Source organism: Agrococcus sp. BE272, assembly GCF_031457935.1.
GTDB lineage: Bacteria > Actinomycetota > Actinomycetes > Actinomycetales > Microbacteriaceae > Agrococcus > Agrococcus sediminis.
In genome coordinates this window covers 665383-777317 of sequence record NZ_JAVDXL010000002.1, presented here as the reverse complement: position 1 = coordinate 777317, position 111935 = coordinate 665383, and the positions used below count along the sequence as shown (strand labels likewise).

Sequence of the window (111935 nt, the reverse complement as noted above, 5' to 3'; positions counted from 1 at the left end):
ATCGCAGGCACACGCACTGATCCGGCCATCACCGGGGAGCGGTCGGGAGAACCGCGGCGCGAGCCGCGCAGTAGATCCGAACGGGGCAGGCCCGTCACAGCCGCTGGCTCGGCGACGGGCACGAAGCGGCGGATCCGGCTGAAGGGCACGGTTCCGCAAGCGGGGTGGTACCGCGCGAGAGCGTCCCCGCATCCGAGTTCCGAAGGATGCAGGAGACCAGCGTGACCGACCAGCCAGCCCGCCGCTACCCGCTCTCCGGCGACCAGCCCGTCGTCGCGAGCCCCGACCTCCCGGCGCTCGAGCGCGGCATCCTCGCCTTCTGGAAGGGCGACGACACGTTCCGCGCCTCGCTCGAGCAGCGCGAGGGCTGCCAGGAGTGGGTGTTCTACGACGGCCCGCCGTTCGCGAACGGCCTGCCGCACTACGGCCACCTGCTCACCGGCTACGCGAAGGACGTCTTCCCGCGCTTCCAGACGATGCGCGGCAAGCACGTGCCGCGCGTGTTCGGCTGGGACACGCACGGCCTGCCGGCCGAGCTCGAGGCGATGCAGCAGCTCGGCATCACCGAGAAGGCCGAGATCGAGGCGATGGGCGTCGACGTCTTCAACGCGAAGGCGAAGGAGTCGGTGCTGCAGTACGTCGACGAGTGGGAGGACTACGTCACCCGCCAGGCGCGCTGGGTCGACTTCGAGGGCGGCTACAAGACGCTCGACATCACCTACATGGAGAGCGTCATCTGGGCGTTCAAGACGCTGCACGACAAGGGCCTCGCGTACGAGGGCTACCGCGTGCTGCCGTACTGCTGGCGCGACGAGACGCCGCTGTCGAACCACGAGCTGCGCATGGACGACGACGTCTACCAGGACCGCCAGGACACCACGCTCACCGCGACCTTCCCGTTCTCGGGCGAGCGGGCGGATGCGCTCGGCCTGTCGGGCGTCGCGGCGCTCGCGTGGACGACGACGCCGTGGACCCTGCCGACGAACCTCGCGCTCGCGGTCGGCCCCGAGGTCGAGTACGGCGTCGTGCCGGCCGGCCCGAACGGCACGACCGCCGGCGACGGCCCCTTCCTCCTCGCGACCGCCACGGTGCCCGGCTACTTCAAGGACCTCGGCTACGACTCCGCCGAGGACGCCGTCGCGGCGATCGTCCGCACGATGCCCGGCGCCGAGCTCGCCGGGGTGCGGTACGAGCCGCTGTTCGACTTCTTCGCCGACGCCGAGGAGTGGGGCACCAAGCACGCGTTCCAGATCCTCGTCGACGACTACGTCGCGACCGGCGAGGGCACCGGCATCGTGCACCAGGCGCCCGCCTACGGCGAGGACGACCAGCGCGTCTCGAACGCCGCGGGCATCCCCACCATCCTCTCCGTCGACGACGGCGGCCGGTTCCTCGACGTCGTCGCGCCGGTCGCCGGCCAGCAGGTGTTCGACGCGAACAAGCCGCTGTCGAAGCTGCTGAAGGACGCCGGCCGCGTGCTGCGCCAGGCCTCCTACGTGCACTCGTACCCGCACTGCTGGCGCTGCCGGAACCCGCTCATCTACAAGGCCGTCTCGAGCTGGTTCGTGCGGGTCACCGAGATCAAGGACGACCTGCTCGCCGCCAACGAGCAGATCACCTGGGTGCCCGAGAACGTCAAGCACGGGCAGTTCGGCAAGTGGCTCGAGGGCGCGCGCGACTGGTCGATCAGCCGCAACCGCTACTGGGGCAGCCCCATCCCGGTGTGGAAGAGCGACGACCCGAACCACCCGCGCGTCGACGTGTACGGCTCGCTCGACGAGCTCGAGCGCGACTTCGGCGTGCGCCCCACCGACCTGCACCGGCCCGCGATCGACGAGCTGACGCGCCCGAACCCCGACGACCCGACGGGGCGCAGCACGATGCGGCGCATCCCCGACGTGCTCGACGTCTGGTTCGACTCGGGCTCGATGCCCTTCGCGCAGGTGCACTACCCGTTCGAGAACGAGGCGTGGTTCGACAGCCACAGCCCCGCCGACTACATCGTCGAGTACATCGGGCAGACGCGCGGCTGGTTCTACGTGCTGCACGTGCTCTCGGTGGCGCTCTTCGGGCGGCCGGCGTTCGAGAACGTCATCAGCCACGGCATCATCCTCGGCGACGACGGCTTCAAGGCCTCGAAGTCGCGCCGCAACTACCCCGACGTCAACGAGTCGTTCGACGCCTACGGGTCGGATGCGGTGCGCTGGAACCTGCTGCAGGGCTCGATCCTGCGGGGCGGCAACTTCGTCGTCTCGGAGGAGGGCATCCGCGAGGCGCTGCGCCAGTTCCACCTGCCGCTGTGGTCGACCTGGTACTTCTTCGCCACCTACGCCAACCGCGCGCAGGACGGCGCGCCCTACGTCGCGAAGCGCTCCACGGCATCCGCCGACGTGCTCGACCGCTACATCCTCGCGAAGCTGCGCGAGACGGTCGTCACCGCGACCGAGAGCCTCGACCGGCTCGACGCGACGGGCGCGACGCTCGCGGTGCGCGAGCTGCTCGACGTGCTCACCAACTGGTACGTGCGCCGCTCGCGCGACCGCTTCTGGCAGGGCGTGGCCGCCGACGGCTCCGGCAGCGAGGCCTTCGACACGCTGCACACGGTGCTCGAGACGCTCACCCGGCTCGCCGCGCCGCTCTCGCCGCTCGTGACGGAGGAGGTCTGGAAGGGCCTGACCGGCGGCCGCTCGGTGCACCTGGCCGACTGGCCCGACGCCGACGAGCTGCCCGCCGACGACGCGCTCGTCGCGCAGATGGATGCGGTGCGCGCCATCGCGAGCGTCGGGAACGCCCTGCGCAAGCAGGCGCGGAAGCGCGTCAGGCTGCCGCTGCCCACCCTGACGGTGGTCGGCGCGGTCGACGTGGCGCCGTTCCGCGCGGTGCTGCAGGAGGAGCTGAACGTGCGGGAGGTCGTGCTCGAGGAGGCGGGGCCCGACGCGCTCGAGCGGTACGGCATCTCGCGGCGCCTGCAGGTCAACGCCCGCGCCGCCGGCCCGCGCCTCGGCAAGGACGTGCAGCGCGCCATCCAGGCCGCTCGCGCGGGCGACTGGTCGGTCGACGGCGAGACCGTCGTCGCCGGCGGCATCGAGCTCGCCGAGGGCGAGTTCGAGCTCGCGCTCGAGGTGGCCGACGAGACGGCCGCGGTGGGCTTCCTGCCCGGCGGCGGCTTCGTCGTGCTCGACACGGCGACCACGCCCGAGCTCGAGGCCGAGGGGCTCGCTCGCGACGTCGTGCGGGCGGTGCAGCAGGCGCGCAAGGAGGCCGGCCTCGACGTGAGCGACCGCATCCGCCTGCGGCTCGGCTCCGACGCGCACGGCGTCGCGGCGCTCGAGGCGAACCGCGCGCTCGTAATGGGGGAGACCCTCGCGCTCGAGCTCGAGCTCGAGCGCGTCGACGACACGATGGGCGAGCTCGCCGACGGGCGCACGGCGCACCGCGTCGGCGACGGCTCGCCGCTCGCGATCGCGCTCGAGAGGGCGCAGGCATGACGGAGGACGCAGGCATGACGGAGGACGGCGCTGGCATGGCCGACGACAGCATCGACGACCGGATCCTCGAGGCGCTCGAGCACCGCGAGGCGGCGCAGGCCGCCTACGAGGCGCTGCTGGCGCGCGCGGGCGAGCAGGCGGTCGAGCCGCGCATCGAGGCGACCCGGCGCGCGGTCGAGCTGCTGGGCGACCCGCAGCGGGCCTTCCGCGTCATCCACATCACCGGCACGAACGGCAAGGGCTCGACCGCCCGCATCGCCGACGCGCTGCTGCGCGCGCACGGGCTCCGCACGGGCGTGCTGACGAGCCCGCACCTCGAGCGGGTCAACGAGCGCATCATGCTCGACGGCGAGCCCGTCTCCGACGAGGCGTTCGCGCGCGGCTACGACGACGTCGCCCCGTTCCTCGAGATGGTCGACGCCGAGCTCGAGGCGGCGGGCGAGCGGCGGCTCACGTTCTTCGAGGCGTTCACCGTGCTCGCGCTCGCGATCATGGCGGATGCGCCGGTCGACGTCGCGGTGCTCGAGGTCGGCATGGGCGGCACGTGGGACTCCACGAACGTCGCCGACGGCGACGTCGCGGTCATCACGCCGATCGCCCTCGACCACACGAACCGGCTCGGCACGACGGTCGAGGCGATCGCGCGCGAGAAGGCCGGCATCATCAAGCCCGACGCGATCGTCGTGAGCGCGGCGCAGGCGCCCGAGGCGCTCGCGGTGCTCGAGGCGCGCGCCGCAGAGGTGGGCGCCCGCCTCCTCGTCGAGGGGCGCGACTTCGCCCTCTCCTCGCAGGCGGTCGCTGTGGGCGGCCAGCTCATCACCGTGCGCGGGCTCGCGGCCGAGTACATCGACCAGCTCGTGCCGCTGCTCGGCGCGCACCAGGGGGCCAACGCGGCGCTCGCGCTCGTCGCGGTCGAGGCGTTCCTCGGCGGCGGCGGCCAGCCGATGACCGCGCAGGTGCTCGCCGACGGCTTCGCCGCGGCGACCTCGCCCGGCCGGCTCGACGTCATCGGCTCGCAGCCGCTCGTGATCCTCGACGCGGCGCACAACCCGCACGGCGCGACGGCGCTGCGGGCAGCGCTCGGGGAGTTCTTCGGCCTCGAGCGGGTCACGCTCGTGCTCGGCGTGCTCGTCGGCAAGGACGCGACGGGCGTGCTCGAGGCGCTCGAGCCGGTCATCGACGAGGTGGTCGTCACGCAGTCGCGCTCGGAGCGCGCCATGCCCGCCGACGACCTCGCCGGGCATGCGGTCGCCGTGCTCGGCGCCGACCGCGTGCTCGTGGAGCCCGAGCTCGGCACGGCGGTCGAGGCCGCGCGCGAGAGCGCCGCAGACCGCGGCGGCGCCGTCGTCGTGACCGGCTCGATCACCCTGCTCGGCGACGTGCTCGGCCACGCCCGAGAGGCGGGCTGGCTCGTGCGGCCGGATGCGCGCCGGCAGGCGGCGACCGTCGAGGTCACCGACGAGGAGCAGCGGTGAGCCCCCGCGAGCGGCGGCCCCGCCCGGCGCGCGGCGCGATGGAGTCGCTGCTGCGCATCGTGCACGGGCTGCAGGCGGCCGGCATCGTGTTCGGCGCGCTCGCCTCCTGGGGCGTCACGCGCGACTGGCCGGCGCCGACGGCGTTCGCGGTCGTCGGCGTGCTGCTCATCGCCACGATGCCGCTGCTGCGGCACCCGTGGGGCTGGGTCGTGAGCCTCGCGGTGCAGGCGGCCGTCGCGGCGCTGACGGCCTTCGAGCCGGTGTGGGGCGTGGTCGCGCTCATCCTCGTCGGGCTGTGGATCTTCTGCTTCGTGAAGGCGCGCGGGATCGAGCGCCAGCGGCGCGCGGCGGGGCTCGACCCGAGGGGCGCCCCCGGCAGCTGACGCGGTGCGGCGTCGGTAGGCTGGCAGGCATGCAGAGCACCCTCGTCCTCATCAAGCCCGACGGCGTCCAGCGCCAGCTGACCGGGGCCATCCTGGCCCGCATCGAGGCCAAGGGCTACCGCGTCGCCGACCTGCGCATGGTGCAGCCCGAGCGCGCGCTCCTCGAGGAGCACTACGCCGAGCACGAGGGCAAGCCGTTCTTCGAGCCGCTCGTCGAGTTCATGCTCTCGGGCCCGTCGGTCGCGATCCGCCTCGAGGGCGATCGCGTCATCGAGGGCTTCCGCTCGCTCGCCGGCACGACCGACCCGACGACGGCCGCGCCCGGCACGATCCGCGGCGACCTCGGCCGCGACTGGGGCCTCAAGGTGCAGCAGAACCTCGTGCACGGCTCCGACTCGGAGGAGTCGGCCGAGCGCGAGCTCGCGCTCTGGTTCGGCTGAGCGCGCCGGCGCCCCGCCGCTAGAAGGCGAACAGGAACCGGGGGATGCCCGGCAGCACGACCATGATCGTCAGCACGACGACCACGGCGAGCGCGAGCGACAGCACCCAGCCCCACGAGGAGAAGCGCGCCGCGGTGCGCCGCAACCCCGCGGGCGCGGGGAGCGCGCCGGCGCCGAAGGCCCACGTCCAGAGCGGGAACGCCATCGCGTACATCGCCATCCAGACCAGGAAGCACCACGGGCAGACGAAGCCGAGCACGAAGATCGACTGCTGCGCGAGCCACAGCACGAACACCAGGCCGCCGAGCACGCCGACCGAGAAGGCCGTCCACACCCAGCGCGGCATCGCGACGCGGCCGAGCGTCAGCACGCCCATGAGGATCGGCGCGGGGAACGCCATGAGGCCGAGGAACGGGTTCGGGAAGCCGAACAGGCGCCCCTGCTCCGACTCCATCGCGCCCGAGCACGACAGGAACGGGTTGAGGTCGCAGCTGAGCGCCGCCTCGGGGTTCAGCAGCAGCTCGATGCGCTCCACCGAGAGCGAGAACGCGCCGAGCAGGCCCGCGAGCCCCGTCACGATGAGCACCGCGCCCAGCCAGACGGGCGCGGTGATGTGGGCAGGACGTGACGGGTTCATGGAGCCTCCTGCGCACCATTCTGGCAGTCGGGCGCGCGCGTGAGCCTCGACGCGGCGACGCTCGCCGCCTTCACCGCCGGCGTAGTCGTGATCGTGCTGCTGCCGGGCGCCAACAGCCTCTACGTCGCGACGAGCGCGCTGCGGGCCGGCACGCGCGCCGGGTTCCGCGCGATGCTGGGCGTCTTCCTCGGCGACGCGGTGCTCATGGTGCTCGCGGTGCTCTCGGCCCAGGCGCTCTCGGCCAGCCCGGTCGTCTTCACCGCGCTCACCTGGGCCGGCGCCCTGTACCTCTGCTGGCTCGCGATCGGGCTCGTGCGCAGCGCCGTCGCGCGCATCCGCGCCCGCATGGCCCGCCGGGCCGAGCCCGCGGCGACCGAGAACCCGACGCATCCGCCCACCGCGCCCAACCCGATCATCGCCCACCCGCGGCTCGCGCCCTTCCGCACGGCGCTCGTCACGAGCCTGCTCAACCCGAAGGCGATCCTCTTCTTCGCGTCGTTCTTCGTGCAGTTCATCGACCCGGCGTCGCCGACGCCGCTCGGCGACCTGCTCGCGATGATGCTGATCCTCGAGGCGATCTCGGGCCTCTACCTCACGGCGGTCGTGCTGCTCGGCGCGCGCATCGGGCGCCGCGTGCAGCCGCACGGCTGGCCGGCGATCGTCGGCACGCTCGTCGCGGCGGCCGCGTTCGTCGCGCTCGCGGTGCGCGTCGTGCTGCCCTGAGCCCGCAGCGCTCGTGGGGTAGACTTCCCCGCAGCGCGCCCGACGGGCGCTCACACAGGTTTTCCGGGCAGCACGCCTAGCCCGGGCCATCCCCGCGAGGGGGTGTCAGGAAGGATTCGCGCCGGGGCGCGCCCCGGTCGCGAGCGAGATGGCGACCGGCGGCGCCGGTTGCGGCAGGAGCGCGCCAGCGATGGTGAACGACGACACGACCCTCCCCGCAGAGGCAGAGGGCACAGCACAGCAGACCGGCACGGCCGAGGCGCCCGAGGGGCAGCAGGCCACCGAGGCGCAGGCCGAGGTGCAGCAGGCAGAGGCGCCCGAGGCGCAGAAGCCCAAGCGCAAGCGGGCGACCACGCGCAGGACGGCGCCGGCGGCCGAGGCCGATGCGGCGACGGATGCGTCGGCCGACGCCCCGGCGCAGGCGCCGGTGGCCGACGACCAGGGTGCCGAGCCCGCCGCCGAGCCGGCCGCCGAGGCTGCCGCTCCGGTGGCGACGGGGGAGCAGGAGCCCGGCCACGAGCCCGGCCTCACCGATCCCGCGGCCTCCGCGCCCGACGCCGGTGCGCAGGGCTCGGCGGGCGACGACCCGCTCGCCGCGGCGCTCGCGCTGCCCGAGGTGCCGACGGGGCCGTTCGGCCTGCTCTTCCACGCGCCCGACCTCGCGGCGCTGCCCGCCCTCCCGTCGCTGCGCGACGAGGAGGACGACGACGACGAGGACGACGACGACGACGAGCCGCAGGGCGGCCGTCGCAGCCGCTCGCGCACGCGCTCCCGCTCGCGCCGCCGCGGCGGCGACGTCGAGGAGGAGAAGCCGCTCATCACCGAGCCGCAGAAGGTGCGCGGCTCCACCCGCCTCGAGGCGAAGCGCCAGCGCCGCCGCGAGGGCCGCGACGCGGGCCGCCGTCGCACGGTGGTGACCGAGACCGAGTTCCTTGCCCGGCGCGAGGCCGTCGAGCGCCAGATGATCGTGCGCTCGAAGCACGACCGCGTGCAGCTCGCGGTGCTCGAGGACGGCGTGCTCGTCGAGCACTACGTCGCCAAGGCCTCCGAGTCGAGCCTGATCGGCAACGTGTACCTCGGCCGCGTGCAGAACGTGCTGCCGAGCATGGAGGCCGCCTTCGTCGACATCGGCCGCGGCCGCAACGCCGTGCTCTACTCGGGCGAGGTCGACTGGGACGCGGCCGAGCTCGAGGGCCAGCCGCGCAAGATCGAGCTCGCGCTGAAGCCCGGCGACACCGTGCTCGTGCAGGTGACGAAGGATCCGGTCGGCCACAAGGGCGCCCGCCTCACGAGCCAGATCTCGCTGCCCGGCCGCTACCTCGTGTCGGTGCCCGGCGGCTCGATGAACGGCATCTCGCGCAAGCTCCCCGACACCGAGCGCGCCCGCCTGAAGAAGATCCTCAAGCAGGTGCTGCCGGAGGGCGTGGGCGTCATCGTGCGCACCGCCGCCGAGGGCGCGACCGAGGACCAGCTCACGCGCGACGTCGAGCGCCTCACCCGCCAGTGGGAGCGCATCCAGCAGCAGAAGACCTCCGGCACCGCGCCGCAGCGGCTGCACGCGGAGCCCGACCTGCTCGTCAAGATCGTGCGCGACGTCTTCAACGAGGACTTCCACAAGCTCGTGATCCAGGGCTCCGAGGCGCTCACCACGATCCGCGAGTACCTCGAGGCCATCGCGCCCGACCTGCTCGACCGCGTCGAGGCCTACGAGGGCACCGACGACCCGTTCGACCACTTCCGCATCGCCGAGCAGATCGACAAGGCGCTCGACCGCAAGGTGTGGCTGCCCTCCGGCGGCTCGCTCGTCATCGACCGCACCGAGGCGATGACCGTCGTCGACGTGAACACCGGCCGCTTCGTCGGCGCCGGCGGCAACCTCGAGGAGACCGTCACCAAGAACAACCTCGAGGCGGCCGAGGAGATCGTGCGCCAGCTGCGCCTGCGCGACATCGGCGGCATCATCGTGATCGACTTCATCGACATGGTGCTCGAGTCGAACCGCGACCTCGTGCAGCGGCGCCTCATCGAGTGCTTGAGCCGCGACCGCACGAAGCACCAGGTGGCAGAGGTCACGAGCCTCGGCCTCGTGCAGATGACGCGCAAGAAGCTGGGCCTCGGGCTCCTCGAGTCCTACTCCGAGCAGTGCGAGGTCTGCGCCGGCCGCGGCATCATCGTGCACCACGAGCCCGTCTCGAAGCCGCAGCGCCAGCAGCAGTCCGACGCCGGCGGCAACGGCAGCAGCGGCGGCCGCCGCGGGCGCCGCGGCAAGCAGGCCGACCAGCAGCAGGCCGAGCAGCACCAGCAGCACCAGCAGGGCGCCGGCGGCACGCACGCGATCACCGACGACCTCCGCAAGGGGCTGTCGCAGATCGCGTCCGCGGGCAAGGGGCGCCCGCACGAGGGCGAGCACCCTGCGGGCGAGCACCCTGCGGGCGAGCAGCCCGCGGCGCAGCACCCGGCGCAGCAGCCCGTGCAGCAGCCCTCGGGCGAGCAGCCGTCGGGCATCGTCGCGCCCTCGAAGGAGGCGGTCGAGGCCGTCGCCGCCGAGCCGATCGTCACGATCCTCGACATCCCCGTCGAGCCCGTGCACGAGGCGCCCGCCGCGAAGGCCTCCGAGGGCGACCTCGACGGGCTGCTGGGCAGCGCGCTCGATGCGCTCGCCGCGCCGGCGCCCGGCACCGGCAAGGCGGCACGCCGCTCGCGCCGCGCCTCCTCGGGCGTCATCACGGCGAAGCCCGACGACTCGAACCGCTGACGCGACGGGGCGCGACCGGGCTAGTGCGGCCGGTCGCGCTCCTTCACGCGCAGCCCGCTCGCGATGAGCCGGCGCACGAGCTCCTTCGGGGGCACGCGCTGCGCGCCCATCGCGACGAGCGCGTCGATGCGCTCGGCCGGCACGTCGTAGTGGTCGTGGTCGAAGCCGCGTGACGGGATGCCGGCGGCCCGCGCGAAGGCGTGCAGCTCGTCGAGCGACGCGTCGCTGATGAGGTGCGCCCACAGCGTGCCGTGGTTCGGCCACAGCGGGTCGTCGACCAGGATCGCCATCCGCCCACGGTAGCGGGCGCCACGCGGGCGGTCATGTTGACCGCAGGCGTCGCGTGCCTGTATCGTTGTCCGCTGGTGCAGGTCGCGATCTCGCGCGCGCCACAAGCTTCGTCCCGGCCCTGCCGGGAGTCGTTCCAACAGTGAGGATCCAACGTGGTGTACGCAATCGTGCGCGCCGGCGGCCGGCAGGAGAAGGTCGAGGTCGGCACCGTGCTCGTCGTCGACCGCATCGCCGGCGACGACAACGGCAACGTCGAGCTGGCCCCCGTGCTGCTCGTCGACGGCGACAAGGTGACGACCGACGTCGACGCGCTCGCCAAGGTGAAGATCACGGCCGAGGTCGTGACCGACCTGCGCGGCCCGAAGATCCGCATCCAGCACTACCGCAACAAGACCGGCTACAAGCGCCGCATGGGCCACCGCTCGGAGCTCACGCGCCTCAAGGTCACCGAGATCAAGTAAGGGGCTCCAGACATGGCACACAAGAAGGGCGCATCGTCCACCCGCAACGGCCGTGACTCGAACGCGCAGCGCCTCGGCGTGAAGCGCTTCGGCGGCCAGGTCGTCAAGGCCGGCGAGATCATCGTCCGCCAGCGCGGCACGCACTTCCACCCCGGCGCCAACGTCGGCCGCGGTGGCGACGACACGCTGTTCGCCCTCGAGGCGGGCGCCGTGGAGTTCGGCCAGAAGGGCGGCCGCAAGGTCGTCAACATCGTCGCCGCAGGCTGACGACACACACAGACACCCGATGAACGGGGCGGGCTTCGGCCCGCCCCGTTCTCGCATCGAAGGAGGCATGCCATGGCGACGTTCGTCGATCAGGTGACGCTGCATCTGCGCGCCGGTCACGGCGGTCACGGCTGCGTCTCCGTGAAGCGCGAGAAGTTCAAGCCCCTCGCGGGCCCCGACGGCGGCAACGGCGGCGACGGCGGCGACATCGTGCTGGTCGCCGACCCGCAGGTGACGACGCTGCTCGGCTACCACCGCGCGCCGCACCGCGCGAGCGAGAACGGCCAGCCCGGCATGGGCGACCACCGCTCGGGCACCTCCGGCGCCGACCTCGAGCTGCCCGTGCCGGTCGGCACGGTGGTGACGGATGCGTCGGGCGAGCAGCTCGCCGACCTCGCGCAGGCGGGCATGCGGCTCGTCGTCGCGGCCGGAGGCCAGGGCGGGCTCGGCAACGCGGCGCTGTCGAACACCAAGCGCAAGGCGCCCGGCTTCGCGCTGCTCGGCACGCCCGGCTTCGAGGGCGACATCACGCTCGAGCTGAAGACCGTCGCCGACGTCGCGCTCGTGGGCTTCCCGAGCGCCGGCAAGTCGAGCCTCGTCGCCGCGATGTCGGCCGCGCGGCCGAAGATCGCCGACTACCCGTTCACGACGCTGCACCCCAACCTCGGCGTCGTCGAGTCGGGCCAGACGCGCTACACGATCGCCGACGTGCCCGGCCTCATCGAGGGCGCGAGCGAGGGCAAGGGGCTCGGCCTCGAGTTCCTGCGCCACGTCGAGCGCTGCTCGGCGCTGCTGCACGTCATCGACTGCGCCACGCTCGAGCCCGGCCGCGACCCGGTGAGCGACCTGCAGGTCATCCGCCGCGAGCTCGAGGCGTACCCGGTGCCGGAGGGTCAGACGCCGCTGCTCGAGCGCCAGCAGCTCGTCGCGCTCAACAAGATCGACGTGCCCGAGGCCGCCGAGCTCGCCGCGTTCGTGCGCGCCGACATCGAGGCCATGGGCTACCGCGTCTTCGAGATCTCGACGGTCGCGCACCGTGGCCTGCGCGAGCTGTCGTTCGCGCTCGCCGAGATCGTCGAGGCCGACCGGGCCGCGAAGGCCGCCGAGCCGGCGCCCGAGCGCATCGTGCTGCGCCCCAAGGCGATCGACGACGCCGGCTTCGTCGTCAAGGTCGAGGGCTCCCACGAGGGCCCCGTCTACCGCATCCTGGGCGCGAAGCCCGAGCGGTGGGTCGCGCAGACCGACTTCCGCAACGACGAGGCCGTCGGCTACCTCGCCGACCGGCTCGCGAAGCTCGGCACCGAGGATGCGCTGCTCAAGGCGGGCGCGGTCGCGGGCGCGACCGTCGTCATCGGCCCCGGCGCCGGCATCGTCTTCGACTGGGAGCCGACCATCGCATCCGCCGCCGAGCTCGTCGGCAACCGCGGCACCGACCCGCGCCTCGACCGCAACGACCGCCGCACGACGGCCGAGCGCCGCGCCGAGTACCACCGCCAGATGGACGCGAAGCAGGCGGCGCGCGACGACCTCAAGGGCGAGCGCGACGCCGGCATCTGGACCGACGACGAGGGGTTCGAGGTGCAGCGCTGGGACGACGAGGCATGACCTCGCTCGACCTCTCGGTCGCGCAGCGCATCGTCGTCAAGGTCGGCTCGTCGTCGATCTCGGGCGACCGCCGGGGCCAGATCGAGCCGCTCGTCGACGGGCTCGCGCGCCTGCACCGGGCGGGCGAGGTCATCCTCGTCTCCTCGGGCGCGATCTCGACCGGCATGCCGTTCCTCGGCCTCGACGCGCGCCCCGCCGACCTGCCCATGCAGCAGGCCGCCGCGGCCGTCGGGCAGAACGTGCTCATGAACCGCTACCAGCGGAGCCTGTCGCGGCACGAGCTCGTCGCGGCGCAGATCCTGCTCACCGCGTCCGACATGGACATGGACTCGCACCGCGTCAACGCGCGCAACGCCCTCGAGCGGCTGCTCGAGCTGCGCATGCTGCCGATCGTCAACGAGAACGACACGGTCGCGACGCACGAGATCCGCTTCGGCGACAACGACCGGCTCGCGGCCCTCGTGGCCCGGCTCGTGCGCGCCGACCGGCTCATCCTGCTCTCCGACATCGAGGCGCTCCGCACGGCGCCGCCCGACGAGCCCGGCTCCGAGCCCATCCACCGCGTCGCGTACGGCGACCCGATGGAGGGCGTCAGGCTCGGCGCGAGCGGCTCCCACATCGGCTCCGGCGGGGCGATGACGAAGGTGGATGCGGCGCGGCTCGCCGCCGACGCCGGCGTGCGCGTGACGGTCACGGCGACGCCGCTGCTCGAGCGCCTCATCGCGGGCGAGCGGCTCGGCACCGAGTTCGAGCCGAATCCCGCCCCCGAGCACTGATCCCACTGGTCGAGCCGTCGGCGACGCTTCCGCTGGTCGAGCCGTCGGCCCCTGCCCCCGCTGGTCGAGCCGGCGGCCCCTGCCCCCGCTGGTCGAGCCGTCGGCCCTCCCTCCGCTGGTCGAGCCGTCGGCCCTGCCTCCGCTGGTCGAGCCGTCGGCCCTCCGGGCCGACGAGTCGAGACCATCCCCGCCAGGCGCGCCCCGCGCATCCGCCCGCTCCTAGGATCGAGGCATGCCCGATGACCTCGACCGGCTCCTGACCGACGCCAAGCGCGCCTCTCGCGAGCTCGGCGTCGCGCCCGCCGAGCGGCGCCACGCCGCGATCACCGCGATCGCCGACGCCATCGAGCGCGCGGGCGACGCGATCCTCGTCGCGAACGCCGAGGACCTCGAGCGCGGCCGCGCCGGCGGGCTCGCCTCGGGCCTGCTCGACCGGCTGCTGCTCGACGAAGCCCGCATCGCCGCCCTCGCCGCCGCCGCCCGCCAGCTCGCAGCCCTGCCCGACCCGATCGGCGAGGTGCTGCGCGAGCGCACGCTGCCGAACGGGCTCGAGCTCACCGAGGTGCGCGTGCCCTTCGGCGTCATCGGCGTCATCTACGAGGCCCGCCCCAACGTCACGGTCGACCTCGCGTGCATCGCCCTCGGCTCGGGCAACGCGGTCGTGCTGCGCGGCGGCTCGGCGGCCGAGCGCACGAACGCGGTGCTCGTCGCCACCATGCAGGACGCGATCGAGGCCTCGGGCCTGCCGCGCGCGGCCGTGCAGACGATCGACCGCTTCGGCCGCGACGGCGCCGGCCGCCTCATGCGGGCCCGCGGCCTCGTCGACCTGCTCGTGCCGCGGGGGAGCGCCGCGCTCATCGAGCGGGTCGTCACCGAGTCGACCGTGCCCGTCATCGAGACGGGCGCCGGCGTCGTGCACGCCTTCGTCGACCGCGCGGCGAGCCTGCCGATGGCGCTCGAGATCCTGCTGAACGCCAAGACGCAGCGCACGAGCGTCTGCAACTCCCTCGAGACGGTGCTCGTGCACCGCGACATCGCCGAGACCGCGGTGCCGGCGATCGCCGACGCGATGCGCGCGGCGGGCGTCACCATCCACGCCGACGCGCCGCTGCCGGGCGTCGACGCGGCCGAGCCGCTGGGGGAGCAGGGGTGGTCGACCGAGCACCTCTCGATGGACGTGGCGATCGGCGTCGTCGACGACGTACGCGCGGCGATCGAGCACGTCAACGCCTTCGGCACCCACCACACCGACACGATCATCACCGACGACGCGGATGCGGCGGACCGGTTCCTCGCGGAGGTCGACTCGGCGGTCGTCATGCACAACGCATCCACCCGCTTCACCGACGGCGGCGAGTTCGGCTTCGGCGCGGAGGTCGGCATCTCGACGCAGAAGGCGCACGCGCGCGGCCCGATGGGGCTCCCGGAGCTCACGAGCACCAAGTGGATCGTGCGCGGCACGGGCCAGGTGCGCGCGTGAGCCGCGCTAGAGTGGGAGTCGATCGGAGGCTTCCATGACGCTGACATTCCTGAGCGCGACGACGCTCGCCGCTGCTGCTGCGGCGGAGTCCGAGAGCGAGCTCGGCGCCTACATCGCCGGCGGCATCACCGCTGCGGTGTTCCTCATCTCGGCGATCGTGCTGCGCTCCTTCCGCGACGTCGCGCACCGCGCGCCCGGCGACGTGCACGGCTCCGACCACGCCTGACGCAGCCGACGTGCCGCAGCGCCGTCGCCGCCTGGGCATCATGGGCGGCACGTTCGACCCCATCCACCACGGGCACCTCGTGGCGGCGAGCGAGGTGGCCCACCACTTCGCGCTCGACGAGGTCGTGTTCGTGCCGACCGGCGAGCCGTACCAGAAGCGCAAGGTCTCGCCGAGCGAGGACCGCTACCTCATGACGGTCGTGGCGACCGCCTCGAACCCCCGGTTCAAGGTGAGCCGCGTCGACATCGACCGCGACGGCCCCACCTACACGATCGACACGCTGCGCGACATGCGCGCGCAGCACCCCGACGCCGAGCTGTTCTTCATCACGGGCGCGGATGCGTTCGCGTCGATCGTGGGGTGGAAGGACGCGGATGAGCTCTGGCAGCTCGCGCACTTCGTCGCCGTCACCCGCCCGGGGCACCACCTGTCGATCTCCGGATATCCGCCGGACCGCGTCTCGGAGCTGGAGATCCCCGCACTTGCGATATCCTCGACCGATTGCCGTGCGCGCGTCCGCGCCGGCTACCCGGTCTGGTATCTCGTGCCAGACGGAGTGGTTCAATACATCAGCAAGCACGACTTGTACCGGAGACTGACAGCATGACCGATGCGAACGAAGGGCAGCCGCTCACCCGGCGCCAGCTTCGAGAGCTCGAGCGCGCTGCCGAGGCCGCACGCAACGGCGGCACCCCGCCCGTCCCCGCCGAGGGAGCCGAGCAGCAGGTGAGCGACGCGCCGGTCCGCGAGGGCCGGCACTCGACGCCGAGCGTGCCCGCGGCGCCGGAGGAGGCCCGCGAGGCCGAGCAGCCCGCGCTGCAGGAGCCGCCGCAGAAGCCGCAGGGCCGCTTCTTCGGTCGCCGCAAGCCGCAGGGCGCCGAGGCGCCCACGCAGGCGGTGCCCGTCCAGCAGGCGCCGATCGAGCTGCCCGAGACCGTGGCCATGGATCGCGTCGAGCCCGCCGAGGCGGCCGAGGCCGACGTGATCGAGGCCGAGCTGCACGCACCCGAGGCGAGCGGCGCATCCGTGCCCGCACCCTCGGCCGCGCGCCGCTCGAGCGTGCAGGTCGACGACGTGCAGGGCCTCGACACCGTCGACGACGACGAGGTCGACAGCCTCGAGATCGACGAGGTCATCGTCGAGCAGCCGCGCGTCTCGTCGCGCCGCGTCGCCGAGTCGACGCCCGCCGAGCTCGAGGACCGCCGCCGCGCCGCCGAGGCCGCCGGCGCCGAGGAGGCGCTGCCGACCGGCCCCACGCGCGGCCAGGCCATGCGCCTGCCGGTGATCGTCAACGTCGTCTCCGACACCTCCGAGCACCACATCGCCGACCTGCGCGAGCAGGGCGTCGCGGGCGAGGGCGGCGGCTCGTCGACCTCGTCGATCACCGCGAACGCGCTCGTGCTGCCGGCCGGCTCCGACAGCCCCGAGTTCCAGCTCGAGGGCGACGACGGCCTGCTGGTCACCGGCTCCATCGACGTGCCCGAGGGCTTCGCGTCGTCCGGCCGTGGGAGCGCCTCGATCGACGGGAGCGATGTGGACGGCGATGTCGCCGACGGCGAGGTGCAGAGCCCCGAGACGGCGCCCGTGCGCGCCTCGAAGGCCGTCTCCTCCTACGCGAACGCGCGCGTGCAGATCGCGCCGCAGAAGCAGCGCTCCAACGTGTGGCCGGTCGCGATCGGCGTCGGCGCGGGAGCCTTCGTGGTGGGCGTCGGGGCATTCCTGACGGTCGCCCTGACGCAGGGCTGGCTCTGAACGCCGGGAGCGCTCGATGAGCGCCGACCAGAAGGCGATCGAGCTCGCTCGCGCCGCCGCCCGTGCCGCCGACAAGGCGCTCGCCGTCGACATCGTGGGACTCGACGTCTCGGGCCAGCTGCCGCTGACCGACGTGTTCGTGATCGCCACGGGCCGCAACGAGCGCCAGGTGAGCGCCATCGCGCGCGAGATCGAGGACGCCCTCATCCTCGACGGCGCGAAGCCGGTGCGCCGCGAGGGCCGCGCTGACGGCCGCTGGGTGCTGCTCGACTTCTCCGACATCGTCGTGCACATCTTCCACGAGGAGGAGCGCACGTACTACCAGCTCGAGCGGCTCTGGCGCGACGCCGGCGTCGTCGACCTGCAGCTGCCCGACCCGGCCGCCCCGGCAGCCGAGTAGCGCGCCGCGCGCTCGCCGCGCGCACCCGCCTGCCGGACCCCGCGCATCCGCGCGCCTCGAGTCGCGCCTCGCGCGATCGAGTGGCGCCTCGCGCGATCGAGTGGCGCCGTCCGTGATCGACTGGCGCCGTCCGCGATCGAGTGGCGCCTCTCGCGATCAGGTGGCCCCGCGTCGGCGAGTCAGGAGCGCTCGGGCGCGTCGGAAGCGAGCGTTCGTCACCTCGGAGTTGCGCCCCGCGCGCATGGCGCGTACTCTCGCTGACAGCGCGAATGGAAACGTTTCCAATCGCAGGGACGACGAGCGACGGAGCTCGGAGCGGAGCGGGGCATGGCGGGCACACCCACGATCGCGTCGGTCGCCGACCGCGCCGGTGTCTCGATCGCCACCGCCAGTCGTGCCCTGCACGGGCACGGGGCCTCGCCGCGCACCGCTGAGCGCGTGCGCAGCGCAGCCGCTGAGCTCGGGTATCGCCCCAACGCGGTGGCGCGTGCGCTGCAGTCGGGACGCACGGGCCAGATCGCGATGATCGTGCCGGATGCCGCCAACCCCGTCTACGCGAGGATGACCAGCGCCGTGCAGCACGAGCTCGCGGCTGATGACCGGCAGCTGCTCGTCACCCAGGCGGCGGAGCCGGCCGCTGTCGCGGCCGCCATCGCCCGGTTCGGCCCGAGCACCATCGACGGGCTCATCGTCGTGCCGCTCCGCCCGGAGCGCCAGGTGCTCGAGGCGCTCGAGCGCTCCGCGGTGCCGACCGTCGTGATCGGATCCCTGCCCGAGGGCGCAGCGCAGGGCGCCGTGCGCGCCGACTCGCGAGCCGGTGTGCGGCTGGCGATCGACCACCTGGTCAGCCAGGGCGCCCGTCGCATCGCGTTCGTGAACGGCCCAGTCGACACCACGCCGGGGCGCCAACGACTGGAGGGCTACCGCCGCGCCGTCGAGGACGCCGGCCTGGAGCAGGATCCGTCGCTGGTCGTGGCGGCCGCCGACTTCACGCACGCGGCTGCGCTCCCGGCGGTCGACGAGCTGCTCGATCGCGGCGTCGACTTCGACGCACTCGTCGGCGCGAACGATCTGATCGCGTTCGCCGCCCTGCGCGCGCTCTCGGTGCGCGGCCGTGCCGTACCGGGCGATTGCCTGGTCGTCGGCATGGACGACACGGAGCTGGCGCAGATCGCGATCCCGAGCCTCACGAGCGTCGACCTCGGCGCCGAGGCCCGAGGGACGCTGGCCGCGGAGCAGCTGCTGGCCTCGTTGCGCGGTGACGCGGATGCGATCGCGGGCGCGGTCGTCGCGCCGAGGCTCGTCGTGCGGGAGTCGAGCACAGCGATGGAGCCGCGATGAGCGCCGTCGACATCGTCGTCGCCGAGCGCGGCCTGCGACGCCGGTCGCGGTTCGGCGCCGAGCGCGGCGCGTGGCTGCTCTTCCTCCCGGCGATGCTGCCGATCCTCGCCTTCAGCGTCTGGCCGCTGCTGCAGGGCATCGCGCTCGGCTTCACGAACGCGACAGCGGGCCGCGACGTGGTCGTCGAGTTCAACGGGGTCCAGAACTACGTCGACCTCGCCGGCTACGAGCTCTTCTGGAACTCCTTCGGCATCGGGCTCATCTGGGCGTTCTCGGTCACCCTGATCCAATTCGTGGCGTCGCTCTGCCTCGCCCTGCTGCTGAACGCCAACCTCTGGGGCCAGGGCGTCGCTCGCACGCTCGCGCTGATCCCGTGGGCGATGCCTCCGGTGATCATCGCGATCATGTGGCGGCTGATGCTGCACCCCACCTACGGCGCGGTGAACGGCGGGATGGGCGCGCTGGGGCTGCCGGACAACATCAACTGGCTGGGCCAGGCCTCGACCGCGCTGCCCGCGGCGATCGTCGTGGGCGTGTGGGCGGGCATGCCGCAGACGACGATCACCCTGCTCGCAGGCCTCCAAGGGGTGAACGCCGAGCTGCACGAGGCGGCGCAGATCGATGGTGCGAGCACCTGGCAGAGGTTCATCTCCGTGACGCTGCCGGCGCTCCGACCCGTGATCGTCGCGATCACGACGCTCGACTTCATCAACAACTTCAACTCCTTCGCGCTGGTCTACGTGCTCACCGCGGGCGCCTGGGGCACGATGCTCCCGATGCTGTTCGCCTACAACGAGGCATTCCGGTACGGCAACTTCGGGCTCGCGAGCGCGATGGGCAACGTCATCGTCATCGTGATCACGTTCTTCCTCTTCTTCTACCTGCGTGCGCAGGCGAAGGGGCGTGAGTCATGAGGCGTCCCGTCACGCTCGGGCGAGCGCTCCAGTACGTCGCCATCGCGCTGTTCATGGTCTTCCTCGCGTTCCCGCTGGTGTTCCTCTTCACCACGGCCTTCAAGACGCAGGCCGAGCTGCAGTCGCCCGATCCGCAGCTGCTGCCCGCGCAGTGGAACCTCGACAACTTCGCAGCCGCGATCGAGCGCGCGAACCTGGTGCAGGCGGCGGGCAACAGCCTGCTGGTGGCGGTCGTGACCACGCTGATCGTGGTCGTGATCTCGCTGCCGGCCGCCTACGCGCTCGCGCGCTTCCGCACCCGGCTTCGGAAGCTGGCCACGGGATGGATCCTGCTCTCGCAGGTCTTCCCGTTCATCCTCATCATCATCCCGCTGTACCTGATGCTGCAGCCGATCGGCCTCGGGAACTCCCTCGCGGGACTGGTCGTCGTCTACGTGGTCTGGTCGCTGCCGTTCGCGCTGTGGATGCTGCAGGGCTACGTCGCGTCGATCCCCGTCGACCTCGAGGAGGCCGGGGCGATGGACGGCGCGCCGAAGTGGCGCGTGCTCATCTCGATCGTGCTGCCGCTCCTCGCGCCGGGCCTCGTCGCGACCAGCCTGTTCGCGTTCATCGGCGCGTGGAACGAGTTCTTCTTCGCCCTGGTGCTCATCAAGGACGAAGCCCTCCAGACGCTCCCGCAGCGGCTGGCGCTGTTCGTCGGCGCCGAGGGCCAGGTGCAGCTCGGCCAGCTCGCGGCCGCTTCGCTGCTCGCAGCCATCCCGAGCCTGCTGTTCTTCGCCCTCATCCAGCGCCGCCTCACCTCCGGCCTGCTCTCCGGCGCGGTCAAGGGCTGACCGACCTCCCATCCACGACAACCCCATCCCACAACGAGGAGACACCATGCACCGCACACCCCGCGCCGCGATGACGCTCGCGGCCGGCGCTCTGCTGCTGACCGGCTGCGCCTTCGGCGGCGGCCAGGCACCGACCGCCACCGAGACCACGGACCCCACCGAGGAGGTGACGCTCACGTTCCAGTCCCTGGCCTTCCAGGACGCGACCATCGCCGCGACCGAGGAGATCGTCGACTCCTGGAACGAGGAGCACCCCGAGACCCAGATCGACCTCGTGCAGGGGTCGTGGGACAACGTGCACGACCAGCTGGTCACCCAGTTCCAGGGCGGCGACGCCCCGGACATCATCCACAACGAGGCCTCGGACATGGCCGGCTTCGCGCACGACGGCTACCTCGCCGACCTCACGCCCTACCTCAGCGAGGACCTGCGGGGCGACGTCGCAGAGGGCGTCTGGACCACGGTCACCGCCGGCGACGAGGTCTTCGCGGCCCCGACGCTGATGCAGTCGTACGTCGCGTTCGCCAACACCGCTGCCTTCGAGGCGGCAGGCGTCGAGGTGCCGACCGGCGACTCGCTCGCATGGAGCGAGGTGCGCGAGATCGCGCAGCAGCTCACCGGCGACGGCACCTACGGCCTCGGCTGGGGCCTGAAGTCCCCGACGGCGCCGTTCATGAACCTCGCGCTCGGCGAGGACGGCACGTTCTTCGAGGTGGATGCCGAGGGCCAGGCCACGATCGACGTCGGCGAGGGCGAGCTGGCACTGCCGCAGACCGTCCACGCGATGGCCTACGAGGACCAGTCGCTCGACCCGGTCACGCTCACGCAGTCGGGCGGCGACGTGCTGCCCGGCTTCCTCGGCGGCACCTACGGCATGTACATCGGCGGCTCCTACCTCGCGCAGCAGATCGCCGACACGGCGCCGGAGGGCTTCGAGTGGACCGTGCTCCCGCCGCTCGCCGGCAGCGCCGGCCCCGCGCAGGGCACCTCGCCGCAGACCCTGTCGGTCTCGGCGGACTCGGAGCACGTCGACCGCGCCGCAGCGTTCATCGACTACTACATGCAGGCCGAGCACCTCGCCGCTGTGGGGCAGGGCGACGCCCTGATCCCGGCCACGGGCGCGGCGCGCGACGCGCTCGCCACGGCGACGGAGGGGCAGACCGGCTGGGCCGAGATGCTGGCTTCGGGCGAGGTCCTGGAGGCCGCGCCGTTCCAGCTCGCGGTGAACTACCCGCAGTGGAAGGACCAGTACGCGACCCCGGCGTTCCAGCAGTACCTGGCGGACTCGATCAGCCTCGAGGAGCTCACCGCGCAGCTCACCGAAGGCTGGGAGTCGATCCAGTAGCGAACGACAGCCGCGCAGGGGGCGGGAGCACCGCCCCCTGCCAGGCCCATGCCCGTGCACGACCTGATCGGAGATCCCATGACCGACGCAGCCTTCGCCGATGTCGCGACTGCCGCACTCGCAGGCGCTGCCGTCGCCGACGCGCTCGGCGGCGCAGCCGAGGGCAACACCCCTGAGGCCATCCAGCAGCGCTACGGCGGGACGATCGAGGGCATCGTGCCGCCCTTCCTCGACGACTGGCGCACGGCGCGGCCCATCGCGCCGTACCACAAGGGCGACGGCCACGTCACCGACGACACCCTGATGACCAATCTGCTCGTCGACGTGTATGCCCAGGTGCGGCGCCACCTCACGGCGCACGACATCGCCGACCACCTCGTGCCGCGCATGATCGGCGACGTGCAGTGGATCCCAGAGCTCGAGGCGGAGGCGCTGCCCCTGCAGCGGGTGTTCCTCGCCGAGAAGTGGCTCGTCGCGCGCTTGCACTACGGCCACGTCGACCCGCGGGAGGCCGGAGTCGGCAACGTGGTGAACTGCGGGGCCACGATGTACGTGGCGCCCGTCGGCCTGGTCAACGCGGGCGATGCCCGGGGGGCCTACGCCGAGGCGATCGACATCGCGGGCGCGCACCAGTCCAGCTACGGGCGCGAGGCGGCCGGGGTGTTCGCCGCCGCTGTGGCCGCAGCGGCGGCTCCGGGGGCGAGCGTCGACGGCGTGCTGGACGAGGCGGTCGGCCTCGCCCGTGACGGCACGCGCGCGGCGCTCGAGGCGGTGGTCGACGCCGGCCGCGGCCTCGACGGCTGGCGCGACGGAGGCCTCGCCCGGCTGCGCGAGGCGGTGCGACCGTTCGACACCGTCGGCGACACCTACCGGCAGCCCGCGATGGACGCACGGCTCCCCAGCCGGACGAAGGCGATCGAGGAGCTGCCGATCGCGCTCGGGCTGCTGGCGGCCTGCCGCGGGGACTACCGCGAGGCGGTCCTCGGCGCCGTGAACTACGGTCGGGACTCCGATTCGATCGCCGTGATGGCGGGCTCCATCGCCGGCGCGCTGGGCGGCCTCGCGGCCGTGCCCGCGGAGTGGATCGACGCGGTGGGGGAGGCCTCGAGGCTCGACCTGCGGGCTCCCGGCGCGACCATGGCGGCCGTCGCCGCCGAGGTGTGGCAGGCGGACGACGCGAGGCACCGCGCGCGGGCGGCGGCCGCCGCTGCCCTCGGGCTCTCCGCGTGAGTGCCGCACCAGCGCTGCTGCGACTGAGCTGGACGCAGCCAGAGGACCTCGCAGCGCACGCACTCGCGGCCGCCCGGCTCGACGGGCTCGACGTCTCGGCACTGGAGGCCGAGCTGACCGCCGCAGGCGGGAGCCTGGACGCGCCAGTCAACGGCGCGACGCCCGTGCCGGCGAGCCGAGAGCTCCGCGAGGTCGCGGCGCGCATCACCGATGCCGCCACGGCGATGCCTCGGCCGAGCGCGCTGCACGAGCGCGAGCCCGACCGCTGGGAGGCGATGGGGCTCCATCCCGCACCGATCGCGGTCCGCGCGGGGCTGAGCGAGCGACTGCGCGGCGCGTGGCTGGGCCGCGCGGTCGGCTGCCTGATCGGCAAGCCCGTGGAGAAGATCCCGCGCGAGGGCATCCGAGCGATCGCGCAGTCGACCGGCCGCTGGCCGCTCCGCGGGTACTTCACCGAGCAGGGGCTCGACCGCGAGGTGGCCGAGCGCTGGCCCTGGATCCGGCGATCCCGTCCCACGAGCCTCGACGGCGTCATCGATGGCATGCCGGAGGACGACGACCTGAACTTCGCGGTGCTCGCACTGGTCGCGCAGGAGCGCGCTCGTGCGGCAGGAGCCGCGGTGACGACCGAGGGAGTCGCGCAGCTCTGGCTGGAGCAGCTGCCGGCGGGCCGCGTCTTCACCGCCGAGCGGATCGCGTACCGCAACCTCCTGGCCGGGGACGAGCCCGCCGTCGCAGCGGAGCGGGGCAACCCCTTCGTCGACTGGATCGGGGCGATGATCCGCACCGATGCGTACGGCTGGGCGCACCCGGGAGACCTCGGCACGGCAGCACGGCTCGCCGTCGCCGACGCGCGTCTCACGCACCGCAGGGCGGGGGTGCACGGCGCGGCATTCATGGCCGGGGCCGCCGCCGCTGCCGTCGCCGGTGCGACGATCGGCGATGCCGTCGCAGCCGGCCTCCAATGCGTCCCCGAGCAGTCGCGCCTCGCCGATGCCGTTCGGCTCGGCCGTGACATCGCGGCGTCGGACCTCGACGACGAGGCAGCGCTCGACGAGCTGCACCGCGCCTACGGCCACCTGCACTGGGTGCACGTGCTGAACAACGCGGCGCTGCTCGCATTCGCCGCACTGCGCGGCCACGACGACTTCGCGCGCGGCGTCGGCCTCGCGGTCGCGGGCGGCTGGGACACCGACTCGGTCGGTGCCAGCGTCGGCAGCCTGCTCGGCGCTGCCGGCGGCGTCCCGCAAGAGCTCGCCGCCCCGATCCGCGGCGTCTACCGCACCACGCTCGCCGGCTTCGACGGCATCGCGTTCGACGAGCTCGCCGCGCGCACGCTCGCGCTGACGGAGGAGGCAGCATGACGAGCGACCCGGACGAAGCCGCCACCAACGCGCTCGACCCGCTGGTGCCCCGGCCCATCGACCTGCCGACGCACGTGCCGCTGCCGCGCGACGGCGTGCGACTGGCCGACGCCGACTTCGACGTCGCCAAGATCCTCGCCGCGCCCCACGACCCGGCGCGCTGGGACGAGTGGCGCGCCGAGATCGACGCGCTCGCAGCGGAGGCGCGAGCGAGGCTCCAGCACGATGACGGGGCCTACGACGCCGTGCCCTGGGCCTCGCGCTGCCGAGTCGCGGCGCAGATCTGGCTCTGGGACGAGCGGCTCTGGAACTGGCAGGAGCGTCGCTTCACGCCCTCGCGCCTGCTCTCGGCCTACGCCGACATCGGCGGACTGGACGGGCTGGTGCTCTGGCACGCGTACCCGTGCATCGGCATCGACGAGCGCAATCAGTTCGACTGGTACCGCGACGTGCCGGGGCTTGCTGACCTGGTGTCCGACCTCCGAGCCGCCGGGGTGCGCGTCTTCCTCGACTACAACCCGTGGGACACGGGCACCCGCCGCGAGACGGACGCGCGAGGTCGCGTGGTCGCGGACGGCGAGGCGCTGCGTGGTGTCGCCGACGCGCTCGCCGCCGACGGCGTGTTCCTGGACACGCTGAAGCAGGCCGACCCGGCCTTCCTCGACGCAGTCGGGGGCGAGCGGCCCCTGGCGCTGGAGGGCGAGTCCCGGGTTCCAAACGAGCGGCTGCGCGACCACGTCCTGTCCTGGTCCCAGTGGTTCGCCGACTCCGACGCGCCCGGTGTGCAGCGGGCGCGACTCGTGGAGCGGCGCCACATGCTGCATGGCGTCCGACGGTGGAACCGCTCCCACGTGGACGAGCTGCAGACGGCGTGGATGAACGGCACGGGCATTCTGGTGTGGGATGCGGTCTTCGGCGTCTGGGTGGGCTGGAACGCGCGCGACCGCTCGATGCTGCGCTCGATCTCGCGCATGCAGCGCGCCTGCCACGAGCTGCTCGAGCGCGGGACGTGGGCGCCGCTCGCAGGCGCCACATCGGACGCGGCGGCGCTCGGCGTGTACGGCTCCACCTGGACGCTCGACGGCGTCACGCTCGTCACCCTCGTGCATCGTGGGGACGAGCCCGTCACCGGTCGCTTCCTGGCCCCGCTCGAGGGGCGGCTGTGGGATCTGACCGGCGGCGCGTCGACCGACGGCGAAGTGACCATCCCCGCGCGAGGCGTGGCAGGCGTCCTGGCCGTTCGCGGCGCCGAGCCTGACTGGCTGCCGGAGCTGCTCGCCGCCGCAGCAGCGGACGCGCCGGAGACCGACGCGACATTCCCCGCTCGCGAGACCGTCCGCATCCGCGTGCCCGCGACGACGGCGGCGGCGCCGACCGACGCCGTGGCGCTGCCTGCGGGGGAGCGGCGGCTCGAGGTGCTGTGGCGACGCCGCGAGACGGGGCTGTACGGCGACGCGCCCTACGTGGAGGAATGGAAGCCGCTGCCGCCCCGCCTCCACGACGATCGCCGCATCGAGGTGCGCGTCGCGCTGGGAGGGGTGGCTGTCGCGCGCCGCGAGGTGAGCGTCGCGGAGTGGAACGCGAGCTGCTCTGCCGCGGGGCTCGAGCCACGCGGCGGCGAGCCGGAGGCCCCGGTGACGGGCGTGGACCTCGACGAGGCCCGCGCTTTCGCGGCCGCGCTGGGTGCTCGGCTGCCGACCGATCACGAGTGGCAGGTGGCCGGTGACCGGCTCGAGCGGCGCGGACCGCGCGTGTGGAACTGGACGGAGAGCGAGATGACCGACGGCATCACCCGGCGGGTGATCCTCAAGGGCGGCAGCGAGCGGGCGATGACCGGCTCCGACTGGTACGCCGACGGAGGAGCCCAGCCGCCTGAGCGCTCGCTCGCGTGGCTCCGCACCGGCATCGATCGGAGCACGGCGATCGGCTTCCGGCTCGCATGGGACGACGAGGTCGCGCGGTGACGGGTCCGCTCGATGGCGTCCGCGTGCTCGACGTGTCGACGCTGTTCGCGGGTCCGCTCGCCGCGACGTTCCTCGGCGACTTCGGGGCCGACGTCATCAAGGTCGAGCACCCCAGGCGGCCCGACGCGTCTCGAGGGCACGGACCGGCCAAGGAGGGCATCAACCTCTGGTGGAAGACGCTCGGCAGGGGCAAGCGCACGGCGACGCTCGACCTGTCGCAGCCGGAGGGAGCGGCGCTACTGCTCGAGCTGGCGCGCGGCGCCGACGTGCTGATCGAGAACTTCCGCCCCGGCACGCTCGAGCGGTGGGGGCTGGCCCCGGAACGGCTCCTCGCCGCCAACCCCGCACTGGTCATCGCGCGGGTGACGGCCTTCGGGCAGACCGGCCCGATGGCGCGCCAGCCGGGCTTCGGCTCGATCGCGGAGGCGATGAGCGGGTTCGCTGCGATCACCGGCGAACCGGATGGGCCGCCCATCCTGCCGCCGTTCGGGCTCGCGGACGGCATCACCGCGCTCGCGACCGCGTACGCGTGCGCGATCGCCCTGCGCCACGCTGAGCGCACGGGGGAGGGGCAGGTGGTCGACATGGCGATCATCGAGCCGATCCTGATGCTGCTCGGCGGGCAGATCACCGCCTACGACCAGCTCGGCCTCGTGCAGCCCCGCGTCGGCAACCGATCCGTGAACAACGCGCCGCGCAACGTCTACCGCACCGCGGACGGCCGCTGGGTGGCCGTGTCGACGTCGTCGCAGTCGGTGGCCGAGCGCGTCATGACGCTGGTCGGGCGCCCGGATGTCGTCGACGAGCCGTGGTTCGCCTCGGGTCGCACCCGCGTCGAGCACGTCGACGAGCTCGATGCGGCGGTCGGCGGCTGGATCGCCGCCCGCGAGCTCTCTGTGGTCGTCGAGGAGTTCGCCCGCGTGGAGGCCGCGCTTGGGGTGGTCGACGACATCTCCGGTGTGATGGCCAACCCGCAGTACGAGGCGCTCGGCACGATCCTGCCGATCGACGACCCGGAGCTGGGCGAGATCCGGATGCAGAACGTGCTCTTCCGCCTCTCGGCGACGCCCGGCGAGGTGCGCCACACGGGGCGCCGCCACGGAGAGGACACGGATGCCGTCCTCGCCGAGCTCGGCATCACGCCCGAGCAGGCGCGAGCGCTCCGGGAACGGGGGATCGTGTGACCGTCGCGCTGTACGTGCCGGGCGATCGCCCCGACCGCTTCGCGAAGGCCGTCGCCTCCGGAGCCGACATCGTGATCCTCGACCTCGAGGATGCCGTGGCGCACGACAGGAAGGCGATCGCGCGGCACGCGGTGGTGGCGTTCCTTGAGGAGCGGGGCGCTGCCGGGCTCCAGGTGCGCATCGGCGGGCTGGAGGATCTCGAGTCGCTCGCCGCGCACGACGTGGAGCTGCGGGTTCCGAAGGTGCGCGGACCGGAGGACCTCGACGCCGTCGCGGAGCGCCTCGGCGCCGCGCGGAGGCTGCACGCGATCGTCGAGGACGCGGCGGGCATCGGACGGCTGGAGGAGATCGCGGGACACCCCGCCGTCGTGTCGGTCGCGCTCGGCGAGTCCGACCTGCGCAGCGACCTGGGGGCGAGCAGCCCCGCGATGCTCGAGCATCTCCGGATCCGCCTCGTGCTCGCGGTCAGGGCCGCGGGACTCCCGGCGCCGCTGATGTCTGTCTACCCGGCGATCGCCGACCTCGAGGGGCTGGAAGCGGACTCGAGGTCAGGGGCGGCGCTGGGGTTCGGTGGCCGCACCGCCGTGCACCCCGCGCAGATCGCGCCGATCAGACGAGCGTTCGCGCCGTCGGCCGGGGAGGTCGCGTGGGCAGAGGAGGTGCTCGCCGCGCTCGACAGCACTGCGGGGGTGACCACGCTCGCCGATGGGCAGATGGTCGACGAGGCGATGCGTCGTCGAGCGGAGCGCATCCTCGCCCGTCGCTGACCGGCGCGCGAGCACCGGGGCCGTCAGACGGAGGCCGGCACCAGCGTGATGACGTTCGCCCAGGGGTCGTCGAAGCGCAGCGCGCGGCCGTCGTCGGCGACTGCCACGCCGCTGGCCGTGAGCCGCTCGCGGGCCGCGCCGAGCGCATCCGCGTCCGGGACCTGGATCTCGACGCGGCCGAGGCCGAGCGTGTCGGCTCGGCGGCCGGCGCCGCGCGAGTTCCAGACGTTCATGGCCATGTGGTGGTGGTAGCCGCCGGCGCTCACGAAGAGCGCGGTGTTGCCGAGCGCCGCCGTCTCGGCGAAGCCGAGCGCGTCGACGTAGAAGTCCCGGGCGGTGGCGACGTCGCCGACCTGCAGGTGCACGTGGCCGATCTTCGCCTCCACGGGCGCGACCGACGCCTGGCCGAAGGTGCCGCGGTCGAGGTGCTGCTGCACGAAGCGGTTCGGGTCGATGAACTCGGTGGTCATGTAGACGTGGCCGTCGGCCCACTGCCACGACTCGCGCGGCCGGTCGACGTAGAGCTCGACGCCGTTGCCGTCGGGGTCGGCGAAGTAGAACGCCTCCGAGACGTGGTGGTCACCCGTGCCGGCGAACTGGATGCCCGGGATCTGCGTCATGCGCACGACCGCCGCGGCGAGCGCCGCGTGCGTCGGGTAGAGGATCGCGGTGTGGAACAGCCCCGCGTCGGCCGGGTTCGGTCCGCGGAGGTCCGGCGCCTCCTCGAGCACGAGCAGGGTGCGGCCGTCGACGCCCAGCTCGACGGCGCCCGGACGCTCGGCGACGACCTCGAGGCCGACGCCGGCGGTGTACCAGTGCACGAGCCGCGACAGCGTCGCGGTCTTGAGCATGACGGGCCCCATGTCGGTGGCGTCGGGCAGCAGGTCGATCGTGGTCATGTGTACCTCCACCCGATCCAACGCGTGCGCCCCGCGGGCATTCCGACCGACGGTCCTTACCCCCGGTCGAGGTCGCGCTCGAGCACCGGCGCGAGGCGGAACGGGATGAGCTCGCCCATCGACAGCCACGTCTCGGTGCGCTCGACGCCGTCGCACGCGAGCACGAGCTTGTTCACGCGGTAGAGGTCCTCGGCGTCGCGGCAGACGGCGCGCACGAGCACGTCTGCCTGGCCCGAGAGCCCGAAGGCCTGCACGACCTCGGGGATCTGCCGCAGCTGCTCGACCACCTGGTCGATGCGCGGCTGGTCGACGTGCGTCGCCATGAAGACCGTGAGCGGGTAGCCGAGCGCGGCCGCGTGGAACCGGCGGTCGAAACCCTGCAGCGCATCCGACGCCTCGAGCGCGGCGACGCGGTTCTGCACCGTGTTGCGGGCGAGGCCGAGCTGCTCGGCGATCGCGGCGTTGGTGATCCGCGGATGCCTCGTGAGCTCGAGCAGGATCCTCCGGTCGGTGTCATCGACGATGCGCATGCTGCGCAATCTAGCGCAGGGATGCGCGCATGGGAATGCGCGGACTGCGCAGCGGGCGTGTCGCAGATTGCGCGAAGTGCGAACCGGCGATAGCGTCGAGCAACGATCCGCGGGCGCACCCGCCTGCCGGGTCCGACCGGCGCCCACGAGGCGCTTCGAACAAGGAGGTTCGATCGTGTCGATCACCGTGCCAGCCCCCGACCCCGCGCTCGCGGTCGGCCTCGACTGCCCGCTCCGCGTGCTCGACCTCGACGGCACCCGGCTGCCGAACGAGGTGCTCGACGGGCACCTCACCGACATCGACGAGTCGGCGCTCACCAACCTCTACGTCGACATGGTGCGCGTGCGCCGGCTCGACACCGAGGCATTCGCCCTCACGCGCCAGGGCCACCTCGTGCTGTGGCCGCCGCTGCTGGGCCAGGAGGCCGCGCAGGTCGGCCCCGCCCGCGCGCTCGGCGCCGACGACTGGGTGTTCGGCTCCTACCGCGAGCACGGCTTCGCGCTGCTGCGCGGCGTCGACATGGGCGAGTTCGCGCGCATCTGGAAGGCCTACGCGCACGGCGGCTGGGACCCGCACGAGGTGCGCATGGCGCCCTCGCAGATCATCATCGGCGCGCAGTCGCTGCACGCCACCGGCTTCGCGATGGCCTCCAAGATCGACCGCTCCGACGACGTGGCGCTCACGTGCTTCGGCGACGGCGCGACGAGCGAGGGCGACGTGAACGAGGCGATGGTGTGGGCCGCGGCCTACCAGGCGCCCGTCGTCTTCCTCTGCCAGAACAACCAGTACGCGATCTCGGAGCCCGTGCGCGTGCAGTCGGGCACGCCGCTCGCGCTGCGCCCCACCGGCTTCGGCATCCCGTCGATGCGGGTCGACGGCAACGACGTGCTCGCGATGCACGCGGCCGCCCGCATCGCCTTCGAGCGCGCCCGCACCGGCGGCGGCCCCACCTTCATCGAGGCCGTCACGTACCGCCGCGGCCCCCACACCACGACCGACGATCCGAAGCGCTACCGCGACGAGGCCGAGGTGGAGGAGTGGGTCGCGAAGGATCCGATCGACCGCGTCGAGCGCGCGCTCGAGCGCATGGGCGCCAACATGGAGGCCGTGCGCGCCGAGGCGAAGATCCGCGCCGACGAGCTCGCGAAGGAGTTCCGCGCCGCCGCCGAGCACGCCGAGCCGCCGCTCGCCGAGGAGATCTTCGACCACGTCTACGCACAGCCGACGAAGCGGCTCGAGCGCCAGCGCGCCGAGCACCTCGCGTTCGCCGCCAGCATCGAGGGGAAGCGATGACCGAGACGCTCACGCTCGCGAAGGCCGTCAACGCCGCGCTCGCCGACTCGCTCGAGGGCGACGACCGGGTGCTGCTGATGGGCGAGGACATCGGCAAGCTCGGCGGCGTCTTCCGCGTCACCGACGGGCTGCAGGCGCGCTTCGGCGAGGAGCGCGTGATCGACACGCCGCTCGCCGAGTCGGCCATCATCGGCACCGCCATCGGCATGGGCTACCGCGGCTTCCGCGTGGTCGCCGAGATCCAGTTCGACGGCTTCATCTACCCGGCGTTCGACCAGATCGTCGCCCAGGTGGCGAAGCTCCGCTACCGCTCGAAGGGGCGCGTGAACGTGCCGCTCACGATCCGCGTGCCGTTCGGAGGCGCGATCGGCTCGGTCGAGCACCACTCCGAGTCGCCCGAGGCGTACTTCGCGCACACCGCAGGCCTGCGCGTCGTCACCGCGTCGACGCCGCAGGAGGCCTACTCGACGCTGCGCGCCGCGATCGCGAGCGACGACCCGGTGCTGTTCTTCGAGCCCAAGGGCAAGTACTACATGAAGGGCGAGGTTGACCGCACGATCACGCGCGACCTCGAGACGGCCAATGTCGTCGCGAGCGGCCGCGATGTGACGATCGCGACCTACGGACCGACGGTCGAGACGGCGCTCCGCGCCGCGATCGCCGCCGCCGACGAGGGCATCGAGATCGAGGTCATCGACCTGCGGGCCATCTCGCCGCTCGACGTCGACACGGTCGTCGAGTCCGTGCGCCGCACCGGCCGCCTGGTCGTCGCCCACGAGTCGCCCGGCGAGGTCTCCGTCTCGAGCGAGCTCATCACCTCGGTCGTCGAGCGCGCCCTCTCGAGCCTCGAGGCGGCGCCCGAGCGCGTCACCGGCTACGACACCCCCTACCCGCCGTCGGCCGTCGAGCACGACTACCTGCCGAGCCTCGACCGCCTGCTCGACGCGGTCGACCGCACGCTCGGCCGCCGCAGCTCGCGCTCCGAGCTCGACCTGGAGGCCGCCCGATGAAGACCTTCCTGCTGCCCGACCTCGGCGAGGGCCTCACCGAGAGCGAGGTCGTCGCCTGGCGCGTCGCCGAGGGCGACTCGGTCGAGCTCAACCAGGTGCTCGCCGACATCGAGACGGCCAAGGCGGTCGTCGAGCTGCCGAGCCCGTACGAGGGCACCATCGCCAAGCTGCACGCCGCCGAGGGCGAGACGGTCGACGTGGGCGCCCCGCTCATCGACTTCGAGCTCGCGGGCGATGCACCGGCCCAGGCTCCGGATGCGCCGGCGGGCGAGGCGCCCGCGCCGTCGCCCGAGGGCGGTCCGGTCGCGACCCCCGACGACTCGGTCGCCGAAATTGAGGCCGAGGCCGAGCCCGCGCCTGAGGCGCAGCCCGAGAAGGTGTCGGTGCTCGTCGGCCACATCACCGTGCACGGCGGCAAGCCGACCCGCGCGAAGCGCACGTGGGACGTCGAGCCGTTCGTGCGCGACGAGCGGGCGAGCGCCGCCGGGTCCGGCACGGCGAAGCGCCGCGCCATGCCGCCGGTGCGGAAGCTCGCGAAGGAGCGGGGCATCGACCTGCAGTCGGTGCGTCCGACCGGGCCCGACGGCCTCGTCACGCGCGCCGACCTCGACGCGCTGGCCACCGCATCCGCCGCCCCCGCGCAGGCGCCCGCGTCGACGCGCGAGAAGGTGACGGGGCTGCGCAAGCACACCGCGGCCGCGATGACGCAGTCGGCGCTCACGGTGCCGCACGCGGCCACGTTCCACCAGGTCGACGTGACCGAGACGCTCGCGCTCGCCAAGGCCGGCGACGCGTCGTTCCTCGCGCTCGCGAGCCGCGCGATCCTGCTCGCCGCGAAGCGCTGGCCCGACGTGACCGCCTCGTTCCACGCCGACACGAACGAGCTCGAGCGCTTCGCGCACGTCAACCTCGGCATCGCCGTCTCGACCGACCGCGGCCTCGTGGTCGCGTCGATCGACGAGGCGGAGACGATGGATGCGCTCGAGCTCACCGCGCAGATCAAGGACCGCGCGACTCGCGCCCGCGAGGGCACGCTGTCGATGGCCGAGCTCACCTCGTCGAACATCACCATCTCGAACGTGGGCGTCTTCGGCGTCGACGGCGGCATCCCGATCCTGAACCCCGGGGAGTCGGCGATCATCGCGCTCGGCGCGATCCGGCGGATGCCGTGGGAGCACGGCGGCGAGATCGTGCTGCGCGACGTGTGCACGTTGACGGTGTCGTTCGACCACCGGGTGCTCGACGGGCGCGAGGCGGCCGGCTTCCTGGCCGACATCGCGGCGGTGCTGGAGCGTCCTGCGCTGGCACTGGCCCGCTGAGTGGCACGGTAGGAGCATGCACGCCCTGACCACCCGCGTCGACCCGTCCTCCGACGAGGCGCGCGCCAACCGCGCCGCGATGGAGCAGCTGGTCGGCCAGCTGCGCGAGCGCCTCGCCCGCGCGGCGCTCGGCGGCCCCGAGGCGTCGCGGCAGCGCCACGTCGAGCGCGGCAAGCTGCTCGCCCGCGACCGCATCGACGCGCTGCTCGACCCGGGGAGCCCCTTCCTCGAGGTCGCGCCGCTCGCGGCGTGGGGCGTCTACGGCGACGCCGAGGAGGGCGAGCCCGGGGATGCGCCGAGCGCGGGCGTCGTGGCCGGCATCGGGCTGGTGCACGGCCGGACCGTGATGGTGATCGCGAACGACGCGACCGTCAAGGGCGGCACCTACTACCCGCTGACGGTGAAGAAGCACCTGCGGGCGCAGCAGATCGCGCGCGAGAACCGCCTCCCGTGCATCGCCCTCGTCGACTCGGGCGGCGCGTTCCTGCCGATGCAGGACGAGGTCTTCCCCGACCGCGAGCACTTCGGCCGCATCTTCTTCAACCAGGCGCAGCTCTCGGCGCTCGGCATCCCGCAGCTCGCGGCCGTGATGGGCTCGTCGACCGCCGGCGGCGCCTACGTGCCGGCGATGAGCGACGAGACGGTGATCGTGCGCGACCAGGGCACCATCTTCCTCGGCGGCCCGCCGCTCGTGAAGGCCGCGACGGGCGAGGTCGTCGACGCCGAGTCGCTCGGCGGCGGCGTGCTGCACGCCGAGGTCTCGGGCGTCGTCGACCACCTCGCCGACGACGATGCGCACGCGCTCGAGATCGTGCGCGACATGGTGGCGGCGCTGCCGCCGGGCGACCGCGCGGCCGAGGCTGGCGCCGTGCCTGCGAAGGAGACGAGGTTCGGCTGGTTCGCCTACTCGCCGCTCGGCGCGCTCGACGACGAGCAGGCGCCGGCGGTCGACCCCTCGACCCTCTACGACGCGATCCCGCCCGACCTGCAGACGCCCTACGACGCGCGCGAGATCATCGCCCGCATCGTCGACCGCAGCGAGTTCCACGAGTTCAAGGCCGGCTACGGCGACACGCTCGTCACGGGCTTCGCGCAGCTGCACGGCCACACCGTCGGCATCATCGCCAACAACGGCGTGCTCTTCTCCGAGTCGGCGATGAAGGGCGCGCACTTCATCGAGCTGTGCGACCAGCGAGGCGTGCCGCTCGTGTTCCTGCAGAACATCACCGGCTTCATGGTGGGCTCCGAGGCGGAGCGCGGCGGCATCGCCAAGCACGGCGCCAAGATGGTCACCGCCGTCGCCACCACCCGCGTGCCCAAGCTCACGGTCGTCGTCGGCGGATCCTTCGGCGCCGGCACGTACTCGATGTGCGGCCGCGCCTACGACCCCCGCTTCCTGTGGCTGTGGCCCAACGCCCGCGTGAGCGTGATGGGCGGGCCGCAGGCCGCATCCGTGCTCTCCACCGTCAAGCGCGAGCAGATCGAGGCGCGCGGCGAGGAGTGGTCGGCGGATGCGCAGGGCGAGTTCGAGCGCCCGGTGCGCGAGCAGTACGAGCGGCAGGGCAACCCGTACTACGCCTCCGCGAGGCTGTGGGACGACGGCGTCATCGACCCAGCCGACACGCGCCGGATCCTCGGCATGGCGCTCGACGTCGTGACCGCGGTGCCGCTGCAGAGCCCGCGCTTCGGCGTCTTCAGGATGTGATCGGCGAGATGCCCGAGATGTTCGACACCGTGCTCGTCGCCAACCGCGGCGAGATCGCCATCCGCGTCGCGCGCACCCTGCGCGACCTCGGCATCCGCTCGGTCGCCGTGCGCGCCGACGACGACCCGTCGCCGCACCCCGGCCACTTCGACGAGGTCGTCTCGCTCGGCGCGGGGGCGCTGCGCGACACCTACCTCTCGATCGAGAAGATCATCGAGGCGGCGCGCGCCTCGGGGGCGCAGGCGATCCATCCCGGCTACGGCTTCCTGTCGGAGAACGCGGCCTTCGCGCAGGCGTGCGCCGACGCAGGCGTCGTGTTCATCGGCCCGCCGGCGTCGGCGATCGAGACGATGGGCGACAAGATCTCGGCCCGGCACGCGGTCGAGTCGCGCGGCGTCGCGACGGTGCCCGGCATCGCGGAGCCGGGCCTCGACGACGTGGCGCTCATCGCCGGCGCCGAGCGCGTCGGCTTCCCTGTGCTCATCAAGCCCGCTGCCGGTGGCGGCGGCAAGGGCATGTACCGCGTCGACGAGGCGGCCGGCCTGCCCTCGTCGCTCGCCGCGGCGCGGCGCGAGGCGACGTCGTCGTTCGGCGACGACACCCTCTTCATCGAGCGGTTCGTGACCAGCCCGCGCCACATCGAGGTGCAGGTGCTCGCCGACACGCACGGCACCGTCATCCACCTCGGCGAGCGCGAGTGCTCGCTGCAGCGCCGCCACCAGAAGGTGATCGAGGAGGCCCCGAGCCCGCTGCTCACCGAGGCGCAGCGCGCGGCGATCGGGCAGGCGGCCGTCGAGACGGCCCGCTCGGTCGGCTACGTGGGCGCCGGCACGGTCGAGTTCATCGTCGCGGGCGACCAGCCCGACGAGCCGTTCTTCATGGAGATGAACACACGCCTGCAGGTCGAGCACCCCGTCACCGAGATGGTGACCGGCGTCGACCTCGTCGAGCAGCAGCTGCGCATCGCCGCGGGGGAGCGGCTCGCGATCGCGCAGGACGACGTGACGCTCACGGGCCACGCGATCGAGGCGCGCATCTACGCCGAGGATCCGTCGGCCGGCTTCCTGCCGACCGGCGGCACGGTGCTCGCGATCGACTGGCCGTACGGCGACGACGTGCGGGTGGATGCGGGGGTCGAGCAGGGCGGCGAGGTCGGCTCGAGCTACGACCCGATGATCGCGAAGGTCATCGCGCACGGCGCGACGCGCGGGCAGGCCCTCGAGCGGCTGCGCGACGCGCTCGCCGAGACGAGCATCTTCGGCGTGGTCACCAACCGCGGCTTCCTGCGCGCGCTGCTCGACGAGCCGAGCGTGCGGGCGGGCGAGCTCGACACCGGCTTCATCGACCGCGAGGGCGAGCGCATCGCCGCCGCGCGCATCCCGAGCGAGGCGCTCGCCGCGGCGGCCGCCGACCTCGGGCAGGCGCTGCCGATGCGGCTCGGCGCCTGGCAGCCCGACGGCTGGCGCATGGGCGGCGCGGTCGGCCGGCGGGCGACGTTCCGCGATGGCGACGGCACCGCGCGCGTGCAGGTGCTGGGGGAGCGCACGACCGTGCACCGCGCCGACGGCACCGTCGACGAGCTCGCGACGCCCGTCGAGCCGTGGCTCGTGCGCACCGCCGAGGGCACGTGGGTGCGCACGGCGGAGGGCGACTGGCTCGTCGAGACCCCGCCGCGCACCCGGCGCGGCCGTGCCGACGCCGAGCCGAGCCTCGCATCCCCCATGCCCGGCACGGTCGTCGCCGCGCACGCCGCCGACGGCGACCGCGTCGCCGAGGGGCAGGCGGTCGTGAGCGTCGAGGCGATGAAGATGGAGCACGTGCTGCGCGCGCCGGTCGCCGGCACCGTGCACCTGCATGCCAGGCTCGGGGAGCAGGTCGCGCGCGGGCAGGAGCTCGCGACCGTGACGCCCGAGGAGGCATCCGCATGACCGAGACGACACGCCCCGACACGAGCAGCGAGACGACCGGCGCCGAGCGCCGCATCACCCAGCGGGGCCTCTGGTTCGACGAGCTCGAGCAGGGCGTCGTCTACGAGCACCGGCCCGGGCGCACGATGACCGAGACCGACAACGTGCTGTTCACGACGCTCACGATGAACCCGCAGCCGCTGCACCTCGACCGCGCGTGGAGCGAGACGACCGAGTTCGGCGAGCCGCTCATGAACTCGATGCACACGCTCGCGACCATGGTGGGTCTGTCGGTCGGGCAGCTGACGCTCGGCACGATCGTCGCGAACCTCGGCTTCAGCGAGGTGACGTTCCCGGCGCCCGTGCGCCACGGCGACACCATCTACTGCGAGACACGCGTGCTCGACAAGCGTGCGTCGCAGTCGCGGCCCGGCCAGGGCATCGCCACCTTCGAGCACCAGGCTCGCAACCAGCACGGCGAGGTCGTCGCCCGCGCGGTGCGCAAGGTGCTCATGCAGGGCCGGCCGGATGCGTCGGCCGAGGCGCCGGGGGAGGCCTCGGCGTGAGCGGGGCCGGCCAGGGGGCGCTCGGCATGGGCCCCGCGCTGCTGTTCTGCCCCGGCGACCGCCCCGACCGCTTCGGCAAGGCCGCGGCGCGGGCTGATGCGGTGATCCTCGACCTCGAGGATGCGGTGGGGCCCGAGTCCAAGGCCGAGGCCCGCCTGGCGGTGCAGGCCGCCGACCTCGACCCCGCGCGCACCATCGTGCGCGTGCAGGACGCATCCGCGCCTGGCTTCGACGACGACCTCGCGGCCGTCGCCGCCTCGCCCTTCCGCACCGTCATGCTCGCGAAGGCCGAGGGCCCGCAGCAGGTCGACCGGGTCGTCGAGGCGGTGCCGGGTGCGCGGGTCGTGGCGCTCGTCGAGACCGCGATGGGCGTGCTCGCGGTCGAGCAGCTCGCCGCGCACGCGGCGGTCGTCGGCCTCATGTGGGGCGCCGAGGATCTCGTCGCCTCGCTCGGTGGCACGTCGAGCCGCGACGAGGCGGGCGCCTACCGCGACGTCGCGCTGCACGCCCGCAGCCGCGTGCTGGTCGCGGCCGGCGCCTTCGGCGTCACCGCGATCGACGCGATCCGCACCGACATCGCCGACGTCGACGGCGCGCACGCGGAGGCCCTCGACGCCGCCGCCTCGGGCTTCGGCGCGAAGGCCGCGATCCACCCGAGCCACGTCGAGCCGTACCGGCGGGCGTTCGCGCCCACCGAGGCGCAGCTCGACGAGGCGCGGCGCATCCTCGCGGCCGCCGAGGCGACGCCCGGCGTCTTCTCGTTCGAGGGGCGGATGGTCGACGAGCCGATCCTGCGGCACGCCCGCAGCGTCGTGGTTCGGGCGGAGGCGGCTGGCGGCGACACCGAGCAACCATGACCGGGTCGCACGCTCGCCGTCACCCCGAGCGTGAGGCCTACGGCTCGCGGCGCTTCGCGGCCGACGCGGCGAACGCCTCGACCTTGGCGGTCGTACCGTGCACCAGCAGGATGTCGCCGCGCTCGAGTCGCGTCTCGGGGTTGGCGATGACCCAGGCGCCGTCGCGCCGCACGGCGCCGATGCCGATGCCGTGCTTGACCTGCAGGCCGAGCTCGCGCAGCGGCACCGCCAGCAGGTCGAGCGGCGCCTCGAGCCGCACCGCCGCGTAGCCGGCGTCGATCTCGATGAAGTCCTCGAGCGCGCCCCGCACCATGTGGGCGACGCGGCGACCCATGTCGGCCTCCGGCCGCACGACGTGGTGCACCCCCAGCTGGTGCAGGATCAGCGCGTGCCGCTCGTCGAGCGCCTTCGCCCACACCTCCTTGACACCCACGCGCAGCAGCTGGCTCGTGGTGAGGATGTTGGCGGTCACGTCGGTGCCGATCGCCACGACGACGCGGTCGAAGTCGGCCAGGCCCAGCTGCTCGATGAGCTCGGGGCGGGTGGCGTCGCCGGCGACGACGGCGGTCAGCTCGCCGTTCAGCGCCTGCACGACCTGCTCGTCGCCGTCGATGCCGAGCACCTCGGTGCCGTGCGCCATGAGCTCGAGCGCGAGCGCGGTGCCGAAGCGGCCGAGGCCGATGACGGCGACCGAGGTGGCGGAGCCGATCGTCGAGGCGTCGAAGGGGTTGCGGAGCCTAGCCAATGATGGGCCTTTCCTTGGGCAGCTCGTACGCGAGCCTGCGGGGGCGGAGGGCGATCGCGGTCGCGACGGTGATGGGCCCGACGCGGCCGAGGAACATGAGGAGGATGAGGATCAGCTGGCTCGGCGTGCCGACGGCCGCGGTGATGCCGGTCGAGAGACCGACGGTCGCGAACGCCGAGATCACCTCGAAGAGCACGCGGTCGTGGTCGATGTCGGTGAGCAGCATGATCGTGACGGTGGCGGCGTAGCAGAGGCCGACCGACAGCAGCGCGACGGTGGTCGCCTCGCGGTGCACGGCGCGCGAGAGGCGCTTGCCGAAGACGGTGACGGTGGGGTCGCCGCGCACCTCGGCGATGATGATCGCCGCGAGCACGCCGAACGTCGTGATCTTGATGCCGCCCGCGGTGCCCGCCGGGCCTCCGCCGATGAACATCAGCACATCCATCACCAGCAGCGTCTCGGGCTCGAACGCGCCGATGTCGAGCGCGTTGAAGCCGGCGGTGCGCGTCTGCACCGAGTGGAAGAAGGCGTCGAGGATGCGCGTGCCGGTCGGGTGGGCGCCGAGCGAGCCGGGGTTGTTCCACTCGAGGGCCGCGATGGCGACGGTGCCCACGGTCAGCAGCAGCGCCGTGCCGGTGAGCACGAGCCACGTGTGCATCGAGAAGCGGCGCGGGTGTGGCGCGTGCTTCAGGATCTGCATGATGACCGGGAAGCCGAGGCCGCCGATGATGGTCGCGGTCGCGAGGGGCAGCAGGATCCACGGGTCGTCGACGAAGCCCATCAGGTTGTCGCTGAAGAGCGCGAAGCCGGCGTTGTTGAAGCTCGAGACGGCGTGGAACACGCCGAGCCACAGGGCGTGGAGCGGCTCCTCGCCGCGGCCGAGCCAGAAGCGCAGGAAGAGCACGAGCGCGATGGCGCTCTCGACGACGAGCGCGATGGTGCCGATGCTCACGATGAGCCGGCGCAGCTGGCCGATGCCCTCGGCGTGCGCCTCCTGCGCGGTCGTGAGGCGCGAGCCGAGCGTGAGCCGGCGCACGACGAAGATGCCGATGAGGCTCGCGAAGACCATCACGCCGAGGCCGCCGAGCTGGATGAGCACGAGGATCACGCCCTGGCCGAACGGCGTCCAGTAGAGCTCGGTGTCGACGACGGTGAGGCCGGTCACGCACGCGGCGGAGACGGCGGTGAACAGCGCCTCGATCCAGCTCGCGCCGCCCTCGCCCTCCTTCGAGATGGGCAGCATCAGCAGGCCCCAGCCCGTCAGGTTGAGCGCGATGAACCCGGCGAAGATGCGCCTGGCGGGGTGTTGTCGCTCCCAGAGCTGGATCAGCCCCGAGCGGGGCCGGCGGATCGCCTGCACGAGCGACGAGCATACGCCCGCCGATGTGACATCCCGTCACAACGTGTTGTAGAGTTATCGGGTTGCTCCGAGAGCAGCGTGAGGGTCTGTGGCGCAGCTGGTAGCGCACCTGCATGGCATGCAGGGGGTCGGGGGTTCGAGTCCCCCCAGATCCACCAAAACCCGCGGAAATCCGCGGGTTTCTTGGTTCCTGGACGGGACGAATCCGCAAGAACCCCCACAAACCCTCAGAAATGCGTTGCGATGGCCGCCATCAGGCCTGCTGCTAGTGGCGAAGAGACGAAAGCGCCTCGGCCACGTCCGTTGCGCGCGACGGCCGACTGGCTCGCCGACGGGGTCGGATCAACGTCGGCGCAAGGACGTCGGAGGCCGGGTGCACCATGGCGGCATGGCAAACCCCCGTACCAAAGCTTGCGGCCCCCTTCGTGTGGGTAGTGGCCGTCAGCTGACGCCGTTGAGGAAGGGCGTCGGCGACGAACGTGAGCCGTACAGTGAGTAGGGTGAGGGACCTTCCGCTTTCCGCGGGTGGCGATCTAGTCACCCGCCTCGCCCGTGAACGTGACCCGGTTCGCGCCGTTGTCGAACTCGTGTGGAACGCGATCGACGCCGAGGCGAACACCGTCCGCGTTCAGCTGTCACGGACTGACATGGGTGCCATCGAGCGAGTGACGGTCGAAGACGACGGTCACGGCATCACTTCCGACGAGGTGCAGGCGACCTTTGGGCGCATCGGTGGCTCTTGGAAGGCGCTCGCCGCCCGCTCCAAGAACGACAAGCGGGGCCTTCACGGAAGACTCGGCGAGGGCCGCTTGCGCGCCTTCGCGCTCGGATCGCGGGTCACCTGGACCAGCGAGAGCGTGGATACCGCGGGCCGCCATGAGCGAGTCGTCATCGAAGGGGCGAAGGCGCGCGTGGAGCCATTCAGTTGGGACTCGTCGCCCTCAACAGGGACCAAGACGGGCACCGTCGTGACAGCTCTCAATGAGCAGGCGCGAAGCCTTGATTCACTCGTCAGCGACACGACGGTCGCCACGCTTACTTCCCATTTCGCCCCCATGCTGCTCAACGACGAGGCGCTCACGGTGGTTTTCGACGGGACGAAGCTCAACCCGAGCGACGAGATCTTGGACGAGGCAATCCTCGAGGTCGGCCTGGATAGCGACCCCGACGCTAGGATTTCGATCCGCATCATCAGCTGGCGTACCGGCAAACACCGTGCGGTCTACTTCGGCGAAGACGCTGAGCGTTTCGTCGTCGAGATGTCCGGCACGGAACTCGAGAGTCAAACCGCCTACTCCGCGTACGTGACCTGGGCAGGTTTCGACGCCGACTCGCTCTCTGAAATAGGGCTCGGAGACATGGCAGCCGACCCCGCAGGTGCCGTCTGGCGTGCAACGAGAACGGCTGTGCGAGAGCACTTCGCGTCCCGTCGGAGGTTGCGACGCCGCGACCAGATCGACGAGTGGAAGTCGAAGGGGATCTACCCATACGAGACGGAACCTGTGACCGAAGCCGATAAGGCGGAGCGCGCCGTCTTCGATATCGTCTCCAGCGCCCTCATCCCTCAGATTCCCAAGCGCAAGGACGGGGCACAGCTGACTCTCAATCTACTGCGAGACGCACTGAGAACAGACCCGGAGAACTTGGCGCTCTTGGTCAGCGAGTTCGTCGCGCTCACTGAGCAAGATCGCCAGGCGCTGACCAAGTTGCTGAGTGAAACAACCCTGGCCGGTGTCATCCGTGCCGCTAACCTCGTTACGAGCCGCACCAAGTTCCTTGCTGGTCTCGAGCATCTGCTCTTCGACCCTGAGGACTCGAAGAAGGTCGGCGAGCGAGATCACCTTCACAAGATCCTTGAACAAGAGCTTTGGATCTTCGGTGAGGAGTTCCACTTCATGACCAGCGAGCGCGGGCTCACGCAGATGTTGCGCACGCACTTGCAGCTCGAGGGGCTTCCGAGCGCGACGGTCGAGCCGGTCAAGCGTTGGGACGGCAAGACGGGTCGCACTGACCTCCACCTCGCAGTCAAGGCCAAGGAGCACGACCGCGTTCGTCATTTGGTCGTGGAGTTGAAGGCGCCTGATATCACGGCAGGGCGGACCGAGCGGAATCAGATCGAGGACTACATCAACGTAGTAGTCGATAACGCCGCTTTCGCGAGCGACCGGTCGGTTTGGGAGTTCATCCTCGTGGTGACGGACTACGACGGCGTCATGGACAACTCGATTATCGGGTCCGATCGGGGCCTCGGTTTGGTTTTTGAACCAGACAAGAAGCCGGGCCGTCCAGCCGCGCGCGCTTACGTGCGCCGCTGGAGGGACATCATCGACGAGAACAAGCGCCGCCTTGACTTCGTCACCAATTCGCTCGAGTTCGATCCCTCGCTTGCCGACGGCCTCGCGTTCATACGCGAAGAGTATGGCGAGATGATGCCCGATGACGTCGGCGATGGCGCGGAAGCAAACGGCGAGAAGTGACGCTAGGGACCCGATGCGAGCGGGTCGGAGACTGCCTCTGGACGGTTGCAGTGCGGGCGTCGGCACTCCCCAGATTTCTGAAACGCTGCCGGGTTAGTGCCGGGCTCCGACGGGGTGTCGGGGGTTCGAGTCCCCCCAGATGCACCCTCCACATTCGACAAGACGAAGCCCCGGCCGCTCGCCAGTCGGGGCTTCCGTCATGCGTGACAAGGCCGCGCACAGCCCCGAATCGCATACCTGGCACGCGGCGAGTGCCCGGCCTAGCCTGAGGGCGAGCGGGCGGAGACGGCCATGGCAGCAGCAGGTGAGCGCGACGCAGGGGCCGATACCTCCTGGCTGGGCGTGATGCGGCTCGGGGGAGCGGCGGCGATCGTGGTGCTCGCGATGATCCCGATCCAGGCTGCAGTGTTCCTCCTGCACCCGCCGCCGAGCACGGTCGAGGGTCTGTTCGAGGAGTTCCAGCAGCAGCCGCTCCTCGGCCTGCTCGACCTCGATCTGCTGCTGACGCTCGACTACCTCGTGATGATCCCGTTCTACCTCGCGCTCTACGCCTCGCTGCGTCGCGTCGCGCAAGCCTGGGGGCTGCTCGCCTTGGTGGTCGGGCTCATCAGCGTGACGCTGTTCGTGGTCACCCGTGAGGCGACCTTCTCGATGTGGATGCTGAGCGAGCGGTTCGCAGACGCTCCCGCCTCCGAGCAGGCTGCACTGCTCGCGAGCGGCGAGACGTTGATGACGCTCTACGACGGCGGCACGTTCGCGACCAGCTACGTGCTGGGCGCAGTCAGCACGCTCGTCTTCTCCGCCACGATGTGGCGCCAGCGCGTGTTCGGGCGCGCTCCCGGCATCGTCGGCGTGGTCACCGGGATGACGATGCTCGTGCCCGCGAACGTCGGTGCGGTCGGACTGGTCATCGCGATGCTGAGCCTCATCCCCACGGCCGTGTGGCTCGTGCTGCTGGCACGGAGCCTGCTGCGGGCGCGCCGTGCGGCAGCGACATCCGAGCACGCCCGGTTCACCTAGCCCACCCCTGCGGGACGGCCGCACGACAGTTGCGGTTCAACCCGGCTGGAGAGTGTCGGCGGGTGCCCACCGCCAACCCGCATCGTCAGCGCCAGCGGCGCCGCGATGCGCTCGTCTTCCTGGCGTTCGCGGGACCCAACCTGCTGCTCATCGCCGCGTTCGTCTACTACCCGCTGCTGAGCAACGCGTACTTCTCGACGCTCAACTGGCGCATGGGCGCGACGAGCGCCACGAGCGCCGGCATCGACAACTACATCCGCCTGTTCACCTCGCCGCAAGGTGCCGAGATGTGGCGCGTGACCATCACGTTCACCGTCGTCACCGTGGTCGCCTCGATGGTGCTCGGGCTGCTCGTCGCGCTCGCGCTGGGCCGCCGCATCCCCGGCGTCACCGCCGGCCGCACCGCGATCTTCTCGCCCTACGTGCTCTCGGGCGTCGGCGTCGGCATGGTGTGGAACTTCATCTTCGACCCGCAGCTCGGCGTGCTCGGCCACGTGCTGCGCGCCTTCGGCGCCCGTTCGCCGGAGTGGTACCTCGACGCCGACCTCGCGCTCGTCATGGTGATCGTCGTCTACGTCTGGAAGCACCTCGGATTCTGCGCCGTCGTGTTCCTCGCCGGGCTGCAGTCGATCCCGACCGACCTCATCGAGGCGGCCCGCATCGACCGGGCCGGCGCGCTCACGCGCTTCTTCAAGCTCACCCTGCCGCTGCTGTCGCCGACCGTCTTCTTCCTGACGGTGACGACCATCCTCAGCTCGATGCAGGCCTTCGACATCCTGAAGATCATGACGCCGTCGGGGAACGGCACCAACACGATCGTCTTCGAGCTGTTCCTGCAGGGCTTCGGGCCGTATCAGAACGCCGGCTACGCCGCCGCGATCTCGGTCGTGCTCTTCGTCGTGCTGTTCGCCATCACCGCCTTCCAGATGCGGTTCGTCGAGCGGCGGGTGCACTACGCATGAGCTCCACCCACCTCGCCGACTGGCGGCAGGCGTTCTCCCGCCGCAACCTGCTCGCGACCGTGCTCGGCGGCTACCTGCCGATCCTGCTCGCCGTCGCGATCATCGTGCTGCCGCTGCTGTGGATGGCGATCGCCTCCTTCAAGCCGCCGGGCGAGATCATCACCACGCAGCCGACGCTCTGGCCGCAGGAGCCGAGCCTCGACAACTACCGGCACGTCGCCGACACCGTGCCGCTGCTCACCGTGCTGCGCAACAGCCTGATCGTGACCATCGTCGGCTCGGCCATCAAGGTCGTGCTCGCCATCACGACCGCCTACGCGCTCGTCTTCGTCGACTTCCGCTTCGCGCACGCGGTCTTCATCGCGATCCTCGTCGCGCTCATGGTGCCGCCCGAGGCGGCGCTGCTGCCGAACTACATGACCATCTCGGCGCTCGGCGGGCGCAACACGCTCTGGGGCATCATCCTGCCGGGCCTCGGCACGGCGTTCGGCACGTTCCTCCTGCGGCAGCAGTTCAAGACGCTGCCGAAGGATCTGCTCGAGGCGGCCAAGCTCGACGGCGCCGGCCACCTGAAGCGCCTCTGGCGCATCGTGGTGCCCGTCTCGGCACCCACGATCGCGACCGTCGCGCTCGTGACGATCGTGGGGGAGTGGAACAGCTTCATGTGGCCACTCATCATCACCGACTCCGTCGACACGATGACGCTGCCCGTGGGCCTCAACCTCCTGCAGTCGATCGAGGGGCAGACCGGCAGCTACGGCTACCTCATGGCCGGCGCCGTGCTCGTCATCGTCCCCGTGCTCGTCGTCTTCGCCGCCCTGCAGCGCTTCATCGTGAGCGGGCTCACGCAGGGCGCCGTCAAGTGAGCCTCCCTGACCGACCATCGACCAACCCACACCGAGGAGCATCCATGTCCCACCGCATCCGCCAGACGCGAGCGAAGCGCGTCACCACCACCGTCGCGGCGCTCGGCGTCGCCGCGCTCGGCCTCACCGCCTGCGGGCCCGCCGTCGGCGCGACCGACGCAGGCGCGGCCGCCGAGGTCGACTGGGCCTCGATCGAGCCGGCCGAGTCGATCAGCTTCTGGACCAACCACCCGGGCGGATCGCAGGAGATCGAGCAGCAGCTCGTCGACGGCTTCACCGAGGAGACCGGCATCGAGGTGGAGATCGTCACCGCCGGTGCCAACTACGAGGAGGTCTCGCAGCGCTTCCAGACCGCGCAGACCTCGGGCGACGTGGGCGACCTCGTCGTGATGTCGGATGCCACCTGGTTCACCAACCACGTGAACGGCTCGCTGCTCGCGCTCGACGACGCCTTCGCCGCAGCCGGCGGCGACACCAGCACCTACAACGAGACGCTCTTCGACGACTACCTCTACGAGGACGCGCACTACGCGGTGCCGTACGCCCGCTCGACGACGATCTACTACTACAACGCCGACCACTACGCCGAGGCGGGCCTCACCGCGGCGCCCACGACGTGGGAGGAGGTGCGCGAGCACTCGCTGGCCCTCGTCGACGCCGGCGTCACCGACACTGCGTTCAGCTTCCCGCCCGCCGAGGACTACCCGGCGTGGATGATGAACAACCTCGTCTGGGGCTACGGCGGCGGCTGGTCGGACGAGTGGGATGCGAGCGCGGTGACGAGCGACGGCACCGTCGAGGCCGTGCAGTTCGCGCAGGACGCCGTGCAGGACGGCTGGGCGAACGTGTCGAGCGGCTCGCCCGCCGACGACTTCGCGGCCGGCGCGACGAGCCAGTTCATCGGCTCGACCGGCTCGCTCGGCGGCGTCACCGAGACGGCCGGCTTCGAGGTGGGCGTCGCCTTCCTCCCCGGCGGCCCCGTCGAGCAGGAGCTCGTCGTGCCCACCGGCGGCGCCGGCGTCGCCATCTCGGCCGCCTCGACGCCCGAGGAGCAGCTCGCCGCGGCGATGCTCGCCGACCACCTGACGAGCGCCGAGAACACCGTCGCGTTCTCGAGCCAGACGGGCTACATGCCGGTGCGCTCCGACGCCGACGCGAGCGCGCTGTACGCCGAGAACCCCAACTTCGAGGTCGCGGTCGAGCAGCTCGAGAGCCGCACGCGCACGCAGGACTACCTGCGCGTCTTCCTGCCCGGCGGCGACCTGGCGCTCGCGACCGCGCTGCAGCGCATCCTCACCACCGACGCCGACGTGGAGGAGTCGCTCGCGGCGCTCCAGGCCGAGCTGGAGGGCCTCTACGAGAACGACCTGCGGCCCCAGCTCGAGGGCTGACGACCGCACCTCACGGAAACGGATCACTATGGTCAACGTCTCGCTGCACGACGTCACGCTCACCTACCCGGGGGCCTCGAGGCCCTCGATCGACGCCATCGACCTCGAGATCGAGCACGGCGAGCTGCTCGTGCTCGTCGGCCCCTCCGGGTGCGGCAAGTCGACGACGCTGCGCGCGCTCGCCGGGCTCGAGTTCCCCGACACGGGCAGCATCGCCTTCGGCGACCGCGACGTGACGGGCCTCGACGGCAGCAGGCGGGACGTTGCCATGGTGTTCCAGAGCTACGCGCTCTACCCGCACATGACGGTGGCCGGCAACATCGAGTTCTCGCTGAAGAACGCGAAGGTGCCGGCCCCCGACCGGCAGCGGCTCGTCGCCGAGGCCGCAGGGCTGCTCGAGCTGGACGAGCTGCTCGACCGCAAGCCGCGCGAGCTCTCGGGCGGGCAGCGGCAGCGGGTCGCCATGGGGCGGGCGATCGTGCGCCGCCCCGCGGTGTTCCTCATGGATGAGCCGCTGTCCAACCTCGACGCCAAGCTGCGCGTGCAGACGCGCGGCCAGATCGCGGCGCTGCAGCGCACCCTCGACGTCACGACCGTCTACGTCACCCACGACCAGACCGAGGCGATGACGATGGGCGACCGCGTCGTCGTCATGAACCACGGCCGCATCGAGCAGGTCGGCACGCCCCGCGAGCTCTACGACGAGCCCGAGACGCTCTTCGTCGCCGGCTTCATCGGCTCGCCGCAGATGAACCTCGTCGAGGGGGAGTGGTCGGATGCGCAGGGCGCGCAGGTGGGCGGGCTGCGGCTGCCGTTCCACCCGTCGTCGCCGCACTCGGGCACGGCGCTGACCTACGGCATCCGCCCCGAGGACCTCGAGATCGTCGCCGAACCGGGCGGCGACGACTCGCTCGTGCGCATCGCGGTCGAGCTCGTCGAGGAGCTCGGCTCCGACACCTTCGTCTACGGCTCCGGCCACGGCGCGCGCTGGACCGCGCGGCTGCCGAAGGGCGCGCACCCGGCGATCGGGAGCGAGCTCGCCTTCGCGGTGCGCCCGTCGAGCGTGCTCGCGTTCGAGCCGTCGACCGGGCACCGCATCCGCTGACGTCGCTCGCCTCGGCCGCGGCTCAGCCCTCGGCGACCGGGCGGATCTCGACGCCGCCGTGACCCGCGCGCGACTCGTGCAGCAGGCTCGCGAGCGCCTTGGCCTCGTCGAGCCCGGCGGCCTCCAGGAGGTAGTAGCCGCCGAGCGTCGCGCCGTTCTCGGCGAGCGGTCCGGCGGTCGCGGACGGCTCACCGCCCGCCGGCCCGCGCAGCGTGACGACCGCGCTCGGCGGCTCGAGCTCGCCTGTGTCGAGGATCGCCTCGCTGGCCGCCTCCGCGAGCGCGCGGTGGCCGTCCATCAGCCGCCGCTCCTCCTCCGGCGGCATCGACGCCCACGCCGCCTCGTCGCCGTAGATGAGCACCAGGTACTTCGCCATGTCGTATTCCCTCCTTCGCACCGAGTCGTGCTGCTCTGACGACGGATGCGGTCGCTCAGCGAGGACACCATAGGCCGCTGCCGGATGCGTCGGGGCGCCTAGGATTGCAGGATGGCCGTCGACGACATGCAGGCGCATGCGCAGGACGACCTCGCGCTCGAGCGGCAGGTGTGCTTCGCGCTGTCGGTCGCGTCGCGGAGCGTCGTCGGCGCCTACCGCCCGGTGCTCGAGCCGCTCGGCCTGTCGCATCCCCAGTACCTCGTGATGCTGGCGCTCTGGGGCTCCCGGCCGCTGTCGCTGCGGCAGCTGAGCGAGCAGCTGCGGCTCGAGCCCGCGACGCTGTCGCCGCTCGTGAAGCGGCTCGAGGCTGCGGGGCTCGTGGAGCGGTCGCGACGCGCCGACGACGTGCGCACGCTCGACATCACGCTGACCGAGCGGGGCGTGGCGCTCCGCGAGCAGGCGCTCGCGGTGCCGACCACGATGGCCGAGCGGCTCGGGCTCGACCGCGACGAGCTCGCGCAGCTGCACCAGCTGATGACGCGGCTGATCGCGGCGGTGGATGCGCAGTCGGCCGGGTAGCCGACGGGGCTGCGTCAGGCGTTGAGGAGCGCGACGAGCGCGACGATGCCCCCGGTGATGCCGGCGAGCGTGAGCCCGCCCGCGGTGAACGCGACCACCTTCCACGCGAGGGCGTCGCCGCGCGTGAAGCTCTGCGGGTCGCGCGGGCGGGGCTGCGCGGGCGGTGTGGCGACGTCGGTCTGCTGCATGGTCGGGCCCGGCTCCTCGATGATCATCCGCTCGGATGGTTAGGGCACTAAGCATAACCCGAGCGACGTGCCGGTGGGGGATCAGTCGTCCGCGCCGCGCCCCTCGGCCAGCGCGAGCAGCCGGGCGGCGCCCACCGGCTCGTGCGCGAGCAGCGGCACCGACGCCACCCGGTCGGCGAGCTCGCGCACCCGGGCGATCTGCTCGAGCTCGTGGTGCGCGCGCATCGCGAGGAACGGCGAGCGAGGCTGCGCGGCCGCGATCGAGCTGTTCACGACCCACGCCCACGGGTGGATGCCGGCGCGCTCCAGGCCGACCTGGAGCGCCTCGGCCTCGAGCACGGGCGTCGTCTCCGCGAGCGTGACCAGGAGCACCTTCGTGCGCGCCGGATCCTGCAGGCGCATCAGCGGTGTGACGAAGCTGCCCCTGTCGCCGATCTGCCGCGCGATGTCGCGGTGGTAGGAGCCGGCCGTGTCGAGCAGCAGCAGCGTGTGGCCGGTGGGGGCGGTGTCGATGACGACGAAGCGCCGCCGTGACTCGTGGATGGCCCGGGAGAACTCGTGGAAGACGGCGACCTCGTCGGTGCAGGGCGACATGAGGTCCTCCGCGAGCGCCGCGCGCTCGTCGTCGCTGAGGCCCTTCCCCCTCGTCGCCATGGCGTGGGCCCGGTAGCGCTGGACCGCCTCGTCGGGATCGATGCGCGCGACGGTGAGGTGCTCGACGTCGCCCGCGAGCGTCTCCGTCAGGTGCGCGGCGGGGTCGGTCGTGGTGAGCAGCACGTCGTGGCCGCGCTGCGCGAGCGCGACGGCGACGGCGGCGGCGATCGTCGTCTTGCCGACGCCGCCCTTGCCCATGCACAGCACGAGACCGTGGCCATCCCGCTCCATCTGGTCGATGAGCGCCGAGAGCGGCGCGTGCATCGCGGTGGCCGCCTGCGGGGACCCGGTCGCTGCGGTCGGCGCCGTCGCCGAGGCGAAGAGCGACGACAGTGCCTCGACCCCGACCATGTTGCGCGGCTGCAGGTCGATGAGGTCTCGCGGCAGCGCCGCGATGGCGGGCGGGATCGCCGCGAGCGCCGCGGCCTCCCTCGCGCGCACCGCGACCCCGATGGGCTCGTCGCCCGCCGCCTCGGGCAGCACGCCGTTGATCACGACGGAGGCCTCGCGCATGCCGATGCTCGCGAGCTCGGTGAAGGTGCGATCGATCTCCTGCAGCGAGGATCGCTGCGCTCGGCTCACGAGCACCAGTCGGGTGCGCGCCGGGTCGGTCAGCGCGCGCACGGCCTCCGCGTACGTCGCCTTCTGCTTCTCGAGGCCCGAGAGCGGCCCGAGGCACGATGCGTCGCCGCCCGTCGTCAGGTACTCCGTCCAGGAGCCCGGCAGCTGCAGCAGCCGCAAGGTGTGCCCGGTCGGCGCGGTGTCGAAGAGGATGTGGTCGACGCCACCCGACGCATCCGCGTCGGTCAGGAGGCCCGTGAACTCGTCGAAGGAGGCGATCTCGGTCGTGCACGAGCCCGAGAGGCTCTCGGTGAGCGAGGCGATCTCGCCGGGCGGCAGCAGGTCGCGCACCGGCGCGATCATGCGCTCGCGGTAGGCGTCGGCAGCCTGCTCGGGGTCGATCTCGAGCGCCGACAGCCCCGGCACGTCGGGGATCGCCGTGATGGCGTTGCCGATCGTCACGCCGAACACCTGGCCGATGTTGGAGGCGGGGTCGGTGCTCACGAGCAGCACCCGCTTGCCGGAGGCGGTGAGCCGCAGCGCGGTGGCGCACGCGACGGACGTCTTGCCGACCCCGCCCTTGCCGGTGAAGAACACGAAGCGGGGCAGGTCGTCGAGGAACCGCAGCGGGGCGGCGCCGGGGCGGGTCGTCGGCTCCTGCGCCTCGAGGTCGCCGTCGGCCGGGGGAGCGGGCTGCGTCATACGGCCATTCTGGTCGTGTCCACCGAGCAGGTCGATGGCGCTTCCGGACGTGACGCCGCGTCCGCCGCGGAGCGTCAGCGCAGGTCGAGCTCCGCGAGCGCCTCGCACACGCGCATCCGCCCCTCCTCGTCGAGGCCGCGGAGGGGGAGCGGCAGGCTGCCCGGGTGCGCGAGGCCCACCTCCTCGGCGATCGCGGCCACCACGCGGTTGCTGCCGTGCGCGGCGAAGAGGTCCCAGATCGGCTGCAGCCGCGCCGACTCGGCCTCCGCCTGGTCGCGCTCGCCGGCCTGCGCGGCGCGGGTGATCCGCAGCGCGGGCGAGGGGAGCGTGCCGCCGATGACCGAGTACCAGGCGTCGCAGCCGCCGTTCAGGGCGCGCGCGGCGAAGGCGTCGCCGGAGATGCCGATCGTCACGTGCGCGGGCACGACGTCGCGGATCTGCGCCACGCGCTGCTCCGCCGTCACGCCCGCCGGCAGCCCGGGGATCTTGATCGACGCGACCCCGCGCAGCGCGGCGATGCGGCCGTAGAGCGCGTCGGTGAAGGTGAAGTGCGTGGTGCCGGGGTTGTCGTAGACGACGAGCGGCACGGGCAGGTGCTCGAGCACATCGGCGTAGAAGCCGTAGGCGTCGTCGTCGGTGAGCGCCTGGTAGGTGAGGGGCGCGAGCAGCACGGCCTGCGCTCCGGCGTCGACGGCGTCGCGGGCGAAGGCGATCGCGTGCGAGGTGCGGAGCGCTCCGATGCCTGCGATGACCGGGGTGCCGCCGGCGGCCTCGACGGCCGCGCCGACGACGCGCTGCCGCTCGTCGCGGTCGAGGTAGGCGTAGGAGCCTGTCGAGCCGAGCGCGGTGATGGAGTCGACGCCGCTCTCGGCCAGCATCGCCACGATGCGGCTGAACGCGGCGAGGTCGAGGCGGTCGTCGCGCAGCGGTGTGAGGGGGAAGGCGCTCAGGCCGGTGAACATCGTGGGTCCTCGCTTCGTCTCGATCTCCAGGATGCCCGCCTCAAGCCAATCGCTCGACCGCCAAGCCGGACGCGAGGTAGCGCGCCGCCGAGTGCCGCGAGGGCGCGACGAGCACGACGGATGCGGCGGCCTGGGCCGTGGGGAAGTCGTCGAACGAGTCGGTCCAGAAGCGTCGCCGCTCGACGTCGATCCCGGCCTCCCGCAGCGCCGCGAGCTTGCCCTCGCCGCGGATGTGCCGGTCGAAGACCGGGCCGGTCTCGGTGAAGCGGAGGGTGGATGCGAGCAGCAGGTCGTGCTCGACGCCGGCGGCCGCGAGGAACGCGCCGGCGAGGCGATGCTCGGAGCCGGTGGCGACGACGATGTGCGCGCCGGCGCGGCGCGCCTCGGCAGCCACCTCGACCATCGAGGCGCGTGCGGCGACGCGGCCGAGCCGCGTGCCGACGTCGTGGGCGAGCGCGTCGTACATCGGCTCGGTGACGCCGCGCAGCAGGCTCCGGGCGACCTCGCGGGAGGCGGCGGCGTGGCGCGGCACGTCGTGCCCGGCGCGCACCCAGCGCACGAGGACGGGCGTGCTGCGCACGCCCACGAGCGGCGAGCGCCGCGCGGCCGCCACGAGCAGCGTGGCGAACGTGTCGCGCGTGGAGAGCACGCCGTCGAGGTCGAGGACGACGTCGGTTATTGGCCCGTTCTCAGTCGCCATTCTTCTGCTTCACACGAACTCGGTGGCCACCAACTGGCCGAGTCTCGACGATGAAGAGCTCCGTGGCTCCGACGAGTTCCGACAGCTTTGCGTAGCCCCAGTTCCGCGAGTCGAAGTCCGGCTGCTGCTTTCGCATGAGCTGTCCGACGGTGGAGAGGACTGCCCAACCATCCTCTCCGGAGGCGGTGGTCACGGAAGTCCGCAGTCCCGCGACGAGCTTCGCGTCGCTGCGCAGTTTCGCCGTCACGACGGGAGCGCTCGCGGGCGGCTTGCTTTCGGCAGCGGGCTCCTCGAGCACGTCGAGATAGGTGAACTGGTCGCACGCGTTGCGGAACGACTCCGGCGTCTTCCGCTCGCCGAACCCGTACACCGTGACGCCGGTCTCCCGGATGCGGGACGCGAGCCGCGTGAAGTCGGAGTCGGACGACACGATGCAGAAGCCGTGGAACCGCCCGGTGTAGAGCAGGTCCATCGCGTCGATGATGAGTGCGCTGTCGGTCGCGTTCTTGCCCTTGGTGTTGGCGAACTGCTGCATCGGCTGGATGACGTGCTCACTGGCGGCCTTCTTCCAGCCGCTGAGGTTCTGTGCTGTCCAATCGCCGTACACGCGCTTCACCGACGTGGTGCCGAACCGCGCGACCTCCGTGAGCACCGCACCGATCTTCGCGGGCGGGACGTTGTCGGCGTCGACGAGGACGGCCAGGAGGTCGTTGGGCTGCGCCATGGGGACAGCATGGCAGTGGTCGGCGCGGTCGCCTCGCGCAAGCGCTCCGCGTCACCTGCCTGCCGAGGCGCCCGTGACAGGATGTGCCGGCGGCGCAGGCAGCGCCGCAGGAGAGGCACGGATGTCGCGCACGATCGTCATCACCGGTGCGAGCGACGGCATCGGCGCCGCCGCGGCGCGGAAGCTGCACGCACTGGGGGAGCAGGTGGTGGTCGTCGGCCGCTCGCCGGAGCGCACCGCCGCGGTCGCCGCCGAGCTCGGCGCGCCGCACTTCGTCGCCGACTTCGCCGAGCTCGCGCAGGTGCGCCGCCTCGCCGACGAGCTGCTGCAGCGCTTCCCCGAGATCCACGTGCTCGCGAACAACGCCGGCGGCATCATGGGCGAGCGCGCGCTCACCGTCGACGGCTACGAGCGGACCTTCCAGGTCAACCACCTCGCGCCGTTCCTCCTCACCACGTTGCTGCTCCCGGCGCTGACCGCGGGGCGCGCGACGGTGATCCAGACCGCGAGCCAGGCCGCTCGCGTCTTCGCGCGCTTCGACATCGACGACCTGCAGAACGCGCGCAGGTATCGCGCCGATCGTGCCTACGGCAACGGCAAACTCGCGAACATCCTCTTCACCCGCGAGCTGCAGCGCCGCTACGGCGATGAGGGCATCGCGGCAGTCTCGTTCCACCCGGGCATCGTCGCCACGAGCTTCGCGAGCGACACGAACCACGTCATGCGGTGGATCTACCACACGCCGCTCAGGCGGCTCTTCACCATCTCGGCTGAGCGGGCCGCCGACGACCTCGTCTGGCTCGCCCAGGGCACGCCGGGCACCACGTTCGTGCCGGGCGAGTACTACGACGCCCGCCGCATCGCGACGCAGGTCAACCCCGACTCGGTCGACCCGGTGCTCGCCGAGCAGCTGTGGGACCGCTCCGCCGCGATGGTCTGACCGGCGGCGGCGCGGGCCGGCCGCGCCGACCGACCGGCGCCCGACGGCGTCACCAGAAGCGGATGCATCCGCGATCCGCCACGAGCAGCGGAGAGATCGTCCGCGATCCGTGACCGATCCGCTGCTCGTGACCGCAGCGCCGCTCCGCGGCCCGCCCGCCACCTGCGAGGATCGAGCCATGCGCGCCCTCGTCCTCGACGACATCCGCTCGGCCCCGGTCGTCCGCGACGTGCCGACGCCGGTCGCCCCGCTCGGCGGCGTCGTCGTGCAGGTGCTCGCGACCGGGCTCTGCCGCAGCGACTGGCACGCGTGGGCCGGCCACGACGAGATCGCCTTCCCGCACGTGCCGGGGCACGAGCTCGCGGGCGTCGTGAGCCAGGTCGGCGAGGGCGTGCACCGCTGGCAGGTCGGCGACCGCGTGACGGTGCCCTTCGTGTGCGGCTGCGGCACATGCGAGTGGTGCCTCGCCGGCGACGCGCAGGTATGCCCTGACCAGCAGCAGCCCGGCTTCACGCACTGGGGCTCGTTCGCCGAGCAGGTGGCGCTGCACGCCGCCGACGCCAACCTCGTCGCCATCCCCGACGGCGTCGACTTCGCGACCGCGGCGAGCCTCGGCTGCCGCTTCGCGACCGCCTACCGTGCCCTCGCAGGCCGCGCGCGCGTCGCCGCAGGGGAGTGGGTCGCCGTCGTCGGCGCGGGCGGCGTGGGCCTCAGCGCCGTCATGATCGCGCGCGCCCTCGGCGCCCGGCCGATCGCGATCGATCGCAACCCGGCGGCGCTCGAGCTCGCGCTGCGGCTCGGCGCCGAGCACGCGATCCTCGCCGACGGCCGCGACATCCCGGCCGAGGTGGCCGCCATCACCGGCGGCGGCAGCCACGTGGCGGTCGACGCCGTCGGCAGCGAGCAGACGGCGTCGGATGCGGTGCTGAGCCTGCGCAGGCGCGGCCGGCACGTGCAGATCGGCCTGCTCCCGCCGGTCGACGGGCATCCGCGCGTGCCCATGTCGCGGGTGATCGCGTGGGAGCTCGACCTGCTCGGCAGCCACGGCATGGCCGCGGCCGACTACCCGGGCATGCTCGCGCTCATCGCCTTGGGGGCACTGCAGCCGCAGCTGCTCGTCGAGCGCACGGTCGGGCTCGAGGAGGCGGCGGCGCTCCTGCCCGGCTTCGACCGCTCGACCGCAGCGGGGATCACGATGATCGATCCGCGGCTGTCGGCCGCCGGCGGGGCGGCGGCCGGCGCGCGCTGACCCGCGTCAGCCGACCTGCGTCAGCTGAGCACCGCCCAGCCTCGGGCCGCGAGCCGCACGACCTCGCCCTCCACCTCGCCCGCACCGGCCTCGACCGCGGTCGCGTCGGCGCACGGCAGCTCGACCGGCTCGTCGCCGAGGTTGAGCGCCGTCACGACCCGGTCGTCGTGCGTGCCGGTGCGCAGCACGATCGCGGTGTTCTCGACGTGCAGCACGTCGGTGTGGGCGCGGTGCAGCCACGGGTGCCGGCGCCGCAGCGCGAGCAGCGCCCCGTGCGCGTCGTAGACGGCCGCGGCGGCAGGCTCCAGCGAGTCGGGCGCGGGAGGCGCCGCCGGGAACTCGGGCCGCACCGCGTCATCGCCGCCGATGCGCTCCTCCTTCTCGCCGACCCATCCGTACTCGTCGCCGGCGTACACCGACGGCGTGCCCGCGACGGTGCAGAGCACCGCGACCGCGTGCGGCACGAGGTCGACGCCGACCGCCGAGGCGATGCGCGTGACGTCGTGGTTGCCGACGAACGTGCTCGGCGCCGAGTCGGCGAGCAGCGCGTTGTGGCGCTCGAGCGCGTGCGCGAGCTCGAAGCAGTTGCCGTCGGCGAAGCCGTGCCAGATGCCCTGCCACAGCTCGTACTGCGTGAGCGAGTCCATCGTCGACTCGCGCACGATCGCGGCGGCGTCGCCGTGGATCACCTCTCCCGACACGTACGCATCCGGGAACCGCTCGCGCACCCGCGGCAGCACCTTCGCCCAGAACGCCGGCGGCACGGCGTAGGCCGCGTCGAGGCGCCACGCGTCGATGCCGCGCTCGAGCCAGTGCGCCATGACCTCGACGACCAGGTCGACGACCGCATCCGAACCGTGGTCGAGCGCGACCAGCTGGTCGTGCCCCTCGAAGACGTCGGCGCGCACGGCGTCGCCCGGCGACCACCCCTCCCAGTCGACGCGGAAGAGGCCGGCCGTCGGCGCATCCGGCCCCTCCTGCTCGAGGGCGCGGAACGCCGGGTGCTCGCGGCCGACGTGGTTGAAGACGCCGTCGAGCATCACGCGGATGCCGCGCTCGCGGCACGCGTCGATGAGGCGCTGCAGGTCGTCCTCGTCGCCGAGCCGCGGGTCGACGCGCAGGTGGTCGACAGTGTCGTAGCCGTGCGTCGACGACGCGAAGACCGGCCCGAGCTGCAGGCCGTTGAGCCCCAGCTCGAGCACGTGGTCGAGCCACGCCTCGATGCGGCCGAGCCGGTGCTCGACGGCGTCGGGACCGGGCGTCTCCTCGGGCCGGATCGGCGCGCCGACGAAGCCGAGCGGGTAGACGTGCCACCACATGACGTGGTCGACCCATGCGGGCTCCTCATGGGCCAGCACGGAGTCGGATGCGCCGCCGGGGGCGGCGTCGTCGGGGGTCGGATGCGTCGGGTCGGTCATGGCTCCATCCTGCCGGTCGTCGGCGGTGAGCGGGCCGGATCGCCTCTTCCGCTCGCGCGATGAGCGATATATCGTTGAGTATCGCCGACACTCGCCGGCGCGAGGAGGTCATCATGCATGGATCGTTCGCAGGCGGCGGCTTCGACCGCGGCTTCAACGCAGGGCCCGGCTCCCACATGTGGGAGGCGATGGAGCAGCTGCGCACCGCCTTCGACAAGCGCGGCGGCACGCGCATGGGGCGCGGCGACGTGCGCGCGGCGGTGCTCGCGCTGCTCGCCGAGCGCCCGATGCACGGCTACCAGATCATCCAGGAGATCGAGGAGCGCAGCGGCGGCGCCTGGAAGCCGAGCCCTGGCTCGGTCTACCCGACGCTCCAGCTGCTCGCCGACGAGGGGCTCATCACGGCGCATGAGGCCGACGGGCGCAAGACGTACTCGCTGACCGAGGGCGGGCGCGCGGTCGCCGACGAGTCGGCCGAGCGGGCGGCGCCCTGGATGGCCACCGGCGAGCGCGACGGCCGCGGCTTCTCGGCGCTCCCGAAGGCCGGGTTCGACCTCGCCCAGGCGGCCGCGCAAGTGGGCCGCACCGGCAGCCCCGAGCAGGTGCAGCAGGCGGTGACCGTGCTTGAAGAGGCGCGTCGTAGGCTCTACTCGATCCTCGCTCAGGACTGAGCGGCGTGCCGCCGGCGCGTCGGGATCGAGGAGAGACGATGCCCGACGTCGGAGCCACGCGCGCCCGCTACCGCCGCATCCTGCGCTTCGCCGCCCGCCACCTCGTGAGCATGTGGTGGTTCGAGATCGTGCTGCCTCGCTTCGGGATGGCGCGGCTCGCCGCACGGGGCAGGGGCGCCCGGCTCACGCGCCTCGCCCGCCGCTTCCACGCGCTCGCGGTCGACCTGGGCGGGCTCATGATCAAGGTCGGGCAGTTCATGTCGTCGCGGCTCGACGTGCTGCCGCCCGAGATCACCCGCGAGCTCGAGGGCCTGCAGGACGAGGCCCCGCCGGTGCCGTTCGGGCCCATCCGCGACGCGATCGAGCAGGAGCTCGGCATGCCGCTCGAGCGCGCCTACGCCTCGATCGAGGCGGAGCCGCTCGCGGCCGCCTCGCTCGGGCAGGCGCACCGCGCGACGCTCACCGCGCAGGACGCGGCCGACCTCGGCAGCGCCGAGGCGGTCGTGAAGGTGCAGCGGCCCGGCATCCAGGCGATCGTCGACGTCGACCTCGCGGCGCTGCGTCGCGTCGGCGGGTGGATGAGCCGGGTGCGGCTGGTGTCGGACCGCGTCGACATGCCGGCGCTCGTCGAGGAGTTCGCGCAGACGAGCCTCGAGGAGATCGACTACCTCCACGAGGCGGCGAACGCCGAGCGGTTCGCGGCCGACTTCGCCGACGACCCGCGCGTCGCGGTGCCGCAGGTGGTGTGGGAGCGCACCACCCGCCGCGTGCTGACGCTCGCCGACGTGACCGCCATCAAGCTCACCGACCTCGACGGTCTGCGCGCCGCCGGCATCGACCCCTCCGAGGTCGCGCACGCGTTCGCCGCGGTCATGTTCGACCAGCTGTTCGTCAACGGCTTCTTCCACGCCGACCCGCATCCGGGCAACCTCTTCGTGACGCCCGTGGAGCGGGGTGCTGGAGGGGTCGGCGGCGGGGGAGCGGATGCGCCGTGGCGGCTGACGTTCATCGACTTCGGGATGATGGGCGAGGTGCCCGCGAGCACGCGCCGGGGGCTGCGCACGCTGCTGATCGCGGCCGCCGCGCGCGACGGGCGAGGGCTCGTGGAGGCGATCCGCGAGGTCGGCGCGCTGCTGCCGTCGGCCGACACCGCCGAGCTCGAGCGCGCCATGACGGGCGCCTTCGCCCGCTTCGGCGGCATGGGGTTCGCCGAGCTGCGCGAGGTCGACCCGCGAGAGTTCCGCGAGTTCGCGCTCGAGTTCGAGGAGCTCATGCGGTCGCTGCCGTTCCAGCTGCCCGAGCACTTCCTGCTCATCATCCGCGCCATGTCGCTCACCTCGGGCGTCTGCAGCTCGCTCGATCCGCAGTTCAACCTGTGGGACGCCGTCGAGCCCTACGCGGGGCGGCTGCTGCGCGACGAGCGCGGCGGCATCGCGCGCGCCGCGGTCGACGAGGCGGTGTCGCTCGCGCGCCTCGCGGTGGGCCTGCCGCGCCGCTTCGACACGCTCGCGACGCGGCTCGAGGAGGGCAGGCTGGCGGTGTCATCGCCGGCCCTCGAGCGCCGCGTCGCGCGGCTCGAGCGCACCGCGGCGCGGGTCGTCTCGGCGGTGCTCTTCGCGGGGCTGCTCGTCGCGGGCGCGCTCGTGCGCCCGGATGACGAGGGGTTCGGCACGGCGCTCATGGTCGCCTCGGTCGTGCCGCTGCTGCATGCCGTGCTCGCGGGGCTCGGGAGCCGACGGCGCGACTGAGCGGCTCGCGCTGCGCGGGCGGGGTGCTCAGGGCAGCGCGTGCCCCGGCTGCAGCTCCTGCCGGCTCTGCCGCGTCGGGCGGAACTCCTGGATCTCGACGAGCGCGGGCGGCGCCGCGACCCCGGGCCCGCCGGCGTTCACCCACTCGACGATGTCGTCGGTGACGGCGTCGTCGAGCACCTCGCCGATCCAGACCGGTGTCGCGCCCGCCTCGGCGCCCGCGTCGCCCGGCATCACGACGACGACGTTCGAGCGCTCGCACGCGTCGAGGCACTTGCTCGGCACGACGTCGGCCCCGTCGATGCGCGAGCGCAGCGCCTGCAGCTGCGCCATGTGGTCGACGCCGGGGTGCTTGCGACGGCTGCCGCAGTCGCCGCCGCGGCAGACGACGACCGTGACGCGCTCGGGCTCGCCCGTCGTGGGCTCGGTGCGCTGCGCGCGGCGCTTCGCCATGCTCTCCTCCGTCATCGCCCGCGGCCGGTCGCGGGCGAGGGGCCAGTCTGCCGGATGCCTCGGGCTCCTGCGCGCAGGCACCCGGCACTCGCGGGTCGCGGCCCGGTGACGTCGGGCGTCGGCCTCAGCGGCGGTGACGGCGCTGCGCGCGGCGGCGGCGCTCGGGCGCAGGCGGCAGCCCGGCGTCGACGAGCCAGGCGTCGAGCAGCACGTCGACCGGTCGCTCGGCGAAGGCGCCGACGAGCTCGCGGAAGCCGTCCGTGGTGCCCGCCCCGGTGGGGTGCAGCAGGCTGCAGGCCTGCAGCAGCTCGAAGAAGCGCACGTCGCCGAGCTCGATGCGCAGCGCGTGCAGCAGCAGCGCGCCGCGGCCGGCGCGAGGGTCGGTGGGTGCGCCCTGGGGCTCGGGCGCGTCGCGCGGCTCGCCGGCCGACCGCCCGGCCAGCCGTGCGTGCTCGGCCGCGGCCAGCGCATCCGTCGTCATGTCGCCCGCGGCCTCGCACCACAGCCACGTCGCGTAGCGCGCGAGCGCGGGCACGAGCCAGGCGTCACGCGCGTCGGCACCCTCGGTCCCGCGCGCGAACCACTGGCGCGCGATGGCGTCGGCGAGCGCGCCGTCGCAGCTGCCCGACCCGTCGATGCTGTCGCTGCGCAGCACGGCGGCACCCGGCGAGGCGGGCACTCGCGCGGGATCGTCGGCGATCACGAGCAGGCAGGCGTCGAACGGATGCGGCCCCAGGCGCTCGATGAAGCACGCGAGCATCGCCGGTACGCGAGCCAGATCGGCGAGCGCACGCTGCTGCAGCGCGGCGGGGAAGAGCGCGGTCACCGGCACGGGCCCGCGCGTCCTGCACCGCAGGTAGCGGCCGAGCGGCGGCTGGGGCTGGCCGAGGGGGAGCGGATGCGCCGGGCCGCGGGCGGGCGCGTCGGCGACCGGCGGTGCCGTCCTCGTCTCGCTCATCGATGCTCCCGTGCGCGCGTCGACGACGCCGCGGCGCCGTCGAGGTCACGCTATCGCGCGGCCCCGACGGCGTGCCGGCGTGTCGGTCAGGGGAGCACGTTGCGGTCGGCCGCGGCCGCCGCGCTGACGCGCCCCTCCTCGCCGGGCTTGAGCGCCACGATCTGGCCGGTGCGCGTGAACTCCTCCTGCACGGCCTCGTCGTGGCGGTGCGTCGCGAGGCTCACGACGATCGCGACGACGAGGTTGAGGATGAAGCCGGGCACGATCTCGTAGAGGGAGAAGAAGCCGATCTCGGTGGCCTGCTCGATCGCGTCCCAGATGAAGACGGTCGCGGCGCCCACGATCATGCCGGCGAGCGCGCCCCAGTTGGTGAGCTTGCGCCAGAAGAGCGTGAGCAGCACGACGGGTCCGAACGCGGCGCCGAAGCCGGCCCACGCGAAGCCCACGAGGCCGAGGATCGTGTCGGACGGGGTGATGGCGAGCAGCGCGGCGATCGTGGCGACGGCGAGCACGCACGAGCGGCCGAGGATGACGAGCAGGCGCTGCGACGGCGGGCGCTTCGCGAAGACCTGGAAGAGGTCCTCGACGAGCGCCGACGAGCAGACGATCAGCTGGCTCGAGAGCGTCGACATGATCGCGGCGAGCACCGCGGCCAGCACGAGGCCGGCGACGAACGGGTGCAGCAGCGCCTGCGACATGGCGAGCACGATCGTCTCGGGGTTGTCGAGCGGGAGGCCCGACTGCTGCACGAAGGCGATGCCCACGAAGCCCGAGACCACGGCGCCGATGAGCGAGATGACCATCCAGCCGATGCCGATGCGGCGCGCGGGCTTCGCCGCGGCGACCGAGCGCAGCGCCATGAAGCGCACGATGATGTGCGGCTGGCCGACGTAGCCGAGGCCCCACGCGAGCGACGAGATGATGCCGAGCACGACCATGCCGTCGACGTCGGCGGGGATGAGCCCCGTGAGCTGCGCGCCCGAGTCGGCGATGCCGTCCTGCACGCCCTGCAGGCCCCCGACCGTGAAGAACGCGATGACGGGGATGATGATGAGCGCCAGGAACATCATCGCGCCCTGCACCATGTCGGTCAGCGAGGCGCCGAGGAAGCCGCCGAAGAGCGTGTAGGCGAGCGTCACGCCGCTGACGAGCAGCATGCCCCAGATGTAGTCGGCGCCGAAGGTCGACTCGAAGAAGACGCCGCCGGCTACCATGCCGGAGGAGACGTAGAAGGTGAAGAAGATCAGGATGATGAGGCCCGAGACGATGCGCAGGGCGCGCGAGCGGTCGCGCAGGCGGTTCTCGAAGAAGCTCGGGATCGTGATCGAGTTGCGCGCCACCTCGGTGTAGGCGCGCAGGCGCGGCGCCACGAGCTTCCAGTTGAGGTACGCGCCGATCGTCAGACCGATGGCGATCCACGCCTCGATGAGGCCTGCGGCGAAGATGGCGCCCGGGAGGCCCATGAGCAGCCAGCCGGACATGTCGGAGGCGCCGGCGGAGAGCGCGGCGGTCGCCGGGTGCAGGTCCCGCCCGGCGAGCATGTAGTCCTCGTGGCTCTTCGTCTTCCGCGCCGCGTAGACGCCGATCGCGATCATCGCCGCGAAGTAGAGCCCGATCGCGAGCAGCTGGAAAGTGATGTCCGACATGGTCGACTCCTCGTCCGGTCGCCCACCAGGGTACTCACGGCTGCGTCACAGGGGAGGGGGACAAAACGGCGCGGGCGCTGACGACGAGGGCCTGGCGGGGATGCTATGTGTCGTGTCAGTGGCCCGTGGTGGGATGCGTGCATGGACGACGAGGCCCGGCTCGACATGGCGACGATCGCGCTGGTGCGATCGGGGCGGCTGGTCGATCCGCTGGGCCGCACCGCCGACGAGCTCGAGGACGCGTTCCGCGCCGAGCAGCTCGCCGAGCGCGGGTTCCGCACGCTCGCCGTGCCGGCCGGTCGGACGCCTGAGGCGACGGTGCGGCTGCTCGATGCGCAGCTGCGCGAGCCGCCGCTGGATCCCGCGCTCGCGCGGCTCGCCGCCGACGACGAGTTCGCCGCGCGCATGCGCGTGCTCGAGACGCGGTCGGCGCGCATCGAGGGTGAGCGGCGCGCTCTGATGGCGGCGCATCTGCAGCGCGTGCTCGACGCCGAGGGCGACTCGGCGCTCGCCGTGCGCGAGCTCGCGTCGCTCGCGGCAGTGGAGCTCGGCGTCTCGACGCGCGGCATGGAGCGCCGCATGACCGAGGCCTGGCAGACGGTCACCGAGCTGCCGGCCGCGCACGGCGCGGCGGCGGAGGGCCGCATCACGGTGAGCCACCTGCGGGTGATCGAGGGGGAGACGCGCGCACTGCGGCTCGACCCCGAGGTCGCCGTCGACGAGCGCGACCGCGTGGTCGCCGAGCTCGTCGCGGTCGCGGAGCGGTCGAGCCCCGGGCAGCTCCGCAGGCGCGCGAAGCGCGTGGTCGATGCGGTGCTCGCGGCTCCGCTGCAGCAGCGGCACGACGTCGCGCGCGAGCGTCGCGGGGTCGAGGTCTTCGACGTGGGCGACGGCATGTGCGACGTCGTGGCGCGGGTGCCCGCCGTGCTCGGGGCAGGCATCCTCGACCGGTTGAGCCAAGCGGCGCGCGGCAAGCCGAAGGACGATCCGCGGTCGTTCGACCAGTTCCGCGCCGACACCTTCTGCGAGCTGCTGCTCGGCGGCACGGTACCCGACGACCTGCACGGCACGAGGATGCTGACGGCGCACGTGTCGGTGCTGATCCCAGCGACCGAGCTGCTCGGCGACGGCGAGCACGGCGCGGCCGTCGGCCCCGCCTTGAGCTTCCCCGCGTCGCTCGACGGCCGCACGCTCGTCGACCGCAGCACCGCGCAGTGGCTCGCCGGCGGCTCCGCCGTGTGGGAGCGCCTCTTCACCGACCCGGTCAGCGGCGTCGCCGTCACCGTCGACACCTATCGGCCGAGCGCGGGGCAGCGGCGCTGGCTGCAGGCGCGCGACGGCGGCTGCACGTTCCCCGGCTGCGCCTGCGGCAGCCGGCGCGCCGATCTCGACCACACGCGCGACTGGGCGAAGGGCGGCACGACGAGCATCGACAACCTCGCGACGCTCTGCCGGAGCGACCACGTGCTGAAGCACGGATCGCGGTGGTCGATGCGACAGCTCGCGCACGGCGAGATCGAGTGGACCACGCCGATCGGGGAGGTCGTCACGACGGTGCCGCAGCGCGTCGGGCCGATCTTCGCCGAGTTGCGTCCGCCCGATCCGTCGGGTGGCTCCGAGCCCGATCCCGACGGGCCGTCCGCGCATGCGCCGCCGGGCGCGCAGGACTCGGTCGACTGGGTGACGCGGGGCCCCCGCCGGTCGTTCGCCGAGGCGTTCCCGCCGGGCTACCTCGACGAGCTGCTCGGCCCGGAGCGCAGTGCGTGACGACCTGGTGTGTGACGAAGCGTGACCGCCGCGGTTCCGGCTCCGCCGGCTGGCCGCATAGCGTGCCGATGACGACCTCAGGAGGCACGACATGACCCGCATCGACGTCACTCACGCCGGCAGCCTGCCGCGCACGCCCGAGCTGCTCGCCGCCAACGCCGCCCGCACCCTCGCCGACGACGGCCTGACCCTCGAGCGCACGCCCGAGTTCGAGGCGCTGCTCGCCGACGCCGTCGGCGACCTCGTGCGCCGCCAGCAGGAGCTCGGCATCACGATCGTCGGCGACGGCGAGTACGGCAAGGCCATGTCGTCGGCGCTCGACTACGGCGCGTGGTGGAGCTACGTCTTCCAGCGCGTCGAGGGCCTCGAGGTCACCGGCGAGGACATCTTCTCGGAGCCGCCGGTGCGCAGCGCGCCCGGCGACGTGCGGCTCACGTCGTTCCCCGACCGCCGCGACTGGGTGCGCTTCAAGGACGCCTACCTCGACCCCGACGACCCGCTGCTGAAGTCGACGCCCGCGACCGCGTTCCCCGCCACGACCGGTGCGCTTCGCTACACCGGCCACGAGGCCATCGCGACCGACATCGCGAACCTCCGGTCGGGTCTCGCCGCCACGAGCGCCGAGCAGGGCTTCCTCACCGCGCTGTCGCCCGGCTCGGCCGCGCGCATCGCCGACCGCCACTACGGCAGCGACGAGGAGCACATCTGGGCGTGGGCCGACGTGCTGCGCGAGGAGTACCGCGCCATCGTCGATGCCGGCCTCATCGTGCAGATCGACGACCCCTCGCTCGCCGAGAACTGGGACCAGATCAACCCCGAGCCGACGATCGAGGACTACCTCGACTTCACGCGCATCCGCATCGACGCGCTGAACCACGCCATCCGCGGACTGCCCGAGGAGCAGGTGCGCCTGCACATCTGCTGGGGCTCGTGGCACGGGCCGCACACGACCGACGTGCCCTTCGGCGACATCGCCCCGCTCGTGCTCGAGGCGAATGCCGGCACCTACTCGTTCGAGGCGGCGAACGCGCGCCACGAGCACGAGTGGCGCGTGTGGGAGCGCGTCGAGCTGCCCGAGGGCAAGCGCATCGCTCCCGGCGTCGTCGGCCACGCCACCAACGTCGTCGAGCACCCCGAGCTCGTCGCCGACCGCATCGAGCGCTTCGCGCGGCTGGTCGGGCCGGAGCGCGTCATCGCGTCGACCGACTGCGGACTGGGCGGACGCATCCACCCCGACATCGCCGTCGCCAAGCTCGAGTCGCTCGGGCAGGGCGCGCGCCTCGCCGAGCAGCGGCTCGGCGCCGCCGTCTCGATCGTCTGACGTCCGACGACATGCCCGCAGCGGGCGCGACGGCAGCGTGCACTGCCGCCGCGCCCGCTGCGCACGTCGGGGCGCACTCGCCCCGCCCGCGCCGGGTCAGTCGGCCGAGGCGTCGACCGGGTGCCCCGCGTCGTCCAGCACGAACGTGACCTCGAGCGTGACCTGCCACGAGGTGATCGCGCCGTCCCGGATGTTGACGACGTGGTCCTTGACCCACGCGCCCTCGACGCCGCGCAGCGTCTCGCTGGCCCGCGCGATGCCCTGCTTGACGGCGTCCTCGAAGCTCACGTCCGAGCGCGAGCTGATGGTGGTGATGCGTGCGACAGATGCCATGGCGAATCCTCCTTGACCGCGATGCGAGGGATCTCCTCGTCTCCCAGCCAAGCGCTCCTGACCGCCGAGCGGAACCCCCGAGCGCCGATCCGCCGGCTCAGCGCAGCACGACGGTGCGGTCGCCGACGCGCACCTCGACCTCGAAGCCGTCGGCCTCCGCCGGCACCACGGCGACCGCATCCGGCCCGACGCCGGTCTCGACGCCCAGCGCGGCGAGGCGTGCCTCCTCCTCGCCCGGCGACCGCGCCAGCCGACGGAGCCCGACGAGCTCGAGGACCGGGATGTCGCCCAGTCCCGGGTGCGGCGTCGAGCCCCAGTCGATGAGGAACGGCGGCTGCCGCTCATCGACGGGCCGCGCGAGCCGCCACGCGAGCTCGCCGCCGTCCGGCGTGCGGCGTGAGAGCGGCTCGACGTCCTTGATCGCGACGTCGGCAGCGCGCGCCCCGGCCACGGCGGCGTCGAGGTCGGTGGGGCGGATGGCCCAGCTCGCCACCGCGGGCGCATCGAGCCGCGCGATGCCGAACGCGGCGGTCTCGTCGGCGGACCTCCCGGAGGCCGGGTCGGGCCCGATCACCTCCAGGTACTGCCGCACGCGCTCGCCGCCGCGGGTGAACGCGATCAGCGCGTTCGCGGTGCCGGTCGGATGCGCCCCGCCCGGGGCCGCGCGCACCCCGGTGGCGCGCTCGACGAGCTCGACGGCCTGGGCGAGGTCGGGGCCGGCCAGCACGACGTGGTCGAGGAGCGCAGGCACTCCCATCACACGACCTCCGGCTCGCCGAGCGACAGCATCAGGCGGTTCGCCCAGTTGAAGAACGCCGCACCGCTGATCTGGTCGACGATGCCCGCGTCGTCGATGCCCGCCGCCCGGAGGCGCTCCACGTGCCCCGCCCCGAAGCCCGAGGGGGTCGCGGTGAGCGCCGCCGAGGCATCCGCGATCGCGTCCCAGCGCTCGTCGACCCGGGCGCCGACGCCCTCGTCGAGGAGCCGCTGCACGTCGTCCCCGCGGCCCGAGAGCCTCGAGGCGGCACGGGCGTGCACGGAGGCGCAGAAGACGCAGCCGTTCACCCGCGACGCGGCCGCGGCCGAGAGCTCGCGCTCCCAGCGCGGCAGGCCGCCCTCCTCGTTGCCGAAGATGTCGAGGTCGGTGAGGGTGCGGGCGCGCAGCGCCTCGGGGTCGCGCGCGAGCAGCCGGAAGTACGGGCTCGTCGACCGCGACGCCTCGACGAGCGCGTGCCGCTGCACGTCGGTGAGCTCGCCCTCCGGCACCGGCGGGAGCCACGGCACCCAGCCGAGCCCTCGCTGCGTGAAGCGCTCCGGGCGCCGCAGCGCCTCGTGCTCGATGATGGCGGTCATGCGCGGGCCTCCTGGAGGTCGGATGCGGCGGGCTCGGCAGGTGCCGCGGGCGCGGCGGCGAGTGCGCGGAGCCCGTGCACGAGCCGCAGCTGGAAGGCGAGGAACGCCACGAGCTGGCTGAGCGAGACGATCGCGTCGGCCTCCCAGCCGGCGTCGACGAGCGCGCGCAGCGACTCGGGGCGAGCGTCGCGCGGGTGCAGCACGAGCAGGTGCGCGTGCTCGAGGGCCGCCGCGAGCGGCGCCGGGATGGCCCTGCGGTCGACGGCTGCGGCGGGGCCGTCGACGGCCTCGCCGCGCAGGTCGGGCTCGCGGTAGCCGCCGTAGGGCCCGGAGGCGCGCCCCGCGTCGGCCGCGTCGGCGACCGCGGCGACGAGGGCCGGGTCCGCCTCGTCCGCGAGCAGCTCGAGGTAGAACGCCGACGCGCGCGAGCGCTCCGGCGACGGGTCGTGCAGGATCGCCGCGTAGGCGGCGATCGCGTAGCGGTCGGCGAGGCCGAGCGCGCCCGGTGCCGCCGGCTCGAGCAGCGCGAGGAAGCTCTGCTGCGCGTGCTCGCGCGCGTCGGGCCGCGCGCGCCGGATCTCGTCGAGCCGCGACCCGGCGGGGATCTCGGCGAGGTGGTCGATGACGTCGTCATGCGACATGGCGGTGCTCCTGCTCCTGCTCGTGGGTGCGCCCGGCGTTCCAGCCGAGCGCGGGGGCGACCTCGCGGGCGAACAGCTCGAGCGACCGCGCGGTGATCTCGTGGTGGGGGTCGACCGAGTGCGCCTGGATCGACACCTCGGTCGCGCCGACCGCGACAGCGTCGGCGGCGAGCGACTCGGCGACCTCGGTCGCGGTGCCCAGGTGCGTCTCGCTGCGCACGAGCAGCTCGTCGAGCGTGAGCGAGCCGGGCGCGACGCCCTGCAGCTGCGCGAGCTGCCGCGTCAGGCCCGCCTCGGCGTGCGCGCGCACCGCGCGGCGCTCGGTGGCGTCGACGACGACGACGCTGCGGGAGGCGAGGATGCGCGGCTGCACGCCCGCGGGCAGGGCGTCGAGGTAGGCGTCGACGACGGGCCGCTGCACGTCCCACACGCGCGGTGGCAGGGCCGCGTCGGGCAGGCCGGCGGGCGGCGGCTGCAGCCGCGAGAGCATCAGCCCGTCGCCCTGCGCGCCGATCGCGCGGGCGCCCTCGACCGAGAACGTGGCCTGCCAGATGCGGTCGGTCAGCGTGGCCGCCCGCGGCTCGATCGTGACGTCGGCGGTGCCGCCCAGCAGCGAGCGCACGCGCACGAGCTTCGCGTCGTAGACGGCCCGGCGGTGCGCGGGGTCCTCGCCGAAGGCGCTGAGCGTCGCGGGGCTGCCGCCGGTGCCGAGCCCGAGCTCGAAGCGGGCGCCGGCGATCGTGTCGAGCACCGCGGCGTCCTCGGCGGTGCGCGTCGGCTGCTCGTGCGCGAGCGTGAGGATCGCGGTGCCGAGCCGGATGCGCCGGGTGCGGGCGGCGGCCGCGGCGAGCAGCACGAACGGCGACGGCAGGCCGCCCTCGTCGCGGTCGAGGTGGTGCTGCGCGACCCAGGCGGTGCGGTAGCCGAGCCGCTCGGCGAGCTCGATCTGGTCGAGCGCGATGCGGTAGCGCTCGGCGGCCGGGGCATCGTCGAGGATGCGCGTGAAGAATCCGATCTCTGGGGCCATCAGGCCACCTCCTGGGCTGTGCGGACGGGCTGGGCGGTGCGGACGGGCTGCGCGGTGCGGACGGATGGGCCGGGCGCGGCTGCGCGGTCCGGCTGCGCGGCGCGCAGCCACTCGGGCGCCGGCACGGCCTCGAGCAGCGCGCGCGTGTAGTCGTGCTGCGGCGCCGTCAGCACCTGCTCGGCGCTGCCGGTCTCGACGGCCTCGCCGCGGCGCAGCACCGTCGTCGTGTCGGCGATGCGGCGCACGACCGCGAGGTCGTGGGTGATGAACAGGTACGTGAGGCCGAGGTCGCGCTGCAGCGCCTCGAGCAGGTCGAGGATCTGCGACTGCACCGTCACGTCGAGCGCCGACACCGCCTCGTCGAGCACCACCACCTCGGGCTCGATGATGAGCGCGCGCGCGATCGCGACGCGCTGCCGCTGCCCGCCCGAGAGCTCGCGCGGCAGCCGGCCGGCGACGTCTGCGGGCAGGGCCACCTGGTCGAGCGCCGTGGCGACGCGGCGGGCGAGCTCCGCCCGGCCGCCGGGGCCAGTGCCGCGCAGGCCGCCCTCCTCCGGACGCCAGTTGCGCAGCGGCTCGCCGATGGTCTGCGCGATCGTGCGGCGCGGGTCGAGCGAGGCGTACGGGTTCTGGGAGACGAGCTGCACGAGCCGGCGGATGCCCCGGTCGCGCCGGTCGGCGACGACGTCGCGGCCGCCGATCCGGATCGCGCCGGCCGTCGGCGCGTGGAGCGCGGCGACAGCGCGGCCGATCGTGGTCTTGCCCGAGCCGGACTCGCCGACGAGCGCGTGCGTCGTGCCCCGCTCGATGCCGAAGGTCACGGCGTCGACGGCGCGGAACGCATCCGCGCCCCGCCCGTACTCGTGGACGAGGCCGGCGACTTCGACGAGCGGCGCCGCAGGAGCGCGCGCGGCACGCGGCGCGAGGTCGGCGAGCGCGGGCGCGTCGGCGAGCAGCTCGCGCGTGTACGCGCTCGCCGGCTGCTGCAGCACGGCGCGCGTGGCGCCCGCCTCCTCGAGCGCGCCGCCGCGCAGCACCGCGATGCGGTCTGCGCGCTCGGCCGCCACCGCGAGGTCGTGCGTGATGAGCAGCACGCTCGAGCCGAGCTCCGCGCGCAGCTCGTCGAGCAGGTCGAGGATGCGGCGCTGGACGGTGACGTCGAGGGCGCTCGTGGGCTCGTCGGCGATGATCAGCTCGGGTTCGAGAGCGATGGCCGCGGCGATGAGCGCCCGCTGCCGCATGCCGCCCGAGAGCTCGTGCGGGTACTGGCCCGCGCGCCGCTCGGGATCGTCGAGCCCGACGCGGTCGAGCAGCTCGACGACGCGGCGGCGGATGCGGTCGCGGCCGCCGAGGCCCGCGCTCGCGCCCGCGTGGATGCGCAGCGGTGCGGCGACCGAGGCGCCGATGGTCTGCACGGGGTTCAGCGACGTGCCCGGGTCCTGCGGCACGAGCGCGATCCGACGGCCGCGCAGCTCGCGCACCGCGCGCGGCGGCAGCTGGGCCAGGTCGACCGGACGACCGGCGAGCCGCAGCTCGATCGACCCCGCGTCGACGCGGCCGCCCTCCGGCAGCAGCCCGATGACCGACTGGCCGATGGTGGTCTTGCCCGAGCCCGACTCGCCGACGAGCGCGAGCACCTCGCCGCGGCCGAGCTCGAGCGAGACGCCCTCGACGGCGGTGCGGCGGCCGTGGAGGCCGCGGCCGTGCCGGGTGCGGTAGGAGACGGCGAGGCCGTCGATGCGCAGCAGCGGCTCGGTCATGCGGTTGCCTCCCTGATGGCGGCCGCGATCCGGTTCGCGGCGAGGACGACGGCGGCGACCACGACGCCGGGCAGCGTCGTGAGCCACCAGGCGCTCGCGACGTAGTCGCGGCTCTCGGCGATGAGCAGGCCCCACTCGGGCGTGGGCGGCGGTGCGCCGTAGCCGAGGAAGCCGAGGGTCGAGATCTGGAGGATGGCGCTGCCGAACTGGAGCGCGGCGAGCGCGAGCACCGCCCCGAGCGAGTTCGGCAGCACGTGGCGGCCGAGCACGGCGAGGAAGGTGCCGCCCGAGCCGAAGGCCGCCTCGACGTAGTCGCTGCGGCGGACGCGCACGACCTGGGAGCGCGAGAGGCGGGCGAAGACGGCGATCGAGGTGACGCCGACGGCGATCGCGGCGTTCGTGACGCCGAAGCCGAGCAGCACGATCACGCTCAGCGCGAGCAGCAGGCCGGGGATCGCGAGCAGCACGTCGACCACCCGCATGAGGCCCTCCTCGACGAGGCCGCCGATGGAGCCGGCGAGCACCCCGATCGCGGTGCCGGCGAGGAGGCCGACGAGCACCGCGATCGCGGCGCCGGAGAGCGAGTTGCCGGCGCCGAAGATGACGCGGGCGAGCAGGTCGCGGCCGGTCGCGTCGTTGCCGAACGGGTGCGCGGCGCTCGGCGCCTGCAGGGCGTCGGCCGCGACGCCGGCGAGGGGGTCCTGGCTCGTGAACAGCCACGGCAGGAACGCCCAGGCGAGCGCGATCGCGAGCACGGCGATCGAGACGACGAGGGTCGCGCGCGGCTTCGGCCGCGCGGCGGGCTCGTCGCGGCGGGGGAGCAGGAGGCTCGTGACGGCGCTCATGCCCGCACCTCCTTCCTGAGGCGCGGATCGATCGCCGGAGCGAGCAGGTCGACGGCGAGGTTGATGACGACGAAGGCGACGGCCGAGATGACGACCACGGCCTGCAGCACGGGGATGTCGCGGGTGGCGACGGCATCGGCGGTGAGGCGGCCGAGCCCCGAGCGGGCGAAGACCGTCTCGGTGACGACGGCGCCCGCGATCAGCTCGCCGAAGAGCACGCCGGCGATGGTGAGGGTCGGCAGCAGCGCGTTCCGGGCCACCTCCCTGCCGAGCAGCCAGGCCGGGCCGGCCCCGCGCGCTCGGGCGACGATGACGAACGGCTCCGCGAGCGTGTCGTCGATCGCGCGGATGAGAACCTGCGCGAGCGGGGCAGCGATCGGGATCGCGATGGTGACGACCGGGAGCACGAGCGCCTCTGCCGGGCTCGCGTTGATGACGGGGATGAGCCCGAGCCGGAAGGAGACCACCTGCAGCAGCACGATGCCGATCCAGAACACCGGGATGGAGACGAACAGCGGCGGCAGCGAGCGGAACGCCCGGCGCAGCCACTCGGTGCCCGCGAAGGTCGCGGCGGCGGCGATGCCGACCGCGAGCACCGCCGCGAGCGCGAAGCCGAGGCCCGCGAGCGCGAGCGTCGGCGGCAGCGAGGCGGCGATGAGGGTCGAGACCTCCGCGCCGCTCTGCAGCGAGGTGCCGAGGTCGCCGGTCAGGAAGCCCCCCGCCGACAGGCCCAGCTGCACCCACCACGGCTGGTCGGCGCCGTAGGCGACGCGGAGGGCCTCGAGCTGCTCGGGGGTGAGGCCAAGCTCGGGGCTCGCGTACCGGGCGACGATCGCGTCGCCCGGCAGCGCGTGCAGCAGGAGGAAGGCGAGCACGAACGTCGCGACGACCACGAGGAGGGCCTGCCCGACGCGGCGGAGCGCGAACCGGGCGGTCGGCGGCGCGGCGGGGCGCCAGCGGGGCGGAGCTGCCTCCGGTGCGGGTCGGATCACGACGCTCATGCTCGCCTCCCGCCTCAGTCCTCGAGCCAGACGGCAGCGAGCGAGGGGCGCCCCACCGACTCGGTGCGGAAGCCCTGCACGTTCGGCTGCACGCCGTAGACCTGCGGTTCCTCGAAGAACGGCAGCACGTAGGCCTGCTCGGTCAGGTGCGCCTGGATGGCGGCCGAGGCCTCCTCGCGGCCGTCGACGGTCGGCTCCGACGCGACGCGCTGCAGCAGCTCCTCGAGCTCGGCGTCGATCGGCTCTCCGTCGGCGTAGGCGTTCTGCAGCGTGCTGCGGTTCTCGATCGAGTACTGGCTCTTGATCACGTCGAAGTCCGCGCGCCCGACCATCGAGTGGTAGATCTGGATCTGCTCCACGTCGGCCGATGCGGCGGTCTGCGCGGCCTGGTCGCCCTGGAAGAGCTCGAGCTCGACGCCCACCTCGCGCAGCTGCTGCGCGACCAGCGTGATGACGTCGCGCGAGCGGGGCTGCGGGAGCGCCTCGTTCACGACCAGGTGCAGCCGCTCGCCGTCGCGCACGCGGATGCCGTCGGCGCCGGGCTCCCAGCCGGCCTCGTCGAGCAGCCGGTTCGCGAGCTCGGGGTCGAAGGCGTAGGCGTCGCCCTGGTCGGCGTAGCCGAGCGCCGTCTGCGACAGCGACGAGGTGGCGAGCGGGTACTGCTCGGAGAAGATCGACGAGACGATCGCCTCGCGGTCGATCCCGGCGATGAGCGCCTGCCGCACGCGGATGTCCTCGAGCAGCGGGTGGCCGAAGCGGAAGCTGAGGCCGTTGTTCACGCCGTTGGTCTGCGCCGCGACGATGGGGATCCCGGCGGCGGAGACCTCGGCCTCGTGCTGCGGCTCGACCTGCCGCGCGATGTGGGCCTGGCCGGAGGTGAGCGCGCCGATCCGCACGCTGTCCTCGGGCGCGATCACGATGTCGACGGCGTCGACGTACGGGCGGCCCTGGTTCTCGGCCGACGCGGGGGCCCAGGCGTAGTCCTCGCGCGCGGCGAGGCGGATCGAGGTGCCGACCTCCTCCGACTCGACGACGAAGGGGCCCGCGCCGATGATCTCGGTCGCGTTCCCAGGGCCGAAGCCCTCGGAGTCGCGCTCGAGCGTCGCGTCGGCCAGCAGGCCCGAGTTGATGGTCGAGACCGCCTGCGCGAAGCCGGGGGCGGGCGCGCTGAACGTGAAGCGCACCGTGTCCTCGTCGACGACCTCCCCGGCGGTGAAGTCGTTGATCGCCTCGGAGACGATGAGCGCGCGGTCGGTGTCGCCTGTCCCGAAGAGCTCGATGTTCGCGACGACGTTCTCGGCGGTCAGCGGCGTGCCGTCGGAGTAGGTGACGTCGGTGCGGATGTCGAAGGTGTACTCGGTCGCGTCGTCGTTCACCTCCGGCAGCGCCGTGGCGATCCAGGGCTCGAGCTCGAGCGTCTCGGGGTCCTGGTGCAGCAGGCGTGCGGTGAGGTTGTTGACGAGCGCGCCGTTGGGGTAGAAGCCCGCGCTCGGCGGGTAGAGCGAGGTGTAGGCCTGATGCTCGAGGTAGGTGAGCGTGCCGCCGACGACCGGCTCGCCGTCGCCGCCGGCGGCGGGCGAGGACGCCTCGCTCGCGGAGCAGGCCGAGAGCGCGAGCGCGGCGACGAGGGCGCCGGCGATGCCGACCCGGCGGGGGGACGTGCTGTGGACCACGATGAACCTCCATAAGCAGGGCTTGGTGCTGCCACAAGTACAGACGATCGGGTCGCGTCGCGCACATCGCCCTGCAACGCGGCGTCACACTTCGCCAGGGATGCGGTCGCGCACCAGGCCGACGGGGCCGCCCGCTCGCGCGGACGGCCCCGTCGGCCGGAGAGCGGCTCAGCGCACCGCGACCGCCGCGCGGGCGCGCGCCGCGGCCTCGACGAGCCCCCGTAGGCTCGCCACGGTCTCCTCGTAGCCGCGGGTCTTCAGCCCGCAGTCGGGGTTGACCCACAGCAGCCCCGCGGGGATGCCGTCGGTCGCGGTCGCGAGCAGGGCGTCGAGCTCGTCGGCGCCCGGCACGCGAGGGGAGTGGATGTCGTAGACGCCCGGTCCGATGCCGCGGCCGAACCCGTGCTCGGTCAGCGCGCCGACCACCTCCATGCGGGAGCGGGCCGCCTCGATGCTCGTGACGTCCGCGTCGAGGCCGTCGATCGCATCCACCACCGCGTTGAACTCCGAGTAGCACAGGTGCGTGTGGATCTGCGTCGCCGGCGCGGCGCCCGCGGTCGCGAGCCGGAACGCGTCCACCGACCACGCGAGGTAGTCGGGGCGCGCCTCGCGGCGCAGCGGCAGCAGCTCGCGCAGCGCCGGCTCGTCGACCTGCACGATGGAGACGCCTGCCGCCTCGAGGTCGGCGATCTCGTCGGCGAGCGCGAGCGCCACCTGATCGGCGGTCTCGCTCAGCGGCTGGTCGTCGCGCACGAACGACCACGCGAGGATCGTGACGGGGCCCGTGAGCATGCCCTTGACGGGCCGGTCGGTGAGCGACTGCGCGTAGGCGATCCACTCGACCGTGAACGGCGCGGGCCGCGACACGTCGCCCCACAGGATCGAGGGCCGGGTCGCGCGCGAGCCGTACGACTGCACCCAGCCGTGCTCGGTCGCCGCGAAGCCGTCGAAGTGCTCGGCGAAGTACTGCACCATGTCGTTGCGCTCGGGCTCGCCGTGCACGAGCACGTCGAGGCCGAGCTCCTCCTGCAGCTCGACCACGCGGCGCACCTCGGCGCGCAGGACCTCGGCATAGGCGGCGTCGTCGAGCTCGCCCCGCGCGTGGCGCGCCCGGGCGGCGCGGATCTCGCCCGTCTGCGGGAACGACCCGATCGTGGTCGTCGGCAGCGGCGGCAGGTCGAGCCGCTTGCGCTGCAGCGTGTCGCGCTCGGCATAGGGCGCGCGCTCGCGCGCCTCGGCGGGCAGCGCCGCGAGGCGCTCGCGCACCGCGCCGTCGCGCACGCCGGGCGCGGCCGCGCGGTCGGCGACGGCAGTGCGCGCGGCGGCGAAGCGCGCCTCGTCGGGAGCGCCCTCGAGCGCCGCGGCGAGGGCCGCGACCTCCTCGACCTTCTGGTCGGCGAAGGCGAGCCAGGAGCGCAGCCGCTCGTCGAGGCCGCCCTCGGCGTCGAGGTCGTGCGGCACGTGCAGCAGCGAGGTCGACGTGCCGACCGAGACGGGGCCGCGCTCGGCGAGGGAGCGCAGCGCCTCGAGCGCCGCGTCGAGGTCGGTGCGCCACACGTTCCGGCCGTGCACGACGCCCGCGACGAGCGGCAGCGCCCCGGTCGCGGGCGCGGTGCCGCGCACGAGGTCGATGGCGAGCGCGTCGACGTCGGCAGCGAGGGGCTCGACCCGGCCGGCCGCGTCGCCGTGGCCGGTGTGCAGCAGCACGCGCAGCCCCGCGCTCCGCACCGCCGCCGCGCCGGAGCGCGCGACGGCCTGCAGCTCTGCCGTCGCCACGTGGTCGAGGTCGGCGACGAGCGCCGGCTCGTCGAGCTGCACCCACGTCGCGCCGGCGGCGGCGAGCGCGCGCGCGAGCTCGGCGTAGGCGGGCACGAGCCGCCCGGCGAGGTCGATCGGGCGCACCCCGTCGGCCTTCGCGAGCGCCAGGTAGGTCGCGGGGCCGACGACCACGGGGCGCGCGTGGACGCCGAGGTCGGCCGCCTCGAGGAAGCGGTCGACGATGCGGCGGTCGGCGAGCGAGAAGGTCGAGTCGGCGTCGAGCTCGGGCACGAGGTAGTGGTAGTTCGAGTCGAGCCACTTCGTCATCTCGAGCGGCGCGTCCTCGGCGTCGCCGCGGGCGAGCAGCCACTCGCCGGCGAGCCCGCCCGGGAGCCGGCCGCGCAGCCGCGGCGGGACCGCGCCGAAGGTGAGCGTGGCGTCGAGGACGTGGTCGTAGTGCGCGGCCTCGACCGGGATCGACGCGTCGTCGGCCCGCAGGCCGAGCGTGACGAGCCTCGCGAGGTCGGCGCGGCGGTTGGCGGCCGCCGCGGCGTGGAAGCCGTCGTCGTCGAGGGCGCCGCGCCAGTGAGCCTCGAGCGCGCGCTTCAGCTCGCGCCGGCGGCCGATGCGGGGGTAGCCGAGGATCGTGCCCCCGGGGAAGGTGCTGGTCATGGTGCTCCTGTCGTGGTGGTGCGGATGGGGGCGAGCGCGCCGATGCCGTGCAGCACGTCGATCGCCGGCCGGTGGTCGTTGAAGGTGTAGAGGTGCACGCCCGGCGGGTCGTGCTCGGCGAGCGAGTCGATGAGCGCGACGGCCGCGTCGACGCCGATCGCGACCGCCTCCTCGGGCGTCGCCCGCTCGAGCCGCTCGGCGAGCACGCGCGGCAGCCCCTCGCCGGCGAGCTGCGCCGAGCGCACGAGCCGGCGGTGCGAGGTGGGGATGACGACGCCGGGGACGATCGGGATCGTGACGCCGCGCGCGCGTGCGAGCTCGACGTAGCGCGCGTAGTCGTAGGGGTCGTGGAACAGCTGCGTGATGGCGAGCGTCGCGCCCACCTCCTGCTTCGCGAGCAGCGCGTCGACGTCGCCGCGGTGCACCCCCGCGCCGGGGTGGCCGTTCGGGAAGGCGGCGACCGCGATCTCGACGCCGCAGCGGCGCTCGGCGAGCGCTGAGGCGCGCAGGCCGGGCAGCGGCACCTCGGCGTAGGGCACCCGCTCCGAGTCGACGCGGTCGATGAGCTGCACGAGCTCGGCCGCCGACCGCAGCGACGTGGCGGGCTCGGGGACGCCGTCAGCGGGCGGGTCGCCGCGGAGCGCGAGGAACTTCGTGATGCCGGCGTCGAGGAACTGCCGCACGAGCCGGGCCGTGTCGCTCACCCCGAGCCCCGTGCAGGTCAGGTGCGCCATGGGGCTCACCCCCGCATCGAGCAGGCGCTGCAGGACGCCGAGCGAGTGCCGCGAGGTCGTGCCGCCGGCGCCGAACGTGACCGAGACGAACGCCGGCTCCACGGCGGCGAAGGCGTCGACCGCCTCGAGCATGCGCACCGCGGCGGCGTCGTTCCGGGGCGGGAACAGCTCGAACGAGTAGGGGAGCGCGCTCACGGTGCCGGTTCCTCCAGGGCCAGCCCCTCCAGCGCCTGCTCGAGGTCGGCCACGATGTCGTCGGCCCGCTCGAGGCCGACCGAGATCCGCACGAGCCCCGGCGTGATGCCGAGCGCGAGCCGCTCCTCCTCGGCGAGCTTGCCGTGGATGGTGCTGCCGGTGTGGATCGCGAGCGTGCGCACGTCGCCGATGTGGGTCATCTGGCTCACGAGCCGCAGCCGGTCGAGGAAGGCGCGCGCCGCGGCCCTGCCGCCGCGCAGCTCGACCGAGACGACCGATCCCGCGCCGTCGGGCAGCATCCGCCCGACGACCTCCGCCTGGGCGTCGTCGTGGTCGGGGTGGTGCACGCGCGCGACGGCCGGATGCGCCGCGAGGGCGGCGACGACGGCGCGCGCGTTGGCGACGTGCCGCTCCATGCGCAGCGAGAGCGTCTCGATGCCGTGCAGCAGCAGGAAGGCGCTCGTCGGCGGGAAGGTCGGCCCGTGCTCGAGCACGACGACCGAGCGCAGGTAGGCGCCGTAGGCCGCGCTCCCGAAGCGCTCGGCGAACGACGGCGCGCCGTGCGGGCGCGGAGCGTGCAGGTGCGGGAAGCGCTCGGCCGACCAGTCGAAGGCGCCGCTGTCGACGACCGCGCCGCCGATGACCGACCCGTGGCCGCCGAGCCACTTCGAGGTCGAGTGGATGACCACGGCCGCGCCGTGCTCGAAGGGGCGGCACAGGTAGGGGGTCGCGACGGTGTTGTCGACCACGAGCGGCACGCCGGTGCGCGCCGAGACGCGGCCGAGGAGCGCGAGGTCGGCGACCTCGCCGAGCGGGTTCGCGATCGACTCGGCGTAGATGGCGCGGGTCGTCGGCCGCACGGCCGCCACCCAGCGCTCCTCGTCGGCGTCGATCGGCAGCTGCTCGAACTCGAGCCCCTGCCGCGCGAGCGAGCCGCGCACCATCTCGCGCGTGCCCTCGTAGAGGCGGTCGGTCGTGAGGATGTGGTCGCCGGCCTGCGCGAGGGCGTGCAGCGCCGCGGCGATCGCCGCCTGGCCGCTCGCGACGAGCACCGCGTCGGCGCCGCCCTCGAGGTCGGCGATGCGCCGCGCCGCGACGACGTTCGTCGGGTTGTCGTTGCGGGAGTAGGCCCGCTTGGCGCTGCGGCCCGCGAAGCGCTCGACGCCGTCGTCGAAGTCGTCGAGCACGTAGCCGGCGCTCTGGTAGATCGGCGTGATCCGCGCGCCCGCCTCGCCGTCGACGATGGCGCCGGCGTGGATCTGGCGGGTCTCGAAGCCCCAGCCGCCGCTCATCGACCGGCTCCCGCGCCCACCGGCAGCACGGCGTCGGCGATGCGCTCGACGGCCTCCTCGAGCACCGGCGCGGGCGTCGCGAAGACGAGCCGCACGTGGGTCTCGGAGCCGCGGCCGCAGAGCGCCCCGTCGGTGAGCGTGACGCCGGCGCGCTCGCGCAGCAGCGTCGCGGGGCTGCCGGCGGGCAGGCCGAGGCCCGCGAGGTCGAGCCAGGCGAGGTAGGTCGCCTCGGGCGCGCGCCAGCGCACGCCCGGCAGCCGCTCGGCCAGCAGCCCGGCGAGCAGGTCGCGGTTGCGCTGCAGGTAGGCCACCGCCTCCGCGAGCCACGGCCCGCCGTCGCGGTAGGCGGCGGTCGACGCGATCACGCCGAGCGTCGAAGCGCCGTGGGCGACGGCGAACCCGAAGCGGCGGTAGACGGCCTCGTCGGCATCGTTCGCGGTGATGAGCTGCGCGGCCTTCAGCCCCGGGATGTTCCACGCCTTCGAGGCGCTCGTGCCGGTGACCGCGTGGGCCGCGGCGGCGGGGGACACGGATGCGTAGGGCACGTGCGCGCGCCCGTCGAAGCGGATCGGGGCGTGGATCTCGTCTGCGAAGACCCGGCCGCCGTGGCGCTCGACGATCGCCGCGATCGCCTCGAGCTCGGCGCGCGGCAGCACCGTGCCGGTCGGGTTGTGCGGGTTGCACAGCACGAGCGTGCGGGCGCCGGCGGCGAACGCGCGGTCGATGGCCTCGAGGTCGTGGCGCCAGCGGCCGTCCTCCACGACGCCGGGCACCTCGACGACGGGTCGCCCGAGGGTCGCGAGGTAGGTGAGGAAGGGCATGTACGCGGGGGTCGGCACGATGACCGCCGAGCCGGCCGGCGAGTACTCCTCGACGGCGACGCCGAGCGCGGCCATGACGTCGGAGACCGCGTGCACCCGCTCGGGGTCGACGGCCCATCCGTGCTCCCGCGCCTGGAAGGCGGCGGTCGCCTCGGCGAGCTCGGCGGCCGTGGCCGGCGCGAGGTAGCCGAGCACGTCGTCCTGCACGGCGCGGGCGAGCGCCTCGCGCACGGGCGGCGCGGTGCCGAAGTCCATCTCGGCCACCCAAGCGCCGATCGTGCCCGGGTGCAGGCTCCACTTGCGGCTCGACGGGCGCTCGAGGTCGACCCGGCGGATGCCGTCCCAGGCGTGCTCGCCGCGACAGTGCTCGGCCATGCTGCTCCCTCATCTCGTGGACGAGGGCCAGACTCGCAGTGGCTGCGCCGCAGGCGCACCCCGGGCTGTAACACGGCGACATGCGCCGCGCGCGCCCGCGGGCGTCAGTCGTCGCGCTGGGGAGCGTTCCGCCTCGCGGCCCAGGCGAGCGCCCAGAGGGCGACGACGACCGCCGCGCACACCATGGACGCCCACAGCCCGGCACCCGTGGAGACGACGACCTCGAAGATGAAGCTCGTCACGCCGACGAGGAGCACCGACACGACCACGAGCGTCGCGATCAGCAGCACGTTCGCCAGCCGCACGATCTCCGGCTTCATGCGCTTCTGGAAGTGGAGGCGGTGCACGAGCACGGGCGTGAGGCCCAGGAGGGTCGCGAGCGCGGCGAGCCCGACGAGCACGAGGTAGTGCATCACCTCGTCCTGGTCGAGGTCGCGGAAGCCCGACTGGAACGCGACCGCCAGCAGGAAGCCGGAGACCAGCTGCGTGCCGGTGAGCACGACGCGGAGCTCCTGCAGGATGTCGCCGAAGTTGCGGTCGGCGCGCTCCTCAGGGGTCTCGTCGCGCCCGCGGGCGTCGTTCTGCATGTCGGCATCCTGCCACCGACTCGGGCCATCCGTGCGCCGGCCGCGCGGCGCCGGCCTCAGTGGTCGCGGAGGCGCTCGATCAGCTCGGCCTTCTTGAGCCCCGAGGTGCCCTCGATGCCGAGCTCCTTCGCCCGGTCGCGCAGCTCGTCGACGGTGCGATCCTCGTAGCGCTCGGCGTCGCCGCCGCGCTCGCCGACCTCGGAGCGGCCGTCGCGCGCCGCCGCGTTGGCGATGCGGGCCGCCTTCTCCTTCGAGTTCCCCTCGTCGCGGAGCTTCTCGTAGAGCTCCTCGTCCTTGATGTGCGGATCAGGCATCGGATTCCTCTCGCAGCGGGTCGTCCTCGGGCACCGACGCTACTCGTCGACGCCGTCGCGTCAAGGGCCGCGGCACGGCGAGCAGCGCGATGCCGGCGCCCACGACCACGAGGCCCGCCCAGCCGAGCGGCGTCGGCCGCTCGCCGACGACGAGCACCGCGAGCAGCGTCGCGACCGCCGGCTCGGCGAGCGCGAGCGTGGTCGCGCTCGACGACGGCAGCGCCCGCAGCGCGTAGCCGAAGAGCAGGTAGGCGAGGGCCATGGGCACGAGCGCGAGGTACCCGATCGTGAGCGCGCCGCCCGGCGATGCGAGCGGGCCGAGGCCGACCACCGCGAGCCACGCGAGGCACGCGAGCCCGCCGAGCAGGAAGAGCGCGCCCATCGCGCCGGTCGCCGGAGCGCCACGGGCGATGAGGCGCGCCCCCGCGAAGGCGTACAGCGCGTAGCCCAGCCCGGCCGCGAGCGCGAGCGCGACGCCCGCGGGCGCGGCCGAGGCATCCGCCGGTCCGCCACCCGCGGCGGCGCCGTGCCCGCCCACCGCGAGGAGGGCGATGCCCACCACCGCGACGCCCGTGGCGGCCGCCCAGCGCCGGTCGGGGCGCCGGCGGTCGACCGCCCACTCGAGGAGGGCCGCGAAGATCGGGCCCGACCCGAGCGCCACGACGTTGCCGACGGCGACGCCCGCGAGCGTCATCGACGGGTAGTAGGCCGCCGGGTAGAGCACGACGCCCGCGGCGCCGGCGAGCAGCCACCCCAGGTGCGCGCGCTGCCGCAGCACGCCGAGCACGCGCCGGGTGGATGCGGCGGCGAGCAGGAGCCCGCCGACGCCGAACGTCGCGAGCCCGATCGCGAGCGCCGAGGAGCCGGACGGCGCGAAGTGCGCGACGGTGCCGGTGGTGCCCCACAGCACGGCCGCGAGCAGCACCGCGACCGCGTGCGAGGGACGCGCCTCGGCCGCGGGGATCTGCACGCGACGATCCTACGGACGTGCCAGCATGGCCCCATGCGACACCGCGTCTCCGAGCTGCTCGCCGGCGCCCGACTGCTGCTGCGCGGCTTCGGCACCTGGGCCCGCGACCCGGGCCTCATGCTGCTGGGCGCCATCCCGGCGCTCATCGTGGGGCTCGCGATGCTCGCCCTCGTCGTGCTGCTCGCCTTCCAGGTGGGCGGATGGGCCGCGGCGCTCACGCCGTTCGCCGACGCGTGGGACGAGCAGTGGTCGGGCGCGCTGCGGCTCGCCCTCGCCCTCGGCATCATGGTCGGGGCGGTCGTGCTGTGCGTGCTCACCTTCGCCGCCGTCACGCTCGCGGTCGGCGAGCCGTTCTACGAGCGCATCTCCCGCTCGGTCGAGCGGCGGCTCGGCGGCATCCCCGACGAGGTCGAGCTGGGCTTCTGGCCCGGGCTGGGCAAGGGCCTGCGCGACGCGGTCGTGCTCATCGGCATGGCGATCGGCACGGGTGCCGTCGTGTTCCTCGTGGGCCTCGTGCCGCTCGTCGGCACGGTGCTCGGGCTCGTGGCCGGCGCCGTGCTCGGCGGCAGCGCCCTCGTGCGCGAGCTGACCGGCATCGCCGGCGACGCGCGCGGCCTCTCGCTCGCCGAGCGCCGCGCGCTGCTGCGCAGCCGCCGCTGGCGGTCGCTCGGCTTCGGCATGGTCGCCTACCTGCTCCTGCTCGTGCCCGGGCTCGCCGTCGTCGCGACGCCCGTGGCCGTCGTCGGCGCGACCCTGCTGGTGCGCGACCTCCGCGGCGAGCCGACGACGGCCGTCCAGAGCGCGCCGTAGGCTGGTCGGGCCCACCCCACCGAGAGGTTCCATGCCTGCTGCAGCCGCTGTCCGACGCGCCTCCGCCGACGAGATCGCCGATTGGGACGCGCTCATCGAGGCGAACCCCGACGGCGGGCACATGGTGCAGTCGAGGGCGTTCGCCGAGGTGAAGCGCTTCGACGGCCTCGAGCCCGTCTTCCTCGTGATCGACGCGCCCCTTCCGGTCGGCGGCGGCACCGAGCGCATCCACGCCCTCGCCCTCGAGGGCTCGGTGTCGCTCGGCCGCTACTGGTACCTGCCGATGGGGCCGACCGCCACCGACATGGCGGCCGTCGTCGAGGGCCTCCGCGCCTTCGCCCGCACCGAGCAGGGACTGCTGGTGGTCAAGATCGAGCCGCACCTCGAGCGATCGCCCGAGCGCATCAACGAGCTCGTCGCGCTCGGCCTCGAGCAGAGCCGCGACATGCAGGTGATGACGCACACGGTCGTGCTCGACCTGGCCCAGGGCGAGGAGGAGCTCTTCGCGTCGTTCTCGCAGATGATCCGCCGCCAGGTGCGCGGGGCGACGAAGAAGGGCTACCGCGTCGAGCGCCCGGAGCCCACCCGCGAGACCTTCGACCGCATGCACGCGATGATGCTCACGGTGCAGGGCGGCAAGGGCATGGCCGGCATGCGCGAGCGCGCCTACTACGACGAGTTCTGGGGCCGCTTCACCGAGGCCGGCACGGGGCGCTTCTACTTCGGCTACGACGACGACGGGGACGAGCCGCAGGCCGGCATCTTCGTGACGACTGCGGGCCGCACCGCCGTCTACAAGGACGGCGGCTCGCGCCCCGATCGCAAGATCAACGGCGGCTCGGCGCTGCTGCTGTGGACGGCGATGCAGGACTGCATCGCCGAGGGCAAGCTCGCCTTCGACCTCGCCGGCACGCCGCCGGCCGACCGCGCCGACGACCCGACGCATCCGTTCCACGGCCTCGCGCAGTTCAAGCTGCGCTTCGGGTCGATCACGAGCTTCCTGCCGTCGTTCGACCTCGTGCTGCACCCGGTGCGGCACCGCCTGTGGGAGTCGGTCGTGCGCCGCGTCGAGTGGCGCCTGAAGCCCGGCCCGGACACGCTGCGATGAGCGCCCCCACCACGGTCCGCTTCGCGACCGACGACGAGATCGCGCGCTGGGACGAGCTCATCGAGCAGAACCCCGACGGCGGCATCATGACCGGCGCCCGGGCCATGGGCGAGATCAAGCGCTACGACCGGCTCGAGCCGCGCTTCCTCGTCGTCGAGGGCGCCGAGACCGTCTACGCGCTCGCCCACGAGGGGACCGTCTGGCTGGGCCGCTACTGGTACGTGCCGCTCGGCCCGACGTGCGCCGACCTCGAGGGCATGGTGCGGGCGATGCGGGAGTTCGGCCGCCGGCAGCCCGGCCTCCTCGCCATCAAGGTCGAGCCGCACCTGCTGCGGAGCCCCGAGCTCATCGCGCGGATGGAGGGCGCGGGCGCCGTGCGCAGCCGCGACATGCAGCTGCTCACCCACACGGTCGTGCTCGACCTCACGCGCGGCGACGAGCTCATCATGGACTTCCAGAAGAAGCTCCGCTCGTCGATCCGCGGCGCCGAGAACAAGGGCTACCGCGTCGAGCGCATCGAGGCGCACGACGCGACCGAGCACGACTTCGAGCGCTTCTACGAGCTGCTGAAGACCATCAACGGCGGCGAGGGCGTCGCGGCGATGCGTGAGTACGCCTACTACCGCCTCTTCTGGGGCGAGTTCGCGAAGACGCGCAACGGCCGCTTCTACTTCGGCTACGACGACGACTCCGGTCAGGCGCAGGCCGCGATCTTCGTCACGCTCGCCGGCCGCACCGCCGTCTACAAGGACGGCGGCTCGCGCCCGACGCGGCACATCGCCGGGGGAGCGGCGCTGCTGCTGTGGCGCGCGATGCAGGACGCCGCGGCCGACGGCAAGTCGGCCTTCGACCTGTGCGGCACGCCCCGCCCCGACCAGCTCGACGACGAGACGCACTGGTACCACGGCGTGGGCCAGTTCAAGAAGAAGTTCGGGCCCGTCGTCAGCTACCTGCCGTCGTTCGACATCGTGCTCCGCGGCGTGCGCCACCGGCTCTGGGAGCAGGCGGTGCGCCGCATCGAGTGGCGACTGAAGCCCGGCACCGACGCCCTGCGATAGGAGACCCGTGGCATCCGCATCCGCCCACCGCTGGACGATCCGCCGAGCCCGGCAGGACGAGCTGCTCGACTGGGACGCCCGCGTCGAGGCGAACCCCGACGGCGGCCAGTGGACCCAGGGGCTCGCCTACGCGAAGCTCAAGGCCACCGAGCGCCTGCACCCGGTGTTCCTCGTGCTCGAATCCCAGGGCGCGGGGCCGGTGCACGTGCTCGCCCTCGAGCACCGCAGCCTCGCCGGCCGCTACTGGTACCTGCCGCTCGGCCCCGGTGCCGCCTTCGACGAGCTGCCGGGCATCGCGGATGCGCTGCGCGCGGCCCGCGGGGACGTCGCGAAGGGCGTGTTCGCGGTCAAGGTCGAGCCGTACGAGGTCGACACGCCGGAGCGGCGCGAGGCGCTGCGCGCGGCCGGCTTCCGCGCGGCGAACACGGTGCAGCAGAACATCCACACCGTGCTCGTCGACCTGCGGCCCGACGTCGACGACATCTTCGCCGGCTTCAGCAAGAAGCTGCGCAACCACATCCGCAACGCCATCAAGCACGGGTACCGCGTCGAGAAGGTGCCGCACTCGGAGGCGACGTACGAGCAGATGTACGCGCTCATGCAGACGGTCGCCGGCGGCAAGGGCGTCGACACGATGAAGCCGTACGCGTACTACCGCACGCTCTGGGGCGAGCTGTGCGATCGCGGGCAGGGCCACTTCTGGTTCGGCTACGACGGTGCGCACGACGGCCCGCAGGCGTCGGCGTTCATGATCGGCTTCGGCCGCTACGCGCTGGCGAAGGACGGCGGGAGCGTGCCCGACCGGGCGATCCGCGGCGGCGCGCACCTGCTGCGCTGGACGGCGATGCAGTGGTTCAAGGAGCAGGGCCGCGAGGTCTACGACACGTACGCGACGCCGCCGTCGTGGCGCGCCGACGACGAGACGCACCGGATGCACGGCCCGGGCATCTTCAAGCGCCTCTTCGGCCCGATCGTCGACCACCTGCCGAGCCACGACCTCGTGCTCGACGAGGCGCGCTACCGGCTGTTCCTGCGGCTGCTGCTGCCCGTCGAGCGGCGCGTGCGCCGACGCCCGTGGGGCATCTGGTAGCCGAGGCTCACGCGACCGCGCGGCCGCAGATCTCGTCGAGGCTCGTGCCGAGCAGCTCGGCCGAGCGCCGGTACTGCGCGAGCAGCCGCTCGCGGGTGGCGGCGTCGGGCATCGCGTCGAGCCGCCATTGCAGCGCGTTGTCGCGGAGGTCGGCGATCTTGACCGCCACCGCGAGCTCGCTCCGCCGCACGCGCTCGAGGAACCCCTCGAGCGGCTCGTCGTCGCGCGCGGTCATCGCCTCGACCGCCTCGACGATGCGCTGCGGGAAGTGCTCGGCGAGCAGCTCGTGCAGCGAGATCGAGCCCCACTCGAGCACGTCGTGCAGGATCGCCACCGAGCGCGCGTCGTCGCCCTCGACGTCGAGCATGACCCGGATGGCGTGGGCCACGTAGGGCTCGCCCTGCCGGTCGGTGCGGCCCTGGTAGGCGCGCGTGGCCACGAGGATCGCGTGCTGCAGGTCGCCGGTCGCCATGACGCGAGCGTAGCCCCGCGGCTATCCTGAACGCATGTCACGCGTCGCCGATCCCGCCGAGCTCGCCCGCCTCCTGCGGGGGACCTGGGCGATCCGCGCGACGACGTTCCCGTACTGGACGCACGCGGAGCGCAAGAACCCGCGGGTGAGCTTCGAGCTCGTGCGCAACTCGCCGCTGCAGCTGCGCGAGGTCTACGAGTACCACCGGCCCGACAAGGGCGACCGCGAGGTGATCGCCGAGGCGACGTGGGCGGGCCGGCACTTCTCGTGGCGGATGCTCGGGCGCTCCCGGCTGCTGTCGAGCGCCTACGTCGTCTCCGACACGCCCGCGACGCCCGACATCGTCGCCATCCACTTCGGCCGCTCGACGGTGCTCGGCCAGAGCGCGGTGTCGATCCTCGCCCGCCCGCACCTCGACCCCGACGAGGTGCGGCGGGCCGTGTCGATCGACACGCACTCGTTCGAGCTGTCGGCCGAGGAGTTCTGGCGCCTGCAGTGGCTCGTGCCCTACACGCCGTCGGCGCCGGCCTCGAGCGACTCGCGCGCCTGACGCACGTCCTCCAGCAGGGCGCCGATGAGCACCCAGTGGGTCGGATGCGGCGCGGGCACCTCGATCGGCGTCGTGAGCGCCGGCCCCTCGAGCGCCGGCATCGACATGGTGCGCCCGTCGTCGAGCGCCTGCTGGTCGACGAGCGCGCGCACCTCGTGCGCGATCCGGCGCACCTCGACGGCGATGCGCTGCACCGTGGCGTCGGCGACGAGCGACGGCTCGAAGCGGTCGGCGATCGAGCGCGACATGCCGATGACGCGGTTCGTCAGCACCGTGAGGCTCAGCAGCAGCCGCTCGTCGCGCTCGATGCGCTCCCGCAGCGCGCGGGTGCGGGGGTTCAGCCGCGTGGAGTCCTCGAGCGCGTCCATGGCGGCCCGCGTGGCCTGCGCGCGCCCGCGCAGCGCCCGCGCGTCCTCGAGCAGCCGCGCTCCCTCGACCCGGTCCGAGGTGAGCGCGCTCGCGACGCGGTCGTAGGCGTCGGCGATGTCGTGCGCGAGCTCGCGCATGGCCCGCTCCGCAGGCTCGTGGTGCACCGGCGGCACGACGGCCAGGTTGATGAGCAGCGCGACGACGGCACCGATGAGCGTCTCGACGACGCGCTCGAACCCGAACAGGGGCCCCGTGCCGGCGCCGAGCGCGAGCAGGATCATGGCGCTGATCGGCAGCTGGTTCGCCGCCATCGGCGCGAGCCGCAGCAGCCGCGCGAGCACGACCGCGACCATCGTCACCGCGAGCACCATGAGCGGCCCGGGCGGCAGCAGCAGGTGCGCGACCCAGGCCAGCACGACGCCGCCGAGCACCCCGCCCGAGCGCTCGACGCCCTTGCCGATCGACTGGTTGACGCTCGGCGCCACCACGAGCAGGGCGGCGATGGCCGCGAAGATCGGCAGCTCGACGCCCAGCAGCAGGCGGCTGGCGAACCACGAGAGCGCGATCGCGACCACGGTCTTCAGCACCTGCAGCCATGAGGCCTGCTCGACGCTCAGCAGGCGCCCGAACCACCGACGCCCGATCCGCTGCACGGCTCCACGATACGCGCGGCGTGCGCCGTTCCCAGCGGGGGCGGTGTTGGATGGGGCCATGCTCGACAACGCCGCCGCCGTGCTCATGCGGCTCGTCGCGGAGAGCGGGCGAGAGCTCGTCGACTTCGCGCAGAAGGATGTGGAGCCGGTCAACGACGGCTTCATCATCGGCTACTCCTGCGGAGTGCGCACGCCCGACGACACGATCGAGCGCGTCACCATCTACGTGAACACGTCGCCGGGAGCCCCGGTCGACGAGCACACCGTCGAGCTCGTCGACGCCTCGGGCCGTCGCCTGACCGCGTGGGCGTACCCGCAGGACCCTGCGCTGCCGTCGCTCCCGGCCGTCTCCTACCCCGAGGCGGCGGGCGTCGTGCTGGCGAAGTTCGGCATCGCCGCCGAGGGCGCGAAGCTGCGCATGGAGGCCTACCGGCCCGGCAAGCGCGCGGTGCTGCGCGTCGACACCGCCGACGAGCGCTGGTTCGCGAAGGTCGTGCACCCGTCGCTCGCCTCGACCATCCACGACCTGCACGAGCGCTTCCGCGCCGCCGGCGTGCCCGTGCCGCGCACGCTCGGCTTCTCGGACGCCGGCCTCGTGCTGCTCGGCGAGCTGCCGGGCGTGCCGGCCATCGAGGTCTTCGAGCGCATCGACCGCGTCCGCTTCGCCCGGGGGCTCGACGAGCTCACGCAGCACATCGCCACAGTGCCCGCGGCGATCGGCGCGCGCGAGTCGCTCGCGCGCCGCGTCGACTGGTACGCCGAGCGCATGGAGGAGACGGCGCCGGTCTTCGCGCGGCAGACCGCGAGGCTCGCGCGCATCGTGCACGAGCGCTACGCGGCGACGCCCGTGCCGCGCCCGGTGACGATCCACGGCGACCTGCACCTCGGCCAGATCTTCGTGGCCGAGGACGACCCCTCGCGCATCACGGGCATCCTCGACATCGACACCGCGGGGCTCGGCGACCCGGCCGACGACCGCGGCGCGCTCTTCGGACACGTCGTCGTCAGCGCCGTCGAGCGCACGCCCGGCACGCCCGCCGGGGCGGCGCTCGCCGCGTTCGCCGACGAGCTGCAGGCCGGCTGGCACGGCGACGCGCGCGTCGCGGCGATCGCGGCGACGCACCTGCTCGGGCACGCGCTCGCCAACGCGGGGCGCGGCGACGACCGCGGCAACTCGTCGGCGCAGCAGCTGCTCGAGCGTGCCGAGGCCGTGCTGCGCTAGACGCGAGCGGCTAGGCCTCGCCGAGCAGCGCGCGCACGCGCGGCACCACCTCGGTGCCGAGCAGCTCGATCGAGCGCAGGTTGTCCTCGTGGCTCGTGCCGGAGTCGTACTTGAGGTCGAAGCGCTCGACGCCGAGGGTCTCCTTCGCCCAGACGATCTTCTGCGCGACCGTCTCGGGGCTCCCGGCGAACATCGCGCCGTGCTCGGCCATCGACGCGTCGAACTCGCGCTCGGTGGCGTCGCCCCAGCCGCGCTCCCGGCCGATGCGGTTGCGGTAGACCATCCACTGCGGCATGAGGATGCGCTTGGCCTCCGCGTCCGTCTCGGCCACGAGGCCGGGGGAGTGCATGCCGATGCGGCCGGGCGCGTGCCCGAACTGCTCCATCGCCTTCCGGTAGAGGCCCGCGAAGGGCGCGAACTGCGCGGGGCTGCCGCCGATGATCGCGAGCATCATGTCGAAGCCGTGCCGCGCGGTGCGGATGACCGACTCGGGGGAGCCGCCGACGCCGACCCAGACAGGGATGCGGCCGCCGTGCTCCGCCGCGTGCGAGCGCGGGTAGACGGGCTGCTCGTGCAGCGGCGAGCGCAGCGTGCCCGACCAGGTGACCGGCTCCTCGCGCACGAGCGCGGCGAGCAGCTCGAGCCGCTCCTCGAACAGCGCCTCGTAGTCCTCGAGCCGGTAGCCGAAGAGCGGGAACGACTCCACGAACGAGCCGCGGCCCACGATCATCTCGGCGCGCCCGCTCGAGATGCCATCGAGCGTCGAGAACTGCTCGAACACGCGCACCGGGTCGTTCGACGAGAGCACCGTGACGGCGGTGCCGAGGCGGATGCGCTCAGTCGCCGTCGCGAGCGCGCCCAGCAGGATCTCGGGCGCGCTCGCCGCGAAGTCGTCGCGGTGGTGCTCGCCGACGCCGAAGAACGCCAGGCCCTGCCGATCGGCGGCCACGCCCTCCGCGACGACGTCGCGCAGCACCTGCGCGTGGCTGAGCGGAGCGCCGTCGACGACGGGCACTGCGGCGAACGTGTGGACACCGAACTCGATGGGCATGGGGATCCTCTCCGCTCAGGCCAACCGGGGGAGCGCGCGGGGCATTCCGCGCACGAGGAAGGGCCCGGGAGCGATCCCGGGCCCTTCCTCGTCGTGCGTCAGATCAGTGACCGTCGTGCTTCGCGGCCTCGAGCTCGCCGCGCGTGACGGGGCTGATGCGGTCCTCGAAGAACCAGCGGGTCATCGCCGCGCGCAGGTGCGTGCCCGGCGTGATGCGGCCCTTCGCGTTCGGGCGCACCATGACCGGCTCGTACGTGTCGAACGACTTGAGCCTCCACGACTCGTACTCGTCGAGCGGCTCGTGCACCTCGACGTACTCGCCGCCGGGGAGCCGCAGGATGCGGCCCGACTCGTAGCCGTGCAGCAGGATCTCGCGGTCCTTCTTCTGCAGGCCGATCGCGATGCGCTTCGTCAGGAAGTACGCGATCACCGGCCCGAGGATGAGCGTCGCCTGCAGCCACCAGGTGACCTGGAAGACGTTGAGGCGGAAGTGCGTCGCGATGAGGTCGGACGACGCCGCGGCCCACAGCACCGCGTAGAACACGATGCCCGCGGAGCCGATGGCCGTGCGCGTCGGGTTGTTGCGCGGGCGCTCGGCGATGTGGTGCTCGCGCTTGTCGCCCGTGATCCACTGCTCGATGAAGGGGTAGAACATGACCAGCACGATGAAGATGCCGAGCACCGCCATCGGGATGAGGATGTTCCACGAGAGCGTCATGCCCCACAGCTCGGTCTCGAGCCCCGGCGCCAGGCGCAGGGCGCCGTCGGCGAAGCCGATGTACCAGTCGGGCTGCGTGCCGGCGGAGACCGGCGACGGGTCGTAGGGGCCGTAGTTCCAGATCGGGTTGATCGTGAACGTGGAGGCGATGAGCACCAGCACGCCGAACACGATGAAGAAGAACGATCCGGCCTTCGCGGCGAACAGCGGCATGATGGGCGCGCCGACGACGTTGTCGTTGGTCTTGCCGGGGCCGGCGAACTGCGTGTGCTTGTTGATGACCATGAGCACGAGGTGCACGCCGATCATCGCGATCACGAGCGCCGGCAGCAGCATGATGTGCAGCACGAAGAGCCTCGGCACGATCTCGTGGCCCGGGAACAGGCCGCCGAAGAACAGGTACGAGATCCAGGTGCCGACGATCGGGATGCCCTTGACCATGCCGTTGATGATCGCGAGGCCGTTCCCCGAGAGCAGGTCGTCGGGGAGCGAGTAGCCCGTGAAGCCCTCGGCCATCGCCAGGATGAAGAGCACGAAGCCGATCACCCAGTTGATCTCGCGCGGCTTGCGGAAGGCGCCCGTGAAGAACACGCGGAGCATGTGCAGGCCGATGGCGGCCACGAACAGCAGCGCCGCCCAGTGGTGCACCTGGCGCATGAGCAGGCCGCCGCGGATGTCGAACGAGATGTCGAGCGACGACGCGTACGCGGCCGACATCGCGATGCCCTTGAGCGGCACGTACGAGCCCTCGTAGTGCACCTCGGTCATCGACGGCTCGAAGAAGAACGTCAGGAACGTGCCCGAGAGCAGGATCGCGACGAACGAGTAGAGGATGACCTCGCCGAGCATGAACGACCAGTGGTCGGGGAAGACCTTGCGGCCGAGCGTGGCGACGAGCGTCGACATGCTCGTGCGCTCGTCGAGGTAGTTCGACGCCTTCGAGGTGAAGGTGTCGCGCGTTGCGGTGGAGGTCATGCGCGGTTCTCCGTCTCAGCGGCCGAGAGCGGGAGGTGGCCCTCGTCGATGTGGTGCAGACGCTCGAAGTACGACGGACCGATGGGCTCGGTGAAGTCGCTCTGGGCGATCAGGTAGCCCTCGTCGTCGACCGTGATCGGCAGCTGGGGCAGCGGACGCTTGGCGGGACCGAAGATCACCTTGGCGTGGTCGGTCACGTCGAACGTGGACTGGTGGCAGGGGCACAGCAGGTGGTGCGTCTGCTGCTCGTACAGCGCCACGGGGCAGCCGACGTGCGTGCAGATCTTGGAGTAGGCGACGATGCCGTCGTACGACCAGCCGGCGCGGTCCGGCTGCTCGTTGAGGCGGTCGAGCGGCACGCGCACGAGCAGCACCGAGGCGAGCGCCTTCTGGTCGAGGTAGCCGCCGTCGTGGTCGAGGTCCTTGAGGTCCTCGGGGATCACGTGGAAGGCGGAGCCGACCCTGACGTCGGCGGCGCGGATGGGCGTGCCCGTCGGGTCGAGCGCGAGGCGCGTGCCCTGCCGCCACATGGTGTTCGAGATCGCCTCGACGGCGTCCTGCGCGGGGGCGAGGTCGCGGAAGAGCACGATCGCCGGCAGCGGCACGAGCGCGATGGCGCCGATGAGCGTGTTGCGGATCAGCGAGCGGCGCGTGAAGCCCGACTCCTGGTCGCCGAGCTGGAAGATCTCGACGGCACGGGCGCGGCTCTTCTCGGAGCCGCGCGACGGGTGGCGCTCCTCGACGACCTCGTGCGAGCTCATGAGCTGGCGGGCCCAGTGCATGCCGCCGATGCCGATGCCGAGCAGCGCGAGGGCGATGGCGAGGCCGAGGAAGAGGTTGCTGAGGCGCACGCTCGTCATGTCGCCCTCGACGATCGGCACCGCGATGTACGCGACGATCGCGAGCACGGTGCCGAGCATCGACACCAGGAACCAGCCGACGACCTGGCGCTCGGCGCGACGCTCCTTCTCGGGGTGCAGGTCGGTCTGGCGCGGGCGGTGCGGCGGCAGGCCGGGGTTCTCGAACGCGTCCGACTGCTCGATGGCCGCGCCGCGGTCGTAGACGGCGACCTGCTGCTGCTCGTGCCCGGCGTGGTCCTCAGCCGACATGCTGGTCCTCTCTGTGTCCTGCGTCATGATCAGTTCGGCTTCGAGGTGAGCCAGACCGAGACGGCCACCAGGCCGCCGAGGCCGAAGATCCAGATGAACAGGCCCTCCGACACCGGTCCGAGGCTGCCGAGGTCGAAGCCGCCGACCGACGGGTTCTCGTCGAGGTAGTCCAGGTACGCGAGGATCTCGCGCTTCTGCTCCGGGCTGATGTTGGCGTCGTTGAAGACCGGCATGTTCTGCGGGCCGGTGAGCATCGCCTCGTAGACGTGCGCCGGGTCGATGTCGCGCAGGTGCGGGGCCCACTTGCCCTCGGTCAGCGCGCCGCCGGCGCCGGCGACGTTGTGGCACATGGCGCAGTTGATGCGGAAGAGCTCGGCGCCGCGGGCGACGCCCTCCTCGTCGACCTGCGACACGTCGAGGAGCTCGTCCGAGGGGACCTCGGGCCCCGGCGCGAGCGAGGCGACCCATGCGCCCATCGCGTCGGACTGCTCCTGCGTGAACATGGGGTCGCGCTGCTCGGCCTGCGGGCCGGAGTAGGCCATCGGCATGCGGCCGGTCATGACCTGGAAGTCGACGGATGCGGCGCCCACGCCGATGAGGCTCGTGCCGTTCTCGGTGCCCTCGGCGTTCAGGCCGTGGCACGAGGCGCAGTTGGCGCGGAACAGCTCCTGGCCGTCCTCGACGGTCAGCTGCTGCGCGTGGGGAGCGGTGCCCGCCGGCTCGGCGTTCGCCACGGTGCTCACCGCTGCCGAGGCGCCGCCCGCGGCCACCAGGCCGATGAGGAGCATCGCCGCGCTCGCCAGGGGGTGCCTGCGGCCGGTCTTCTTACGAGTTGCCAATGTGCTCACCAACCGATTACTTGAGCCAGTAGATGACGAGGTACAGGCCGATCCAGACCACGTCGACGAAGTGCCAGTAGTAGGAGATGACGTGCGCGCTCGTCGCCTCCTTGTGCCCGAACCGCTTCACCGCGTACGCGCGGCCGATGACGAACAGGAAGGCGAAGAGCCCGCCCGTCACGTGCAGGCCGTGGAAGCCGGTCGTGATGTAGAACGCCGAGCCGTAGGAGTTCGACGACAGCGTGATGCCGTGGCCGACGAGCACGACGTACTCGAACACCTGCAGGATGACGAAGACCGCGCCCATGGCGTAGGTGAGGTAGAACCACTCGACCATGCCCCACTTGGACAGCTGCAGCGCGCTGCCCGTGCGGAACGCCTGGTGGTGCTCCGCGGCGTTCGCGCCGGCCTGGCAGGTGAAGCTCGACGCCAGCAGGATCGCCGTGTTGATGGTCGCGAAGATCACGTTCAGCTGCTCGGCCTCGGTGGCGAACAGGTCGCCGGACATCGAGCGGAGCGTGAAGTAGATCGCGAACAGGCCGGCGAAGAACATGACCTCGCTGCCGAGCCAGACGATCGTGCCGACCGCAACGGTGTTCGGCCGCCTGATCATCGGCGCCGACGGCGACGTGGAGAGCGCAGTAGTGGACACGACATCCATCCTAGTGACAGATCGGCCCGGGGTCCGGACCCGGACGGCCAGCGTGCCGCGCGAAGATAGGCTGGAGCAATGGATCGTCTCTTGACCTGGCCATGCGTGCTCGAGACGCTGCTGGAGGGCGAGGATCTGGCGATCCGGCAGGCCGAGTGGGCGATGGCCGAGGTCGTCGCCGGACAGGCCTCCGAGGCGCAGACCGCGGGCTTCCTCATCGCGCTGCGCGCCAAGGGCGTCGTGGCCGAGGAGCTCGTCGGCTTCCGCGACGCGATCCTCGAGGCGGCGGTGCCGCTCCCGGGCGAGTCGCGGGTGGTCGACATCGTCGGCACGGGCGGCGACCGGCAGCACACCGTCAACATCTCGACCACGGCGAGCATCGTGGTCGCGGGCGCCGGCGTGCCGGTGCTGAAGCACGGCAACCGCGCGGTCTCGTCGTCCTCCGGCGCATCCGACGTGCTCGACGTGCTCGGCGTCGTGCCCGCGAGCGACGACCCAGCCGAGGTGCGGCGCATCCTCGAGGCCGCCGGCATCTCGTTCGCCTGGGCGATGCGCTTCCACCCCGGCTTCCGCCACGCGGCCCCGGTGCGGGCGCAGCTCGGCGTGCCGACGGTCTTCAACTACCTCGGACCGCTCGTCAACCCGGCGCGCCCGGAGGTCTCGGTCGTGGGGGTCGCCGACAAGCACATCATCGAGCAGTTCGTGGGCGTCTTCGCGACCCGCGGCGCGACGGCGCTCGTCGTCCGCGGCGAGGACGGGCTCGACGAGCTCACGACCACCGGCCACTCCGAGCTGTGGGAGGTCTCGCGCGGCGACGTCGTCGAGCACGACATCGACCCGCGCGAGCTCGGCATCCCGCGCGCGAGCCTCGACGACCTGCGCGGCGGATCGCCCGAGCACAACGCCGAGGTGCTGCGCCGCACCATCGCGGGCGAGCCCGGGCCGGTGCGCGACATCGTGCTGCTGAACGCCGCCGCGGCGCTCGTCGCGTGGCGGCTCGAGGGCGACCCGCGCCAGAAGGACCGCCCGCTCAAGGAGCGCATGGCCGAAGAGCTGGCCACCGCGACGGCGTCGATCGACTCGGGCGCGGCCGCCCGCACGCTCGAGGCGTGGCGCGCCGCAGCCGTGGGCTGAGCGGGTGAGCGGCACCGCGACCGAGCACCACCGGGTGCAGCGGCAGGCATCCTGGTCGGGCGACGAGGTCTGGCACACCTGGCGGCTCGGCTGGGCCGACCGCAGCTCGCGGTCGCTGCTGCTCGCCGCGCTCGCCGTCGGCGGCCTGCTCGCGTGCTACGGGCTCACGCTGCTGCTCCACCGGCCGCCGGCGATCGTGCCCTCGGTCACGCTCCGCGGCATCGGCGTGCTGCTGCTGATGCTCGCCGCGGTCGTCGCCCCGGCCTCGCTCGGCTACCGCATCGGCGCGGTCTTCTGCATCGTGCTGTACGCGATCGCGCAGGTGCCGATCGTGCTCATGCAGTCGACGACGCTGCTCGGCGCCACGACGTACGGGGCGTTCGACGCGATCGACTTCCTGGCCGGCGGCGCGCTCATCGTCGCGTGGATGCTCGTGCGGATGCGCCACCCCTTGACGATCCTCATCGTCGTGCTCGGCTACGCGACCGCCGGCGCCGCCTTCTTCGGGCGGGCGCTGCCGCTGCTGCGCCCGCGCCTCGCCGCCGACCCGTGGGCCGAGCAGGTGTCGATCGCCGACGAGGCGCTCGTGCGCTCGGTGCTGCTCGCGCTGCTGCTGGGCCTCGTGCTGCTCGCCTGGTGGCTCGACGGGTGGATGCGCGCACTGCTGCCGGTCGCGAACGTCGCCGAGCCGCACGGCTCGGGGCGCGCATCGCGCACGGGGGAGCGGCCGCGGCTGCGCTCCGCGCTCATCCTCGCGCTCGCCGGCCTCGACCTGCTGGCCATCGCGGTCGCGATCTCGGCGAAGCAGCCGGTCGCGCGCGGCCGGCTCTCGGAGGACGACGACTGGTGGGCGTCGATCGTGCTCGCCGTCTCCACGGCCAGGGCGGCGATGGTGATCCTCGGCATCGCCGCCGCGATCATCTGGATCACTGACCCGCAGTACCGCGCCCTCTGACGCCGCTCGCTGTGCCACCGCTCGCTCCGACGCGAGGAGGGGGCGGCCGCAGCCGCCCCCTCCGATCACCCTCCAGCTCGAGGGATCACTCGACGTCGTCGTCGACCCAGTCGAGGGTCTTCTGCACGGCCTTCTTCCAGTTGCGATAGGTGCGGTCGCGCGCCTCCTGATCCATCTGCGGCTCCCAACGGCGGTCCTCCTGCCACTGCTGGCGCAGCTCGTCGAGCGAGCCCCAGAAGCCGACCGCGAGGCCGGCCGCGTAGGCGGCGCCGAGCGCGGTCGTCTCGGCGACGACCGGGCGGATGACCGGCACCCGAAGGATGTCGGCCTGGAACTGCATGAGCGTGTCGTTGGCGATCATGCCGCCGTCGACCTTGAGCTCGGTGAGGTCGACGCCCGAGTCGGCGTTCACCGCGTCGACGACCTCCGCCGTCTGGAAGGCGGTCGCCTCGAGGGCCGCCCGCGCGATGTGGCCCTTGTTGACGTACCGGGTGAGGCCCACGAGCGCGCCTCGCGCATCCGGCCGCCAGTAGGGGGCGAACAGGCCCGAGAACGCCGGCACGAAGTACGCCCCGCCGTTGTCGTCGACCGACTTCGCCAGCTGCTCGACCGCCGGGGCGTCGGGGATGAGGCCCAGGTTGTCGCGCAGCCACTGGATGAGCGAGCCGGTCACCGCGATCGAGCCCTCGAGCGCGTAGTGGGTGGGCTCGTCGCCGATCTTGTAGCCGACGGTCGTGAGGAGGCCGTTCTTCGAGTGGACGATCTCCTCGCCGGTGTTGAAGATGAGGAAGTTGCCCGTGCCGTAGGTGTTCTTCGCCTCGCCCTTGTCGAACGCGGCCTGGCCGAAGGTGGCCGCCTGCTGGTCGCCGAGGATGCCCGTGATGGGCGTCTCGCGCAGCAGCGACTCGGAGGCCGCGATGCCGAACTCGCCCGACGACGGCTTGATCTCGGGGAGCATCGAGCGCGGCACGCCGAAGTCGGCGAGGATCGCGTCGTCCCACTCGAGCGACTCGAGGTCCATGAACAGCGTGCGCGACGCGTTCGTGACGTCGGTCGCGTGCACGCCGCCGTTGACGCCGCCGGTGAGGTTCCAGAGCACCCAGCAGTCGGTCGTGCCGAAGAGCAGGTCGCCGGCCTCCGCCGCCTCGCGCGCGCCCTCGACGTTCTCGAGGATCCAGACGATCTTCGTGCCGGAGAAGTAGGTCGCGAGCGGCAGGCCGACCTTCTGCTTGTAGCGGTCGGTGTCGCCGGCCGCGAGGCGGTCGACGATCTTCTGCGTGCGGGTGTCCTGCCAGACGATCGCGTTGTAGACCGGCTCGCCGGTCTGCTTGTTCCAGACCACCGCGGTCTCGCGCTGGTTGGTGATGCCGATCGCTTTGACGTTGTGGCGCGTCACGTTGGCCTTCGACAGCGCCTGGCCGATCACCTCGCGGGTGTTGTTCCAGATCTCCTTGGGGTCGTGCTCGACCCAGCCGGCCTGGGGGAAGATCTGCTCGTGCTCGAGCTGGCCGGTGGAGACGATGCTGCCGGCGTGGTCGAAGAGGATGGCACGGGTGGAGGTCGTGCCCTGGTCGATGGCGATGACGTAGTCGTTCACCGGAACTCCTTCGTTGGGTGGTGGATGCGTGCAGGGAAAGAGGAGGGGAGGGGGCGATCCGCCCCCTCCCCGTCGATTCAGGCCGCCGCGATCGTCGCGATCAGCGCCGGCGCGGCGAGCCCTGCGAGCACGCCGCCGATGATCGGGCCGGCGACCGGGATCCACGAGTAGCCCCAGTCGCTGTCGCCCTTGCCGCGGATGGGCAGCACCGCGTGCGCGATGCGCGGCCCGAGGTCGCGGGCGGGGTTGATGGCGTACCCGGTCGGGCCACCGAGCGAGGCGCCGATGCCGACGACGAGCAGCGCCACAGGGAGTGCGCCGAGCGCGGCGAGGCCGGCGGGCACGCCGTCCTCGGTGCCGTTCTGCGCGCCGAAGCCGATCACGACGAACACCAGCACGAAGGTGCCGATGATCTCGGTGATCAGGTTCCAGCCGGTGTTGCGGATGCCGGGGCCGGTCGAGAAGGTGCCGAGCTTGGCGCCCGGGTCCTCCTCGATGTCGAAGTGCTGCTTGTAGGCGAGCCAGCAGAGCACCGCGCCGAGGAAGGCGCCGAGGAACTGGCCGCCGAGGTAGGCCGGGAGTGCCGCCCAGTTGTACTCCGCGCCCGTCGCGAGGGAGTTCGCGAGCAGGCCGAAGGTCACAGCCGGGTTGATGTGCGCGCCCGAGTAGATGGAGACGGTGACACCGGCGAACACCGCGAGGCCCCAGCCGAAGTTGATCATCAGGAAGCCGCCGCCGAAGCCCTTGTTGCCCTTCAGCACCACGTTGGCGACCACGCCGCAGCCGAGCAGGACGAGCATCGCGGTGCCCACCAGCTCGGACAGGAAAATCAGACCGATGTTCGGATCGTCCACAGGACCCTGCTTTCTCGTCCACGGGCCTCATCGCCCGTACCGCCCGCTCGGGTGGTATCGCCACTGTAACCAGCAATGGGTTGGCTGTGTGGAGTCGATTGGAGGATGTCTCAGATGGTCCGTCGAGTTTCCAGCGGTCGAGGCGTAGCGTGAGCACAGACCCGCTGTCGTCCGAAGGAGAGCCACCGTGAAGAAGCTCATCAACGACCCCGCCAAGACCGTCGACGAGGGCCTCGCAGGCTTCGCCGCGGCCCATGCCGACCTCGTGCGCGTGGTGATCGACCCGCCCTTCGCCGTCGTGCGCGCGGATGCGCCGGTGGCGGGCAAGGTCGGGCTCGTCTCGGGCGGCGGCTCGGGCCACGAGCCCCTGCACGCGGGCTTCGTCGGCTTCGGCATGCTCGACGCCGCCGTGCCGGGCGCCATGTTCACGTCGCCCACGCCCGACCCCATCCTCGAGGCGACGAAGCAGGTCGACGCCGGCGCTGGCGTGCTCCACATCGTCAAGAACTACACCGGCGACGTGCTGAACTTCGAGACCGCCGCCGAGCTCGCGCTCGCCGAGGGCATCGAGGTGCAGTCGGTCGTCGTCGACGACGACGTCGCGGTCAAGGACTCGCTCTACACGGCCGGCCGGCGCGGCGTCGCGGGCACGCTGCTCGTCGAGAAGCTCGCGGGCGCAGCCGCCCAGCGCGGCGACACCCTCGACCAGGTCGCCGAGGTCGCGCGCACCGTCAACAGCCGCGTGCGCTCGATGGGCATGGCGCTCGCGCCGTGCACCGTGCCGCACGCGGGCGAGCCGAGCTTCGACCTCGGCGACGACGAGGTCGAGATCGGCATCGGCATCCACGGGGAGCCCGGCCGCGAGCGCATCGCGCTCGAGCCCGCCGACCGCATCGTCGACCGGCTCATGGAGCCGATCCTCGAGGACCTGCCCTTCTCGAAGGGCGACCGGGTCGTGCTGCTCGTCAACGGCATGGGCGGCACGCCGCTGTCGGAGCTCTACATCGTCTTCCGTCGCGCGGCCGAGATCCTCTCCGAGCGCGGCATCGAGCTCGCCCGCTCGCTCGTCGGCTCCTACGTCACGAGCCTCGAGATGCAGGGCGTGTCGATCACGCTCCTGCAGGTCGACGACGAGCTGCTCGACCTCTACGACGCGCCGGTGCAGACCGCGGCGCTCCGCTGGGGCCGCTGAGGTGGCCGAGCAGCACCTGGACGGCGCCTGGACGCGACGCTGGATCGAGGCGGTCGCCGCCGCGGTCTCGAGCCGCAAGGCCGAGCTCACGGCGCTCGACCGCGCGATCGGCGACGCCGACCACGGCGAGAACCTCGACCGCGGCTTCCAGGCGGTCCTCGGCAAGCTCGACGCGCTCGACGACGGCGCGACGCCCGGCGCCGTGCTGAAGCTCGTCGCCACGACGCTCATCTCGACGGTCGGCGGCGCCGCCGGTCCGCTCTACGGCACCGCGTTCCTCAAGGGCGCGATGGCGGCGGGCGAGCGCGACGCGCTCGATGCCGCGGGCCTCGTCGAGGTGCTCACCGCCGCGCGCGACGGCATCGTCGCGCGGGGCAAGGCCGAGCTGCAGGACAAGACGATGGTGGATGCGTGGACGCCGGCCGTCGACGCCGCCGCGGCAGCGGGCGACGACGTGCGCGTCGTGCTCGATGCCGCTGCGGAGGCCGCCCAGGCCGGAGCCGTCGCCACCGAGCCCCTCGTCGCCCACAAGGGGCGCGCCTCCTACCTCGGCGAGCGGGCGATCGGGCACCGCGACCCGGGCGCCGAGTCGACCGCGCTCATGCTGCGCGCCGCCGCGGAGACGCGGTGACCGTCGGGCTCGTCGTCGTCTCGCACTCCGCCCGGATCGCGGAGGGGGTGGTCGAGCTCGCGGCGCAGATGGCGCCGAGCGTGACGATCGCGGCCGCCGGCGGCACCGACGACGGCGGCATCGGCACGAGCTTCGACCGCATCCAGGCGGCGCTCGCCGAGGCGGAGTCCGGCGACGGCGTCGTGGTGCTGTGCGACCTGGGCTCTGCCGTGCTCACGGCCGAGACCGCCCTCGAGCTCGCGGAGGCGCCCGAGCGCATCCGCATCGCCGACGCGCCGATCGTCGAGGGCGCGGTCGCCGCCGCGGTCGCCGCCGAGTCGGGCGACGGGCTCGACGCGGTCGTCGCCGCCGCCGAGGCGCGGCAGGCGGAGGCCGCGCCCCCGCAGGCGGGCGACGAGCCCGCGGGCGAGGCGCAGCGCCTCGAGCTCGTGCTCGAGAACGAGCACGGGCTGCACGCCCGCCCGGCTGCCGAGCTCGTGCGCACGGCGAGCGGCTTCGACGCCGCCGTCACCGTCGAGGGCGTCGACGCGAAGAGCATGCTGCGCGTGCTCGCGCTCGGGCTCGACCGCGGCTCGCGCGTCGTGTTCGAGGCGACGGGCCCCGACGCCCGCGACGCGCTCGCCGCGATCGAGGCGCTCGCGCGGAACCGCTTCGGGGAGTAGCCCGGCTCAGCCGGTGACGTGCACCGCGAACTCGTCGGCGGCGGCACGCGCGCGCACGAACGAGCAGAGCGGCCGCACGCGCTTGCCGTCGGCGATGGTGGCGCGCAGCGCCGCATCGACGAGCTGCGAGCCGACGCCGCGCCCGCCGAACGACGGGTCGACCTCGGTGTGCACGAAGGAGCGCACCCCGTCGGCGTCGCGGTAGTCGGCGAAGCCCGCGAGGGCGCCGTCCAGGTGCGCCTCGAACCGGCGCGCCTCGGCGTTGTCGACGATCTCGATCTGCTGCTGCTGGTCCATGGCGGTCACGCTACCGCCCTAGGCTGATCCGGTGGCAGCGACAGGGACGACTCGGCTCGCGACTGCGCTGCTCGTGGCCCTGACGATCGTGTGGGGCTCGACCTTCTTCCTCATCCGCGACCTCGTGCAGCACGTGCCGTCGCTCGACTTCCTCGGCGTGCGGTTCCTGCTCGCCGCCGTCGTCATGACGCTCATCGCATGGCGGTCGATCGCCCGGCTCGGGCGACCGCTGCTGCTGCGCTCGGCCGCGCTCGGCGGCCTCTACACGGCCGCGCAGATCCTGCAGACGATCGGCCTCGAGACGACCCCCGCATCCGTCTCCGGGTTCCTCACCGGCCTGTACGTCGTGCTCACGCCGCTCATCGCCGCGCTCGCGCTGCGCCACCGCATCGAGCGCAGCACCTGGGTCGCGGTCGCCGTCGCCGCCGCGGGCCTCGTCGTGCTCACCCTCACCGGCATCTCGTTCGGCGTCGGCGAGGCGCTCACGCTCGGCGGGGCGCTCGCCTACGCGCTCCACATCATCGCCACCGCGCGCTGGGCCACGACCGAGCACGCGCTCGGCATCTCGATCGTGCAGCTGTGGGTCATCGGCCTCGTGTGCCTCGCCGGCGGCGCGCCCGACGGCATCACGCTGCCCGACACGGGCGGCCAGTGGCTGTCGATGGCGTACATGGTCGTCTTCGCCTCGATCGGCGCCATGTGGGTGCAGACGTGGGCGCAGGCGCAGATCAGCGCCACCCGGGCCGCGGTCATCATGACCGCCGAGCCGGTGTGGGCGACGGCGTTCGCGATCGCGTTCGGCGGCGAGCAGCTCACCTGGCGCCTGCTCGTCGGCGGCGGCATGATCCTCGGCGCCATGTACGCCGTCGAGCTGCTCGCCGCCCGCAGGCACGCGACCGCGACGCGCGACGAGACGCCGACGGGCGCGATCGACGCGCCCGTGCGCATGCCGGGGGAGTAGCGGGCTCGCCGGAGGAGTGCGGCATGCTTGACCCATGCAGCTGGACCCGCGACGCATCCTGATCTTCCGCACGGTCGCGCGCGAGGGCTCCGTCTCGGGCGGGGCGCGCGCGCTCGGGTGGACGCAGCCCGCCGTGAGCCAGCACATCCGGCTGCTCGAGGAGGAGGTCGGCCAGGCGCTGCTGCTGCGCTCGTCGACCGGCGTCACGCTCACCGAGGCCGGCCAGCGGCTGCTGCGCCACGCCGACGGCATCGCGGGGCTGCTGGGCTCCGCGGAGGCGGAGCTCGCGTCGCTCGCCGAGGGCGCCGGCACCGTCACCATCGCGGCGTTCCCGTCGGCGCTCGCCGACTTCGTGCCCCGCGCGATCGCCGCGGCGCGGGTCGCCGTGCCGGGCCTCACGGCCCGCGTCATCGAGGTCGAGCCGCCCGAGGCGATCGAGGCGGTGCTCGCCGGCGACGCCGACGTCGCGGTCGCCTTCGAGTACGACGAGCTGCACGACGAGGTGCAGCTCGCGCGCATCGAGCTCGGGCCCGACCCGTCGCGCATCGTGCTGCCGCGCGACCACCCGCTCGCCGACGGCCGCCCCGTCGACATCGCCGACCTCGCGAGCGCCGACTGGGTGGGCGGCTGCGAGCGCTGCCGGTCGCACCTCGAGGCCCTCGCCGCCGACGCCGGCTTCGCCCCGCGCATCCAGTTCGAGACCGACGACTTCGTCGCGGCGCAGTCGTTCGTCGCCGCGACCGGCTCCGTCACGCTGCTGCCCGACATGGCGCTGCGGGTGCTCACGCGCGACGACGTGGTCGTCGCGCCGCTCGCCGACGGCTCAGGACGGACGGTCTCCCTGCGCCACCGCCACGGCGCGGAGCGCGTTCCCGCGGTGCAGACCGTGCTCGACGCCATGCAGCGGCTCTGGCGCGAGCGCGTCGGCTGACGCCTCGCCGAGCGCGATCCGCGCGAGCGCGGCCGCGTGCTGCTCGCACGAGTCGATGAGCGGCACGCGCGCGTCGCCCGCGTCGACGAGCAGCATGATCTCGGTGCAGGCGAGCACGATCGCCTCGGCGCCCGCGTCGGCGAGCGCGGCGAAGGCGTCGCGGAAGGCCGCGCGCGACGCCTCCGTCACGACGCCGCGCGTGAGCTCGTCGAAGACGATGCGGTCGAGCTCGACCTGCGCGGATGCGTCGGGCACGACGGTGCGGATGCCGTGCGCGGCGAGGCGGTGGGCGTAGAAGCGCTCCGACATCACCCAGCGCGTGCCGACGATGCCGAGCGTGCGAGCGCCGGCCGCGCGTGCCGCGTCCGCGACGGCGTCCGCGATGTGCACGAGCGGCACCCCGATGGCGGCCTCGACCTCGGGCGCCACCTTGTGCATGAGGTTCGTCGCGATCGCGATCGAGCCGGCGCCCGCGCGCTCGAGGGCCGCCGCCTCGCGGGCGAGGATCGCCGCGGCGCCCGGCCAGTCCTCGCGCAGCTGGCAGTCGCGCACCTCGGCGAAGTCGACGCTCGCGAGCAGCATGCGGGCGGAGGCGTGGCCGCCGCGCACCGCGGCGACCCGCTCGTTGATCGCGCGGTAGTAGTGGGCGGTCGAGTGCCAGCTCATGCCGCCGAGGATGCCGAGGGGTGCGGGGTGCTGCATGAGGTCCACTCCAGCACCCGCGACGGGCATCAGTCCAGCCTGTGTTGCTCAGCCCTGGGATAACCGTCGCTTATGTTTCGGCGATGCCGAGCCGGAGGCGCTGCTGCAGGCTGAGCGCGAGCAGGGCCTGCGCCGCCGCGTACGGGATGAGCACCGCGAACGCGCGCAGCGCATCCGGCATCTCGAGCACGAACAGCCCGAAGCCCTGGATGAGGTCGGTCGCGAGCAGCAGCAGGCCGCCCACGAGGCCCGGGGTGTCGATGGCGGCGAACGCGGCGAGGCCCGCGAGCACGAGCGCGTACACGAGCACGGGCACGGCCAGGGGCCCGGCGTTCGCGGCGATCACGGCGCCGGCGAGCAGCGCCACGAACGCGTAGCCCGGCGCCGCCCAGCTCCAGGCGAGCGAGCGCCGCCGCGTCGGCCACAGCGCCGCGAGGTAGACGAGGTGCCCGGCGAGGAAGAGCCCCAGCAGCACGATCGTGATGGCCGTCGCGGCGCCCAGGCCGTCGCCGAGCGCGCACAGCACGAGCGCGGCGACGTGCCAGCGGCCCACTGCGTGGCGGAGCGCCCCGATGAGCACGAGCGCCACGGCGATGGGGGTCGCGAGCGCCCACATGAGCGCCTTGCGCGTGAGCTCGAGCAGTCCCGCGTCGCCGATCTCGAGCCCCAGCAGCAGCGCGGCGCCGACGTTCGCGGCGAGCGCGATGCCCGAGCACCAGAACGCGAGGCGCAGCGGCCGCGGCACCCCCACCGGCCCGCCCGCGGGCGGCCCGGCGCGCAGGCCTGCGGTCGGCGTGGCGGACATGCCGCCATCGTTCCACGCCGAGCGCGTTGGGCGGGGCCGGGCTGTCGCCGTGTCGGCGAGCCGGGTGGGCGGTCGGTGGCAGAGTGTCCGCGTGCACGACAACCCGTTCAGGCCCGGCTTCGGCATCTCGCCGCCCCTGCTCGCCGGCCGCGACGCGCTGCTCGCCGAGTGGCGCGAGGTGCTCGGCCTCGGCGCGTGGTCGCCCTTCCGCGCCGCGCTCGTCACGGGCATGCGCGGGGTCGGCAAGACGGTGCTGCTCAACGCGGTCGAGGACGAGGCGCGGGGCCGCGGCTGGACGGTCGTGCACGGCACGCTGCACGTCGGCCTCGTCGAGGCGCTCGAGCGCGACCGGCTGCCGGCGCTGCTGCAGGCGCAGGATCCCGAGGCCTACGCGCGTGAGCTCACCGGCGTCACGCTGCCGCAGCTGGGCGGCGCGACGACCCAGGTGGTGCCGCAGTACCCCCGCGAGCCGCGGCTCGAGAGCATGCTCGCGCGGCTCGTCGAGCTCGCCGAGGCGCGCGGCGCCGGCGTGCTGCTCTCGCTCGACGAGGTCGCCGTCGAGTCGATGCAGGAGCTGCGCCGCATCGCGATCGCGGTGCAGCACCTGCTGCGCGAGGACCGCCGCGTCGCGATCGTCGCGGCCGGCGTGCCCGCCTCCATCGCCGCTGCGCTCGAGGCCGACGGCCTCACGTTCTTCCGCCGCGCGCAGCAGGTGCGGCTCGACACGCTCACGCTCGCCGAGGCGCGCGCGGCGATCGCCGAGCCGGTGCGCGCCCACGGCCGCGCGATCGGCGACGCGGCGCTCGAGCGCGCGGCGCGCGCGAGCGAGGGCTACCCGTTCCTCGTGCAGACGATCGGCGCCCGCGCGTGGGAGCACCGGCCCGCCGACGACGAGATCACGGCGGATGCGGTCGAGCACGCCGTCGAGGTCGCCTACGCGACGATGGGCGAGAGCGTCATCGTGCCGGCGCTGCGCGGCCTGTCGGGCCGCGACCGCGACTACCTGCTGGCCATGGCCGAGGACGACGGGCCGGCGACCACGGCCGACGTCGCCGAGCGGATGGGCGCGACGAGCGGCAACGCCGGCAGGCAGCGCGCGCGGCTGCTCGATGCAGGCGTCATCGTCGTGCCCGGGCGGGGACTTGTCGACTTCGCCATCCCGCGCATGCGCGAGCACCTGCGCGAGCACCCGCACGACGCGCAGCTGGGGCTGCCGACCGCCGCTCGCCGCACGTTCCGCGACTGACGCGCGTCGGCTACGCTCGTCACGTCAGGCGCCCTCGCGCGCCGGTCTCGAGAAATGGGACCACGCGCATCCGCGCGCGACACACACGAACCCCATCGTCGAGGTTCCGTGCCACGTCGCGCCGCTCCCGCTGCCGCGCCGTGGATGAGCCTCCGTCCCGCCCTGGAGTGCCCGTGTCCGACACCACCACCGTCTCCGCCGCCGTCGCCGCCGAGCTCGAGCAGCACGCGTCCCACGTCTTCGCCCTCATGGGCAACGGCAACGCCTGGTTCCTCGACGCCGTCGTGCGCCGCGGCGCCATGCGCGTCACCGCCGTGCGGCACGAGGCGGCCACGGTCGCCGCCGCCGACGCCTGCTTCCGCGCGGGCGGCGGGCTCGCGATCGCGACCACCACCTACGGCCCCGGCTACACGAACGCGCTCACGCCGCTCGCCGAGGCCGCGCAGGCGCGCGTGCCGCTCGTGCTCGTCGTCGGCGACCAGCCGACCACCGGGCCGCGGCCGTGGGACGTCGACCAGACCGCGATCGCGGCCGCAGTCGGCGTCGAGACGATCGTCGTCGGCACCGGCGACGCGCGTGCCGCCGCCCGCCGTGCGGCGCAGACGGCCCTCGTGGAGCGCCGCCCCGTCGTGCTCGCGCTGCCGTACGACCTCGCCCACCGGCCGGCGGAGGAGGAGACCGGTGACGTGGCCACGGCGGAGCGCGCGCCCGTGCCGCCGTTCATCGCGATCGACGCCGAGCAGCTCGCGGGCGTGGCGGCGCTGCTCGACGCCGCCGAGCGGCCGCTGCTGCTCGCCGGCCGCGGCGCGCACCTCGCGGGCGCGGCTGAGCCGCTCCGCGCGCTCGCCGCGCGGCTCGGTGCCCGCACCGCCTCCAGCGCGCTCGGCAGCGGCGTCTTCGCCGCCGACCACCGGCACCTCGGCATCTCGGGCGGCTTCGCCTCCGAGCGCGCCGCCGCCGCGATCGAGCAGGCGGATGCGGTGCTCGTCGTCGGCGCGGGCCTCAACCAGTTCCAGACGCGGTTCGGCGACGCCTTCGCGCCCGCCGCCCGCATCGTGCAGGTCGATGTGCTCGACGCAGCCACGAACCCGCGGGTCGACGAGCTGGTGCGCGGCGACGCGCGCCTCGTCGCCGACGCGCTGCTCGCGCTGCTCGGCGACGGCGACGCGCGCGGCGACGAGGGGTGGGCCGCGGCCGGCCTCGGCGACGTCACGGGCATCCACTTCGAGCGCGAGGCGGGGGAGCCGGCCGCGCCCGACGGGCGGCTCGACCCCCGCAGCCTCTTCCACGCGCTCGAGCGCATCCTGCCCGACGACCGCGTGGTCGTCTCGGACGGCGGGCACTTCATCGGATGGGCGCCGACGCACCTGACGATCGCCGACCCCGAGCGGCTGCTGATGGTCGGCACCGCCTTCCAGACCATCGGGCTCGGCTTCCCCAGCGCGGTGGGCGCCGCGGCGGCCCGGCCCGACGACACCCTCGTGCTCGTCTCGGGCGACGGCGGAGCGCTCATGGCGCTCGCCGACCTCGACAGCGTGGCGCGCACGGTGCGCCGCGGCGTGGTCGTGATCGTCAACGACGCCGCCTACGGCGCCGAGATCCACCAGTACGCGGTGCGCGGCGTCGCCGAGCAGCCCATGCTCATCGACCAGGTCGACTTCGCCGCGCTCGGCCGCGCTGTCGGCGCGGAGGGCGCGGTGATCGAGACGCTCGCCGACCTCGCGCAGCTCGAGGCCTGGCTCGCGAGCGGCGCCGAGGGCGTCTTCGTCGCCGACTGCCGCGTCTCGCAGCAGGTCGTCGCGCCCTACATGCTCGAGATCGTCGAGGCGGCGACCCGCGCCGCGGCCCGATAGGTCACGCCGGCTCGTCGCCCTCGGGGGCGACCGGCTCGCCGCCGCCGAGCGGCCGGTCGCCGAGCTCGAGCAGGCGCCGCAGCAGCTCGAGCACCTCTTCCGGCAGCAGCGGCTCGGCGACCGTCACGTCGCAGCGCGTCTCGACCGTCACGCGCCAGAGCGGCGCGTCGGGCATCGCCTGGCCGTCGAGCGCCTCGAGGGCGCCCGAGGCGACGAGGGTGTCGAGCCGCTCGCGATCCGCGCCGGGGATGACCTCGAGCTCGAGCACGGCCGCGCGGGTGCGGCCGAGCATGCCGCCCGAGCGAGCGACCCGCACGGCGTCATGGGCCGCATCCGTCGGCGCCGCATCCGTCGGCTCCGCGGCGTCGGCGTGCGCCGGTCCGGCCGCGGGCTCGAGCACGCCGACGGCCTCCCACGCGCTCCGCACGGCGCCGGTCTCGCGCGCATCCGCTCCGTAGCGCGCGGTCGCGGCGGCGAGCGTGGCCTCGGCGAAGTCGCGGAAGCCGGCCGTGCGGGGGAGCGGACCCGTGAGGGCGTCCATCCAGATGCGGCCCGGCGCCTCCCACGCGTGCCCGCCGATGGCGGTCGCCGCGAGGTGGAAGGCGCGGTTGGGTATGCCGGAGTTGATGTGCACGCCGCCGAGGTCGTCGGTCGTCACGACGAAGTCGCGCAGGTGGCCCGGCTGCGGGTCCTTGCCGAGCACCGGGTCGTCGAACGCGGTGCCGGGGGCGGCCATCGACCGGAGCGCCACGCCGCGCACGCGCTCGGTGAAGACGCCGGCACCGATGAGCCAGTCGGCCTCGTCGGCGCGCTGGCCGAGCGAGTGCTGCTTGACGAGCGCGCCGAGCACGTCGGCGATCGACTCGTTGAGCGCCCCGGGCTCGTCGCGGTAGACGAGGTCGGCGGTGGCCGAGATCACGCCGTGGCCGAGCTCGTGGCCGATGACGTCGACCGCGCCGGTGAAGCCCGCGAAGACCTCGCCGTCGCCGTCGCCGAAGACCATGCGCTCGCCGTCCCAGAACGCGTTGTCGTAGCGCTGCCCGTAGTGCACCGTCGCGAGCAGCGGCATCCCCGCGCCGTCGAGCGAGTCGCGCCCGAGCGCCTCGAAGAGCATGCGCCACGAGTCGCCGAGCCCGTCGAAGGCCTGGTCGGCCGCCGGGTCGCCGGTGGGCGGGTCGCCCTCGGTGCGCACCGGGTCGCCGGGCAGCGCCGTCGTGCCGCGCGCGTCGCTCACGATGCGGTGGGGCGCGGGGCGCTCGCCGGGCACGCACGCGGGGGCGGGGGCGCGCAGCCCGCGATGGGCGGGCGCGGCGGCGCGCTCGGCGCGGATGCCGCGGTCGAGGCCGAGGGTGTGCGCGGCGACCGAGGCGGCGGGGCTGCCCGCCGCGGCGAGGCGCTCGAGCAGGAACGGCGGCACGATGCCGTGCCGCGCGGACGGGTGGGGCGCGCCGTCGGACTGCCGCTCGCGCAGCGCGCGCGCGATGCGCGGCGCGATGATCGCCGCCCAGTGCCGGTAGCCGGCCGCCGACGGGTGGAAGCCGTCGGATGCGTGCAGGTGCGGCTCGAGGATCGCGGGCGTCGGCAGGTGCAGCACGTGCGGCTCGGCGGCGGCGATCCGCTGCAGCACGTCGTCGAGGCTGCGGGCGTGGCCGCCGATGAGGGAGCGGATGGGCTGCGGCAGCCACTCGAACGTGTCGATCTGCGGCGCGCCGGCGAGGCCGAGCACGCCGCCGGGCGCGAGGCGCTGCTCGAGGCCGTCGACGAGCCCGCCGATCGCGCGCGCGAACGCGCGTCGGCTGACGAGCTGCAGCGCGTCGTTCGCGCCGACCAGCAGCACGATCGCGTCCCACGGGGCGTCGTCGGGCGCGCCGACGGCGGGCAGGTGCCGCTCGAGCACCTGCGCGGCGTTCGAGCCCTCGAGGCCCTCGATGCGCCACGCGACCGGGCGGCCGCGGTAGCCGGCGACGAGCGCGGCGGTCTGCACGGCGAGGCTGTCGTCGAGCCGCTCGGCGCCGACGCCGGTCGCGGTCGAGTCGCCGATGACGAGCAGCCGCAGCGGCGCGCCATCGCCCTCGCCGACGGTGCCCGAGCGCGCGCCCGCGGGCTCCGGCAGCCACACGAGTCCCGACTGCAGGCGCTTCGCCTGGCCCAGCAGCACCGGGGCGAGCGCGAAGGCGGCCGGGCGGGCGAGGCGGTGGAGGGCCCGTTCCGCGCGCCGAGCGGCGACCGCCGCGGTCGCTCCGATCCGTGCTGCCAGCTGCATCCCGCACCCCTTCGCCTCGTGAGACGCCGATGCTACTCGGCGGCGCTGACGCGTTCGTCAGCGGCCGAGGCGCACCCGCACCCGCACCGCGTCGCCGACCCGGATGCCCTCCGCGCGCTGCACGACCACCTTGAGCGGCAGCAGGTAGCCGCCGTCGCGCGGGAACAGCGAGGTGGTGAAGGTCGTGCCGCCGACCGTCGCCTCCACGGGGATGACGCCCCACCCGTAGGTGAGCTCGCGGGCGCTCTCGGCGATCAGCTCCGACTCGTCGGCGGGCACGGGTGCGAAGACGAAGGGGGCGGGGCCGCGCCACTCGATCGCGGTCGTGCCGAACTCGAGCTCCACCCGCGGCACGCTACTCCTCGAGCCCGGCCGATGCGCCCCCAGTGCGCCCTCGAGGTCCGGGTAATGGCCGTGGCCCCGATAGCCTGGAGCGCATGTCGCGAAGCGCCGCCGTCAGCATCTCCGTCCTCGTCGGGGCGATCGTCCTCATCGTCGCAGCCGCGCTGCTGATCGTGCGCCCGTGGGAGCCGAGCACTGCGGCGCCGGCGCCGGCCGCGGCGAGCGGCCCGCCCGCCGAGCTCGTCGACGAGACCACGCACATCCTCGACGATGCAGGCGAGGGCGCACCCGTCGTCGTCGAGTTCCTCGACTACGAGTGCCCCGCGTGCGGCCAATTCCACCCCATCGTCGAGGAGCTGCGCTCGACCTACGCGGGCGAGGTCACGTTCGCGGTGCGCTACTTCCCGCTGCCGAGCCACGACGCGGCGATCCCGGCGGCGCTGGCGGCCGAGGCGGCCGCCCAGCAGGGGCAGTTCGAGGCGATGCACGAGCTGCTCTTCGACCGCCAGCAGGAGTGGGCCGGCACCGAGGACGCCGCGGCGGTCTTCCGCGGCTACGCCGAGGAGCTCGGCCTCGACCTCGAGGCCTACGACGCCGCCGTCGCCGACCCCGCGACGCTCGACCGCGTCGCGCTCGACGCCAACGCCGGCATCTCGCTCGGCGTGCAGTCGACGCCGACGTTCTTCGTCGACGGCGAGCAGCTCGAGCTGCGCGACTTCGCCGACCTCGAGACGGCGATCCAGGCGGCGCTC

General features: G+C 73.2%; 106 protein-coding genes and 1 tRNA gene (1 of these 107 running past the window's edge). 61 read left to right on the top strand and 46 right to left on the bottom strand.

Annotated features, from left to right (window positions below; genetic code table 11):
* The first annotated feature begins 206 nt into the window (after nucleotides 1–206).
* The 4 genes from ileS to ndk are packed head-to-tail and all read left to right on the top strand — an operon-like array spanning nucleotide 207 to nucleotide 5786.
* Nucleotides 207–3488 carry an isoleucine--tRNA ligase gene (ileS, locus tag J2X49_RS10185; protein ID WP_396131228.1) on the top strand — a complete coding sequence of 1094 codons (3282 nt, stop codon included), beginning with the start codon at nucleotides 207–209 and terminating at the stop codon, nucleotides 3486–3488.
* 35 nt (nucleotides 3489–3523) lie between these two features.
* Nucleotides 3524–4963 carry a folylpolyglutamate synthase/dihydrofolate synthase family protein gene (locus J2X49_RS10180; protein ID WP_310126041.1) on the top strand — a complete coding sequence of 480 codons (1440 nt, stop codon included), beginning with the start codon at nucleotides 3524–3526 and terminating at the stop codon, nucleotides 4961–4963.
* Entirely contained in the window at nucleotides 4960–5346 is a 387-nt protein-coding gene (locus J2X49_RS10175; protein WP_310125659.1) for a DUF4233 domain-containing protein, read from the top strand. The genes J2X49_RS10180 and J2X49_RS10175 overlap by 4 nt, the downstream gene beginning before the upstream one ends.
* Before the next feature lie 29 nt (nucleotides 5347–5375).
* Nucleotides 5376–5786 carry a nucleoside-diphosphate kinase gene (ndk, locus tag J2X49_RS10170; protein ID WP_128189730.1) on the top strand — a complete coding sequence of 137 codons (411 nt, stop codon included), beginning with the start codon at nucleotides 5376–5378 and terminating at the stop codon, nucleotides 5784–5786.
* Between the two features lie 19 nt (nucleotides 5787–5805).
* Here ndk and J2X49_RS10165 read toward each other — a convergent pair whose 3' ends face one another.
* Nucleotides 5806–6423: a vitamin K epoxide reductase family protein gene (locus J2X49_RS10165; protein ID WP_310125656.1), complete on the bottom strand. Its 618-nt coding sequence runs from the start codon at nucleotides 6421–6423 to the stop codon at nucleotides 5806–5808.
* A 39-nt stretch (nucleotides 6424–6462) separates the two neighbouring features.
* On the opposite strand from J2X49_RS10165, the gene leuE reads away from it, so the two are divergent.
* The gene (leuE, locus tag J2X49_RS10160) at nucleotides 6463–7146 is read left to right on the top strand and encodes a leucine efflux protein LeuE (protein WP_310125653.1); all 684 of its coding nucleotides are present in this window, start codon (nucleotides 6463–6465) and stop codon (nucleotides 7144–7146) included.
* Nucleotides 7147–7336: 190 nt separating this feature from the next.
* Complete coding sequence (locus tag J2X49_RS10155; RefSeq protein WP_310125648.1) at nucleotides 7337–9901, top strand: Rne/Rng family ribonuclease; 2565 nt, start codon at nucleotides 7337–7339, stop codon at nucleotides 9899–9901.
* A gap of 20 nt (nucleotides 9902–9921) precedes the next feature.
* Here the strand turns inward: J2X49_RS10155 and J2X49_RS10150 are convergent, their stop codons facing one another.
* Entirely contained in the window at nucleotides 9922–10191 is a 270-nt protein-coding gene (locus J2X49_RS10150) for a DUF4031 domain-containing protein (RefSeq protein ID WP_310125646.1), read from the bottom strand.
* 153 nt (nucleotides 10192–10344) lie between these two features.
* On the opposite strand from J2X49_RS10150, the gene rplU reads away from it, so the two are divergent.
* From rplU to J2X49_RS10060, 18 genes are all read left to right on the top strand, one after another.
* Nucleotides 10345–10653, top strand: coding sequence for a 50S ribosomal protein L21 (gene rplU, locus J2X49_RS10145; RefSeq protein WP_123697699.1), 309 nt, complete (start codon nucleotides 10345–10347; stop codon nucleotides 10651–10653).
* A 12-nt stretch (nucleotides 10654–10665) separates the two neighbouring features.
* Nucleotides 10666–10920, top strand: a complete 255-nt coding sequence (rpmA, locus tag J2X49_RS10140) for a 50S ribosomal protein L27 (RefSeq protein WP_128189736.1) — start codon at nucleotides 10666–10668, stop codon at nucleotides 10918–10920.
* 72 nt (nucleotides 10921–10992) lie between these two features.
* Nucleotides 10993–12525 carry a GTPase ObgE gene (gene obgE / locus J2X49_RS10135; RefSeq protein ID WP_128189737.1) on the top strand — a complete coding sequence of 511 codons (1533 nt, stop codon included), beginning with the start codon at nucleotides 10993–10995 and terminating at the stop codon, nucleotides 12523–12525.
* Nucleotides 12522–13301 (top strand): glutamate 5-kinase, encoded by a 780-nt coding sequence (gene proB / locus J2X49_RS10130; protein WP_128189738.1) that lies wholly within the window; start codon nucleotides 12522–12524, stop codon nucleotides 13299–13301. The genes obgE and proB overlap by 4 nt, the downstream gene beginning before the upstream one ends.
* 232 nt (nucleotides 13302–13533) lie before the next feature.
* Complete coding sequence (locus J2X49_RS10125; RefSeq protein WP_310125638.1) at nucleotides 13534–14781, top strand: glutamate-5-semialdehyde dehydrogenase; 1248 nt, start codon at nucleotides 13534–13536, stop codon at nucleotides 14779–14781.
* Between the two features lie 34 nt (nucleotides 14782–14815).
* Entirely contained in the window at nucleotides 14816–15007 is a 192-nt protein-coding gene (locus tag J2X49_RS10120) for a hypothetical protein (RefSeq protein WP_128189740.1), read from the top strand.
* Nucleotides 15008–15017: 10 nt separating this feature from the next.
* Complete coding sequence (nadD, locus tag J2X49_RS10115) at nucleotides 15018–15614, top strand: nicotinate-nucleotide adenylyltransferase (protein WP_128189741.1); 597 nt, start codon at nucleotides 15018–15020, stop codon at nucleotides 15612–15614.
* Nucleotides 15611–16759 carry a hypothetical protein gene (locus J2X49_RS10110; RefSeq protein ID WP_310125634.1) on the top strand — a complete coding sequence of 383 codons (1149 nt, stop codon included), beginning with the start codon at nucleotides 15611–15613 and terminating at the stop codon, nucleotides 16757–16759. The genes nadD and J2X49_RS10110 overlap by 4 nt, the downstream gene beginning before the upstream one ends.
* A gap of 16 nt (nucleotides 16760–16775) precedes the next feature.
* Nucleotides 16776–17159: a ribosome silencing factor gene (gene rsfS, locus J2X49_RS10105; protein WP_310125630.1), complete on the top strand. Its 384-nt coding sequence runs from the start codon at nucleotides 16776–16778 to the stop codon at nucleotides 17157–17159.
* Nucleotides 17160–17486: 327 nt separating this feature from the next.
* Nucleotides 17487–18500 carry a LacI family DNA-binding transcriptional regulator gene (locus J2X49_RS10100; protein ID WP_310125627.1) on the top strand — a complete coding sequence of 338 codons (1014 nt, stop codon included), beginning with the start codon at nucleotides 17487–17489 and terminating at the stop codon, nucleotides 18498–18500.
* Complete coding sequence (locus J2X49_RS10095) at nucleotides 18497–19414, top strand: sugar ABC transporter permease (RefSeq protein ID WP_310125624.1); 918 nt, start codon at nucleotides 18497–18499, stop codon at nucleotides 19412–19414. The genes J2X49_RS10100 and J2X49_RS10095 overlap by 4 nt, the downstream gene beginning before the upstream one ends.
* On the top strand, nucleotides 19411–20247 hold the full coding sequence (locus J2X49_RS10090) for a carbohydrate ABC transporter permease (protein ID WP_310125620.1): 837 nt from the start codon (nucleotides 19411–19413) through the stop codon (nucleotides 20245–20247). Before J2X49_RS10095 ends, J2X49_RS10090 begins: the two co-directional genes overlap by 4 nt.
* A 46-nt stretch (nucleotides 20248–20293) precedes the next feature.
* Complete coding sequence (locus tag J2X49_RS10085; protein ID WP_146357460.1) at nucleotides 20294–21592, top strand: ABC transporter substrate-binding protein; 1299 nt, start codon at nucleotides 20294–20296, stop codon at nucleotides 21590–21592.
* 78 nt (nucleotides 21593–21670) lie between these two features.
* Nucleotides 21671–22822 carry an ADP-ribosylglycohydrolase family protein gene (locus tag J2X49_RS10080; RefSeq protein ID WP_310125615.1) on the top strand — a complete coding sequence of 384 codons (1152 nt, stop codon included), beginning with the start codon at nucleotides 21671–21673 and terminating at the stop codon, nucleotides 22820–22822.
* Nucleotides 22819–24186 (top strand): ADP-ribosylglycohydrolase family protein, encoded by a 1368-nt coding sequence (locus tag J2X49_RS10075; RefSeq protein WP_310125613.1) that lies wholly within the window; start codon nucleotides 22819–22821, stop codon nucleotides 24184–24186. Before J2X49_RS10080 ends, J2X49_RS10075 begins: the two co-directional genes overlap by 4 nt.
* Nucleotides 24183–26150 carry an SUMF1/EgtB/PvdO family nonheme iron enzyme gene (locus J2X49_RS10070; protein ID WP_310125610.1) on the top strand — a complete coding sequence of 656 codons (1968 nt, stop codon included), beginning with the start codon at nucleotides 24183–24185 and terminating at the stop codon, nucleotides 26148–26150. The genes J2X49_RS10075 and J2X49_RS10070 overlap by 4 nt, the downstream gene beginning before the upstream one ends.
* The gene (locus J2X49_RS10065) at nucleotides 26147–27334 is read left to right on the top strand and encodes a CaiB/BaiF CoA-transferase family protein (RefSeq protein ID WP_225792817.1); all 1188 of its coding nucleotides are present in this window, start codon (nucleotides 26147–26149) and stop codon (nucleotides 27332–27334) included. The genes J2X49_RS10070 and J2X49_RS10065 overlap by 4 nt, the downstream gene beginning before the upstream one ends.
* The gene (locus tag J2X49_RS10060; RefSeq protein WP_310125606.1) at nucleotides 27331–28101 is read left to right on the top strand and encodes a CoA ester lyase; all 771 of its coding nucleotides are present in this window, start codon (nucleotides 27331–27333) and stop codon (nucleotides 28099–28101) included. Before J2X49_RS10065 ends, J2X49_RS10060 begins: the two co-directional genes overlap by 4 nt.
* A 23-nt stretch (nucleotides 28102–28124) precedes the next feature.
* Here the strand turns inward: J2X49_RS10060 and J2X49_RS10055 are convergent, their stop codons facing one another.
* Nucleotides 28125–29000 carry a VOC family protein gene (locus J2X49_RS10055; protein WP_310125603.1) on the bottom strand — a complete coding sequence of 292 codons (876 nt, stop codon included), beginning with the start codon at nucleotides 28998–29000 and terminating at the stop codon, nucleotides 28125–28127.
* A 56-nt stretch (nucleotides 29001–29056) separates the two neighbouring features.
* Nucleotides 29057–29530 carry an Lrp/AsnC family transcriptional regulator gene (locus tag J2X49_RS10050; RefSeq protein ID WP_128190672.1) on the bottom strand — a complete coding sequence of 158 codons (474 nt, stop codon included), beginning with the start codon at nucleotides 29528–29530 and terminating at the stop codon, nucleotides 29057–29059.
* Between the two features lie 175 nt (nucleotides 29531–29705).
* Here J2X49_RS10050 and pdhA point away from each other — a divergent pair, with 175 nt between their 5' ends.
* Genes pdhA through J2X49_RS10015 form a run of 7 tightly spaced genes read left to right on the top strand, consistent with a single transcriptional unit; the run spans nucleotide 29706 to nucleotide 38188 of the window.
* Nucleotides 29706–30824, top strand: coding sequence for a pyruvate dehydrogenase (acetyl-transferring) E1 component subunit alpha (pdhA, locus tag J2X49_RS10045; RefSeq protein ID WP_246990867.1), 1119 nt, complete (start codon nucleotides 29706–29708; stop codon nucleotides 30822–30824).
* The gene (locus tag J2X49_RS10040) at nucleotides 30821–31834 is read left to right on the top strand and encodes a transketolase C-terminal domain-containing protein (protein WP_310125598.1); all 1014 of its coding nucleotides are present in this window, start codon (nucleotides 30821–30823) and stop codon (nucleotides 31832–31834) included. Before pdhA ends, J2X49_RS10040 begins: the two co-directional genes overlap by 4 nt.
* Nucleotides 31831–33153: a dihydrolipoamide acetyltransferase family protein gene (locus tag J2X49_RS10035; protein ID WP_310125596.1), complete on the top strand. Its 1323-nt coding sequence runs from the start codon at nucleotides 31831–31833 to the stop codon at nucleotides 33151–33153. Before J2X49_RS10040 ends, J2X49_RS10035 begins: the two co-directional genes overlap by 4 nt.
* A gap of 16 nt (nucleotides 33154–33169) precedes the next feature.
* Nucleotides 33170–34858 (top strand): carboxyl transferase domain-containing protein, encoded by a 1689-nt coding sequence (locus J2X49_RS10030; protein WP_310125595.1) that lies wholly within the window; start codon nucleotides 33170–33172, stop codon nucleotides 34856–34858.
* Nucleotides 34859–34866: 8 nt separating this feature from the next.
* Nucleotides 34867–36786 carry a biotin carboxylase N-terminal domain-containing protein gene (locus J2X49_RS10025; protein WP_310125592.1) on the top strand — a complete coding sequence of 640 codons (1920 nt, stop codon included), beginning with the start codon at nucleotides 34867–34869 and terminating at the stop codon, nucleotides 36784–36786.
* Nucleotides 36783–37331: a MaoC family dehydratase gene (locus J2X49_RS10020; RefSeq protein ID WP_310125590.1), complete on the top strand. Its 549-nt coding sequence runs from the start codon at nucleotides 36783–36785 to the stop codon at nucleotides 37329–37331. Before J2X49_RS10025 ends, J2X49_RS10020 begins: the two co-directional genes overlap by 4 nt.
* Nucleotides 37332–37357: 26 nt before the next feature.
* On the top strand, nucleotides 37358–38188 hold the full coding sequence (locus J2X49_RS10015) for a CoA ester lyase (RefSeq protein WP_310126038.1): 831 nt from the start codon (nucleotides 37358–37360) through the stop codon (nucleotides 38186–38188).
* Nucleotides 38189–38225: 37 nt separating this feature from the next.
* On the opposite strand, the gene J2X49_RS10010 is transcribed toward J2X49_RS10015, so the two are convergent.
* Complete coding sequence (locus J2X49_RS10010; RefSeq protein ID WP_146357438.1) at nucleotides 38226–38933, bottom strand: TrkA family potassium uptake protein; 708 nt, start codon at nucleotides 38931–38933, stop codon at nucleotides 38226–38228.
* A complete protein-coding gene (locus tag J2X49_RS10005; protein ID WP_310125586.1) occupies nucleotides 38926–40293 on the bottom strand; it encodes a potassium transporter TrkG in 1368 nt (455 codons plus the stop codon). Before J2X49_RS10005 ends, J2X49_RS10010 begins: the two co-directional genes overlap by 8 nt.
* An 82-nt stretch (nucleotides 40294–40375) precedes the next feature.
* Here J2X49_RS10005 and J2X49_RS10000 point away from each other — a divergent pair.
* The 7 genes from J2X49_RS10000 to J2X49_RS09970 all read left to right on the top strand — a co-directional run bounded on the left by J2X49_RS10000 (nucleotide 40376) and on the right by J2X49_RS09970 (nucleotide 48114).
* A tRNA-Ala gene (locus J2X49_RS10000) sits at nucleotides 40376–40451 on the top strand.
* A 342-nt stretch (nucleotides 40452–40793) separates the two neighbouring features.
* Nucleotides 40794–42770 carry an ATP-binding protein gene (locus J2X49_RS09995; RefSeq protein ID WP_310125584.1) on the top strand — a complete coding sequence of 659 codons (1977 nt, stop codon included), beginning with the start codon at nucleotides 40794–40796 and terminating at the stop codon, nucleotides 42768–42770.
* 291 nt (nucleotides 42771–43061) lie between these two features.
* Nucleotides 43062–43790 (top strand): hypothetical protein, encoded by a 729-nt coding sequence (locus J2X49_RS09990; RefSeq protein WP_310125581.1) that lies wholly within the window; start codon nucleotides 43062–43064, stop codon nucleotides 43788–43790.
* 62 nt (nucleotides 43791–43852) lie between these two features.
* Complete coding sequence (locus J2X49_RS09985; protein ID WP_310125579.1) at nucleotides 43853–44752, top strand: sugar ABC transporter permease; 900 nt, start codon at nucleotides 43853–43855, stop codon at nucleotides 44750–44752.
* Nucleotides 44749–45618: a carbohydrate ABC transporter permease gene (locus J2X49_RS09980; protein WP_146354245.1), complete on the top strand. Its 870-nt coding sequence runs from the start codon at nucleotides 44749–44751 to the stop codon at nucleotides 45616–45618. The genes J2X49_RS09985 and J2X49_RS09980 overlap by 4 nt, the downstream gene beginning before the upstream one ends.
* A 44-nt stretch (nucleotides 45619–45662) precedes the next feature.
* Entirely contained in the window at nucleotides 45663–47009 is a 1347-nt protein-coding gene (locus tag J2X49_RS09975; protein ID WP_310125572.1) for an ABC transporter substrate-binding protein, read from the top strand.
* Between the two features lie 28 nt (nucleotides 47010–47037).
* Nucleotides 47038–48114 (top strand): sn-glycerol-3-phosphate ABC transporter ATP-binding protein UgpC, encoded by a 1077-nt coding sequence (locus tag J2X49_RS09970; protein ID WP_310125569.1) that lies wholly within the window; start codon nucleotides 47038–47040, stop codon nucleotides 48112–48114.
* Nucleotides 48115–48136: 22 nt separating this feature from the next.
* Here J2X49_RS09970 and J2X49_RS09965 read toward each other — a convergent pair whose 3' ends face one another.
* Nucleotides 48137–48490 (bottom strand): YciI family protein, encoded by a 354-nt coding sequence (locus J2X49_RS09965; RefSeq protein WP_310125567.1) that lies wholly within the window; start codon nucleotides 48488–48490, stop codon nucleotides 48137–48139.
* Nucleotides 48491–48601: 111 nt separating this feature from the next.
* Between J2X49_RS09965 and J2X49_RS09960 the strand changes: the two genes are divergently transcribed.
* A complete protein-coding gene (locus J2X49_RS09960) occupies nucleotides 48602–49069 on the top strand; it encodes a MarR family transcriptional regulator (protein ID WP_310125565.1) in 468 nt (155 codons plus the stop codon).
* A gap of 14 nt (nucleotides 49070–49083) precedes the next feature.
* Here J2X49_RS09960 and J2X49_RS09955 read toward each other — a convergent pair whose 3' ends face one another.
* The 5 genes from J2X49_RS09955 to J2X49_RS09935 all read right to left on the bottom strand — a co-directional run bounded on the left by J2X49_RS09955 (nucleotide 49084) and on the right by J2X49_RS09935 (nucleotide 53560).
* Complete coding sequence (locus tag J2X49_RS09955) at nucleotides 49084–49284, bottom strand: hypothetical protein (RefSeq protein WP_310125562.1); 201 nt, start codon at nucleotides 49282–49284, stop codon at nucleotides 49084–49086.
* A gap of 54 nt (nucleotides 49285–49338) precedes the next feature.
* Nucleotides 49339–51099 (bottom strand): arsenical pump-driving ATPase, encoded by a 1761-nt coding sequence (arsA, locus tag J2X49_RS09950; RefSeq protein ID WP_396131278.1) that lies wholly within the window; start codon nucleotides 51097–51099, stop codon nucleotides 49339–49341.
* A gap of 149 nt (nucleotides 51100–51248) precedes the next feature.
* Nucleotides 51249–52136, bottom strand: coding sequence for a dihydrodipicolinate synthase family protein (locus J2X49_RS09945; RefSeq protein ID WP_310125557.1), 888 nt, complete (start codon nucleotides 52134–52136; stop codon nucleotides 51249–51251).
* A 40-nt stretch (nucleotides 52137–52176) separates the two neighbouring features.
* A complete protein-coding gene (locus tag J2X49_RS09940; RefSeq protein WP_310125554.1) occupies nucleotides 52177–52836 on the bottom strand; it encodes an HAD family hydrolase in 660 nt (219 codons plus the stop codon).
* A complete protein-coding gene (locus tag J2X49_RS09935) occupies nucleotides 52826–53560 on the bottom strand; it encodes an NYN domain-containing protein (protein WP_310125551.1) in 735 nt (244 codons plus the stop codon). Before J2X49_RS09935 ends, J2X49_RS09940 begins: the two co-directional genes overlap by 11 nt.
* Nucleotides 53561–53681: 121 nt before the next feature.
* Here J2X49_RS09935 and J2X49_RS09930 point away from each other — a divergent pair, with 121 nt between their 5' ends.
* Nucleotides 53682–54500 carry an SDR family NAD(P)-dependent oxidoreductase gene (locus J2X49_RS09930; RefSeq protein ID WP_310125548.1) on the top strand — a complete coding sequence of 273 codons (819 nt, stop codon included), beginning with the start codon at nucleotides 53682–53684 and terminating at the stop codon, nucleotides 54498–54500.
* A gap of 178 nt (nucleotides 54501–54678) precedes the next feature.
* Nucleotides 54679–55749: a zinc-binding dehydrogenase gene (locus J2X49_RS09925; protein ID WP_310125545.1), complete on the top strand. Its 1071-nt coding sequence runs from the start codon at nucleotides 54679–54681 to the stop codon at nucleotides 55747–55749.
* A gap of 20 nt (nucleotides 55750–55769) precedes the next feature.
* Here the strand turns inward: J2X49_RS09925 and J2X49_RS09920 are convergent, their stop codons facing one another.
* A complete protein-coding gene (locus tag J2X49_RS09920; protein WP_310126035.1) occupies nucleotides 55770–57068 on the bottom strand; it encodes an alpha-amylase family glycosyl hydrolase in 1299 nt (432 codons plus the stop codon).
* 212 nt (nucleotides 57069–57280) lie between these two features.
* Between J2X49_RS09920 and J2X49_RS09915 the strand changes: the two genes are divergently transcribed.
* The gene (locus J2X49_RS09915; RefSeq protein ID WP_146354222.1) at nucleotides 57281–57838 is read left to right on the top strand and encodes a PadR family transcriptional regulator; all 558 of its coding nucleotides are present in this window, start codon (nucleotides 57281–57283) and stop codon (nucleotides 57836–57838) included.
* 38 nt (nucleotides 57839–57876) lie between these two features.
* Nucleotides 57877–59586, top strand: a complete 1710-nt coding sequence (locus J2X49_RS09910) for an AarF/UbiB family protein (RefSeq protein WP_310125542.1) — start codon at nucleotides 57877–57879, stop codon at nucleotides 59584–59586.
* A 27-nt stretch (nucleotides 59587–59613) separates the two neighbouring features.
* On the opposite strand, the gene J2X49_RS09905 is transcribed toward J2X49_RS09910, so the two are convergent.
* The 3 genes from J2X49_RS09905 to putP form a co-directional block, all read right to left on the bottom strand.
* Nucleotides 59614–60039 (bottom strand): (2Fe-2S) ferredoxin domain-containing protein, encoded by a 426-nt coding sequence (locus J2X49_RS09905; protein WP_310125539.1) that lies wholly within the window; start codon nucleotides 60037–60039, stop codon nucleotides 59614–59616.
* Between the two features lie 124 nt (nucleotides 60040–60163).
* Nucleotides 60164–60997 (bottom strand): hypothetical protein, encoded by an 834-nt coding sequence (locus J2X49_RS09900; protein WP_310125536.1) that lies wholly within the window; start codon nucleotides 60995–60997, stop codon nucleotides 60164–60166.
* An 86-nt stretch (nucleotides 60998–61083) separates the two neighbouring features.
* The gene (gene putP, locus J2X49_RS09895) at nucleotides 61084–62643 is read right to left on the bottom strand and encodes a sodium/proline symporter PutP (protein ID WP_310125532.1); all 1560 of its coding nucleotides are present in this window, start codon (nucleotides 62641–62643) and stop codon (nucleotides 61084–61086) included.
* 141 nt (nucleotides 62644–62784) lie between these two features.
* On the opposite strand from putP, the gene J2X49_RS09890 reads away from it, so the two are divergent.
* A complete protein-coding gene (locus J2X49_RS09890) occupies nucleotides 62785–64410 on the top strand; it encodes a DUF222 domain-containing protein (RefSeq protein ID WP_310125530.1) in 1626 nt (541 codons plus the stop codon).
* Between the two features lie 91 nt (nucleotides 64411–64501).
* The gene (locus J2X49_RS09885) at nucleotides 64502–65731 is read left to right on the top strand and encodes a cobalamin-independent methionine synthase II family protein (protein ID WP_310125527.1); all 1230 of its coding nucleotides are present in this window, start codon (nucleotides 64502–64504) and stop codon (nucleotides 65729–65731) included.
* A 96-nt stretch (nucleotides 65732–65827) separates the two neighbouring features.
* On the opposite strand, the gene J2X49_RS09880 is transcribed toward J2X49_RS09885, so the two are convergent.
* From J2X49_RS09880 to J2X49_RS09805, 16 genes are all read right to left on the bottom strand, one after another.
* Nucleotides 65828–66064 carry a dodecin family protein gene (locus tag J2X49_RS09880; protein ID WP_310125524.1) on the bottom strand — a complete coding sequence of 79 codons (237 nt, stop codon included), beginning with the start codon at nucleotides 66062–66064 and terminating at the stop codon, nucleotides 65828–65830.
* A gap of 97 nt (nucleotides 66065–66161) precedes the next feature.
* A complete protein-coding gene (locus J2X49_RS09875; RefSeq protein WP_128189765.1) occupies nucleotides 66162–66821 on the bottom strand; it encodes a VOC family protein in 660 nt (219 codons plus the stop codon).
* Nucleotides 66821–67417: an alkylhydroperoxidase domain protein gene (locus J2X49_RS09870; protein WP_128189766.1), complete on the bottom strand. Its 597-nt coding sequence runs from the start codon at nucleotides 67415–67417 to the stop codon at nucleotides 66821–66823. Before J2X49_RS09870 ends, J2X49_RS09875 begins: the two co-directional genes overlap by 1 nt.
* Nucleotides 67414–68058, bottom strand: a complete 645-nt coding sequence (locus J2X49_RS09865; protein WP_128189767.1) for a CMD domain protein — start codon at nucleotides 68056–68058, stop codon at nucleotides 67414–67416. Before J2X49_RS09865 ends, J2X49_RS09870 begins: the two co-directional genes overlap by 4 nt.
* Complete coding sequence (locus J2X49_RS09860; protein ID WP_310125517.1) at nucleotides 68048–69085, bottom strand: LLM class flavin-dependent oxidoreductase; 1038 nt, start codon at nucleotides 69083–69085, stop codon at nucleotides 68048–68050. Before J2X49_RS09860 ends, J2X49_RS09865 begins: the two co-directional genes overlap by 11 nt.
* Nucleotides 69085–70845, bottom strand: coding sequence for an ABC transporter ATP-binding protein (locus tag J2X49_RS09855; protein WP_310125514.1), 1761 nt, complete (start codon nucleotides 70843–70845; stop codon nucleotides 69085–69087). The genes J2X49_RS09860 and J2X49_RS09855 overlap by 1 nt, the downstream gene beginning before the upstream one ends.
* Nucleotides 70842–71690, bottom strand: coding sequence for an ABC transporter permease (locus J2X49_RS09850; protein ID WP_128190328.1), 849 nt, complete (start codon nucleotides 71688–71690; stop codon nucleotides 70842–70844). The genes J2X49_RS09855 and J2X49_RS09850 overlap by 4 nt, the downstream gene beginning before the upstream one ends.
* A complete protein-coding gene (locus tag J2X49_RS09845; protein ID WP_128190327.1) occupies nucleotides 71687–72691 on the bottom strand; it encodes an ABC transporter permease in 1005 nt (334 codons plus the stop codon). Before J2X49_RS09845 ends, J2X49_RS09850 begins: the two co-directional genes overlap by 4 nt.
* Nucleotides 72692–72705: 14 nt before the next feature.
* Nucleotides 72706–74364 (bottom strand): TIGR04028 family ABC transporter substrate-binding protein, encoded by a 1659-nt coding sequence (locus tag J2X49_RS09840; RefSeq protein WP_310125509.1) that lies wholly within the window; start codon nucleotides 74362–74364, stop codon nucleotides 72706–72708.
* A gap of 168 nt (nucleotides 74365–74532) precedes the next feature.
* Nucleotides 74533–76794, bottom strand: coding sequence for a 5-methyltetrahydropteroyltriglutamate--homocysteine S-methyltransferase (gene metE, locus J2X49_RS09835; RefSeq protein WP_310125507.1), 2262 nt, complete (start codon nucleotides 76792–76794; stop codon nucleotides 74533–74535).
* Nucleotides 76791–77723, bottom strand: a complete 933-nt coding sequence (locus J2X49_RS09830; protein ID WP_246990903.1) for a methylenetetrahydrofolate reductase — start codon at nucleotides 77721–77723, stop codon at nucleotides 76791–76793. The genes metE and J2X49_RS09830 overlap by 4 nt, the downstream gene beginning before the upstream one ends.
* Nucleotides 77720–79015 carry an aminotransferase class I/II-fold pyridoxal phosphate-dependent enzyme gene (locus J2X49_RS09825; protein ID WP_310125504.1) on the bottom strand — a complete coding sequence of 432 codons (1296 nt, stop codon included), beginning with the start codon at nucleotides 79013–79015 and terminating at the stop codon, nucleotides 77720–77722. The genes J2X49_RS09830 and J2X49_RS09825 overlap by 4 nt, the downstream gene beginning before the upstream one ends.
* Nucleotides 79012–80211, bottom strand: a complete 1200-nt coding sequence (locus tag J2X49_RS09820) for an aminotransferase class I/II-fold pyridoxal phosphate-dependent enzyme (protein ID WP_310125502.1) — start codon at nucleotides 80209–80211, stop codon at nucleotides 79012–79014. Before J2X49_RS09820 ends, J2X49_RS09825 begins: the two co-directional genes overlap by 4 nt.
* 104 nt (nucleotides 80212–80315) lie before the next feature.
* Complete coding sequence (locus tag J2X49_RS09815) at nucleotides 80316–80798, bottom strand: DUF6328 family protein (RefSeq protein WP_310125500.1); 483 nt, start codon at nucleotides 80796–80798, stop codon at nucleotides 80316–80318.
* Nucleotides 80799–80854: 56 nt separating this feature from the next.
* A complete protein-coding gene (locus J2X49_RS09810; RefSeq protein WP_146354189.1) occupies nucleotides 80855–81112 on the bottom strand; it encodes a Rho termination factor N-terminal domain-containing protein in 258 nt (85 codons plus the stop codon).
* The gene (locus J2X49_RS09805; protein WP_310125497.1) at nucleotides 81105–82082 is read right to left on the bottom strand and encodes an EamA family transporter; all 978 of its coding nucleotides are present in this window, start codon (nucleotides 82080–82082) and stop codon (nucleotides 81105–81107) included. The genes J2X49_RS09810 and J2X49_RS09805 overlap by 8 nt, the downstream gene beginning before the upstream one ends.
* A gap of 33 nt (nucleotides 82083–82115) precedes the next feature.
* Between J2X49_RS09805 and J2X49_RS09800 the strand changes: the two genes are divergently transcribed.
* From J2X49_RS09800 to J2X49_RS09785, 4 genes are read left to right on the top strand one after another with little or no spacing between them, the layout of a single operon-like run.
* Nucleotides 82116–82892, top strand: coding sequence for an EI24 domain-containing protein (locus tag J2X49_RS09800; RefSeq protein WP_310125493.1), 777 nt, complete (start codon nucleotides 82116–82118; stop codon nucleotides 82890–82892).
* A gap of 31 nt (nucleotides 82893–82923) precedes the next feature.
* The gene (locus tag J2X49_RS09795) at nucleotides 82924–84000 is read left to right on the top strand and encodes a peptidoglycan bridge formation glycyltransferase FemA/FemB family protein (protein ID WP_310125491.1); all 1077 of its coding nucleotides are present in this window, start codon (nucleotides 82924–82926) and stop codon (nucleotides 83998–84000) included.
* Entirely contained in the window at nucleotides 83997–85058 is a 1062-nt protein-coding gene (locus J2X49_RS09790; RefSeq protein ID WP_310125489.1) for a GNAT family N-acetyltransferase, read from the top strand. Before J2X49_RS09795 ends, J2X49_RS09790 begins: the two co-directional genes overlap by 4 nt.
* Nucleotides 85059–85065: 7 nt before the next feature.
* Nucleotides 85066–86148 (top strand): GNAT family N-acetyltransferase, encoded by a 1083-nt coding sequence (locus J2X49_RS09785; protein WP_310125486.1) that lies wholly within the window; start codon nucleotides 85066–85068, stop codon nucleotides 86146–86148.
* Nucleotides 86149–86155: 7 nt separating this feature from the next.
* On the opposite strand, the gene J2X49_RS09780 is transcribed toward J2X49_RS09785, so the two are convergent.
* On the bottom strand, nucleotides 86156–86620 hold the full coding sequence (locus tag J2X49_RS09780) for a hypothetical protein (protein ID WP_310125483.1): 465 nt from the start codon (nucleotides 86618–86620) through the stop codon (nucleotides 86156–86158).
* A gap of 34 nt (nucleotides 86621–86654) precedes the next feature.
* Between J2X49_RS09780 and J2X49_RS09775 the strand changes: the two genes are divergently transcribed.
* Nucleotides 86655–87170 (top strand): hypothetical protein, encoded by a 516-nt coding sequence (locus tag J2X49_RS09775; protein ID WP_128189946.1) that lies wholly within the window; start codon nucleotides 86655–86657, stop codon nucleotides 87168–87170.
* Here J2X49_RS09775 and J2X49_RS09770 read toward each other — a convergent pair.
* Nucleotides 87128–88192: an FUSC family protein gene (locus tag J2X49_RS09770; RefSeq protein WP_310125479.1), complete on the bottom strand. Its 1065-nt coding sequence runs from the start codon at nucleotides 88190–88192 to the stop codon at nucleotides 87128–87130. The two genes, J2X49_RS09775 and J2X49_RS09770, sit on opposite strands and share 43 nt — an antisense overlap.
* Before the next feature lie 58 nt (nucleotides 88193–88250).
* On the opposite strand from J2X49_RS09770, the gene J2X49_RS09765 reads away from it, so the two are divergent.
* Nucleotides 88251–89414, top strand: a complete 1164-nt coding sequence (locus J2X49_RS09765; protein ID WP_192575782.1) for a phosphotransferase family protein — start codon at nucleotides 88251–88253, stop codon at nucleotides 89412–89414.
* A gap of 10 nt (nucleotides 89415–89424) precedes the next feature.
* Here J2X49_RS09765 and J2X49_RS09760 read toward each other — a convergent pair whose 3' ends face one another.
* From J2X49_RS09760 to J2X49_RS09740, 5 genes are all read right to left on the bottom strand, one after another.
* Nucleotides 89425–90465 carry an LLM class flavin-dependent oxidoreductase gene (locus J2X49_RS09760; RefSeq protein ID WP_310125474.1) on the bottom strand — a complete coding sequence of 347 codons (1041 nt, stop codon included), beginning with the start codon at nucleotides 90463–90465 and terminating at the stop codon, nucleotides 89425–89427.
* 103 nt (nucleotides 90466–90568) lie between these two features.
* Complete coding sequence (locus J2X49_RS09755; RefSeq protein WP_310125471.1) at nucleotides 90569–92158, bottom strand: ubiquinol-cytochrome c reductase cytochrome b subunit; 1590 nt, start codon at nucleotides 92156–92158, stop codon at nucleotides 90569–90571.
* Nucleotides 92155–93267 carry a Rieske 2Fe-2S domain-containing protein gene (locus J2X49_RS09750; RefSeq protein ID WP_310125470.1) on the bottom strand — a complete coding sequence of 371 codons (1113 nt, stop codon included), beginning with the start codon at nucleotides 93265–93267 and terminating at the stop codon, nucleotides 92155–92157. The genes J2X49_RS09755 and J2X49_RS09750 overlap by 4 nt, the downstream gene beginning before the upstream one ends.
* A 29-nt stretch (nucleotides 93268–93296) precedes the next feature.
* On the bottom strand, nucleotides 93297–94055 hold the full coding sequence (locus tag J2X49_RS09745; RefSeq protein WP_310125468.1) for a c-type cytochrome: 759 nt from the start codon (nucleotides 94053–94055) through the stop codon (nucleotides 93297–93299).
* 67 nt (nucleotides 94056–94122) lie between these two features.
* On the bottom strand, nucleotides 94123–94767 hold the full coding sequence (locus tag J2X49_RS09740; RefSeq protein ID WP_310125466.1) for a heme-copper oxidase subunit III: 645 nt from the start codon (nucleotides 94765–94767) through the stop codon (nucleotides 94123–94125).
* A gap of 69 nt (nucleotides 94768–94836) precedes the next feature.
* On the opposite strand from J2X49_RS09740, the gene trpD reads away from it, so the two are divergent.
* Together trpD and J2X49_RS09730 are read left to right on the top strand one after the other, a co-directional pair.
* Entirely contained in the window at nucleotides 94837–95892 is a 1056-nt protein-coding gene (gene trpD / locus J2X49_RS09735) for an anthranilate phosphoribosyltransferase (RefSeq protein ID WP_310125462.1), read from the top strand.
* A 4-nt stretch (nucleotides 95893–95896) separates the two neighbouring features.
* The gene (locus J2X49_RS09730) at nucleotides 95897–96847 is read left to right on the top strand and encodes a hypothetical protein (RefSeq protein ID WP_128189955.1); all 951 of its coding nucleotides are present in this window, start codon (nucleotides 95897–95899) and stop codon (nucleotides 96845–96847) included.
* An 85-nt stretch (nucleotides 96848–96932) separates the two neighbouring features.
* Here the strand turns inward: J2X49_RS09730 and glpK are convergent, their stop codons facing one another.
* Together glpK and J2X49_RS09720 are read right to left on the bottom strand one after the other, a co-directional pair.
* Nucleotides 96933–98444 (bottom strand): glycerol kinase GlpK, encoded by a 1512-nt coding sequence (glpK, locus tag J2X49_RS09725; protein WP_310125457.1) that lies wholly within the window; start codon nucleotides 98442–98444, stop codon nucleotides 96933–96935.
* A gap of 77 nt (nucleotides 98445–98521) precedes the next feature.
* The gene (locus J2X49_RS09720) at nucleotides 98522–99298 is read right to left on the bottom strand and encodes an MIP/aquaporin family protein (protein WP_128189957.1); all 777 of its coding nucleotides are present in this window, start codon (nucleotides 99296–99298) and stop codon (nucleotides 98522–98524) included.
* 187 nt (nucleotides 99299–99485) lie between these two features.
* On the opposite strand from J2X49_RS09720, the gene dhaK reads away from it, so the two are divergent.
* From dhaK to dhaM, 3 genes are read left to right on the top strand one after another with little or no spacing between them, the layout of a single operon-like run.
* Nucleotides 99486–100490 (top strand): dihydroxyacetone kinase subunit DhaK, encoded by a 1005-nt coding sequence (gene dhaK / locus J2X49_RS09715; RefSeq protein WP_128189958.1) that lies wholly within the window; start codon nucleotides 99486–99488, stop codon nucleotides 100488–100490.
* Between the two features lies 1 nt (nucleotide 100491).
* Nucleotides 100492–101121, top strand: coding sequence for a dihydroxyacetone kinase subunit DhaL (dhaL, locus tag J2X49_RS09710; RefSeq protein WP_310125452.1), 630 nt, complete (start codon nucleotides 100492–100494; stop codon nucleotides 101119–101121).
* Nucleotides 101118–101783 (top strand): dihydroxyacetone kinase phosphoryl donor subunit DhaM, encoded by a 666-nt coding sequence (gene dhaM / locus J2X49_RS09705; RefSeq protein WP_128189960.1) that lies wholly within the window; start codon nucleotides 101118–101120, stop codon nucleotides 101781–101783. Before dhaL ends, dhaM begins: the two co-directional genes overlap by 4 nt.
* Nucleotides 101784–101789: 6 nt before the next feature.
* Here the strand turns inward: dhaM and J2X49_RS09700 are convergent, their stop codons facing one another.
* On the bottom strand, nucleotides 101790–102080 hold the full coding sequence (locus J2X49_RS09700; RefSeq protein WP_128189961.1) for a GNAT family N-acetyltransferase: 291 nt from the start codon (nucleotides 102078–102080) through the stop codon (nucleotides 101790–101792).
* A 31-nt stretch (nucleotides 102081–102111) separates the two neighbouring features.
* On the opposite strand from J2X49_RS09700, the gene J2X49_RS09695 reads away from it, so the two are divergent.
* Both J2X49_RS09695 and J2X49_RS09690 read left to right on the top strand, forming a co-directional pair.
* Complete coding sequence (locus J2X49_RS09695; protein WP_128189962.1) at nucleotides 102112–103041, top strand: DMT family transporter; 930 nt, start codon at nucleotides 102112–102114, stop codon at nucleotides 103039–103041.
* Between the two features lie 34 nt (nucleotides 103042–103075).
* On the top strand, nucleotides 103076–103972 hold the full coding sequence (locus J2X49_RS09690) for a LysR family transcriptional regulator (protein ID WP_128190460.1): 897 nt from the start codon (nucleotides 103076–103078) through the stop codon (nucleotides 103970–103972).
* Here J2X49_RS09690 and J2X49_RS09685 read toward each other — a convergent pair.
* Nucleotides 103865–104704: an amino acid racemase gene (locus tag J2X49_RS09685; protein ID WP_310125440.1), complete on the bottom strand. Its 840-nt coding sequence runs from the start codon at nucleotides 104702–104704 to the stop codon at nucleotides 103865–103867. The genes J2X49_RS09690 and J2X49_RS09685 overlap by 108 nt on opposite strands.
* A 40-nt stretch (nucleotides 104705–104744) precedes the next feature.
* Complete coding sequence (locus J2X49_RS09680) at nucleotides 104745–105479, bottom strand: lysoplasmalogenase family protein (protein ID WP_310125438.1); 735 nt, start codon at nucleotides 105477–105479, stop codon at nucleotides 104745–104747.
* A gap of 91 nt (nucleotides 105480–105570) precedes the next feature.
* Here J2X49_RS09680 and J2X49_RS09675 point away from each other — a divergent pair, with 91 nt between their 5' ends.
* A complete protein-coding gene (locus J2X49_RS09675; protein ID WP_310125435.1) occupies nucleotides 105571–106725 on the top strand; it encodes an ATP-binding protein in 1155 nt (384 codons plus the stop codon).
* Between the two features lie 173 nt (nucleotides 106726–106898).
* Nucleotides 106899–108578 carry a thiamine pyrophosphate-binding protein gene (locus J2X49_RS09670; protein WP_310125432.1) on the top strand — a complete coding sequence of 560 codons (1680 nt, stop codon included), beginning with the start codon at nucleotides 106899–106901 and terminating at the stop codon, nucleotides 108576–108578.
* Between the two features lies 1 nt (nucleotide 108579).
* Here the strand turns inward: J2X49_RS09670 and J2X49_RS09665 are convergent, their stop codons facing one another.
* The gene (locus J2X49_RS09665; RefSeq protein WP_310125429.1) at nucleotides 108580–110841 is read right to left on the bottom strand and encodes a protealysin inhibitor emfourin; all 2262 of its coding nucleotides are present in this window, start codon (nucleotides 110839–110841) and stop codon (nucleotides 108580–108582) included.
* Nucleotides 110842–110898: 57 nt separating this feature from the next.
* On the bottom strand, nucleotides 110899–111186 hold the full coding sequence (locus J2X49_RS09660; protein ID WP_310125427.1) for a DUF1905 domain-containing protein: 288 nt from the start codon (nucleotides 111184–111186) through the stop codon (nucleotides 110899–110901).
* Nucleotides 111187–111278: 92 nt separating this feature from the next.
* Between J2X49_RS09660 and J2X49_RS09655 the strand changes: the two genes are divergently transcribed.
* A protein-coding gene (locus tag J2X49_RS09655; RefSeq protein WP_310125424.1) for a thioredoxin domain-containing protein crosses the window boundary here: on the top strand, nucleotides 111279–111935 show its 5' portion. The gene runs 9 nt beyond the window's last position; the window shows 657 of its 666 coding nt (coding positions 1–657); the start codon lies at nucleotides 111279–111281; the stop codon falls past the right edge of the window.

Coding starts and splice junctions, on each gene's coding strand:
- ileS (WP_396131228.1), top strand. CDS start 207: ATGCAGGAGACCAGCGTGACCGACCAGCCAGCCCGCCGCTACCCGCTC.
- J2X49_RS10180 (WP_310126041.1), top strand. CDS start 3,524: ATGGCCGACGACAGCATCGACGACCGGATCCTCGAGGCGCTCGAGCAC.
- ndk (WP_128189730.1), top strand. CDS start 5,376: ATGCAGAGCACCCTCGTCCTCATCAAGCCCGACGGCGTCCAGCGCCAG.
- J2X49_RS10165 (WP_310125656.1), bottom strand. CDS start 6,423: ATGAACCCGTCACGTCCTGCCCACATCACCGCGCCCGTCTGGCTGGGC.
- J2X49_RS10155 (WP_310125648.1), top strand. CDS start 7,337: ATGGTGAACGACGACACGACCCTCCCCGCAGAGGCAGAGGGCACAGCA.
- J2X49_RS10150 (WP_310125646.1), bottom strand. CDS start 10,191: ATGGCGATCCTGGTCGACGACCCGCTGTGGCCGAACCACGGCACGCTG.
- rpmA (WP_128189736.1), top strand. CDS start 10,666: ATGGCACACAAGAAGGGCGCATCGTCCACCCGCAACGGCCGTGACTCG.
- obgE (WP_128189737.1), top strand. CDS start 10,993: ATGGCGACGTTCGTCGATCAGGTGACGCTGCATCTGCGCGCCGGTCAC.
- proB (WP_128189738.1), top strand. CDS start 12,522: ATGACCTCGCTCGACCTCTCGGTCGCGCAGCGCATCGTCGTCAAGGTC.
- J2X49_RS10125 (WP_310125638.1), top strand. CDS start 13,534: ATGCCCGATGACCTCGACCGGCTCCTGACCGACGCCAAGCGCGCCTCT.
- J2X49_RS10120 (WP_128189740.1), top strand. CDS start 14,816: ATGACGCTGACATTCCTGAGCGCGACGACGCTCGCCGCTGCTGCTGCG.
- J2X49_RS10110 (WP_310125634.1), top strand. CDS start 15,611: ATGACCGATGCGAACGAAGGGCAGCCGCTCACCCGGCGCCAGCTTCGA.
- rsfS (WP_310125630.1), top strand. CDS start 16,776: ATGAGCGCCGACCAGAAGGCGATCGAGCTCGCTCGCGCCGCCGCCCGT.
- J2X49_RS10100 (WP_310125627.1), top strand. CDS start 17,487: ATGGCGGGCACACCCACGATCGCGTCGGTCGCCGACCGCGCCGGTGTC.
- J2X49_RS10095 (WP_310125624.1), top strand. CDS start 18,497: ATGAGCGCCGTCGACATCGTCGTCGCCGAGCGCGGCCTGCGACGCCGG.
- J2X49_RS10090 (WP_310125620.1), top strand. CDS start 19,411: ATGAGGCGTCCCGTCACGCTCGGGCGAGCGCTCCAGTACGTCGCCATC.
- J2X49_RS10085 (WP_146357460.1), top strand. CDS start 20,294: ATGCACCGCACACCCCGCGCCGCGATGACGCTCGCGGCCGGCGCTCTG.
- J2X49_RS10080 (WP_310125615.1), top strand. CDS start 21,671: ATGACCGACGCAGCCTTCGCCGATGTCGCGACTGCCGCACTCGCAGGC.
- J2X49_RS10070 (WP_310125610.1), top strand. CDS start 24,183: ATGACGAGCGACCCGGACGAAGCCGCCACCAACGCGCTCGACCCGCTG.
- J2X49_RS10055 (WP_310125603.1), bottom strand. CDS start 29,000: ATGACCACGATCGACCTGCTGCCCGACGCCACCGACATGGGGCCCGTC.
- J2X49_RS10050 (WP_128190672.1), bottom strand. CDS start 29,530: ATGCGCATCGTCGATGACACCGACCGGAGGATCCTGCTCGAGCTCACG.
- J2X49_RS10040 (WP_310125598.1), top strand. CDS start 30,821: ATGACCGAGACGCTCACGCTCGCGAAGGCCGTCAACGCCGCGCTCGCC.
- J2X49_RS10035 (WP_310125596.1), top strand. CDS start 31,831: ATGAAGACCTTCCTGCTGCCCGACCTCGGCGAGGGCCTCACCGAGAGC.
- J2X49_RS10030 (WP_310125595.1), top strand. CDS start 33,170: ATGCACGCCCTGACCACCCGCGTCGACCCGTCCTCCGACGAGGCGCGC.
- J2X49_RS10025 (WP_310125592.1), top strand. CDS start 34,867: ATGCCCGAGATGTTCGACACCGTGCTCGTCGCCAACCGCGGCGAGATC.
- J2X49_RS10020 (WP_310125590.1), top strand. CDS start 36,783: ATGACCGAGACGACACGCCCCGACACGAGCAGCGAGACGACCGGCGCC.
- J2X49_RS10015 (WP_310126038.1), top strand. CDS start 37,358: ATGGGCCCCGCGCTGCTGTTCTGCCCCGGCGACCGCCCCGACCGCTTC.
- J2X49_RS09990 (WP_310125581.1), top strand. CDS start 43,062: ATGGCAGCAGCAGGTGAGCGCGACGCAGGGGCCGATACCTCCTGGCTG.
- J2X49_RS09980 (WP_146354245.1), top strand. CDS start 44,749: ATGAGCTCCACCCACCTCGCCGACTGGCGGCAGGCGTTCTCCCGCCGC.
- J2X49_RS09975 (WP_310125572.1), top strand. CDS start 45,663: ATGTCCCACCGCATCCGCCAGACGCGAGCGAAGCGCGTCACCACCACC.
- J2X49_RS09970 (WP_310125569.1), top strand. CDS start 47,038: ATGGTCAACGTCTCGCTGCACGACGTCACGCTCACCTACCCGGGGGCC.
- J2X49_RS09965 (WP_310125567.1), bottom strand. CDS start 48,490: ATGGCGAAGTACCTGGTGCTCATCTACGGCGACGAGGCGGCGTGGGCG.
- J2X49_RS09960 (WP_310125565.1), top strand. CDS start 48,602: ATGGCCGTCGACGACATGCAGGCGCATGCGCAGGACGACCTCGCGCTC.
- J2X49_RS09955 (WP_310125562.1), bottom strand. CDS start 49,284: ATGATCATCGAGGAGCCGGGCCCGACCATGCAGCAGACCGACGTCGCC.
- J2X49_RS09945 (WP_310125557.1), bottom strand. CDS start 52,136: ATGTTCACCGGCCTGAGCGCCTTCCCCCTCACACCGCTGCGCGACGAC.
- J2X49_RS09940 (WP_310125554.1), bottom strand. CDS start 52,836: ATGGCGACTGAGAACGGGCCAATAACCGACGTCGTCCTCGACCTCGAC.
- J2X49_RS09935 (WP_310125551.1), bottom strand. CDS start 53,560: ATGGCGCAGCCCAACGACCTCCTGGCCGTCCTCGTCGACGCCGACAAC.
- J2X49_RS09930 (WP_310125548.1), top strand. CDS start 53,682: ATGTCGCGCACGATCGTCATCACCGGTGCGAGCGACGGCATCGGCGCC.
- J2X49_RS09925 (WP_310125545.1), top strand. CDS start 54,679: ATGCGCGCCCTCGTCCTCGACGACATCCGCTCGGCCCCGGTCGTCCGC.
- J2X49_RS09920 (WP_310126035.1), bottom strand. CDS start 57,068: ATGTGGTGGCACGTCTACCCGCTCGGCTTCGTCGGCGCGCCGATCCGG.
- J2X49_RS09915 (WP_146354222.1), top strand. CDS start 57,281: ATGCATGGATCGTTCGCAGGCGGCGGCTTCGACCGCGGCTTCAACGCA.
- J2X49_RS09910 (WP_310125542.1), top strand. CDS start 57,877: ATGCCCGACGTCGGAGCCACGCGCGCCCGCTACCGCCGCATCCTGCGC.
- J2X49_RS09905 (WP_310125539.1), bottom strand. CDS start 60,039: ATGGCGAAGCGCCGCGCGCAGCGCACCGAGCCCACGACGGGCGAGCCC.
- J2X49_RS09900 (WP_310125536.1), bottom strand. CDS start 60,997: ATGAGCGAGACGAGGACGGCACCGCCGGTCGCCGACGCGCCCGCCCGC.
- putP (WP_310125532.1), bottom strand. CDS start 62,643: ATGTCGGACATCACTTTCCAGCTGCTCGCGATCGGGCTCTACTTCGCG.
- J2X49_RS09890 (WP_310125530.1), top strand. CDS start 62,785: ATGGACGACGAGGCCCGGCTCGACATGGCGACGATCGCGCTGGTGCGA.
- J2X49_RS09885 (WP_310125527.1), top strand. CDS start 64,502: ATGACCCGCATCGACGTCACTCACGCCGGCAGCCTGCCGCGCACGCCC.
- J2X49_RS09880 (WP_310125524.1), bottom strand. CDS start 66,064: ATGGCATCTGTCGCACGCATCACCACCATCAGCTCGCGCTCGGACGTG.
- J2X49_RS09875 (WP_128189765.1), bottom strand. CDS start 66,821: ATGGGAGTGCCTGCGCTCCTCGACCACGTCGTGCTGGCCGGCCCCGAC.
- J2X49_RS09870 (WP_128189766.1), bottom strand. CDS start 67,417: ATGACCGCCATCATCGAGCACGAGGCGCTGCGGCGCCCGGAGCGCTTC.
- J2X49_RS09865 (WP_128189767.1), bottom strand. CDS start 68,058: ATGTCGCATGACGACGTCATCGACCACCTCGCCGAGATCCCCGCCGGG.
- J2X49_RS09860 (WP_310125517.1), bottom strand. CDS start 69,085: ATGGCCCCAGAGATCGGATTCTTCACGCGCATCCTCGACGATGCCCCG.
- J2X49_RS09855 (WP_310125514.1), bottom strand. CDS start 70,845: ATGACCGAGCCGCTGCTGCGCATCGACGGCCTCGCCGTCTCCTACCGC.
- J2X49_RS09850 (WP_128190328.1), bottom strand. CDS start 71,690: ATGAGCGCCGTCACGAGCCTCCTGCTCCCCCGCCGCGACGAGCCCGCC.
- J2X49_RS09845 (WP_128190327.1), bottom strand. CDS start 72,691: ATGAGCGTCGTGATCCGACCCGCACCGGAGGCAGCTCCGCCCCGCTGG.
- metE (WP_310125507.1), bottom strand. CDS start 76,794: ATGACCAGCACCTTCCCCGGGGGCACGATCCTCGGCTACCCCCGCATC.
- J2X49_RS09825 (WP_310125504.1), bottom strand. CDS start 79,015: ATGAGCGGCGGCTGGGGCTTCGAGACCCGCCAGATCCACGCCGGCGCC.
- J2X49_RS09820 (WP_310125502.1), bottom strand. CDS start 80,211: ATGGCCGAGCACTGTCGCGGCGAGCACGCCTGGGACGGCATCCGCCGG.
- J2X49_RS09815 (WP_310125500.1), bottom strand. CDS start 80,798: ATGCAGAACGACGCCCGCGGGCGCGACGAGACCCCTGAGGAGCGCGCC.
- J2X49_RS09810 (WP_146354189.1), bottom strand. CDS start 81,112: ATGCCTGATCCGCACATCAAGGACGAGGAGCTCTACGAGAAGCTCCGC.
- J2X49_RS09800 (WP_310125493.1), top strand. CDS start 82,116: ATGCGACACCGCGTCTCCGAGCTGCTCGCCGGCGCCCGACTGCTGCTG.
- J2X49_RS09795 (WP_310125491.1), top strand. CDS start 82,924: ATGCCTGCTGCAGCCGCTGTCCGACGCGCCTCCGCCGACGAGATCGCC.
- J2X49_RS09790 (WP_310125489.1), top strand. CDS start 83,997: ATGAGCGCCCCCACCACGGTCCGCTTCGCGACCGACGACGAGATCGCG.
- J2X49_RS09780 (WP_310125483.1), bottom strand. CDS start 86,620: ATGGCGACCGGCGACCTGCAGCACGCGATCCTCGTGGCCACGCGCGCC.
- J2X49_RS09775 (WP_128189946.1), top strand. CDS start 86,655: ATGTCACGCGTCGCCGATCCCGCCGAGCTCGCCCGCCTCCTGCGGGGG.
- J2X49_RS09765 (WP_192575782.1), top strand. CDS start 88,251: ATGCTCGACAACGCCGCCGCCGTGCTCATGCGGCTCGTCGCGGAGAGC.
- J2X49_RS09760 (WP_310125474.1), bottom strand. CDS start 90,465: ATGCCCATCGAGTTCGGTGTCCACACGTTCGCCGCAGTGCCCGTCGTC.
- J2X49_RS09755 (WP_310125471.1), bottom strand. CDS start 92,158: ATGACCTCCACCGCAACGCGCGACACCTTCACCTCGAAGGCGTCGAAC.
- J2X49_RS09750 (WP_310125470.1), bottom strand. CDS start 93,267: ATGTCGGCTGAGGACCACGCCGGGCACGAGCAGCAGCAGGTCGCCGTC.
- J2X49_RS09745 (WP_310125468.1), bottom strand. CDS start 94,055: ATGCTCCTCATCGGCCTGGTGGCCGCGGGCGGCGCCTCGGCAGCGGTG.
- J2X49_RS09740 (WP_310125466.1), bottom strand. CDS start 94,767: ATGGATGTCGTGTCCACTACTGCGCTCTCCACGTCGCCGTCGGCGCCG.
- trpD (WP_310125462.1), top strand. CDS start 94,837: ATGGATCGTCTCTTGACCTGGCCATGCGTGCTCGAGACGCTGCTGGAG.
- J2X49_RS09700 (WP_128189961.1), bottom strand. CDS start 102,080: ATGGACCAGCAGCAGCAGATCGAGATCGTCGACAACGCCGAGGCGCGC.
- J2X49_RS09690 (WP_128190460.1), top strand. CDS start 103,076: ATGCAGCTGGACCCGCGACGCATCCTGATCTTCCGCACGGTCGCGCGC.
- J2X49_RS09685 (WP_310125440.1), bottom strand. CDS start 104,704: ATGCCCGTCGCGGGTGCTGGAGTGGACCTCATGCAGCACCCCGCACCC.
- J2X49_RS09680 (WP_310125438.1), bottom strand. CDS start 105,479: ATGTCCGCCACGCCGACCGCAGGCCTGCGCGCCGGGCCGCCCGCGGGC.
- J2X49_RS09665 (WP_310125429.1), bottom strand. CDS start 110,841: ATGCAGCTGGCAGCACGGATCGGAGCGACCGCGGCGGTCGCCGCTCGG.